Source organism: Pseudarthrobacter sp. GQ63 (genome assembly GCF_059758765.1).
Genome location: NZ_JCAXEF010000016.1, coordinates 1 through 86,595 on the forward strand (window position 1 = coordinate 1; position 86,595 = coordinate 86,595).

Sequence of the window (86,595 nt, forward strand, 5' to 3'; positions counted from 1 at the left end):
CTCCGCGCGGACCTGCTCAGCCAGCGTATCGAGAACGGGCAGTTGCCCCTTCACCAGCTTGAGCCGGGCTTCCGGTTCGGGGAACCAGCGGGCATCGTCGATTTCCGGGTAGTCCTGGATCCGGCCTGACCCTTTGGGCCACTCCAGCGGAAACGTGTTGCTGGCGATCCGTTCCGGCTGGAAGTCCTGCTCCGCGGTAAAGACGGTGATGACCTTGCCGGAGCGCTGCCTGAAGGCCCCGAGCAGCCGGTAGTCCGCAGCCGGAGCCGGAGTCCCCATTTCCTCGGCAAACTCGCGCAGCGCCGCGGCCAGGGGATCCTCGTCCTCCCCGTATTCACCCTTGGGGATGGACCAGGCATGGGCGTCCTTGCGGGCCCAAAACGGACCGCCCATATGGGCTATCCACACCTCGAAGCCGCCAGGAGCCACCCTCCGGTACAGCAGGATTCCTGCGCTCAGAACGGGCATGTTTCCTCCGGTGGGTGGTTGTTTGAAAACTGTCGGTAGTTGCCGTCCAACGTTAACCCGCAGTTCACGGTGCTGCTTTAGGTTATTCCTTCAGGCACTCTGCTCGAAGGGACCAGTCATGGCCAGTATTGCCGAGGTGTTGGGACGTCTGACGCCGGAAGAACTAGATGAGCTCCACAGCATTGGTCCACAGGGCCACCTGCCGCGGTACCTGGTTGACGCCCTGGACCGGGCGGCCGGCGGTCCCGGCTCCGGCCGCGGCTATTACGTGCCCACCGGCAACGTGAACAGCACCGGCGGGCCGCTGCTGGTGCTCCGCAGCGACGTGTCCGGCTGGCTGCTCAACTCCCGGCGTGACGACCCCGATTCGCTGCCACGCCACAACAGCTAACTAACCAATCAGCAGGCTCAACGCCTCGGTGAGATGCTCCACTTCCCGGACGGAAAAACCGGCCGGGATGGGCCCCGGCCCTGCATGGCTGGCCGGAACAACGGCGTGCGTAAACCCGAGCCGGTGCGCTTCCTGGATGCGCTGGTTGATGCCTGGTACCGGCCGGACCTCGCCGGCCAGGCCCACCTCGCCAAAAGCGATGAGCCGGATGGGGAGCGGTTTGCGCGCTTTTGCCGATGCTACGGCCAGGGCAACTGCAAGGTCCGTTGCCGGCTCGCTGAGCTTCACACCGCCCACGGTGGCCACATAGGAATCATCCTTGTGCAGCAGCGTTCCCGCGCGCTGCTGCAGGACAGCCAGCAGCATGGAAACCCGCGAGGAGTCCAGGCCGCTGGTGGCACGCCTCGGCTGGGAATTGGGGCTCTCCGCCAGCAGGGACTGCACCTCGGCCAGCAGAGGGCGCCGGCCCTCCATGGTGACCGTGATGCAGGTGCCGGATACGGGTTCCTTGGTGCGGCTGACAAAGAGCCCGCTGGGATCAGCCAGGCCCTGGATGCCGTCCTCGTTCAGGTCGAAGCAGCCAACATCATCCGTGGGCCCGTAACGGTTCTTGACGGCACGGAGCAGCCGGAGCCGCGAATGCCGCTCGCCCTCGAACTGGCACACCACGTCCACCAGGTGCTCCAGCAGCCGCGGCCCGGCAATGGAGCCGTCCTTGGTCACGTGGCCCACCAGGAGGGTGGTCATGTTGCGCCGCTTGGCCGCAGCGATAATGGACGCTGCCACTTCGCGGACCTGCGAAACGCCGCCGGCGCTGCCATCAACGTCGGCGCTGCTGAGGGTCTGCACCGAGTCCACGATCAGCAGCCGCGGCTCAATCTTCTCCACCTGCCCCAGAGCCTGGCCCAGGTCCGTTTCCGCGGAGAGGTAGAGCGATTCGGCCACGGCGTCGATCCGCTCGGCGCGGAGCTTCACCTGGGCCGCGGATTCCTCACCGGTCACGTACAACACGTCCTGTGCGGTCCGGGCGAACTTCGCCGCAACGTCCAGCAGCAGGGTGGACTTGCCCACCCCGGGTTCACCGGCCAGCAGGATCACGGCGCCCGGAACCAGGCCGCCTCCCAGCACCCGGTCCAGCTCATCAACGCCCGTGGGCAGGAAGGCGGCCGTGGTGGCATCCACCTCGGCAATCCGGCGGGCCGGCTCGAGGACTGTAGTGGCCGCCGTCGTCCGCGCAACAGCGGCGCCGGTCTCCTCAACGGTGCCCCACGCCTGGCACTCGCCGCACCGGCCCACCCACTTGACCGTGCTCCAGCCGCACTCAGCACATTTGTAGGCGGGCGCCTTGGAGGTCCGGGAAGTCTTTGTTGCCATGGGTTCCACCCTAGTGGCGGGCACTGACAATCACCGGCACAGCACTTGCCTGTGATCCATGCCATCTGTATAGTCGAACCTCGAAGGCAATTTCGCCTACAGGATTGTTACCCGTGAATGGGGCAAGACCTGAGAAGCACACCATGTGCGTCTCGGGTCTTTTTTTGTGCCCAAAAATAGACAGAGAGGTCTGACATGGCAACTGTGGACTACCGGTCTCTGGCCGGAGACATCCTCCAGGGGGTGGGCGGCGAAAGGAACATCGCCAGCGCCACCCACTGCGCAACCAGGCTCCGGCTCAAGCTGCGCGACGACAGCAAGGCGGACCAGGCCGCAATCGAGAAACTGCCCGGCGTGATCACCGTGATGAAAGCCGGCGGACAATTCCAGGTTGTCATCGGCAATAACGTTCCCACGGTCTACGCCGAGCTCGGCAAGATCACCAAGCTCACCGATGACGACGCCGGAAGCGATGAACCCGTTGCACACGGCAACCTCTTCAACCGCTTCATCGACCTGATCGCCTCAATCTTCTCGCCGGTCATCTGGCCGCTGGCCGCAGCCGGCCTGCTCAAGGCGTTCCTGAGCATGGCCACCCAGTTCGGCTGGCTTGACCCCGCATCGCAGACTAACGTGATCCTGGCAGCCACCGCGGACGCCATCTTCTACTTCCTGCCGGTGTTCCTGGCAGTCACCGCTGCGAAACGGTTTAAAACGAACCAGTTCACCTCCATGGCCATCGCCGGTGCTCTGGTCTACCCGAGCATCGTGGCGCTCGCGGCCCAGGCCGAACCCGTCAACTTCGCCGGTATTCCCATGGTGATGATGAACTACACCAGTTCGGTCCTGCCCATCATTGTGGCGGTCTGGCTGCAGGGGTACGCGGAGCGCTTCCTGACGCGTGTGCTGCCTTCCGCCATCCGGAACTTCACCACGCCGCTGCTGACGCTCTTGGTCATGGTGCCGCTGGTCCTCCTCACTGTCGGTCCGGTCACCACCTTTGCCGCGCAGGGCCTGTCCGCAGGCATCAACGCAGCCTTCACGTTCGCTCCGTGGCTGGCCGGCGCCGTCATGGGCGGCTTCTGGCAGGTCTTCGTCCTCTTCGGCCTGCACTGGGGCCTGGTTCCGGGCATGCTCAACGAGATCTCCACCCAGGGCTACTCCCTCCTGATGGGCCCGCTGCTTGCGGCGGTCCTGGGCCAGGCAGCCGCCACGCTCGCGGTGTTGTTCCGCACCCGTAACAAGGCCCGCCGTACCGTGGCAGGTCCTGCCGCGTTGTCCGGATTCCTTGCCGGCATCACCGAGCCAGCCATCTACGGCGTCAACCTGCCCCTCAAGAAGCCTTTCTACTTCGGCATCGCCGGCGGCGTGATCGGCGGCGCCATCGCAGCGGCCGGCGGCAGCGGTGCCACGGCGTTCGTGTTCCCGTCCCTCCTCGGCCTCCCCGCCTTCAGCCAGGTGGGCAACTTTGGCCTGCAGCTGCTGGGCACCGGCTCCGCCGTCCTCATCGCATTCCTCCTGACCTTCTTCTTCGGACCGCGTGAAGACGAAGCAGCAGCAGTGTCCGACGCCGGCATTCCCGTTCCGGAAGCATCTTCCGTTGCGCTGCCGGCAGCTTCCCCGGCCACGGCATCCGCGGCGGCAGGAACCGGCGCTGTTGCGCCGGGCACGGTTGACATCGTTGCTCCCGTCGCGGGAAGTGCCGTGGCGCTGGCTGATGTCCGGGACAAGGTGTTCGCATCCGGTGCCATGGGCAAGGGCCTGGGCATCATCCCGGCGGATGGGCACATCTACTCACCCATCACCGGAACCATCAAGGCCGCCATGAAGACCGGCCACGCGTTCGGCATCAAGTCCGAGGACGGCGTTGAGGTCCTGGTCCACATCGGCATCGACACTGTCCAGCTGCAAGGGCGCGGCTTTGAAGCCGCTGTCACGCGGGGCCAGCAGGTCCGCGCGGGAGACCTTCTCGCCGTCGTCGACCTGGACGTGGTGACCGAAGCCGGTTACGACACCACCACCCTGGTGATGGTCACCAACACGGCCCAGCTTGGCAGCGTGGAACCGGTGGCCGGCGGCACGCTCGCCCACGGGGACACTGCCATCACCGTCCGCGTCTAAGCCTCCGCTAACCCCGGGCCGCCATTACCCCTGGCACCCACTTCCAGTCCCGCTGGCATTTTCCAGACCCACTGACAAAGGAACGATCAACTGTGACCACCACTTTCCCCGAAGGATTCCTCTGGGGCGGAGCAACTGCCGCCAACCAGATCGAAGGCGCCTACAACGAGGGCGGCAAGGGCCTGTCCATCCAGGATGTGATGCCCAGGGGCATCACGGAGATTCCCACTGAGGGGCCGACTCCGGAGAACCTCAAGCAGGTGGCGATTGATTTCTACCACCGCTATGCGGAGGACATCGCCCTTTTCGCGGACATGGGGTTCAAGGTGTTCCGCTTCTCCATCGCGTGGAGCCGGATCTTCCCGCTGGGCGACGAAGAAACCCCCAACGCCGAAGGCCTGGCCTTCTACTCCCGTGTCCTGGATGAACTGGAGAAGCACGGCATCGAGCCGTTGGTGACCATCAGCCACTACGAGACCCCGCTGCACCTGGCCAGGAAGTACAACGGCTGGACCAACCGGGAGCTGATCGGCTTCTATGAGCGCTACTGCCGCGCCCTGTTCGAGCACTTCGGGGGCAGGGTGAAGTACTGGCTCACGTTCAATGAGATCAACTCCGTGATGCACGAGCCGTTCATGTCCGGCGGCATTCCCACCCCCAAGGACCAGCTCACCAAGCAGGACCTCTACCAGGCAATCCACCACGAACTGGTGGCCTCCGCGCGCGCCACGAAACTGGCGCGAGAGCTGATGCCCGGCGCGCAGGTGGGCTGCATGATCCTCGCGCTGCCCACCTACCCGCTCACCCCGGACCCCTCGGACGTGGTGGCGGCCATGCTCACTGCCCAGGACAGCTACGCGTTCGGTGACATCCACTGCCGCGGCGAGTATCCCGGCTACCTGCTGCGGTACTTCCGGGACAACGGGATCGAGTTGGAGATCACCGCGCAGGACCGCGAGGACCTGAAGAACACCGTGGATTTCGTGTCCTTCAGCTACTACATGAGCATCTGCGAGACCGCCGATCCGGCCAAGAAGACCAAGGGGCCCGGCAACATCATGGGCGGCGTTCCCAATCCCACCCTCAAGGCGTCCGAGTGGGGCTGGCAGATCGACCCGCAGGGGCTGCGCGTGGCACTGAATGACTACTGGGACCGCTGGCAGAAGCCGCTGTTCATCGTGGAGAACGGGCTGGGCGCCGTGGACAAGCTGGTGGAGGTCGACGGCGAAAAGACCGTCATTGACGATTACCGCATCGGCTACCTTAACGACCACCTGGTGCAGGCCCGTGAGGCGGTTGAGGACGGCGTCCAGCTGATGGGTTACACCTCCTGGGGCTGCATCGACCTGGTCAGCGCCTCCACCGCCCAGATGAGCAAGCGCTACGGCTTCATCTACGTGGACAGGAACGACGACGGCACGGGCTCCATGGAGCGCTACCCCAAGAAGTCCTACGGTTGGTACCAGGAAGTCATCGCCACCAACGGTGCCAGCCTGAAAGACTAACGCCACCCGGAACGACAAACACCACCCCAACGACAAGAACTCCCACTCCGGGGGTATCCCGCTTCAACGATGAAAGGAGGACGGCGTGGAGGTCCTGCGCGTATTCAACAACAACGTCGTCCTCGCCCGGGCCGCGGACAGGGGAGAGGTCATCCTCACCGGCCGCGGCCTGGGCTTCCAGGCAAAGCCCGGCCAGCAGGTGGATGAGGCCAAGGTGGTCCGCGTCTTCGTCCCCGAGGACGGCCGCAACGCGGACAACTTCGGCGCGCTGGTGGCGGCCATCCCGCCCGAACACCTGGCACTGGCGGACCAGGCTCTGGACATTGCCCGTGGCGGACTGCGCGGGCCGCTGAACTCCACCACCGTGGTGGCCCTGGCGGACCACCTGAGCTTCGCCATCAAACGTTTGCGGCAGGGCCTGAACATCGAATATCCGCTCCGGGCCGAGGTGGCCCACCTCTACCCGGACGAGCTGCGCATGGCTCAGCAGATCGTGGACTTCGTCAACGCCCGGCTCGAGGAAGCCCTGCCCCGCGACGAGGCCGTGGCCGTGGCACTGCACCTGGTCAACGCCGGGTTCGCCAGCGGCGACCTCTCCTACACCTACCAGATGACCGGCGTCTTCGCGCAGCTGTTCGAAGTCCTGGAACAGGCCTATGGCCGTTCCTTCGACCGGGAGACCGTCAACGCGGCACGCTTCATCACCCATCTGCGGTACTTTTTCGTCCGCGCCCACACCGGGCGGCAGCTGGCCGAGGGGGCAACAGGGCTGGGGTCCGCCATCCGGGAGGCGTACCCGGAGGCATTCGGCACCGCACTGAAACTCCAGGCCGTCCTGGAACTCCGGCTCGGCAAGCCCCTCACCGACGACGAAGTCACCTACCTCACCCTGCACGTGGCCCGCATGGCCGATGACCTGCGCCTGAGCCAGAACGCAGAAACTCCTTCCTGACCAGCGCCGTCCTAGCGGCGGCGGGAGGATCATGAATGTTGAGAGAGCGCTCTCTTGACAGTGATCCGCGCCACGCCTACAGTTGAGGAACTTGCCAGAGAGCGCTCTCTCAGCGCCGGAAGTTCCCACAAAGGAGTGACGTTGAAATTCGTACGCCGACACACAGCGACCGCTATCGCGGGCGTGGCAGCCATGGCCCTGATGGCCACAGGCTGCAGCAGCAGTTCGGAACAAGCAGCAAGCGCTGACAATCCCGTAGAGCTCACGGTCACCACCTTCGGGACCTTCGGCTACGACGATCTCTACGCCGAATACGAGGAGGCCAATCCCGGCGTCAAGGTCAAGGCCACCAATATCGACCGCGGGTCCAATGCCCGCACCGACGCCTTCACCAAGCTGGCAGCAGGATCCGGGCTCAGCGATGTCGTGGCCATCGAGGAGGGCTGGCTGGGTTCCATCATGGAAGTATCGGACCAGTTCGTGGACCTCAACGAGCACGGTGCAGCTGACATCAAGGACAACTGGGTGGACTGGAAGTTCCAGCAGGGCACGGATCCGGACGGCCGCGTCATCGGCTACGGAACCGACATCGGTCCGCAGGGACTCTGCTACAACGGCAAGCTCTTCGAAGCTGCGGGAATGCCCAGCGACCGCGAATCGGTGGCCGAGCTCTTTGGTGGCGGGGACGCCACCTGGGAAACCTACTTCAAGCTCGGGGAGCAGTACAAGGCGGCCACCGGCAAGGCGTGGTATGACCAGTCCGGTTTCGTCTGGAACTCCATGGTGAACCAGATGGAAGAGGGCTACTACACCAAGGACGGGGAGCTGAACATCGAAGGCAACCCCGAGATGAAGGACAAGTTCGAGATGCTTGCGGCCGGCACGGCGGCCGGTCTGTCCGCCAACCAGACCCAGTGGGACTGGGGTAACGGCAAGGCATTCGTTGACGGCTCCTTCGCCACTTTCGTCTGCCCCGGCTGGATGCTCGGCACCATCAAGGGCCAGCTGGAATCTGCGGGCGGCGGCACGGAGAGCGGCTGGGACTTCGCCGACGTATTCCCGGGCGGAGCCTCCAACTGGGGCGGAGCATTCCTGTCAGTACCCAAGACGTCAGAGCACCCTGCCGAAGCCGCAAAGCTGGCAGCCTGGCTGACCGCACCCGAGCAGCAGGTCAAGCAGTCTGCTGCCGCGAACAACTTCCCCAGCACGCTCAAAGCGCAGGAGAAGCTGGTGGCCGATGCCACTCCGAACGTGGTGTTCAACAACGCCCCCACCGGCGTCATCCTTGCCAACCGCGCCAAGGGTGTGGTGGCCCAGTTCAAGGGGCCGGATGATTCCGTGATCCAGGAAAACGTGTTTGGTCCGGCGCTCAAAATGCTCGACGCCGGAACGGCCGACGCTGACAAGGCCTGGTCCGAAGCGCTGACCCTCCTCAACGACCTGGTCGTAAACAACTAGCAACACCCGCTGTGGGGCCTCCCGGAAGGGAGGCCCCCCGATGGAGGGCTAAAGCCCAATGACAACCACCATGAACCGCCCCGCCAAACCCCTGGCGGCCATCAAACCCAAGCCCACCTTCAAACAGAGGCTCAACGTCTTCGACGTCAAAGCATCGCCCTACCTCTACATCGCACCGTTCTTCATCCTCTTCGCACTCGTGGGACTGTTCCCGCTGGTCTACACCTTCGTGGTCAGCCTCTTCGACTGGCACCTCCTCAAGGGCCAGGGAGACTTCGTGGGCCTGCAGAACTTCTCGGAAGTCCTCCAGGACCGCTTCTTCTGGAACTCCCTGTTCAACACGGTCAGCATCTTCCTGCTGTCCGCCATCCCGCAGCTTGCCGTGGCGCTTTTCCTGGCCGCAGTGCTGGACCAGAACCTCCGCGCCAAAACCTTCTGGCGGATGAGCGTGCTCCTGCCCTACATCGTCACCCCGGTGGCGGTGGCCATGATCTTCACCAACATGTTCGGCGAACAGTACGGCCTCATCAACAACGTCCTGGGAAATTTTGGCCTGGATCCGGTGATGTGGAAGAGCGAGACCCTGCCCAGCCACATTGCCATCGCCACCATGGTGAACTGGCGCTGGACCGGCTATAACGCCCTCATCCTGCTGGCCGCAATGCAGGCCGTTCCCCGCGACCTGTACGAGTCCGCGGCGCTGGACGGCGCCGGAGCCCTCCGCCGCTTCTTCAGCATCACCCTGCCGAGCATCAGGCCCACCATGGTGTTTGTTGTCATTACCTCCACCATCGGCGGCCTGCAGATCTTCACCGAACCCCGGCTGTTCGATCCCGCAACCGCAGGCGGCTCCCAGCGGCAGTTCCAGACCACCGTGCTGTACCTCTGGGAAATGGCCTTCCAGCGCCAGAACTTCGGCAAGGCGTCCACCATCGCCTGGCTCCTCTTCCTGATCATCGTGCTGTTCGGTGTCATCAATTACCTGATCTCACGTCGCATCGCCACCGCCGATGCCGCAAAGCCCTCCCGGACAACAAGAAGAGCCCGCAAACGCGCTGAAAGGACTACGCGATGAGCATCATCGAAGGGTCGCCCCGTGCGGCCGCCGGCGTCTTGCCCACAGAAAATAAGCCTTCCGGCCGCCCGGCGCCCCTCCGCAAGCGCTTTGTAGGCTCCGGCGAAAAGCCCGGGTTCCTGACCTACGGATTGCTCCTCGCCTTCCTGGTGTCCTCGGCCTACCCGCTGTGGTGGTCCGCCGTCATTGGCAGCCGCTCCAACGAGGCCCTCGGCGAAACCTGGCCGCCACTGCTGCCCGGAGGGAATTTCTGGACCAACGTGGGCGAGGTCTTTGACACCATTCCGTTCTGGCTCGCCTTGGGCAACAGTGTCCTGATCTCATGCATCATCACCCTGTCCGTGGTTGGCTTTTCCACCCTGGCCGGCTACGCCTTTGCGAAACTGCGCTTCAAAGGCCGCAACGGGCTCATGCTGATGGTGGTGGCCACCATGGCCATCCCGACGCAGCTTGGCATCATCCCGCTCTTCATGGTGATGAGAACCCTGGGCTGGACCGGCGAAATCGGAGCTGTGGTGGTGCCCACGCTGGTAACCGCGTTCGGCGTCTTCTTTATGCGGCAATACCTGGTGGACGTCATCCCGGATGAGCTCATCGAATCCGCACGGATGGACGGGGCAAACATGATTTCCACCTTCTGGCATGTAGCCATGCCGGCAGCACGGCCTGCCATGGCCATCCTGGGGCTGTTCACGTTCATGACGGCCTGGACCGATTTCCTGTGGCCGCTGCTGGTGCTCGACGCCGGCAACCCCACGTTGCAGACGGCGCTGAGCCAGCTGCAGTCAGCCCGCTACGTGGACTACTCCGTGGTCCTTGCAGGAGCGGTGCTGGCAACCCTGCCGCTTTTGGTGCTCTTCGCACTTGCGGGCAAACAACTCATCTCAGGAATTATGCAAGGAGCAGTGAAGGGCTAATGCAGCACCCGACGTACCAGCGGCAGTGGCCCGAGGGCTTTATCTGGGGATCAGCGACGGCGGCTGCCCAGATAGAGGGCGCCGGCCGCGAGGGCGGCAAGGAAGACTCAATCTGGGACCACTTTGCGCGGATCCCCGGGGCCATAGCCAACGGCGAGAACCTTGACCAGGCCGTGGACCACTACCACCGAATGCCACAGGACGTCCGCCTGATGAAAGAGCTGGGGCTGGACTCCTACCGCTTTTCCACCAGTTGGGCGCGGGTGCGTCCCGGGGACAGGGCCGTCAACCGTGAGGGCCTGGACTTCTACTCCAGGCTGGTGGATGAGCTCCTTGAAGCCGGCATCCTGCCCTGGCTCACCCTGTACCACTGGGACCTGCCGCAGGCCCTGGAGGAAAAGGGCGGCTGGGCCAACCGGGATACCGCCTACAGGTTCGCGGAGTACGCCAATGACGTGTACTCCGCGCTGGGAGACCGGGTCCAGCACTGGACCACCTTCAATGAGCCGTTCTGTTCGTCGCTCCTGGGCTACGGCTCCGGCGTGCACGCCCCCGGCCGGCAGGAGCCTGCGGCAGCCATCGCCGCCGTGCACCACCAGCACCTGGCCCACGGGCTGGCCGTGAATGCGCTGCGGGAACGCGGCGCGCAGCACCTGGGCATCACCCTGAACCTGAGCAATTCGATTCCGCGGGACAGCCAGGACCCTGTGGACCTCGACGCTGCCCGCCGTTTCGACTCGTTGCAGAACCGGATCTTCCTCGATCCCATCCTGCGGGGATCCTACCCGGAAGACTCACTGCGGGACCTCGCCCCGTTCGGCCTGCCGGACGTGATTCTTCCAGGCGACCTGGAACTCATCAGCGCGCCCCTGGAGTTCCTGGGCGTGAACCACTACCACGACGACCTCATCAGCGGACACGCTGACGACGCCGGAAGCGACGGCCACTCCGGGGGTGCAGAACGGGCCTCCGCCTCACCGTGGATCGGCTCGGAAGACATCGCCTTTCCCAGCCGCGGCCTGCCGCGGACGGCGATGGGCTGGGAAGTGAATCCGGACGGGCTCCGCAAGCTACTGGTCCGGCTGGGGGAGGAATACCCCTCGCTGCCGCCGCTCTACATCACCGAAAACGGAGCCGCATACGAGGATACTGTCAGCCCCGACGGTGCCGTGCACGATGTGGAACGTACCCGGTTCATCCTGGACCATGTGGCATCAGTGGGTGAAGCAATAGACCAGGGTGCCGACGTCCGCGGCTACTTTGTCTGGTCCCTCCTGGACAACTTCGAATGGTCCTGGGGCTATGGAAAGCGCTTCGGGATTGTCCGCGTCGATTACGGCACGCTGGAACGCACCGTCAAGGACAGCGGCAGGGCTTATGCCGGGCTGATAGCAGCGGCACAGCGGAGCACTTCCCGCCTCGCTCCGGCACTGCCCGCCTAAACTGAAATCCCCGGCACCTGTGCCAGCCAGACCACGGAGCGAACATTGTGAAGCAAGACACCAGCGGAAGCCGGCCGACGCCCACCCTGGAAATGGTGGCCGCGCTGGCCGGCGTCTCCCGTGCCACCGTGTCCCGCGTGGTCAATGACGTGCCGAGCGTGGATGAGGACATCGCCGCCAAGGTGCGCCAGGCGATTCTCGCCGTGAACTACACACCCAACCGGGCTGCCCGTTCGCTGGCAAGCAGGCGCCCCAACTCCGTGACGCTCATTGTGCCCGAGTCCACCTCCAAGGTCTTCGCGGACCCGTTCTTCGCATCAGTGGTCCAGGGCGTGGCGCTGTACCTGGCGGACACGGACTACACCCTGAACATGGTCATCGCTTCCGAAGCCAAGCCGGAGAAAACCAGGGCCTTCCTGCTCGGCGGGAACGTGGCCGGTGCCCTGGTGGTGTCCCACCACGCAGGGGACCGGTCCTGGACCCACCTCAGCGATTACATCCCCATGGTGTTCGCGGGCAGGCCACTGGGCGAAAGCGCCAGCTACTACGTGGATGTGGACAACGAGGCTGCGGCGGCAGGAGCCACCCGGGTGCTGATTGAGAGCGGGCGGACCAATATCGCCACCATCGCCGGCCCCCAGGACATGCCGCCGGGCATCGACCGCGTCAACGGGTGGAGGGCGGCCATGGCGGAGGCAGGGCTGGATGATTCCCGGGTTGAGTACGGTGACTTCACCCTGGCATCCGGGGCCAAGGCGATGCGCCGCCTCCTCGGCAGCGGGAAGCCGGTTGACGGTGTGTTCGTGGCCAATGACCAGATGGCCGCCGGTGCCTACACAGTGCTGCAGGAACGGGGCCTGCGCATACCCGAGGATGTGGCCGTGGTTGGCTTCGATGACGATTCGTTCGCCACTTCAGTCAATCCCCAGCTGACCACGGTGCATCACCCGATTATCGAGATGGGCAAGAAGATGGCAGAAATCCTGGTGGACCTCATCGAGGGGAAAGACACAGCACGCGTCACGCAGATTCCTACGTCACTCGTGATCCGGGAGTCCGTCTGATGGAGTACACGAACCCGGGCGGGCAGGCGCCGCAGAGTGGCCGGACCCTCCGCTGGGGCGTTGTGGCCACAGGGCGGATCGCGCATAAGGTCACCCGTGACCTCGCCCGCCTTGAAGATGCCCAACCCCATGCAGTGAGTTCGCGCAGCCAGGGCTCAGCCCGGGCATTCGCGGAAGAACACGGCTTCGCGGTCAGCTACCATGACGGTCCATCCGGATCCGGGTACCAGCAGCTCTTCGCCGATCCCGGCGTGGACGTGGTGTATGTTGCCACGCCCCATGCGCAGCACTTCGAGGTTGTCCGTGCAGCCCTGGAAGCCGGAAAACACGTCCTGTGCGAGAAGCCCTTCACGATCAACGCCAGCGAAGCCCGGGAACTGGTCCAGCTGGCAGGGGAGCGCAACCTGTTCCTGATGGAAGCCGTCTGGACGCGCTTCCTGCCCGCAACCCGCCGTGCCCTGGAGCTGATCCGCGGCGGCACCATTGGAACGGTGCGCTGGGTCCAGGCTGATCTGGGCTTTCCCGCAGCCTATGATCCTGCGGACAGGCTGTGGGACCCTGCGGCCGGCGGCGGTGCACTCCTTGACCTCGCGGTCTACCCGTTGACCTGGGCGGTTGCCGCACTTGGCTTCCCTCAAAGGCTCACTGCCAAAGGCCACCTGAACCAGGACGGCGTGGATGTCCAGAACACCCTTACACTCGAGTACCCGGAGGGGGCTGCAGCCCAGCTCACTTCCTCGCTCCAGGCTGCCGGTCCCGGCATGGCAACCATCAGTGGAACAGCAGGCTGGATACGGACCGGGTCTCCGCTCTTTAACCCGCGCACGCTGGAGATCTGCGGACTGGACGGCAGGATCGAGGTGGAGGACTTCCACGAAGAAGCCGAGGGCTTCATCCACGAACTGCGCGAGACGGCCCGCTGCATCCGCGCCGGCCTGCAGGAAAGCCCGCTGATGCCCTGGACCGAAACCGTGCAGGTGATGGAGCTGCTGGACCAGGCCCGGGAACAGTTGGGGCTGCGTTATGCGAACGATGTGCGGGAGGCTGGCACCTAGAGCGCGGGCAGCACGTCCCGGGCTTCGCGGGCATCCATCCCCGTGGCCTCCAGCAGGTCCACCATCAGCGGCCGGTACAGCATCACCACCGTCTCACCCTCAAGCCGCTGCACCTCCAGCAGCTTGGGATGCAGGCGCAGGGCGATCTCGCTCAGGTCCTGGCGGGCGCTGCGCAGGTGGGCGCGGCGGACGCCGTCGTGCGTTTCCGCCAGCCCCAGCGAAAGCTCATCAATGGCGGCAGCGGTCTCCTGCAGCACTTCCGCGATGTTTTCTGTTGCTTCGTCCGATAACGCCGCGTGGTTGATGGCGCTGGTCAGGCGGCGGGCGAACACCCGGCTGTTCCGCAGCGCCAGGTCAATGAAGTCGAGCGACTGCTTGAGCCGGTCCAGCTCGTACCGGTGCCTCCTGTAGGCGGGCGCCAGGGTGGCCACCTCCCCCGAAGCACGCAGGGACTGGCGCATCCCGTCCACCAGCGGCTGGCAGTTCCTGCCCCGGATGAGGGCGTGCCACGCCTGGGTGGAGTCGCTGTTGACGAGTGCGCCGGCGCACTCGCGCAGCACCTCGGCCAGCTCATGCAGCAGCTTTTGGACGTCCCTGCGCGGTTCACGGCGGGGGTCCTTGGGGGTCAGGATGGTCACCAGCAGGGCGAAGAGTCCGCCCACCACGGCATCGATGCTCCTGGTAAACGGACCACCCGATGGCGCAGGCAGCAGCACCACCAGCAGCGACTGCAGGGCCAGTTGGGTGGTGAAGATGTTCCCGCTGTCCAGGAACCTGGCGAGCAGGATGGAAAACAAAAGGACGACGGCGGCCTGCCAGATTCCGGCGCCCAGCCAGTGCAGGAGCAGGTCGCCCACCGCGATGCCGATGGTGCAGCCCAGGCCCACCTCCAGGACCCGCCGCAGTCGCGGTTCCCGGGAGAAACCCAGCGCGATCAGCGATGATGTAGCCGCGAAGAGGGGGCCGGAGTGGCCCAGGACGTATTCAGCGAAGGCGTAGGCGCCCACGGCGCAGACGGTCATCTGGATGGCCGGGATGAGCGAGTTACGGCTCCGGATCATGCCGGTGCGGAAGCGGCCGCGCAGGAACCGCCTGCCTGCTGAGAGTCCTGCTGCGGGAGCCATGCCGTCCAGTCTATTGCTGGCCGGCACATTTCCTTTGGCGACCTCCCTGGCGCCGCTGCACTACGGCCGGACATGTGATCTGCGCAATGGTGACCGGGCATTTGTCAGCCAATATCCCGCCGTCGTTAATCCTCCGTTCACTTTGGTCCGCCCATCCCGTTACCTGTGGGGCTTAACTTCGTTGAAGGTACAAAACCTACGCATCGCGCAGCAGGGTTCTCCGTCCTGCAGCGCACCTGAATATCCCTGGAAGGGGTACATCTAGTGAAGGCACTCCGCTTCGGCCGCCACGCGGCTATCGCTGTTCTTGCAGTCGGCGCACTCGCGCTTACGTCCTGCGGTTCAGACAACGCCACGGGCACCGCTCCGGCAGGCACCCAGACTTCAGGTTCCAATGTCACCGGCACGCTGACCGGCATCGGCTCCTCCGCGCAGGGCGCGGCCATGGACGCCTGGAAGACCGAGTTTGCCGCCGCAAACTCCGGCGCCACCGTGCAGTATTCACCGGATGGCTCCGGTGCAGGCCGCAAGGCGCTGCTGGACGGTTCCGCACAGTTCGGCGGTTCCGACGCCTACCTGAAGGACGAGGAATACGCGCAGTCCCAGGAGACGTGCGGGCCGGATGGCGCCCTCAACATCCCGGTCTACATCTCTCCGATCGCCATAGCGTTCAACCTGCCCGGCATCACCGAGCTGAAGCTGGACGCGGCCACTGTGGCCAGGATCTTCCGTGGCGAGGTTGCCAATTGGAACGACCCCGCCATCGCTGCGCTCAACGAAGGTGTCAGCCTTCCGGACCTCAAGGTCACCCCCGTGAACCGCTCCGACGATTCCGGCACCACCACCAACTTCACCGACTACCTGGCTGCTGCTGCACCGGAGGTCTGGACGGACAAGGCCTCCGGTGTATGGCCTGCATCCCTGCAGGGCGAGAACGCCAAGGGTACGTCCGGTGTGGTCAAGACCGTCACTGACACCCCCGGCGCCATCACCTACGCGGACGACTCTGCGGTCAGCGGAACCCTCGGCGTTGCGCAGATCAAGGTGGGCGAAAGCTTCACCGAGATTTCAGCAGAAGCCGCAGCCAAGGCAGTGGATGCCGGCACGCCGGTTGAAGGACGCTCCGCCAACGACCTGTCCATCAAGCTGGACCGCAAGACCACCAATGAAGGCGCATACCCGATCGTCCTGGTCTCCTTCCACGTCGTGTGCTCGACCTACGAGAGCCAGGAAACCGTTGACCTGGTCAAGGCCTTCGAAACCTATGTAGTCTCCGAGGAAGGCCAGCAGGCCGCCGCAGATTCGGCAAAGTCTGCTCCGCTGTCCTCTGACCTGGCAGAGAAGGCAACCAAGGCCATCGAGTCCATCAAGGTCAAGTCCTAAGTACCGCACCGAACCCGGGTTCCCCGCCTGCCGAGAGGCAGTGCGGGGAACTTCGGTTTGAACGCAGCATCTTTCAGTGTCAGTAAACGATCGAAGGGCCGTCGAATGACCGCCACCACCTTGACTGGTAACCAGGGCGCTGGCCGCGCCGGGGACAAGATTTTTTCCGGTGCCGCCATGGCCGCCGGGTGCCTTATCCTTGCCGTCCTCTTCGGCGTCGCGCTCTTCCTGGTAGTCCAGGCCATCCCGGCACTCACCGCACCCGCCGCCGAGATCCAGGGCGGGGAAGGCTTCTTTGCCTACATCTGGCCTATCGTCATCGGCACGCTCATTGCAGCAGCCATTGCACTGGTGATCGCGACCCCGATCGCGATCGGCGTGGCTCTTTTCATCTCCCACTTCGCGCCCCGCGGACTGGCCGCCGGACTGGGATACCTTGTGGACCTCCTCGCGGCCATCCCGTCCGTGGTCTACGGCGCGTGGGGAGCTGCCTTCCTGGCAAAGGAAATCTCGCCGGCCTACAACTGGCTCGCCGCGAACATGGGCTGGCTGCCGATCTTCCAGGGACCTGCCTCCGCCACGGGCAAGACCATCCTGACCGCGGGCATCGTGCTCTCCGTCATGGTGCTTCCCATCATCACCTCACTTTCCCGGGAAATCTTCCTGCAGACTCCCAAACTGCACGAGGAAGCGGCGCTCGCGCTGGGTGCCACCCGGTGGGAAATGATCAAGATGTCCGTCCTGCCCTTCGCACGCCCCGGCATCATCAGCGCCGTCATGCTTGGCCTGGGCAGGGCCCTGGGCGAGACCATGGCCGTGGCCCTGGTGCTCTCATCCGGCGCCCTGACGGCCAGCCTGATCCAGTCCGGAAACCAGACCATCGCCGCTGAGATCGCCCTGAACTTCCCGGAGGCCAGCGGGCTCAAGGTCAGCACCCTGATCGCCGCAGGCCTGGTCCTGTTCGTCATCACCCTGGCCGTGAACATGATCGCGCGCTGGATCATCACCCGGCACAAAGAATTCTCGGGAGCCAACTAAATGACCTCCACGCTTACCCCCGTGCGCAGCAAGCGCTCGGCACTCACCAAGGGGCAGCTGCCCAAGTATGCCCCCTACGTGGTCCTGGCCGCAGCGCTGATCGCCGGCGCAGCGATCCTGGCGCTGGTGGGCTTCAACGCATTCGGCTGGGGCATCGTCTCGGCGATCCTTTTCGCCATCGGACTGGTGTCCTGGAGCGCCGCCGTTGAAGGCTCCCGCAAAGCCAAGGACAAACTGGCCACCTGCCTGGTGGTGGGCTCCTTCCTCATTGCACTGCTCCCGCTCTTTTCGGTGATCTGGACTGTATTGGTCAACGGCATCCCAGGGCTGCTGAACCCCGGGTTCCTCACCAATTCCATGAATGGCGTGACAGGCGTTTACGACAACCGGGCAGTTCAGGACGGGACGCCGGTACTGGGCGGCATTTACCACGCACTCCTCGGGACCATACAGATCACCCTGTTGGCCACCATTATCTCCGTGCCGGTGGGGCTGCTGACCGCCATCTACCTGGTGGAATACGGCAACGACGGCCGCCTGGCCCGCGCCATCACGTTCTTCGTGGACGTCATGACCGGCATCCCCTCCATCGTGGCGGGCCTCTTCGCGGCGGCCTTCTTCTTCGCCGTGGTGGGCCCGGGAACCAAAACCGGCGCCGTGGCCGCCGTCGCGCTTTCCGTGCTGATGATCCCGGTGGTAGTGCGTTCCAGCGAGGAAATGCTGAAGATCGTCCCCAACGAACTGCGCGAAGCGGCGTACGCCCTGGGCGTGCGCAAGTGGCGCACCATCCTCAAGGTGGTGATTCCGACGGCGATCTCCGGCATCGCGTCGGGCGTTACCTTGGCGATCGCCCGCGTTATTGGGGAGACGGCGCCCATCCTGGTCACCGCAGGGTTCGCCACCAGCATCAACTCGAACGTGTTCAGCGGCTGGATGGCTTCGCTGCCCACGTTCATCTACACCCAGATCCTGAACCCCACCTCGCCGGCGAACCCCGACCCGTCGTCGCAGCGCGCCTGGGGTGCCGCTTTGGTGCTGATCATCCTGGTGATGGTCCTCAACCTCGCGGCACGGCTGATTGCCAGGATCTTCGCCCCCAAGACCGGCCGCTAACGGCCGGGCTTCCCCGCCCCCTTCCGGTCCTGCGGTCCGGATGCCAGACTTCAATTCATACCCAGTTAGTGAAGGAACACCATGTCTAAGCGCATCGACGTCAAGGACCTGAATGTCTACTACGGCGATTTCCTTGCCGTGGAGGACGTCACCATCAACATCGAGGCCAAGTCCGTTACTGCTTTCATCGGCCCCTCGGGCTGCGGCAAGTCCACGTTCCTGCGGACACTGAACCGCATGCATGAGGTCCTCCCCGGTGCCCGTGTGGAAGGCGAGGTCCTGCTGGACGGGGACAACCTCTACGGCCCTGGCGTGGACCCCGTCACCGTCCGCTCGCAGATCGGCATGGTGTTCCAGCGGCCCAACCCGTTCCCCACCATGTCCATCCGCGACAACGTGCTGGCGGGCGTGAAGCTGAACAACAAGAAGATCTCCAAGGGTGAGGCCGATGTCCTGGTGGAGCGCTCACTGAAGGGCGCCAACCTGTGGAACGAGGTCAAGGACCGCCTGGAAAAGCCCGGCTCCGGCCTCTCCGGCGGCCAGCAGCAGCGGCTTTGCATTGCCCGGGCCATCGCCGTGGAACCGCAGGTGATCCTCATGGACGAGCCGTGTTCCGCCCTGGACCCCATCTCCACGCTGGCCATTGAAGACCTCATCAATGAGCTCAAGGACCAGTACACCGTAGTGATCGTCACCCACAACATGCAGCAGGCAGCCCGGGTTTCGGACCGCACCGCCTTCTTCAACATCGCAGGCACCGGCAAGCCGGGCAAGCTCATCGAGGTGGGGGACACCCAGACCATCTTCAGCAACCCCGTCCAGAAGGCCACTGAGGACTACGTCTCCGGCCGGTTCGGGTAAGGCCGCCACAGCAAGGAGGCGGCCCGCGGGGAGGGGCACGGAACGCTGCGGGGCAGGGCCAAGGTGCAGGTCCGAAAAAGCTGCTGGCCAGAAGCGCAGGCATTTAGTACGCTGAACTAGATACTTTGGAAACTAGTAAATAGCATGCTTAGGAGTTTTCCCTTGACGCAGATGGCAACCGGCCGCAGAGGCCACCAGCTTAAAGTTTCCAGGCCCGGGGCCGCGAATGCTGTCCAGCAGGCCGATCCCCTTGGCCATCTGTACGCCGCTGGTCCGGCATCCCTGGACTCCGGGGCTTCCGTGTCCTTCGACGGCCCCGGCACGGCTGCAGCCCCCGTGCTTGCCGCCGCAACCGGCGCTGCGGCCGGGGAGGACTACGTTTCCGCGGTATGGCGCACCAGCTCGTACCTGGAAACCGTCCAGTGGGAGCTCGACGTTGCCCACGAGTCGCTACGGCAGGCCATCCGGCAGGCGGCGAGCCACGGGGTGGACCAGGGTGCGCTGCTCCAGGCGGCGAACATGACGCCGGAGGAACTGGCAACAGCCCTGCTGGACAGCTCTCCTGTATTTCCCGCAGCCACGTAGGTCCCGTTGTGGCGGCGTGCCGCTACTCCGGGACTTCCAGCTGGAAGCCGCACCGGCACCGCAGGACCCGGGTTGGCAGGCAGACCATGTTCAGGCTGCCGCCGTTGTTGCTGCTCCGGTAGCAGAGCCTTTCGATTTCCAGTCCCGCCTCCTCCAGCGGGAATCCACAGTGGATGTAGTCATCGCCGAACATAATGACCTTGGCCATCCAGCGGACCTGGTGGAGGGCCGCGGCAACATCCCCCGCGTAGGCGAGGTGCTCGCTGAACAGCCCGCAGTCGTTGCAGGTGTATGAGACCGTGACCAGGTCCCCGTTGGCTGCCCCCATCGCCCTGATGGCATGGATGGTCAGCTGGTGCTCCGTACCGCAGGTTTCGCAGCGCAGCTGGCGTGGTTGGGGTGGGGAGTGCCGGGGATTCGAGGTAGACACGATGCCTGCTCTTTTCCACAGTGTGCATCCTGGCCGCCGATATGCTGCAGCGGCGTTGTCCGCGGCCGTGCACCCGGCGGCGGATGTTGGTCCCCTACTGCTGTTGTGGCTTCGGACTGCTGGGGACCCACTTCCGAATCTACGTCACGGGACTTCGGCTGTACAGGGAAGTGGAGGCAACCGTAGTGAACCCGTAACCCGGGGCCAGTCCGTGGGCTTAGCGTGCGAAGGGGGTCATGGCCAGCGCCAGCACAAACGCCAGTGCGGCTGTGGCCAGCGGGGTCAGCAGCCAGAGCCCCACGATCCGGATCACCAGCTTCCGGTTCGTCACGGAGAAATGCTGGTTCTCGCCAGCCCCCAGGACCGCCGCGGTCACCGTGTGCGTGGTGGACAGCGGCCAGTGGAGCCCGATGGCGCCCACGAAGAGCATCACCGCGCTAAAGATCTGGGCCACCGAGCCCCGCAGGGGATCGATCCGGGTGATCTTGTACGCGATGGTGTGCGAGATCCGCCAGCCGCCGAACAGGGTCCCGGCAGCCATCATGACGGCGGACAGCAGTACCACCCACAGGGGTATGGTGCCGGGGTCGGCATACCCTGCCGCCAGCAGGGCCAGCAGCAGCACTGCGCCCACCCTCTGCCCGTCCTGCAGGCCGTGCCCGAAAGCGACCGCCCCGGCAGCGATGGCCTGGCTCCGGCGGAAGCGGTGGTTGACCACGTTGGGCTGCGTGTGGCGCGCCGCCCACGTGGCTGGATACACCAGCATGAAGGCGCCGCTGTAGGCAACGAGCGGGGAGAGTACCAGCGGCAGCACCACCTGGAACAGCAGGGACTGGTCCACACCACCGACGCCGGTGCCGCCCACCGCCAGGCTGGCCAGTCCCGCCCCGGCCAGGCCGCCCACCAGGGCGTGCGTGGAGGAAGCCGGAATGCCCCGCCACCACAACAGGATTCCCCACGCGCAGGCGCTCGCCAGGCCGGCCACCAGGATGCTCAGGCCCCCGTTGCCCGGTGGAAGGCTGATCCAGGCCTGGCTGACGGCCACGGCCAGGCCGGCGCTGAGCAGGGCGCCCACAAAGTTGAAGAAGGCCGCCAGCAGCACCGCCACGCTGGGGGTGAGCGCCCGGGTCCGAACCGCAAGCGCCACGGAGGTGGAGGCATCACGGAAGCCGTTAAGGAACGTAAATGCCGCGGCCAGCAGGACCACGAATCCGAAGATGACCGGAGTCACCTCAGGATTCCTTGACGATGATGCTGCCCACCTGGGTGGCGATCCGCCGCATGTCCTTGGTGACTTCCACCAGCTGGTTGGCGATGTCCCGGTTGCGGGAGTACTGGGCCCACTTCATGTCCGCGATCATGTCCGCCACCCACACCCGGTGCGTCCTCTCGGCGCGCTGGGCAAGGCGGAGGATTTCGATCCAGTAGTCCTCGAGATCGTCCAGGTTGTTGAGCCGGCGCATGGCGTCCACTGTCAGTTCGGCCTGCCGGCTGATGATCTCCAGCTGGTCTGCCGCACGTTTGGGCAGTCGCTCCAGCTTGTACAGGGCCACCAGTTCGGCGGCCGCGTCCATCTTTTCCATCGCCTCGTTGAGGTACCGGGAGAGCGCGTACATGTCCTCGCGGGGGAGGGGGTTCACGAAACTGGTGCGCATGTGCGTCAGGAGGGCGAAGTGCAGTTCAGTGGACTTGGCCTCGTGGTTGTGCATGTCCTCCACGAGTTTGCCGTGCTCGGCGGCGGGGACACCCAGGATTTCCGCCAGGGTGGCGCTGGCCAGCACGATCTGCTGGGCCAGCTGCGAAAGGAGGGTCAGCCCGGCGGGCTCCTGGGGAAAAAGGCGCAGCTTCACGTGTTTACCGGTCTCCGGGAAAAGTACAGGGCGGGAGGTTGCTGCCGTGTGACTTGACCCCGGCGGGCAACTGAGCCCAACTCTACCGGCCCGTGGCTGGGCACCTGTAAACAGCACTGCGAGGCCCCGGAAAAATGAGCCGGGAACCGGGCTGGGAGGTGCGGGAGAAAACCGGGCCGGTGCCGGGCATGAAAATGGTGCCGAACCGGATACGCCTCTCGGCGGTAGGCCGCTCTAGGCGGCTAATTGTTGAAGCCCGGGGGTTTCGCGGCTCGGCACCGGTTTCAGTTTTCTACTTTGGCTGGCGCAAGTCAATCTTGACAGATGGGGCAAGGGCGGGGCAGCCGCCTGGTTCAGTCGAGTTCTCCCAGCCGCCACGCGTTCGCGGCGTGCTCCAGGTCCTCTGCCGTCTTCACCAGCTGGTGCGAGTTCCGCGTGAGTTTGCTGGCGTGCGCCTCGTTGCCATGCTCGGCACCGTCGGCGATGGTTGCCTGGCCGAGCGCCACAACCCGGCAAAACGCGGCGGAACGTTCCAGCGCAACGTCGAATTCGCCGTCGAACGCTCCGGAAAGGATGGCGTCCGCCATGCTCCGCATCTCATCGGCGCCCGGCGGCTCTGCCGCCCCGGCCACCACGTTGGACACCTGCGCGGTGTCCTTGCCGGCCCGGAAGTACACCGAAATGCGCTCCGGGTCCTGGACGGTGGCCGCGCGCAGGGCGTACAGGCGCCATAGGGCGCCGGGCAGTGAACGCGCGGGACTCTCCGCCCACATTTCCGCAATGGCTTCCAGCCCCTGCTCATCGGCAAGTTTCACCAGGCGTTCGGTGACCACGGGATCGTCGCTGTCCCGGCCGTGGCGGACCAGCGCCTGGGCGGCGAGGTGGGCGGCCTCCGAGATGCGCGCGGGATCCGCGCCCCCGGCAAAGGGCTCGAAGTCGATGGGAGCGAAGGGCTTTGGCTTGTGGTGCCGGTTCGCGCCGCCGTACTGGCTGGATCCTGCTTGCTCACTCATGCCCCCACGCTACTCCTGTGCCGAGGGGGAAATCGAGCATCCGCCCTCCGCCCGCCGCTGGATTCCGCGGCGGGCGGCTGACCGGGAGCTCCGTCCGAACCCGCCGGAACCATGGGTTAGAGTATTAACGTCCAGAAATGGATTGGGCCGGGTGGCCCGCACATACGCTGCGAACCGATCCGGCAGGGGCCTTTAGCTCAGTTGGTAGAGCATCGGACTTTTAATCCGTGGGTCGTGGGTTCGAGCCCCACAGGGCCCACTCTTTGAGAGAAGAGTGGTACGTCCCCGGCATCCTGGCAACAGGACGCCGGGGACGTTTTCTTTTCCCTGGCCCACATCCGCAAACAAGCCAGGATCTCCGCTGTCCAAGCCAAACAGGATATCCGGGTCAACCGGCGGGCAGAATGGGCACATGGGAAAAAGCAGCAAGGGGCGGATGCCGCGCCTGGAGGATGTGGCGGACCGGGCAGGCGTCTCCCACCAGACCGTCTCCCGGGTGATCAACAACCACCCCAACGTCAGCGAAGCGACGCGCGCCAAGGTTGAGGCGGCCATCGCCGAACTGGGGTACCGGCGAAACACCGCTGCCCGGAGCCTGGTGACACGGCGCTCGCAGACCATCGGTGTCCTGGCCAGCGAACTGTCACAGTACGGGCCGGCCAACACCCTCCTGGGCGTGGAACAGGCGGCGCGGAACGCCGGCTACTTCGTCAGCATCGCCGCCCTGCGCGAGGTCAGCCGGGATGCCATTGCCGACGCCGTCAGCCACTTCATGGACCAGGCCGTGGACGGGATCGCGGTGCTGGTGCCGCACTCGGACACCCTGCTTGCCCTGGATGAAATGCGGCTGCCCGTGCCCGTGGTGGCCGTGGGGTCCCTTGGCAACAGCAACGTCAGCGGGGCAATGGTGGACCAGCGCCGCGGCGCCCAGCTCGCCGTGGAACACCTTATTGGGCAGGGGCACCGCCGGATCGGGCACCTGGCAGGGCCCCCGGACTGGATCGACGGTTCGGAACGTGCGGAGGGCTGGCGCGAGGCTCTTCTCGGTGCCGGACTCGGGGACGACCTCCTGCTGCAGGGCGACTGGAGCGCCGGCAGCGGGTATGCCGCCGGCCGGAAGCTCGCCGCTGATCGCCGTGCCACGGCACTCTTCGTGGGGAACGACCAGATGGCCCTGGGCATGCTGCGCGCGTTCGCCGAAGCGGGGGTCAGGGTGCCCGACGACGTCTCCGTGGTGGGCTTCGATGACCAGCCGGAATCGGGGTACTTCACCCCGCCGCTCACCACGGTGCGGCAGGACTTCGAGGAACTGGGCCGCCGCTGCATGGACATCATGCTCAAGGAGATCGAAGCCGGTGCCGCGGCCAGTTCCACCGTGGTCACGCCGGAACTGGTCCTCCGCGCCAGCACCGCCCCGCCTGTTGAGGCCGCACCGTAACCGCGGTAATGGTGGGCGCCGGGGCCCGCCCAGGTGCCCGGCGCAAAAAATAGTTAAAAGAATTTTCCATGCACGTGCATCCAACTCCGATGCTGCACCGGTAGTAGAGGTGTAAGCAAAAAATGCCCGCGAGGCGGGCCGATCAATGGAGATAGACATGCGCAACAGGATTTTCACAGCAGGCGCCGGTGCAGCGGCAATCGCAGCAGCCATCGCTCTCGCCGGCCCGGCCCAGGCTGCGGAGGGGGACGCCCAGCTGTCCGTCCTCCACGGTGTTCCGGGCCTGACCGTCGACGTCTGGGTCAACGGTGACCGGACCCTCGATGACTTCACCCCCGGCAGCCTGGCCGGCCCGCTGGCACTGCCCGCAGGCGCCTACGAACTCGCCATCACCGCCTCGGATGCCGCCGACGCTTCCGCGGCTGTCATCGGCCCCGTCAGTGTCACGCTGGCCGCCAACGGCAACTACACCGCCGTCGCCAACCTCGATGCAGCCGGCAACCCCACTGCCAACCTCTTCACCAATGACGTCTCCCAGATCGAGGCAGGCAAGGGCAAGCTGACCGTCCGGCACACCGCTGCCGCCCCTGCCGTCGATGTCCTGGCAGGCGGTTCCCCCGTCATTACCAACCTTGCCAACCCGAACGAGCAGACGCTGACGCTGGACCCCGGCACCGTTCCGGCAGCAGTTGCCGCCACCGGGACCACTGACCCGGTCATCGGCCCGGCCGACGTCACGATCGCCGAAGGCACGCACACCATCGTGTACGCCTGGGGCAGCCTGGCGGACTCGAACCTGCAGCTCGCCGTGCAGACCATCGAGGGCCTGCACTCCGCTCCGGGTTCAGTACCGGGTGCCCTTGACGGCTCCACCGTTGCAGCTCCGGCAGACTCCACCGCCCTCATGGTCGGTTTCGGCGCCGCAGCCCTGGCACTGCTCCTCGGCGGCGTGGGCGTAGCCCGCACCGTCGCCGCCCGCCGGGCAGAGTAGCACTAATGGCGGCCGCCCGGTGAATGCCGGGCGGCCGCCGCTTTTCCCATCCGCGGTGCAGGTTCCTTCCCGGGGGTTTGCCGAAAGAAAGGCCGGGCACAATGAAAGCCGGACATATGGAAACAGGTACGACGACGGCAGGGGAGTTCCGCCGTCGGTCCTCCGTTTTTCCGGGCGCGGGAGTCCTGCTCGCCGGGGCCCTGATGCTTTCCTCGTGCGCGGCCGCCCCTTCCCTGCCGGCATCATCCCCAGCCCCGCCTGCCACCCAGGCAGCTGCCGCGCAGCCCGCCCAACCCGAAAGCCCTGCACCGGCAGCTGCGACGGCGCCCACCAGCCCGGCGGCGATCCCCGACATTCCCGTGCGTGCCGCCACCCCGGCTGCGGTGGGTGTGGCGCCGGTCCCGGTATCCCTCACCGTTGCCGGCACCCCCATCGACATGCCGGTGGTGCCGGTGGGCGTCTCTGATGGTGGAGCGATGGAAATTCCTGATGCGTTCGACCGGGCCGGCTGGTACCGTTTCGGCCCCGCGCCGGGAGCCGCGGCCGGTACGTCCGTGATCGCCGGACATATCGACACGAAGTCGGACAATGCGCCGTTCTCCGCGCTGAAGGCCGTGGCCGCGGGAACGCTGGTGCAGGTGGGCCGCGAGGGTGCGCCCGCCTTGAACTACCGCGTGGTGAGCGTTGAGCTGATGGCCAAGGACCGGTTCGACGGCAGCTCCGTGTTCCGGCGGTCCGGGCCCCACGAACTTAAAGTCATCACGTGCGGCGGCGAGTGGCTGGACGAACGAATGGACTACAGCGACAATGTGATTGTCACCGCGGTCCTGGAGTGAGCGGTGATCCTGCCATGATTGTCGCCACCGACGCCGCGAAGGAGCCCCGTTTGGTACCTCCCGACCAGGCTCCGCCGGGGTGGGAAGACTCCCTGACGCCGTCCTTCCTGGCAGGCGATGAACATGCCCTGGCGGCCGCTTACCGGGAGTTTGCCCCGCTGGTCCATACCCTGGCGCTGCGTTCCCTGTCGGACCGTTCCGCGGCCGACGACGTCACGCAGGAAGTCTTCATCCGGGTGTGGCGTTCCCGGAGCACGTTCAATCCCCAGGTAGCCCGGCTGCCGGCGTGGATTGTCGGCATCACCCGGAACGTCATCTCGGACACCCTGTCGGCCTCGGCACGGGAAGTCAGGAAAGCCGTGGCAGTAGCCGGGTCAGGCATGGCCGACGAAGCGGGTACCGGCCATGAAGATGCCGAGCTCCTGGCTGACAGGCTCCTCCTGGACGGGGAACTGGACCGGCTTGGCGAGCCCCAGGGCTCCATCATGAAGCTTGCCTTCTACGATGACCTGACGCACGAACAGATTTCAAGAAAACTGGGCCTGCCCCTTGGTACGGTCAAAAGCCATATCCGCCGCAGCTTGTCCCACCTGAGAAACAGATTGGAGGTAAACCATGCCGCATCCTGATCCGGAAGAGTTAAGCCTCCTCGCGCTGTACAAGGACTGGGAGGACGGCAATACCAGGGACCACCTGCAGGTTTGCCCTGAATGCGCGGCGGACTTCGCGGCACTGCGCCGCACCGTCGAGGCCGTCAAGACACCGCCCGAAACCGGCCGCCTCGAGGTGCCCGGCCCGCAGGTCTGGGAAGGAATCCACCGGGAGCTGGGGCTCTCGGAATCCGTGCACGGGGATCCCTTGGCCGGCGTCAGGGAACATTACGCCACGTCCCGGCCTGGATGGGCGCCGGGGCAAGCCGCTGCGGGGGAAGCCTCGGGTGATGCCCCGACCTCCGGTCATGAGGTCCGGCAGGCGGAACCCACTGCGGAACGTGAAAGCCTTGCGGAGCCTGTGTCGCTGCAGGACAGGGCAGCGTCCCGTCCGGCCAAGCGCCGGTCCGCCGCGTGGTGGCAACGCCCGGGACCCTGGATGGCCGCTGCCGCGGCGGCGGTCCTGGTGACCGCCGGCGCGGTCTGGTCCCTCAACCAGGCGCCCCGGCCGCTGGCGGAGGCGGACCTTGTTCCGCTGGCCCAGTTCTCCGCCGCCGGTTCGGCGCGGGTGGTGGAGTCTGCGGACGGGTCCCGGGCGCTGGAAGTCCGGCTCAGCAAGGATGAGGCGCAGGGCTATCAGGAGGTCTGGCTGATCGCACCGGACCTCTCGCGCTTGGTGAGCCTGGGAGTCATGAACGCCGAATCCGGAACCTTCCAGCTGCCGGCAGGCCTGGAAATTTCGGAGTACCCGATTGTCGATGTCTCCGACGAACCTGTCGACGGCAACCCCGCCCACTCAAGCGTCAGCATCGCCAGGGGCACGCTTGCCACCTGATCTGCCCGTCCGCCGCACCATTGAAACCACCTTGGTCCACTGCGTGGTCACGGCTGCGGCTGCCAGCGCCGCCGCAACATGAAAGTGCAGCATCAGGTGCAGCGAGTGGGCGGCGCCTGACGCTTCCGCGGCGGGCACGCCGGCAGTGGGCGTTTCCGGGACAGCCGCCCCGCCGTGATGGCCCGGGAATGCGAAGCCGCTGGAAGTGGAAAATGCGGCAAAGGCCAGGTGGAGCAGCTGCTGCGCCACGCCGGCCGCCACCAGTACGGCCCACCCTGGCAGGCGGCGCCGCCCCGCCATCGCAGCGGCCATGCCCAGCAGGGCGGCCACAGCGATAACGATGAGGATCCCGGGCGCCCGGCCGCCGGCGGCCAGATGGGCTGACAGGCCCAGGCCCGTGGACAGCGGGCCGGCCGCCCAGGCGGGAAAGGGGTGCCGGGCTGCTGGCGCGGGAACGTCCGTGACCGCGGCAGTGCGCACGCCTTCCATGGTTCCCCTCCCGTCTCGGACTCTTCCAGTCTTCCTGCCCTTACCCAGGTTGGCGGCGCCTCAGTCGGTCTCAACCGTTTAGTCTCCGGCGGGACCTGCCCGATGCTTGCCTGCCATCATTCCCGCAGGCCCCGGCGGGCGCCAACATAGCTGTTGACTTCCATCTTGTTAGCGCTCACAATTAAGCGCAGGCCGCGAAGTGGCGGCAGCTATGGAGGAAGTTTCTTATGGACGCAGTGGACGCTCCGGACTCGTTTGTCATCGGCGTGGATTATGGAACGCTGTCGGGCCGCGCCGTGGTGGTGCGGGTGCGCGACGGCAAGGAGCTCGGCAGCGGTGTGTACGACTACCCGCACGCCGTGGTGACTGATGTCCTGCCGGAAGATGTGGCAGGCCGGGGTGCCGACGGGCAAGCCGTCCGCCTCCCTGGGGAGTGGGCCCTTCAGGTGCCGAACGACTACCGCGACGTCCTGCGCCACGCGGTTCCCGCCGCCATCGCTGACGCGGGGATTGACCCGGCCGCCGTCGTCGGAATTGCCACGGACTTTACCGCCTGCACCATGGTGCCGGTCACGTCCGACGGTACCCCGCTGAGCGAGCTGGACCGCTTCCGGAACCGCCCCCACGCGTACGTCAAGCTCTGGCGCCACCACGCGGCGCAGCCGCAGGCCGACCGGATCAACCAGCTGGCAGCCGAACGCGGCGAAAACTGGCTGCCGCGGTACGGAGGGCTCATCTCTTCCGAATGGGAGTTTGCCAAGGGCCTGCAGCTGCTTGAGGAAGACCCCGAAGCCTACGCCGAGATGGACCACTGGGTTGAGGCTGCCGACTGGATTGTCTGGCAGCTGTGCGGCCGGTACGTCCGCAACGCCTGCACGGCCGGGTACAAAGGCATCTACCAGGACGGCCGCTACCCCTCCCCGGACTTCCTGGCCGCACTGAACCCGCAGTTCCAGGACTTCGTCAGCACCAAGCTCGAGCACACCATCGGCCGGCTGGGTGACGCCGCCGGGTACCTCACTGCCGAGGCCGCCGCTTGGACCGGACTGCCGGAAGGCATCGCCGTGGCCGTGGGGAACGTGGACGCCCACGTCACGGCGCCGGCGGCGAAGGCCGTGGATCCCGGCCAGCTGGTGGCCATCATGGGTACCTCCACCTGCCACGTCATGAACGGCACCGAGCTGCGCGAAGTGCCCGGCATGTGCGGTGTGGTGGACGGCGGGATCGTGGACGGACTCTGGGGCTATGAAGCCGGCCAGTCCGGCGTCGGCGACATCTTCGGCTGGTTCACCAAGTACGGCGTGCCCCCCGAATACCACCGTGCCGCCGCGGAAGCCGGCCTGGGCATCCACGAATACCTCACCGAACTGGCATCCCGCCAGGCCATCGGCCAGCACGGGCTCATTGCCCTTGACTGGCACTCGGGCAACCGTTCCGTGCTGGTGGACCACGAGCTGTCCGGGATCGTGGTGGGGCAGACGCTGGCCACCCGTCCCGAGGACACCTACCGCGCCCTGCTCGAGGCCACGGCCTTCGGCACCCGCACCATTGTGGATGCCTTCCGCAGCTCCGGCGTCCCCGTACAAGAGTTCATCGTGGCCGGCGGCCTGCTCAAGAACCCGCTCCTGATGCAGATCTACGCGGACGCCACGGGCCTGCAGCTCTCAACTATCGGTTCTGCCCAGGGCCCGGCCCTCGGTTCGGCCATCCATGCGGCCGTCGCCGCCGGAAAGTACGCGGACATCCGGGAAGCCGCTGCCGCCATGGGTTCCGAACCCGGCGAGGTGTACACCCCCATCCCGGAAAACGTGGCCGCCTACGAGGAGCTCTTCCAGGAATACAAGACGCTCCACGACTACTTCGGCCGCGGCAGCAACGATGTGATGCACAGGCTCAAGGCCATCCAGCGCAGGGCTGCCGGAGCAGTGCTTCCCGGCGTTACTGCAGGATCCGCGGTCCGCGCAACGGCAGGGGTGTCCGCGTGAGCGCCGGAGTAGGAATCCTGGAAACCATCGCCCGCGTCCGGGAAGAAGTGTGCGCCCTGCACGCCGAACTGACACGCTACGAACTGGTGGTGTGGACCGCCGGCAACGTCTCGGCCAGGGTTCCCGGCCAGGACCTCATGGTCATCAAGCCCTCCGGCGTCTCCTACCAGGACCTGACGCCGGAACAGATGGTGGTCACCGACCTTTACGGTGTCCCGGTGGCGGGAAACGGCGACGGCGCGTGGGGCAACCCGGAGCTGTCGCCGTCGTCGGACACCGCCGCCCATGCTTACGTCTACCGGCACATGCCGGAGGTGAACGGCGTGGTGCACACGCACTCCACCTACGCCACCGCCTGGGCCGCCCGCGGCGAAGCCATCCCGTGCGTGCTCACCATGATGAGCGACGAATTCGGCGGCAGCATCCCGGTGGGGCCGTTCGCGCTGATCGGTGATGACTCGATAGGCCACGGCATCGTGGAGACGCTCAAGAATTCCCATTCGCCGGCCGTGCTGATGCAGAACCACGGGCCGTTCACCATCGGCAAGGACGCAAAGTCCGCGGTGAAGGCAGCCGTGATGTGCGAGGAAGTGGCGCGCACCGTCCACATCGCACGGCAGCTTGGCGAACCCCTTGCCATCGACCAGGGCCACATCGACTCCCTCTACGCCCGCTACCAGAACGTCTACGGCCAGTAGTAGGCCGCAGCACCTTCCCAGAACTTTCGCAGGAGAAACCCATGAGCACCGCAGCAAACACTTCCCTTGACGGCTACGAGGTCTGGTTCCTCACCGGCAGCCAGCACCTCTACGGCGAGGATGTCCTCAAGCAGGTAGCCGCCCAGTCCCAGGAGATCGCCAACCAGCTCAACGCTTCCTCCGCCGTTCCCGTCAGGATCGTCTGGAAGCCGGTCCTGACGGACTCCGATGCCATCCGCCGCACCGCGCTGGAGGCCAACTCGGACGATTCCGTCATCGGCGTCACCGCCTGGATGCACACCTTCAGTCCGGCCAAGATGTGGATCTCCGGCCTGGACCTGCTCCGCAAGCCGCTGCTGCACCTGCACACGCAGGCGAACGTGGAGCTGCCCTGGGCGGACATTGATTTCGACTTCATGAACCTCAACCAGGCCGCCCACGGCGACCGCGAGTTCGGCTACATCCAGTCACGCCTGGGCATCGCCCGGAAGACCGTGGTGGGGCACGTCTCCAACCCCGAGGTGGCCCGCCAGGTGGGTTCCTGGCAGCGCGCCGCCGCGGGCTGGGCCGCCGTCCGGACCCTGAAGCTGACCCGCTTCGGGGACAACATGCGCAACGTCGCCGTCACCGAAGGCGACAAGACCGAGGCGGAGCTGCGCTTCGGCGTCGCGGTTAACACCTGGTCGGTCAACGAGCTCGCCGACGCCGTGCACGGCGCTGCCGAGTCCGACGTCGACACGCTTGTTGCCGAGTACCAGGACCTTTACGACGTGGTTCCGGAGCTCCGCGCAGGCGCCGCCAGGCACGAGTCCCTCCGCTACGGCGCCCGGATCGAACTGGGACTGCGCAGCTTCCTGGAAGCCAACGGCTCCGCCGCGTTCACCACCTCCTTCGAGGACCTGGGCGCGCTCCGCCAGCTCCCCGGCCTGGCCGTCCAGCGCCTGATGGCGGCCGGTTACGGCTTTGGCGCGGAGGGCGACTGGAAGACCGCCATCCTGGTCCGCGCCGCGAAGGTGATGGGTGCCGGGCTGCCCGGCGGCGCGTCCCTGATGGAGGATTACACCTACCACCTGGAACCGGGCTCCGAGAAGATCCTCGGCGCGCACATGCTGGAGGTCTGCCCCTCGCTGACGGCCGCGAAGCCCCGGCTGGAGATCCACCCGCTGGGCATCGGCGGCAAGGAAGACCCCGTCCGCCTGGTGTTCGACGCCGATGCCTCCCCGGGCGTCGTCGTGGCCCTTTCGGACATGCGGGACCGCTTCCGCCTGGTGGCCAACGCCGTCGACGTGGTTCCCCTGGACCAGCCGCTGCCCAACCTTCCCGTCGCCCGCGCGCTTTGGGAGCCCAAGCCTGACTTCGCCACCTCCGCCGCCGCCTGGCTTACCGCGGGCGCCGCGCACCACACGGTCCTGTCCACGCAGGTGGGCATGGACGTGTTCGAGGACTTCGCCGAAATCGCCAAGACCGAACTGCTGACCATCGACGAGGGCACCACCATCCGGCAGTTCAAGAAGGACCTGAACTGGAACGCCGCCTACTACAAGCTGGCAGGCGGGATCTAGCGGCCGAAGTGTGCGCGGGGCGGTCCTTCAGGCAGCTTGTCGAGGATGTCCTCGGCCACCCTGCGCACCTTGATATTTCGGTGGCTTGACGCCTTGGCCAGGATGGAAAAGGCCTCGTGGTAAGAGCACCTGTTCTGGGCCATAATCACTCCGCAGGCGACGTTGATGGAGGTCCGGCTGTCCAGGGCTGAGCGCAGGTCCGTGGCCGTGGACCTGGCTGAATGCAGGTTGACGGCCACTTCCAGGCTCTTTGCCGCGAGCCCGGCAAAGCCGCGGGCCTCCGCTATGACCTGCAGCGGGAAAGCCTTGGCGTCCTGGGCAAACAAGGCCAGGGCGGCAGGTGTGTCAGCCGCGCCGGTTCCGTCGCCGTCGGCATCGGTTGCCACGCGAAGCCTGATCCCCATCGCGCTGCCGAACCCTGCCAGCTGCAGCTGCGTGGAATACCGCGGCCAGCGGAAATCCCCGTTGCGCTGGAGGACAGCTACCGGATGGTGGCCGGCCAGCACCTCGTGCAGGGGGCCCTCCTCAGCGTGCTGCTCCCACTCCAGAAGCTCCACAACATCGTCCGACGTGCCTGTGACGGCCGAACTCCTCTTCGGCTGGTGCACCACCACGCCGCATTCAATCTGCAGGCCCGTGGCCCTGACAATGGTTCGGACGGCTGCGGCGGCAAGCACATCCAGGGACTCGCGCAAGCTGTGCGTCCCGCTCACCAGATCGAGGAGGAGGCCGTCCTGGGTGCCGCTGTCCGCACGCCCTGCCTCGTCCGCCGTGGCGGGAGCTGCCGGTCCGGGCTGGGCCGGACGATGGCCCGCGCCCTTCCGCACATGTAGAGGGCCGGCGACGGCTGGGGGAGAGGCCTTGGTCTCAAAGGCCTCCTCGTCGCCGGCCCCGTTTAGTACCCGTGCCCTGCGGGCCGGGAAAGCCGAACTTATGTTTTGTGCGTGCATTGCAGTCTCACACCCCCTCGTGAGACAAGTACTACGAGTCAGACGACATCTTGTCTCTGAGAAGAACTTAGTTCGGCGATTCACCCCGGTGAATGCGTAAGGAGTACCCGACTTTCAGATTAGGTACTACTTGGAATTCCGGCAGGCATCCCCTTTTTCCATGTTGCCGCAGGTCGGTTGCGGATGGAGCCGCGCAGTCCCCGGGCCTGCGTCCACTTCCGGTTTGCGTCCGGACCCTTGACTCCTGCCGCGGTAGCCCCAAGAATGTTTCTATAACGTTGTACAAAAATGAGAAACGAGGATGTTTTCGTGACCGCTGCAGAACCAGCCACCGCCAGGATCACCATGGACCCCGCCTTTACGGTGGGGCCGGTCCGGCGGCGCACTTTCGGTGCCTTCGTGGAACACCTTGGCCGTTGTGTGTACACCGGAATCTTCGAGCCGGAGCACCCGAAGGCCGACGAGGACGGCTTCCGCAGCGACGTGCTGGAACTGACCCGTGAACTCGGAGTGTCCACAGTCCGTTATCCCGGCGGCAACTTCGTCTCCGGCTACCGCTGGGAGGATGGAGTTGGTCCCGCCGACAAACGTCCGGTCCGGCTGGACCTCGCCTGGCACTCCACCGACCCCAACCTCGTGGGCGTGGACGAATTCGCCAAGTGGTCAGCCAAGGCCGGCGTCGAACCCATGATGGCCGTGAACCTGGGCACCCGCGGCACGCAGGAAGCGCTTGACCTGCTGGAGTACTGCAACATCGACGGCGGCACGGCCTTCTCGGACCAGCGCCGGGCCAACGGTGCGGAGAACGGCTATGGCATCAAGATGTGGTGCCTAGGCAACGAAATGGACGGCCCGTGGCAGATCGGCCACAAGAACGCCCTCGAATACGGGCGGCTGGCGGCAGATACCGCCCGCGGCATGAGGATGATCGAACCCGGTCTGGAACTCGTGGCGTGCGGCAGCTCCGGCCCCACCATGGACACCTTCGGTGAGTGGGAGCGCGTTGTCCTCTCCGAAACCTACGATCTTGTGGACCTCATCTCGGCCCACCAGTATTTCGAGGACTTTGGCGACCTGCAGGAGCACCTCTCCGCCGGGCACCGGATGGAAGCCTTCATCCATGACATCGTGAGCCACATCGACCACGTGAAGTCGGTGAAGAAGTCCACCCGGCAGGTCAACATCTCCTTTGATGAGTGGAACGTGTGGCACATGAGCCGCGACGAGTCCCGCGCGCCCACCGGGAAGGACTGGCCGGTCGCCCCGGTCCTCCTCGAGGACACCTACACCGTGGCGGACGCCGTCGTCGTCGGTGACCTGCTGATCACCCTGCTCAAGAACACGGACCGTGTCCACTCAGCCAGCCTGGCCCAGCTGGTGAACGTCATCGCGCCCATCATGACCGAGCCCGGCGGCCGCGCCTGGAAGCAGACCACCTTCCACCCGTTCGCGCTCACGTCCCGCCACGCCTCCGGGACGGTGCTTCAGCTCGCCGTCGAATCCCCGCTGGCCAGCGGCGGCAAGACCGCAGACTTCACCGCCGTGTCCGCCGTCGCGACGTACGACGCTGACAAGGGGGAAGCCGTGGTCTTCGCCGTCAACCGCTCTGCCACGGATGCGCACAGCCTCGACGCCGTAGTGTCCGGCCTGGGCAACGTGCGGATCCTCGAAGCCGTCACGTACGCCAACAAGGACCCGTACTGGCAGGCAACCGCCGATGATTCCACGTCCGTCCTGCCCACGGAAAACGTCACGGTGAAGGCCAGCGGCGGCAGGCTCACCGCGGACCTGCCGGCTGTGTCCTGGTCCATGATCCGTCTGGCCGTCAACCAGTAGCCCCCGCCCGGGAAGGGAGGGCATGACGACGGCGGCCCTCCTCTGGGAGGATGGGCGGCATGGAACTGCACATCACGGGCGATCCCGCCGCGGACAAGTTGTTGAGCGAGGACGCCTTCGCGTTGCTGACGGGCATGCTGCTGGACCAGCAGGTGACCATGGAATCGGCCTTCGCCGGTCCGGAGAAAATCAGGACCAGGATCGGATCCGTGGAGCCTGGGGCCATCGCGTCCCAGGATCCACATGCCTTCGTGGAGATGTTCAAGGAACGGCCGGCCGTCCACCGTTTCCCCGGCTCGATGGCGGCCAGGGTTCAGGCGCTCGCGGAAACGGTGCAGAACGAGTGGGACGGCAACGCCACCGCCATCTGGACCAGGGGCAAGCCGGACGGCGCCGAGGTGCTGCGCCGGCTGAAGGCCCTGCCCGGCTTCGGCGAGCAGAAAGCCAGGATCTTCCTTGCCCTGCTCGGCAAGCAGTGCGGTCTCCAGGCGCCGGGGTGGCGTGAAGCCGCCGGCCACTACGGAGAGGAAGGGTCGTATCTCTCCGTGGCCGACATTGTGGACCCGGAATCCCTCGCCAAGGTGCGGTCCAGCAAGCAGGCAGCCAAGGCGGCCGCGAAAGCGGCGAAGGGCTGACCTGCGCTTCTTTGGTCTTTCCGCCGCGGGCGTGCGTGGCCGGCGGTTGCGGCATGGCCGCCAACGTCTGCAACGATGTATGGCAGGAACTGGCGGAACCACATAAAGGAGCCACGATGGCGGTCACCATGAATGACGTTGCGAGGGCGGCAGGGGTGTCGCTCAAGACTGTCTCCAACGTGCTCAATGACTACGAGTTCATTCGCCCTGCCACCAAGAAACGGGTCCAGGACGCCATCGCGGAGCTGGGCTACGAGGCCAACCTGACGGCCAGGAGCCTTCGCTCGGGGAAAACCAGGATGCTGGGCCTGGTCCTGTCCGACCTCTCAGCCCCGTACTACGCCGAACTTGCCTCCAGGCTGATGAAGGCTGCCTCCCGTCGTGGCTACCGGGTCCTGGTGGAACAGTCGGATGCGGTGGGCGAGGTGGAACTGAACGCCTTGCAGGGCCCGTTCCGGCAGCTCACCGACGGCCTGCTGTTCACCCCGCTGGTCATCGACGCGGACGCCATCGCCGACCGCCTGGGCAAGAAACCCCTGGTCCTGCTGGGTGAACACATCCTGGACCCCCGGTTCGACCTCGTCACCATGAAGAACGGCGAGGCCGCTGCCGCCCTGACCGCCCACCTGCTGGCGGGAGGCCGCCGCCGGATTGCCGTTATCGGTGCCCATCCGGAGGAGTCCGCCGGCAGCGCCGGCCTGCGGCTTAACGGCTACCGCAAGGCCCTCGATGAGGCTGGTGTCATTTTCAACCCGGAACTGATCGCTCCCTGCGAGTGGCGCCGTGACAACGGCGCTGCCGCCGTAGCCGGGCTGATGGACAGGGGTGTGGAGTTCGATGCCGTGTTCGGCCTTAACGATGTCCTGGCGCTGGGCGCCATGCACGAACTGCTGATCCGCGGGGTCCGGGTGCCCCAGGATGTGGCGGTGGCAGGGTTCGACGACATCGACGAGGCCCGGTTCGCGTCGCCTTCGCTGACCACCGTTTCCCCGGGCATGGAGGAGATCGCGGAACGCTCCATCGGCCTGCTGATCGACCGGATCGAGGGGCGCGAGGCGGGGGACCAGGCAGCGCACATCGAAGCCGGGTTCCAGCTGAAGGTCCGCGAGTCCGCACCCTAGGTTTCGCCCGCCGCTGGTTTTGCCGGGTCTCCTCCGCCGGGTCTCCCCGACTTTACTGACGGCCGACGGCGTGTCCCGGCGGCGCGCCGTCGTCCTCCTTGGGCGGCGGGTACCACCTGGGTGGATTCGGCGCCCGGTGATTGGAGAGCCGGCCATAACAAGCCTGAAACGTGGCGGAAACGTCCGCAACCTACTGTGGGTCCCACGCCGCCGCAAGCGGACAGTTGAAGGGACCCAACATGCATCTGATGCCGCGTGAGCAGGAAAAACTCTTGATCGTGGTGGCCGCCGACCTCGCACGCCGCCGCCAGGCCCGCGGCCTCAAGCTCAACTATCCCGAGGCTGTGGCCATCATTAGCTACGAACTGATCGAGGGTGCCCGCGACGGCCGCAGCGTTGCCGACCTCATGAGCTACGGCACCACCCTGCTGACGCGCGGGGATGTCATGGAAGGCGTGCCCGAAATGATCCACGACGTGCAGATCGAGGCGACCTTCCCCGACGGCACCAAGCTCGTCACCGTCCACGATCCCATCCGCTGAGAGGGCAGGCCATGATTCCAGGAGAGTACGTCCTCCGGTCCGAGCCGGTGACGGCCAACGCTGGGCGGACGGCGGCAGACGTCGTCGTCACCAACACCGGCGACCGGCCCGTGCAGGTGGGCTCGCACTTCCACTTTGCCGAGGCCAACGCCGCGCTGGCCTTTGACCGGGATGCCGCCTACGGCCGACGCCTGGACATTCCTGCCGGAACGGCTGCACGGTTTGAGCCGGGGGATTCGCGGACCGTGCGGCTGATCGAACTGGCCGGCACCCGCGAGGTGTACGGGCTCAGCAATGCCGTCAACGGAGAGCTCGACGGCGGCACCCGCCCGGAAGGGGACATCCAGTGAGTTTCGAGATTCCGCGCCGGCAGTACGCGGACCTGTACGGCCCGACGACGGGTGACGCAATCCGCCTGGCGGACACCGACCTGTTCCTGGAAATCGAGAAGGACCTCACCGTCTACGGCGAGGAGGTTGTCTTCGGCGGCGGCAAAGTGATCCGCGACGGCATGGGCCAGAATGGCCAGGTGACCCGGGACGGCGACGGTTCCGGCGATCTTGGTTCCGGCGGCGGAGTGCCGGACACCGTCATCACGAATGCCGTCATCCTGGACTACACGGGCATCTACAAGGCGGACGTCGCCATCAGGGACGGACACATCTTCAAAATCGGCAAGGCTGGCAACCCGCAGATCACCGACGGCGTGGACATCGTGATCGGCGCCAGCACCGAGATCATCGCCGGCGAGCGCAAGATCCTCACGGCCGGGGGAGTGGACACCCACATCCACTTCATCTCCCCGGACCAGATCCCCACGGCGCTGACCAGCGGCATCACCACCATGATCGGTGGCGGCACCGGCCCGGCAGAAGGCACCAAAGCCACCACCGTGACGCCCGGAAAATGGCACATCCAGCGCATGCTGCAGGCCGCCGAGGGGTTCCCCATGAACATCGGGCTCTTCGGCAAGGGCCACGCCTCCGCCGTCGAACCCCTGGCTGAGCAGATCCGCGCCGGCGCCATCGGGCTGAAGGTGCATGAGGACTGGGGCTCCACCACTTCCTCCATCGACACCTCCCTCACCGTGGCCGACGAGTACGACGTGCAGGTGGCCATCCACACGGACACCCTTAACGAGTGCGGCTTCGTGGAGGACACCATCCGCGCCATCAACGGCCGCGTCATCCATACGTTCCACACCGAGGGCGCCGGGGGCGGGCACGCGCCGGACATCATCAAAATCGCCGGGATGCCCAACGTCCTGCCGGCGTCCACCAACCCCACGCTTCCCTACACGCGCAACACCATCGAGGAGCACCTGGACATGCTCATGGTGTGCCATCACCTGAACCCGGACATCCCCGAGGATGTGGCGTTCGCCGATTCCCGGATCCGCGCCGAGACCATCGCCGCCGAGGACGTCCTGCAGGACCTGGGGATCTTCTCCATCACCTCGTCGGACTCCCAGGCAATGGGCCGGGTGGGCGAGGTGATTACCCGCACGTGGCAGGTGGCGGACAAGATGAAGAAGCAGCGGGGTGTGCTGGCAGATCCCGCCGGTCCGGCAGGTGACGGCGGTGGCGCGCACGGCAGTGCGGGCAGCGACAACTTCCGCATCAAGCGCTACGTGGCCAAATACACCATCAACCCTGCCATCGCTCAGGGCATCGCGGACTCCGTCGGCTCCGTGGAGGTGGGCAAGTTCGCGGACCTGGTCCTGTGGGATCCTGCGTTCTTCGGCGTGAAACCGGAGCTGGTGCTCAAAGGCGGGCAGATTGCGTACGCGCTGATGGGGGATGCCAACGCCTCCATCCCCACGCCGCAGCCGCGCACCATGCGGCCCATGTTCGCCGCGTTCGGGAAGGCCGTGCAGCAGTCCTCCATCACCTTCCTGTCCAAGGCCGCGATCGACGCCGGGGTTCCCGCCGAGCTTGGACTGGAGAAGGTGATCCGGCCCGTTTCCGGCATCCGTTCCCTCACCAAGGCGGACCTGAAATACAACGACGCCACCCCGGACATCCAGGTGGACCCCGAAACGTACCAGGTGACCGTGGACGGCGAAGACGTCACGTGCGAACCATCCGACGTGCTGCCCATGGCCCAGCGCTACTTCCTCTTCTGAATTCTTCCAAGCCCCCGGAGAACCCCGTGATCATCGAAAAAGTCCTCGGCAACCTGCACGAACTCCCCGACCCGGACACCTATGCCAACCTGCACCAGGAGAAAGTGGTGCTTCCCAGCGCCCAGCTGGTCAAACGGATCCAACGCGCCACCACGGACCACGGCAAGGAAATCGGCATCCGGCTCCCGTCCGGCTCCGGCGACCTGCGTGACGGCGACATCCTGCATGTCGAGGAGGCCAACATGATCGTGGTGTCCGTGCTGCCCACCGACGTCCTGGTGATCGCACCGCGGACCATCCACGAGATGGGCGTCGTGGCGCACTCCCTCGGCAACCGGCACCTCCAGGCCCAGTTCTTTGACGGCGCTTCGGAGTACGGGGCCGAGGTCATGGTGTGCGCCTATGACCACACCGTCGAGGACTATCTCCGAGGCGTCGGTGCGCCCTATACCCGCCAGGAACGCGTTATGCCTGTGCCTTTCCGCCATGCTGAACACAGTCACTGACTACCAGCTGGCGCTGCAGCAGCTCACCGACTCTGCGCTTCCCACGGGGGCTTTTGCGCACTCCCTTGGCTTTGAGACGTACATCGACGCCGGGGTCGTGTCCGATGAAGGGTCCTTCGGAACCTGGCTCAGTGCCTTCATCTCCCAGTCGCTTTCCTATTCAGACGGGCTGGCCATCCGGTTCCTGTATGAGGGGTGGGATCTTGGGGAACTGGATGAGCTGTTGTCGGCTTCGCTGCTGCCGCGGCAGGTCCGGGAGGCCAGCGTCAAGATGGGCCTGCGGCTGCTCGAGATCGGGGCGGAGGTCTTCCCGTCGCCGCAGCTGGAACTGTACCGGGACCTGGTGGCCACCGGCCGGGCCGCGGGGCACCAGCCGCTGGCGTTCGCCGTCGTCGCGCGCTCCCTGCGGGTGCCGCTGCCGGAGGCCCTCGCCGCCTACCTTTTCGCCGCCGTCACCTCGTTGACGCAGAACGCCGTCCGGGCCATCCCGCTGGGCCAGAACGCCGGCCAGCGGCTGCTTCGCCAGGCGGCCGACGGCGTTGCTGCCGCCGTCGAACGGATACCGCACCTGACGCCGGACGACTTCGGGGCCGTCACCCCCGGACTGGAAATTTCACAAATGCGGCACGAACGCCAACGTGCCCGGATGTTCATGAGCTAGCAGGAGGACTAAATGGCTGAACCCATCAAGATCGGCATCGGCGGACCCGTGGGGGCGGGCAAGACGCAGCTCGTGGAGCGCCTCACCCGTCACATGAGCGGCGGGATCTCCATGGCCGCCATCACCAACGACATCTACACCATCGAGGACGCCAAAATCCTCGCCGCCAACGGGATCCTTCCCGTGGACCGCATCATCGGCGTCGAAACCGGCGGCTGCCCGCACACCGCCATCCGCGAAGACACCTCCATGAACACCGCCGCCATTGAGGAACTCAAAGCCCGCCACCCCGACCTGCAGGTCATCTTCGTCGAATCCGGCGGCGACAACCTTTCCGCCACCTTCAGCCCCGAACTCGTCGACTTCTCCATCTACGTCATCGACGTGGCCCAGGGCGAAAAGATCCCCCGCAAAGCCGGCCAGGGCATGATCAAGTCCGATCTTTTCATCATCAACAAAACCGACCTTGCGCCCCACGTCGGCGCCGACCTCGCAGTCATGGAACGGGACTCCAAGGAATTCCGCGGGGCCAAGCCGTTCTGCTTCACCAACCTCAAAACCGACGAAGGGCTCGACGCCGTCATCGAATGGGTGAGGCGCGACGTCCTGATGCTCGACCTGGCGCAGTGAGTACGACGGCGGCCCCTGCACCTGAGGTGGTCATCCCACCTGGGCGTGAGTCGCCGATGGGGGAGCTTCAGCTGGTCATCAGTGAGCGCAGGGGCCGGTCGGTTGCCGCGCATCAGTACCACCAGGGCGCCTTGAGGGTACTCCGGCCGCATTACCTGGATGACTCCGGGCAGGTTTGTTATGTGGTCGTGAATCCTGGTGGGGCTTATCTTGGTGCGGATCTTTTCTTGCTTGATGTGGAGGTCGGAGACTCTGCCTCACTGTTGTTGACCACCCAGTCCGCCACGAAGGTCTACCGGACGCCCGGGTCCTTCGCCGAGCAGCGGATGGCTGTCCGGCTGGGGGAGGGGGCACGGCTGGAGCTCATGCCGGACCAGCTCATCGCCTACCGGGAGGCCAGCTACCGGCAGCACACGCACGTCACGGTTCGGCCATCGTCATCCCTGGTCATGGCTGAAGTGGTGACGCCGGGATGGTCGCCGGACGGCGCCGCCTTCCGTTACGAGGAGGTTCGGCTGCGCACCAGCATCCGGGTGGAAGGCCCGGACGGAACCCGGCTCCTGGCCCTGGACAACCTCCTGATCCGCCCGCCGGCCGGGGATGTCACGTGCCTGGGGTTCATGGAGGGTTTCAGCCATGTGGGCTCGCTGCTGGTGGTGGATCCCCGGGTGGACCAGGCGCTTGCCGATGACCTGCACGCCCTGGCCCAGGACCACGATACCCGCACCGGCATTTCCCTCACCCGCACGGCCTCGGGAACCACCGGGCTGGTACTGCGCGCCCTGTCCAACAGCACGGGGGAACTGAACAACCTGCTTGCTGCCTGCACCTCCCTCCTCCGGAAACGGTGGCACGGGCAGGAACCGCTGAACCTGAGGAAGCACTGATGACAGCCATCACCAACATCACCACGCTGTACCGGGACCGGGAGGCACTGCCGCTGCGGACCCGCCTGTTGTTCACGCTCGGTGCCGTGGCCGCACTGCACGCGGCCGCCGTCGTGCTCCTGCTGGCCGGCAACGCCGCCGGATCCGGTGCGGAGCCGCTCATCTGGGGACTCGTGCTCACCGCCTACCTGGCGGGCGTCAAGCACAGCTACGACTGGGACCACCTCGCCGCGATCGACAACTCCACACGCAAGTTCGTGGCACAGCGCCAGGACCCGGTGAGCGTGGGCTTCGCCTTCAGCCTCGGGCACAGTTCGGTGGTGACGCTGGCGGGGATCCTGGTGGTTGCCGGAGCCGGCATGGCGGGCCAGTTCATGCAGGACGGAACCACCGGCAACCTGGTGCTCGGGCTGATCGGCAGCGGTGTCTCCGGGCTGTTCCTGCTGGCCATGGGCCTGTTCAACGGTTCGGCTTTCGCGCGTTCGGCGCGGGCATACCGCCGGGCCCGGACCGGGGCGCCGGTGGACCCCGGCGACCTTGAGCCCCGGGGACTGGTGGCCCGGCTACTGGCGCGGCCGCTGTCCAGGGTGCGGCGGCCGCGGAACATCTACGTGATCGGGTTCCTGTTCGGCCTGGGGTTCGATACTGCCACCACCATCGGGCTGCTGATGATGACGACGGCGGCCTCGCTGGCGGGGGTGCCGCCGTTTGCGCTCCTCGCGCTGCCGCTGGCGTTCACGGCCGCGATGACCCTTTGCGATTCGCTGAACGGGGTGGCCATGATGCGGATGTACCGTTCTGCCCTGGACGACCCCCAGCGGCGGCTGGGCTTCAACGCCGTGGTCACCGGCATCTCAGCGGTGTCCGCCCTGTTTATCGCGGTGATCACGCTGGGCGGGTTCGCCAACGCCGCCTTTGCGCTGCAGGATCCCCTGACGGTGTGGCTGGGATCCATAGACCTGGGCGACGCCGGCCTGCTGCTGGTGGCGCTGCTGCTCGCCGTGTGGGGAGCGGCGGGTGTGAAGGGACGCCTGGCGGGCAGCCCCGGGCACTGAGCGCGCGCTGCCCATAACAGGGTGGGGCGGCTCAGGGCGGCGCGGCTCAGGCGGCCACGCGGCCCCTGCTCGGCCGGTGCTGCCTGCCTTTCCCCTGGGCCCGGCGCGGCGCGCCCGAGCCCGCGAGGACCTGCCCTCCGTCCGGAACGGCGGAGTCCGCGTGGACCTGGACCCCGTGCTCGATCAGGACCCCCGAGCCGATCCGCGAATGGCTGCCGATGTTCACCCGGTTTCCGATCACCGTTCCCCGGCCGATGTGTACGCCGTCGCCAATAATGGCACGCTCGCCGATTGTGGCGTCGCGGTCAATCCAGCTGCCGTGGCCGATCCGGCACCCGGAACCCAACCTGGCACCCTGCTCCACATACGTCATGGGGCCAATGCGGGCATTTTCGGCGACCGCGGCTCCGGGGGCAACAAGCCCGCCGCCGTTGGCATGCCGGACGTACCGGGTGACCTTCCCGGCGTCGTCTTCCACTGAAACAAACTTCGCGTTCATTCAATCCCTCGTTAACGGCGCGGCACGTCAGCCGCACATTCAGTTAACGGTTCACAACTCAAAGGGATTCCCGAACGGCGCCGGGCACCTCGTCCGCTACGGCGATACCTCCCCGAGCTCCACGCCTTCCTCCCCGCCAGGGGCGGCGTCCTCCTCTGTCAGCAGCAGGGCCGTCCCCTGGAAGGCAGGCAGTTCGAGGAAGAAGCTGTGCAGGTCGTCAACCTGGCCAACCGCTGCCCCGCTGAACAGGTCGTGCACGGCAGACCCGGGGACCAGGTGGCTGGACTGGATGCTGCCGGCAATGTCCTGGTCGGAGAAATTCAGCACGGTTACCTCCAGCGCTCCGCTGCCCAGCTGGATGACCATCACCAGCAGGCCGCGGTGTGAAACGCCGGGCACGTCCAGCAGCGACCCCGTGGCGATGCCGTGTTCTTCGCGGACAGCCAGGATATGCTGCAGCCGCCTGGCGTAGGAGCCGGGGTCCTGCAGCTGGTCGGGGAGCGGGCCGTAGAGGCTGCGGGCACGCGGCATGCCGGAGGAGGAGTATTCCGCATCCGGGCTGGTGCCCATGATGTCGTGCGCCCCGCGGTTGATCCAGCGGGTGTCACCCTGGGCCGTGAGTTCCTCGACGCTCTTGCGGTCCAGCGCGGTGATACCGGCAAGGTCCCAGCCGGACAGGGCAAAGACGCCGGGCTGCAGGGCGTTGTACATGGAGAGGAGGATGTGCACATCCAGGATCTGCGCCTCCTGCTCCGGAGTGATCGCGTCAGGGTCCTGGACCCCCAGGGCGGCCATGATGAAGCTGACCGTCGTGCAGGCGATCCCGTTCGTGGTGAACACCGCGTTGTAGGGGGCATTCTCCCCGGTCAGGCGCTCCCGCATGGTCTGCTGGACCTGCTCCGCGAGCTGAGCCCCCGTGAGCTCCTGGCCGGCGAGCTCGAACATCTCGTCCCGGTGTCCGGCAGCGAAGTGCATCAGCTCGTAGGTCAGTTCGTCATGGTTCTGCAGCGCGTGGACCAGCGACGCCTGGTCGACGCCGATCTCCATGGACAGGCGGAGCGTCAGGCGCAGCAGCTCGGTATCGGCGGTGACCAGCGCGTAGTGGTATGCCGGCCGCGTAATGAAGTCGTAGGAAAGGTCCGGGCCTGCTTCCGAGGTGGCCTTAATGTCGTCGATGGTCAGGTTCAGCTCCTGGAAGGAGAACCCGCCCACCTTGCGGATCATAGACCCGATGAGCTGGTTGGCTGCCTCGGACAGCGGGTGCCCCTCTGACCAACCCGGCTGCTCTTCGGCGCTTTTCTCCACGCCCAGGAAGCCGTTCGCATCGAGCCTGAGCGCTCCGGTGCCGAGGTCAACCAGGGAATGCAGCGCGTCACCGACCACCAGGCGCATCCCGGCGAAGGTTGGGTCCAGCCAGTTGATGGAGGGCTGGCCCGCCTTGAAGTAGTGGAGGTAGACCCAGCGGCGGGTCTTCCCCGTGGTGTCAACGACTGCCCGGGTGGCGCTCCAGTTCGTTTCCTTGACGCCGGGCTCGTAGAAGATAACCCGCTGCAGCCGGCCGATGATGTAGCCGGCCTTCTGCAGGGCCTGTTCGGAGTCGGGACTCAGGTTCACCGAGTCCTGCCCTTCCGGCACGTCCGGCAGCAGGTGCCAGTCCTCCTCCGGGATATCAATCATGTGGTAGATCCCGGGGTAGTCCCGGAAGTTCATTTCGGCGAGGCGGAAATCGGCACCCTTGCCGGTGTGCCCGGGAACAATGTCATCGATAATCGTTCCGCCGTGGTCCGCGGCCACCTGGCACATGGAGCGGAATTCGTCCTCCGTGCCAAACACCGGATCGATCGCCATGCTGATCCGGTCGAAGTGCCCGTCAACGCTGGGCGTCTGGGACCAGCCGCTGATGCCGCCCGCGAGCTTGACCGGGCCCGTGTGGATGGCCCGGATCCCGATTTCGCTGAAGGCTTCCCACATGGCCGGATCACCCAGGGCGGAGAGGAAGGACTGGCTGGACCTGGTGATGAAGGACAGGGGGTACGCGGTGAACCACACCGGTGCGCGCTCCACGGCGGCCCGGGGGTTGGGATGCGCGTAGGAGTTCTGCCACATGCTGGCCTGCCCGGACAGCTGCCGGGCCAGTGCGTTCGCATCTCCCAGCATCGCCTGGTTCCGCAGCCATTCGACGTAGGCCGCGTTCCGCCCATCGAATTCGAAGGACGGCCTGGTGGCGTAATACTGGCGGCGGCGCGCTGTCGGCCTCAGCGCCTTGGGCCGGGCAGGATAGAGATGTTCGTCGAAATTGACGTCCGGTTCCACCAACGGCTCAGCTGCCGCCGAACCTGCTTCCTGGTCATCACCTGCAACGGTCTCCGGTTCAAAGACACCGTCGCTGGCCATAGGTTCCCGCATGAGTCCTCTTTCTACAAGTTGTTTCCGCGGTCCCAAGGCGTGCTGCCTGGCCGCCCTGTCCATAATCCCTGTACCCGGGGGTGCCGAGACTATTCGGGGCGAACTACGAAACTACCAAGAAACGGCTAGGCCACGAGGTTTGCGGCCGCCGTGTCCATAGCCGGGGCTGTGTTTGCAGGCGGCCTGTTCCTACACTGGGGTGATGATCACAGTCGCTGGAAGCGTGGAAACCACATTGTCCGCCGAGAAGGCCTTTGCCTTTTTGAGCCAGTTCGAGAACACCCCCAAGTGGGATCCCAACACTCCTGTCATGGATAAAGTCACGCCGGGGCCGGTGGCCGTGGGGCACAAATACAACGCCGAAGCCGAGTTCCGGGGCAAGCGGCAAAGCCTGGTCTACGAGGTCATCGAGCTGACGGACAACCACATCAAGCTGCGCGGCGAGAACAAAACCGTCACCTCCTTCGATTCCATCGACGTCACCCCCAACGGGGCCGGCTCGGTGGTGAAGTACACGGCCGAGTTCAGCATCAAGGGACCCGCCAAGATCATCCAACCGCTCCTCAAGCCGGCCTTCATGTCGCTCCGGGATCCGGCATTGAACGGGATCCGGGACACGCTCAACTCGCTGGCCGCAGCCTGACGGTTTCGAAGAACTCCCGCAGCTCCCGGCGGGGGTCGGCGTCCAGCCGGGGCGTCTCGTCCAGGATCATCGTGGCCCGCTGCGGTCCATACTCCGGCCACTCCAGCCCGGGCATTCGTGGAATTCCGGTCTGCGCGAAGGCCGCCCACGCACCGCTCATGGCGTTGCTGAGCGACATTGGCGCCTTGCCGCGCGTGAGGAACGCTGCCTGCGGGCTGTCCGCGTGCCGGAACACGAACGGGATATCCAGCGCGTGGCAGGCCCCCAGCTTTCCGCCCATGGCAGGGCTGCGCCAGGTGAACAGGTAGGAGAAGGTCTTTCCTGCGGATCCAGTCCGCGCGTCGAGGAGCCTGTTGCTGGGCTGCCGGTAGACGGAGTCGGCAATGGCGGACTCCAGGAGCTCCTTGCCTGACGGTTCCCGGGACAGCGTCCGGGTGAGCGCCTCCGCATAGCCGGAGGCAGCCGCCCGAGGGACCCCGGCGCCGGACAGCACGGCTGCGGCACGGTCCGGGTAGTCCGGGTCCTCTGCGGTGCCAGGACGCATCTCGACGGCGAATGAGCCCTCGTTCAGGTTCGTTCCGAGCAGCAGGTCCACCCCGGTGTTGAGCCCGCCGCGCACCGCATCCAGGGGCGGCAGCGGAAGCGAGGGTGTCCCGACTGTGGGCTGGAACGGCAGCGGAACGGCGAACGTCGCTGCCCCCTCCCGCAGCACCAGCTGCCCCTGCGCTGCGAGGATCCGTTCAACGGGCAGGTCAAGGATCCCGCCGGCCCTGGCCGGGTCCAGGCCGCACACCTCCAGGAATTCCCCGCACACGCGTGCGGACTCCTGCGGGGTGCGGTAGCGTTCCGCGGTGCCGCTCTGCATGATGGCGCGCCTGAAAAGGCCGGACGACGACGGCATGCCCAGGAGGGTGCCGATGGCCGCGGCCCCGGCCGACTCCCCGAACAGCGTGACGTTGCCGGGGTCGCCGCCGAAAGCCGCTATGTTGCCCTGCACCCAGCGCAGCGCTTCCAGCAGGTCCAGGAGGCCGAGGTTCGAGGAATCCTCGTAACCAGGGCCCAGCACGTCCGCCAGGTGCAGGAAACCCAGGGCGCCCAGCCGGTAATTGACCGTCAGCACTACGGCGCCGGAAGCAGCGGCGAGGCTGCCGCCGTCGTACATTGCGTCGCTGTTGGACCCCGAGAGGTAGGCGCCGCCATGAACCCACACCATCACGGGCCTGCCTGCGCCCGTGCCGGGCGTCCAGATGTTCAGGTTGAGGCAGTCCTGCTCGCTCCACGTCCGCGGTTCCTGGCCTGGCGGCGCGGGGGACTCGGGGTTCTGCGGAGCTGCCGGGCCGGGCCGTGTGCAGTCCCGCACCTCCTGCCGACGCGCGGCCGGGGCTGGCGGGCGGAAGCGCCGGGAGCCTGACGGCGGCTCGGCGTAGGGAATTCCCAGGAATCGGTGGACCGGTGTTCCTTCCACGCTGACCGTGGTGCCGCGGACGGCTCCCGAAGGCGGTTTGGCGTCTGTCATGGTTGTCACCTTAGGGCCTTCCCGGGACGTAGCGGCGGGAACGGTCCTTGATGAGGACGTCGAGGTCGGTGGTCGCGATGTCCCGCAAGTGCTGATCCACCGCTGACGCTGCCTTGGCCAGGAAAATATTAGCGGACCGTGCCTGGAAGCTGTCGGGCTCTTCCAGCACTTCGTCGAGCAAGCCGTCCTGGAACATAGCCGAAGCACTTACTCTTTGCTGCTGGGCCATGGCTCCCGCATGGCGGGTGTTTCCGTGGACAATGGCACTGGCCCCTTCGGGTAGCAGCGGTGCGAGCCAGCTGTTGCTAAAGGCGACGATTCGGTCTGTGGGAAACAGGGCCAGGGCTCCGCCACCTGCCCCTTGCCCCAGGAGCAGCGTCATGGTGGGGACACGCAGATCGAGCAGCTTTGCCAGAGTGAGGGCGATTTCCTGTCCGAGGCCGCCCTCTTCCGCTTCTTTTGACAGTTCTGCGCCCGGGGTGTCGATGACGGTGAGCAGCGGTAGCCCCAGAGCCTCAGCCAGGTCCATCCCGCGCCGGGCCTCCCGCAGCTCTGCGGGGCCAAAGGTGGCTCCGCCGTCGGCACCTTTGCGGTCGAGCCCGACGACGACTGTTCCCCGGCCCCCGATGGTTGCCAAAGCGATCGCAAGGGTTTTGGGGCTTTCTCCGGCGGTTCCGCCTAAGGGGACCAGGTCCCCCGCGGCCAGGCGAAGGAAGTCGCGCAGGCCGGGGCGTCGCGGGAGCCGCGAGGCCGTGACGGCAGGCCATGATTGGGTTTCCCTGGCCCCGGTGTCCGCATCATCAACAGCTGGCGCAGAGTCCGGGTGGTTCCCTGTCCGCAACTCATCGGGATTGGCATTGAGTACGGTGAGGATGCCAATGATGAATTTTCGCAGGTGGCGGGGGTGGGTGACCGCATCGATTTTCCCGTGGCGGTGAAGGTTCTCGGATTGCTGGACCCCGGCCGGGAATTCCTTGCCAACGAGCGCTTTGTACACTTTCGGTCCCAGGAACCCGATCATCGCCTGTGGTTGGGCAGCAGTGACATGTCCCAGCGATCCCCAGGACGCGAACACCCCGCCTGTGGTGGGGTGCCGAAGGTAGACCAGGTACGGGAGGCGGGCCCGCTTGTGGGCGTTGACCGCGGCGGTGATCCGGGCCATCTGGACAAAGGCTGCCGTCCCTTCCTGCATCCTGGTTCCGCCCGATACAGGGGAGGCCAGCAGCGGTAGACCCAGGTGTGTTGCCTTTTCAATCGCCTCGGTTATCCGGGTTGCTGCGCTAACGCCTATGGAGCCGCCCAGGAAGGTGAACTCGCTGAGGATGACGGCCACCCGCCGGCCCTCGATGCTCCCTTCGCCGGTGATGATCGATTCATCGCGCCCGGACTTGGCTTTCGCGGCGGCCAGTTCCTCGGCGTAGCCCTCTTCGATGGCCAGCCGGGGGAGTGGCCGATCCCAGGTACGGAAGCTCCCGGGGTCGAGGGCCAGGGCAATGAGTTCTTCAGGGCTGATGCGGCCCGGCGTAGCCTGCTGGGTCATACAGTCACCGTCTGGCTCAGCCACTGCATGACGGATGCCCGGTGCTGGCCCAGCAGCGGCGGAGCCTCGTGATCCCGCTTGGTGGTTTCAACGCCCGCGTGATCGAAGAACCGCAGGGGCGGGCCGGGGAGCTCGATGGGTCCGAGGGTTGGATGTTCGACCCCAACCGCCAGCCCTTGGGACCTGGTCTGGTCCCATGCGTACACTTCGTCGAGGGTCCGGACTTTCCCCGCCGGTATGCCGGCCGCCTTCATGGCAGTGAGCAGGTCTTCGGCCTTATGGGCTGCAAAGTGTGCTTCGATCGCAGCAACGAGCCGGGCGTGGTTTTCCACGCGGGCCGCATTCGACGCAAATGCCTGGTCCTCAGGATCCAACCCGGCGAACGCTGCGAACCGTGACCACAGACCCTCCGAACCGACGGCGATCTGCACGGCCCCGTCCGCACACCGGAACAAGCCGTACGGGGCGATGGACGGGTGATGGTTTCCCCGCGCCGCACCGGTCTCGCCGGCCACAGTCCAGCGGGTGCCCTGGAACGCGTGGACTCCAACGAGGGACGCGAGCAACGAGGTGCGCACCACCTGCCCCCGGCCGGTGTGCTCCCGCTCAAGCAAGGCCGCCAGCACCCCGTACGCTCCGTACATCCCGGCCAGCAAGTCACCAATTGGAACCCCCACCCGCTGCGGATCGTCAGGCCCGGATCCGGTGAGGGACATCAGGCCGCTTTCCCCCTGCGCGATCTGGTCGTAGCCGGCCCGTCCGCCTTCGGGCCCGTCGTGGCCAAATCCGGAAATGGAAAGGATGACCGTGCGGGGATTGAGCTCCTCCACCGCTTCCGGACGGAAGCCGAGGCGGTCCAGGGTTCCGGGCCGGAAGTTCTCCACCAGCACATCAGCGTTCCGGATCAGACGGCGCAAAGTCTCAGCGCCGTCGTCGCTCTTTAAATCGACGGTGATGGATTCCTTGTTCCGGTTGCAGGACAGGAAATACGTGGACTGGCGCTCATCCGCATCCCCCACAAAAGGTGGCCCCCAGCCCCGGGTGTCATCGCCGCCGTCGGGGGATTCGACCTTAATGACGCGGGCGCCCAGGTCAGCCATCATCATGGTGGCGTGAGGTCCGGCCAAGGCGCGGGTGAGGTCGACGACGGTAATGCCGTCCAGTGGTCCGGGCATGGAAGAAAGCCTTTCGGGATGTACAGGTGCTGGGGACGGAAGTGCGCGACGGCGATCAGGCCGGTTGGGGTGCCCTGCCGGCCCCGGAAGCAGGTGTCTGGGCTGGGTGGTCCAGGCCGGTGTGTTCCTGGTCTGTATGCACCTGTGCTTGGCTTCCCAGCCAGCGTGCGCTCGCTTTGGGGGTCCGCTCCTGGGTGGAGCGGTCCACGGCGATGAGGCCGAACTTGGGACCGTAGCCGAACACCCATTCGTAGTTGTCGAAGGCCGTCCACGCAATGTAGCCCCGGACATCGATGCCGTCAGCAATGCAGGCGGCAACGCCGTCGACCGCTGCCTTCAGGTACGCCACACGCTGCGTGTCATCCTCGGTGGCCAGGCCGTTCTCCGTGACGATCACCGGGATGCCGGCGATCCGGTGCGCTTCCCTGATGGTCGTCTCGAGGGCCTGCGGGTAGATTTCCTCACCCATCTGGTTGGTTGCCGCGCCGTCCGGTGCCGGCGCGTGGCCGTCCGGGCCGTAGACAGTGCGGCCGTAGGTCTGGATCCCCACGAAGTCGTCGCCGCGGGAGGCTTCCAGGAAACGCTCGTTGACGTTGCGGCGCACGCGGTCAGCGATTTCCTGGCCGCCCTCGATGGACTGGATGTCAGAGTTCGCGAGCGTCCAGCCCACAAGGAGGTCGGGGCGGTGGGCTTTGATGGCAGCAGTGGCGGCCCGGTGTGCCGCCAGCTTCACGTCGAATCCCGCCTCTGTGGAGCAGAACTGGAAGGGTGCAACGGTGCTGGCGTCCACGCCGAGGCGCTGGGCTGCTGCGGCCCAGACCGGCACAGAGCTGCGGTTTTCCGGGGCTTCCCCGCCAATGCCGAAGGACTCCAGCAGCCAGGGGAGGTTGGGTTCATTCAGGGTGCAGGCGACGCCGATGAGGTCCCCCAGATGCACCATCACGCGGTCGCAGTAGCGGGCAAAGAGCTCCGCCGTCCGGGCGCCTTCCCACCCACCGAGGGCCAGGAGCCAGCGCGGGGACGTGAAGTGGTGGAACGTGACCACGGGGGTGAGGCCGTGCTCGTGGCAGGCCTCGAGCATGCGGCGGTAGTGGTCGAGCTCGGCCGTGGAGAACAGCCCTTCTTCCGGCTCGATGCGTGCCCACTCGATGGAGAAGCGGTAGGTGGTGAAACCGAGGCTGGCGATCAGGGCAATGTCCTCGCGGTAGCGGTGGTAGTGGTCCACTGCGTCTCCGGACGGTTCGGAGAACATGCTGCCGGGGACGTGCTCCAGGAACCAGGTGTCGCTGTTGACGTTGTTCCCTTCCACCTGGTGGCCGGCGCTGGCGACGCCCCAGAGGAAGTCCTGCGGGAATGGTGATGCCGTGGTCATATGGTTCCTTTCGGGTCTGCGCCGACGAACAGCGCACGGGGCCGCTCTGCCCTGGCTTCCAATCCTTTCCCGTCGCGTGACCGGGACCACAATACCTTTTCAATCAATGACATTCTCATGTGAGTGCCCAGTGCGCCCGGCCGATGCTTGTGGAGAGCCGGCGAGCAGCCAGCCCCACACCGTTCTTCTCCGATGTCACATCAGAATGCAAAGGCGCACTACATGAAACTCCTGAACTCCACTGCCCGTGCGAGCTCCGCCGTTCTGGCCGGCGCGCTCCTGCTGGGATCGTTGACCGCCTGCGGCGGCGGATCCAGCCAGGCCACCGCCACAGTGGACACCAGCACCCTGACCCTCGCTGTCGACAGCGACTCGGCCTCGTTCGGCTTCGACCCGCTGCGCGTCTCGGCTGCCCAGCGGCAGTTCTTTGAGGGCCTCTACGAAAGCCTGATGGCTTTGCAGCCGGACGGTTCCGCAGGTCCGGGCCTGGCCAAGGAGTTCAGCTACAACGCAGACAACACCGTCCTGACGCTCACCCTCAAGGACGATGTGAACTTCACGGACGGCTCAAAGCTCGACGGCGAGCTGGTCAAAGCGAATCTGGACCGCCGGTCGGACCCCGCATTGAGCGCGTACTCGGCAGTAGCCAAGGGCGGCGCCCAGGAAATCACCTCCGTTGACGTGGTCAGCCCCACCCAAGTCGCCCTGACCTTCGCCAAGCCCCAGCCGGGATTCGAGAAGAACCTGGCATCCACCACCGGCATGATCGTGGGCAAGAACGGCGTCACCGACTCCGCCAGCCTCGCCGCGACCCCGGCAGGCTCCGGCCCCTACACGCTGGATCCCTCCACCGTGAAGGGCAACAAGTACGTCCTGGTGAAGAAGGAGGACAACCCGGAAGCTTCCAAGTACGCCTTCGACAAGGTCATCTTCAGCGTGGTCCAGGATCCCCAGGCCCGGGCAAACGCTTTGGTGTCCGGCCAGGCGGATGTGGCAATGCTGACCTCAAACACCGTTGACTTCGCAAAGTCCAAGGGCGTAGGTGTGTCCCAGATCGGCGGCACGGTCAACACCATGATCTCCTTTGACAAGATCGGCAAGACCGCCCCGGCGTTCGCTGAGGAGAAGGTCCGCCAGGCGATCCAGTACGCAATCAACCGCCAGGCCCTCGTGGATGCCCTGCACAAGGGTGACATCCCCGCCTGGAACGCCCTGCCCAAGGACTCCGCCGGCTTCACCAAGGACCTCGAAACCACGTTCGCCTACAACCCGGAAAAGGCCAAGAGCCTGCTGGCCGAGGCCGGCTACCCGGACGGCTTCGACTTCACCATCATCGCCAGCGCCCAGACCCAGACGGACCTGCAGGCCGTCCAGAAGGACCTCGCCGCCGTCGGAATCACCATGAACGTGAAGATGGCCTCCTCCACTGACGAAGCCTTCGCCGCCGTCGCCACAACCCCGCTGGGCTACGCGCCGCTGAACTGGGACAACCCCGTTGGCGTCATGTACGGAGCAGTCCTCAACGGCTTCACCAACGTCCAGAAGGCCACCGACGAGCAGCTCAGCGCCGCTACGGGCGAGCTGGCCGCCGCCAAGGACGACGCCGCCGTCAAGGCAGCAGCCACCAAGCTGAACACGCGGCTGGTGGAATCGGGCTGGATGATCCCGCTGTACGAGGCACTGACCAACCAGGGCTACAACACCAAGAAGGTGGCCCCGGTGGAGTTCGCCGGGACCAACGCCTACCCGCTCCTCTCGTCCTACACGCCGGCCAGCTAATTCCTGCTCCGGCCGGGCGGGCTCGCATAAAGAGTCCGCCCGGCGGGGCCTGACCGATGGAGGTCACCATGGCACTATTCATCATCAAGCGCCTCTTGATGGCGCTGGCCACCGTGCTGGTAGTTGCGGTACTGGCATTTCTGCTGGTGCACGCAATGCCCGGCAGCCCCGGAGCCGTATCCCTCGGTGCCGGGGCCAGCCAGGAAGCGATCGCTGAAGTCAACCAGCGCCTCGGCTGGAACGATCCGCTCCTGGCCCAGTTCTTCACGTGGCTCGGCGCCGCCGTCCAGGGCGACTTCGGAATCTCCCTCATTGACGGACGGTCGGTCAGTGCGGACCTTGCGAGCAGGCTCCCTGTCACAGCATCGCTTGCTGCCGGAGCCACGCTGCTCAGTGCTGTCCTTGGGATTGGACTGGGCGTCACCGCCGCCGTCCGCGGCGGCATGGCGGACCGCGTCATCGGCGGTGTCTGCGGCATGGCGGTGGCGCTCCCGGCCTTCTGGATCGGCATCATTTTTGTCTACCTCCTGGCGGTCCAGTCCTCCGTTTTCCCGGCCACCGGCTATGTTCCGTTCGAGGCCTCGCCGCAGGACTGGGCGCTGTCCCTGGCCCTGCCCGTGATCACGCTGGCCGTGGGCGGGGCAGCATTCATCGCACGCCAGACCAGGGCCTCCATGCTCGAGGCGCTGCAGCAGGAACACATCCGGACCCTCCGCGCCACGGCCACGCCCACCTGGAAGATCCTGTACGTCCACGCCCTGCGCTACGCCAGCCTGCCCATCGTGGCCGGCATCGCGCTGCAGTTCATCCAGCTGTTCGGCGGCTCCGTCATCGCCGAGCAGCTGTTCGCCATGCCCGGACTGGGCCAGGCAGTCCAGAACTCCGTCAGCACCCATGACGCCCCGTCCGTGCAGGGCGTGGTGGTGATCGCCACCGTGGTGGTGGTCGCCGTGAACCTGGTGCTGGAACTCGCCACCAAGTTCCTCGACCCGAAGTTGCGTGCCTCATGATTCCCAACGTTGCCCCCGCACCCGCAGACTCAGCGGAGCCGACGGCGGCTGCCGTCCTTCCCAAGGCACTCCGCCAAAGCGCGGTGAAGAAACTCTCCGGCAGCAAGCTATTCGCCTCACCGGCAAGCGTTGCCGGGGTCATCTGGCTGGCCGTACTGGTGGCCGCCTCGCTGACCGCGCCGCTTTGGCTGCCCTACAAGACCGAGGACCAGGACTTCACCGCCGTCCTGTCCGGACCCACCGGCGCGCACTGGCTCGGCACCGACGAACTTGGCCGGGACATCCTGAGCCGCATCTTCGCGTCGGCAGCCGGCACGTTGGGGACGTCGATGATCACGGTGATGGTCGCCGTCGGACTTGGCACCATCCTGGCCATGCTGGCGGCAGCCGCCGGTGACCGCGTGGAAACGGTGATCAGCCGCGTCACAGAAGTCATGATGTCCCTGCCCGGCACCGTGATCATCCTTGCCGTCATCGGAGCAGTGGGAACCAACATTCCGCTGATCATGGCCATCCTCGGCGTGCTGATCTCCGCGGGCATGTACCGGGTGATGCTGGGCCAGGCCAAGTCCCTGCAGTCCCAGCTCTACGTGGACGCAGCCAAGGTGGACGGCGTCAGCACCCTGGGCATCAGCCTCCGGCATGTCCTGCCCGGCCTGGCGAACACCATCGTGGTGCAAAGCGCCCTGATCTTCGCCGTCGGCATGCTCATCCAGGCCGGGCTGGCGTTCATCGGTTTTGGTCCGCCCATTCCCGAACCGAGCTGGGGCGGCATGATCCAGGGCGCATCCCAGAACGTCTACAATGCACCCTGGCTCATGGTTCCCACCGGTGCTGTGCTGGCGCTCACCGTCCTGTCCGCCAACGCGATCGGCAACGCCCTCGGCAAGGCACCTAACGCAACTGCGTCGCACCTGCCTTCGGCCGCGGCACGGCGCCGCCGGGCAAAAGCGGTGGCCGCAATCGCTGCAGCAGCCCCCGCCCCCAACGATTCAGCCAAGAACACGCTCAGCGTCCGCAACCTCTCGGTCGGCGTGGACTCTGACGGTGCAGGCCGCGGCGTCCGCCTGGTCACCGACGTCTCCTTCGACGTCGAACCCGGCACCGTGCTGGGCCTCGTGGGGGAATCAGGCTGCGGAAAGACCATGACCGCGTTGTCCCTCCTGGGGCTTCTGCCCTCCGGCGTTTCCGTGACCGGCGGCCAGATCCTGTGGAACGGCAGGAACCTGGCCGCGGCAACTGACAAAGACATGGAAGGCGTCCGGGGCCGCGAGGTCGCGCTGATCTCGCAGGAACCCATGCGTGCCCTGGATCCGATGTTCACCGTGGGCTACCAGCTCACCGCGGCCATCCGACGCCTCCGCGGAATGGGCAGGGCCGAGGCGAAGGCCGAAGCCTTGGGCCTGCTGGAGAAGGTGGGCATCGTGGACGCCGCCCGGATCCTGAAGACCTACCCGCACCAGATCAGCGGCGGCATGGCCCAGCGCGTGGCCATTGCCCTGGCACTCTCCGGGCGGCCCCGGCTGCTCGTGGCGGATGAACCCACCACAGCGCTGGATGTCACGGTGCAGGCCGAAATCCTCTCGTTGCTGCGCGGCCTGGTGAAGGACACCGGGATGTCCGTGGTGATGGTCACCCACGACCTTGGCGTTGTGGCCGACCTCTGCGACCAGGTGGCTGTGATGTACGCCGGTGAGGTGGTGGAGAACGGCCGGACGGACAGCATCCTGGACAACCCGCGCCACCCCTACACGCTTGCCCTGCTGGCCGCGGACCCGCACGCCAACCACGCCGCGGACATGCCCGAGCGCCTTGCCACCATCAGCGGCCAGGTTCCCCAGCCCAAGGGCTGGCCCAGCACCTGCCGCTTCGCCGCCCGCTGCCAGTTCGCCGGCTCTGCCTGCATGGTGCCCGTCCCGCTGCTTCCCTCCGGAACCGAGGACGGACTGGTGCGCTGCGTCAAAGCGGACGAACTCGCCGTCGAGGGCCTGGACTGGGTGGCCACCGACGTGCCCAGCCACCACGTCCTGAACCTGGTTGAAGCCGGAACCGCCCCGGCCGGACCCGCCAAAGCACCTGCCGGACTGGAACGCCGGACTGTAGAAAAGGACCACGCATGAGCACCACAACCTCAGTCCGCCCTGACGCGCAGCGGCCGGCTGCCGCCCAGCCGCTGCTGGACGTCAAGGACCTGGTGGTCCGCTACGGCCGCGGACGCAAGGCAGCCGCGGCCCCCGCCGCCGTCGACCGCGTCAACTTCAGCATCGCGCCCGGGGAAACCGTGGGCCTGGTGGGGGAATCCGGCTCGGGCAAATCCACCATCGGCAAGGCCATCCTGGGACTTCAGAAGGTCTCAGGCGGGACCATCACCTATGAGGGCCAGGACATCACGTCCGCCGGCGCATCCCAGCGCAGGGCCCTGGGCAGCGAACTGCGGGCCGTCTTCCAGGACCCCAACTCCTCGCTGAATCCGCGGAACACGGTGGGCTCTTCGCTGGCAGAGCCGCTCCGGCTCCGCGGCGTGGGCGCTGCCGACGCCCGGCAGCGCGCTGAGGACATGCTGGAACGCGTAGGGCTCCCGCGGGACGCCGTGGACCGGTACCCCAGCCAGTTCTCCGGCGGCCAGCGGCAGCGCATTTCCGTGGCCCGCGCCCTGATCTGCGACCCCAAGCTCGTGGTCTGCGATGAAGCCGTCAGCGCCCTGGACCTCTCCACCCAGGCGCAGGTGCTGAACCTCCTGGCCGACCTGCGCGACGAGCGGGGCCTGGGCTACCTCTTCATCGCCCACGACATCGCCGTGGTCCAGTTCCTGGCCCAGCGCGTGGTGGTCCTCTACCGGGGACAGGTCATGGAAAGCGGGCCCGCCGCCGCCGTCACAGGGAACCCCAAGCACCCGTTCACCCAGGCGCTCGTCGCGGCGTCGCCGGTGCCGCGGCCTACCGAGCAGGCTGCACGCCGGGAAGCCCGCGAGTCACTCGGTGTCCGGACCGGGGCGGCCGCAGTGCCCTCGCCGGGCGGCTGCCCCTTCCGGCTGCGCTGCCCGCTGGCCACGGACCTCTGCGCCACCGAGCGGCCCGCGCTCCGGCAGGTGGGCGGCTCCGCCGTCGCCTGCCACTACGCTTAGACAACTTTTCGCCATTTTCAGAACGGACCGCTCCTTCAATGACTTCCACTCCCTGGCTCGCTGCCATGATTTCGCCCGAGCAGGACTTCGACGGCGCCCCGCTCCTCCGCAAGGAATTCCAGCTTGCGGAGGGACACGGCGGCGTTGCCCGGGCCACACTGCGTGCCACCGCCTTTGGCGTCTATGAGGCGTTCATCAATGGAGCGCCGGTGGGCGAGGACGTGCTGAGCCCGGGCTGGAGCTCCTACGAGTGGCGGCTCCGCTACCGCAGCTATGACGTCACGGCCCTACTGGGGCCCACCACGGTGATCGGTGTGTCCCTGGGCAACGGCTGGTACCGCGGACGCCTGGCCTGGCACGGCATGTCCAACCTCTACGGCAGCGAGCTGGGCTTCTTCGGGCAGCTGGACATCGAGTTTGAGGACGGACACATCCAGTCCGTGGGCTCTGACTCCACCTGGCAGTCGGGTCCCTCTGCAACCACCTTCAACGACCTCTATGACGGGCAGGCCATCGACGCCCGCCGGAACCAGGACGGCTGGGCCGAACCGGGCGCCGGAACTGGTCCCGGCAGCTGGGCGGGCGTGCGTGTGCTGGAGTTCGACGTCGACCGGCTGGCTGAGCCGGTGGGCCCGCCGGTGGTGCGGGCCGGCGTCGTCCGTCCCGTGGAAATCTTCACCTCACCCACCGGCCGGACGCTGGTGGACTTCGGCCAGAACCTGGTGGGCTGGCTGCGGTTCTCCCTCCAGGGCGAGGCAGGGCACGCCATTACCATCCGCCACGCCGAAGTGCTCGAGAACGGTGAGTTGGGCGTCCGGCCGCTCCGTTCGGCCAAGGCTGCGGACACGTTCGTCCTGTCCGGCGGCCAGGACTTCTTTGAACCCACCAAGACGTTCCACGGCTTCCGCTACGCCGAAATCAACGGCTGGCCCGGACCGCTCACCGAGGATTCGGTTGAGGCCGTGGTGGTCCACTCGGATCTCGAGCGCACCGGCACCTTTGAATGCTCCAACGAACTCGTCAACCAGTTGCACCGCAACATTGTCTGGGGCCTCCGGGGCAACTTCCTGGACCTGCCCACCGACTGCCCGCAGCGGGACGAGCGGCTCGGCTGGACCGGGGATATCGCCGTCTTCGCGCCCACTGCCGCGTTCCTGTACGACGTCAGGGGCTTCCTGCAGGACTGGCTCCTTGACCTCGCCGCGGAGCAGAAAGCAGGTGACGGGCTGGTGCCCATCACCGTGCCGGACGCCCTGAAGTACTGCCCGCAGCCGCCTGAGTTTCCGGCGCCGGAATCCTCGGCGCTGTGGAGCGAAGCGTCCGTCTGGGTTCCGTGGGCACTGTGGGAGGCCTACGGCGATGACACCGTCCTGAAAAACCAGTACGAATCCATGGCCGCGCACACCCGCCGGGTGGAGGGCCTGCTCTCACCCACCGGACTCTGGGACACGGGTTTCCAGTTCGGCGACTGGCTGGACCCCGACGCCGAGCCGGACAAGCCGTGGGACGCCAAGGCGGACACCGGCGTGGTAGCCACCACGTGCATGTTCCGCACCGCCTCCATCACTGCCCAAACGGCGCGGCTGCTGGGACACCAGGACGACGCCGATTATTTTGACCAGCTTGCTGCGCGTGTCCAGGCCTCGTTCCTGGAACACTACGTGTCCGGCGACGGCACTATCCACAGCGACTGCACCACGGTCTACGCGCTGGCGATTACCTTCGGGATCCTTCCCAACCGGGAGCACGTCGACTTTGCCGGAGAACGCCTCGCCGAACTGGTCCGGAAAAACGACTACCGCGTCTCCACGGGCTTTGCCGGCACCCCTTTCATCACTCACGCCCTCACCGACACCGGCCACGCTGACGAGGCCTACCGCCTGCTCCTGGAGGAGGGCTGCCCGTCCTGGCTCTACCCCGTGACCATGGGCGCCACGACTGTCTGGGAGCGCTGGGATTCGATGCTTCCGGACGGCACCATCAACCCTGGCGAGATGACCAGCTTCAACCACTACGCCCTGGGCGCGGTGGCCGACTGGATGCACAAAACGGTGGGCGGCATCAGCCCGCTGGCGCCCGGATACGCGAAAGTGCGCATTGCGCCCGTCCCGGGGCAGGGAATCGACTGGGCAAAGACCTCCTTAAAGACGCCGCACGGACCCGTCCGCGTGGAATGGAGGCTCGACGACGGCGCGCTCCACCTCGAGGCGACCGTACCTGAGGGGGTGGAGGCCGACGTCGTCCTTCCGGGCGGTGAGCCCCGCACCGTCCAGGGCGGCACCCACCGCTTTGACCACTGTATTGTGGCTGCCCACCTGATCCACCAGGAAAGCTGCTGATGGGCCGGAGCAACCAGCCGGCGGCTGTGCAACAACTGCGCCTCGGGGAGATCCGGATGCGCGACCCGTTCATCCTTGAGACGGTTCCAGGCGAGTTTGTCCTGTTCGGGACCAGCGACCAGAACGTCTGGGGCGGACCAGCGACTGGCTTCGACTGCTACACCAGTAACGACCTCGATCATTGGGATGGCCCCATCCCCGCGTTCCGCCCACCACCGGGCTTTTGGGCGGATACCCAGTACTGGGCGCCGGAGGTTCATGCTCTGGAAGGACGGTTCTTTATGTTCGCCACCTTCGCTGACTCCACCCGCGCCCGATCCCGTGGAGTCGCAGTCCTTGTCTCCGACCAGCCCGCCGGCCCCTACCAGCCGTGGAGTGACGGGCCGGTGACACCGGCTAACGAACCGTGCCTGGACGGAACCCTTCACATCGATGATGACTCCACGCGGTGGCTTGTCTATAGTCGCGGGACGGAAGGGACATCCGACAGCCCGGGGATCGCCGACGGTGAAATGTACGCCCTCCGGCTGTCAGAGGACCTGCGCACCGGCGTTGGTGAGCCGATCCTGTTGTTCGCCGCCTCCTCGGCGGGCTGGACCCGGCCGCTGCGGTTTCCACAAGGGGTGGAACCTCCAAAGGACCTGCACCTTGCCAAAGATCCACTGTTCACCGACGGGCCCTTCCTGCTCCGCTCCAACGAGGAGACACTGCTAATGCTTTGGTCAAGCCATGGTGAGGCAGGGTACGCAATGGGCATCGCCGAGTCGGAGAGCGGAACCGTCGCGGGGCCGTGGATTCAGCACGATAGCCCCCTGTGGTCCAGCAACGGAGGTCACGGCATGGTCCTCCGCGCGTCCACCGGGCGGGACTACCTGGCCTTCCACTGGCCGAACAACACCCCGGACGAACGCGTCCAGCTCACCGAAGTGCACATCAGCGGAGCCAGCGTCAGGATCCTGTGACCATTCGGGAGTCGGTGCTGGTGCACGCACGGTGCAGCGCCGCAGCCTACCCCCTGGAGTGGGTCCGCACGTCGGGGCTGACCTCCGCGTGGTGGCCCAGGTTCCTCGAGACGGCGCGTGCCGCGGCGCGGACGGCCGGGGCCAGCACATTCGGGGGAGTGGAACCGTCCGGGACCACGATGGACAGCGCGGCCACCACCGAGCCCTGGGCGTCGAAGATGGGCGAGGCAACCGAAACGGTCCGGGAGGGCAGGCTGCGGCGGATCATCGCGATCCCCGTGCGCCGGACGTCAGACAGCGTGCGGCGTACCTGGCCCTCGGGCATGTCCGGAACGCCGGGCTCGTTTTCGGGAGGCTTCCGCAGGATGGTCTCCTGGAACTGTTGGTCAGCTCCGGCCAGCAGGACCAGGCCCACGGCGGTGGACCGCAGCGGAGCCCGGCCGCCCACCCGGTACGCCACCTCGGTGGCGTCCTTGGAGGACAGCCGTTCGATCAGCACCGCCTGCTCGTTGTCACGGACGGCCAGCAGGACGTGGTGCCTGGTCACCTCGAAAAGGTCCTCCAGGTAGGGGAGCGCGATTTCCCGCACGCCATGCCCGCGCGGCGACAGTGACGCGACCTCCCACAGCCGGACCCCCACAACGTAACGGCCGTCGTCGAGCCTTTCCAAGGCACCCCAGGCAACCAGGCGGGCAATCAGCCGCAGTGCGGTAGGTGCGGGCATGCCGGCGTACCGGGCCATCTCTGACAACGTCAGGGCGCGACGGCGGTCGGAGAAGACCGCGAGCAGGCTGAGGGCGCGGTCCACCACCGGTTCGCCCTGCTTAGGCCGTTTTCCGCGGGCGGGGGTGGCGTCGGTGTCCGGCTGGACGGTCATGGCTTGATTCCTTGCACTGTCTGTTGTGAGCTGCGCCGATGCGTGAGCTACCCCACAATACTATTCCAACCAATGAAAGACGGGTGTGGGCTGCACGTGCCCGCACAGGAAGCTGTAACAGTTACCGCCATACGTTCAGGAGTCCGCCTGCAATGACCTCCACCAGCCTCGACGCCGCCGTCGACATCCCGCTCCGGGCGCTGCCGGCGCCCGCCCGGCTCCGCGTTGAACATCTGCGGGAGGCCTTCGGAATCACGGAAACCGCACCTCGGCTCAGCTGGACCCCGCCGGCCGGCACTGTCCAGCAGACCGCCTACCGGATCACTGCGGACAACGGCTGGGACACCGGAAAGATCACATCCGCCGGGCACCTGCTGGTCCCGTACTCCGGCCCGGCGCTCCAGTCCCGCAGCCGGTTCGAATGGCGTGTGCGCACGTGGAACACAGACGCCGACGGCACGGAAACGGCGAGCGCATGGTCCGATCCCATGCCGGTGGAGCTGGGGCTGCTGGACGCCGGGGACTGGACCGGACAGTGGATCGGCCCGGAGGAACCGGACGTTCCGGCCCCCGGCGATCGCCCCGGCTACGCCCTCCACAAGACCTTCACCCTGGACGCGGCTCCGGAGGCAGCCCGCGCCTACGCCACCGCCCACGGCATCTATGAGCTGTTCCTGAACGGCGAGCGGGTGGGGGACCAGCAGCTCACCCCGGGCTCCACCAGCTACAACACCACCCTCCAGGTCCAGGCCTACGACATCACGGCACTGCTGCGGCCCGGCACCAACACCATTAGGGCCGTCCTCACCGACGGCTGGTACCGCGGAACCTTCGGATACACGCGCGACGCCGACATGTACGGCAGCAGCACGGCCCTCCTTGCGCAGCTGGAGATGCAGTCCGGGGGCAGCAGGACGGTCGTCGGCACCGACGGGTCGTGGCAGGTATCCCGGACGGAGATCCTCAGCGCGGACCTCATGGCTGGGCAGCGGACGGATTTCCGTGCCGGCACGGACGATGGCGGCGCACCTTGCGGAAGTGCCGCCGTCGTCCGGCCCGGCAGCTACGTAACGCTGACCGGCCCGGTGGCGCCGCCCACCCGTATCGTGGAAGAACTCACGCCGGTATCCATCACCAGGCTGGCCGGCGGCCACCAGGTGGTGGACTTCGGCCAGAACATCCATGGGTGGGTGCGGCTCACCATGCTGGGCGGGACGGGCGAACCGGTGACCCTCGTGTACGGCGAGGCCGTGGATGCCGCGGGCGACGTCACCCAGGACCACCTGCGCCCGCACGACTTCCGCCGCCCGGGCCAATTCCTGCCTGCAGGGCAGGTTGACGTGGTGACGGCGTCGGGCGCTGCGGGGGAAGTGTTTGAGCCGCAGCACACCACCCACGGCTTCCAGTACGTGTCCGTGCAGGGCCTCACCACTGACTTGGCCGCGGAGGACATCACGGCCTGCCTGGTCCAGACGGACCTGGAGCCCCTGGGCAGCTTCACCTGCAGCGACCCGCGGCTCAACAAGCTCCACAACATTGTGGAGTGGAGCTTCCGGGACAACGCCTGCGAGGTGCCTACCGACTGCCCGCAGCGCGAAAAGGCCGGCTGGACGGGGGACTGGCAGCTGTTCGTGCCCACCGCCGCGTACCTCTACGACGTCACCGGCTTCTCGCGGAAATGGCTCCGGGACGTCCGTTCCGACCAATGGGAGAATGGCATCATCGCCAACATCTCGCCGTCGGCCGGTCCCGGGGTTACCTCCGCTGAGTTCATGGCGTTCACCAACGGATCCTGCGGCTGGGGCGATGCGATCGCGATGGTGCCCTGGGAGATCTACCTGGCCACCGGGGACGCCGGGGTCCTGGCCGAAAACTGGGATGCGATGAACAGGTGGCTCGGCTTCATCCGGACCACCGCAGAGTCGCAGCGGCACCCGGTCCGCGCCGATGCCGGCCCGGTTCCGGCACCGCACGGAAAGTACCTCTGGGACACGGGCTTCCACTTCGGCGAATGGATGGAACCGGACGGCCCGAAACCGGACCTGTTCGCCGCCCGCTCCGCAGACCATGGGATTGTGGCCACTGCCTATTACCGGAACACCACGGCGGTCATGGCCAAAGCTGCTGCGGTCCTGGGCCGGGCGGAGGAAGGGCGGGCGCTGGCGGAACTCTCGGAAAACGTCCGGCAGGCGTGGGAGAAGGAATACGTGGGTCCCGATGGCCAGGTCACCGAACCGAGCCAGGCCGACTGTGTCCGCGCCCTCGCCTTTGACCTGGTCGGCCCGCACCACCGCTCCACCGTTACCGCCCAGCTGGCCGCGCTCATCCGGAACGCCGGCACGCACGTGGGTACGGGGTTCCTGGCCACGCCCTACCTGCTGCCCGTTTTGGCGGACAACGGTGAACTGGACCTCGCCTACGAACTCCTCATGCAGGATTCCGAACCCTCATGGCTGACCATGGTGGACCGCGGCGCCACCACCATGTGGGAACTGTGGAACGGCATCGACGCCGACGGCACCGCGCACCAGTCGCTCAACCACTACAGCAAGGGCGCCGTGGTCTCCTTCCTGCACCGGTACACGGCCGGGCTCCGCCAGTCTCCCGGCAGCGCCGGCTGGGAGCGCATCTTCATCGAGCCGCGCCCGGGCGCCGGCCTCACCTCCGCGTCCACCGCGCACAAGGGGCCGCGCGGCCTGATTGAGGTGCAATGGGCAGTGGTGGAGGGGACAACGCTCGACGGCGTGCTGACGCTTACTGCCACGATCCCCGCCGGCACTACGGCGGAGGTGCTGCTGCCTGGCGAGCCGGCCGCCGTCGTCGGACCCGGACACCATACTTTCCGCGCCGGTACCGGCGGGGACACCGCACAACCCGAGCTGATGAGGAGCACACTATGACAGTGGATGACGCTACCGACGTACTGGATCCGTCCCGCCCGGATGTTTCCCGGCCCGTAGGCAGGGAGGTTCCGCCGTTCCCGGTCTTTGACGCGCCAGGAACAGCGGAGCAGGCCTCCGGCATCTCGGCCGTGCATCGCGAAGTCACCTACGCCAAGGCCATAGGGTTCCGGCCGTTGAAGATGGACATCTGGCTGCCGAGCAACGCCTCCGCGCCCACGCCGCTCGTCCTGTGGGTCCACGGCGGTGCGTTCCAGCTGGGCGACCGCCGCGAACTGCCGCCCACCTTCGCTCCCGACTCCGTGTTCCGGCTGCTCAACCAGGCTGGAATTGCCTGCGCCACGGTTGACTACCGGCACTCCCTGGAAGCGCCGTTCCCCGCGCAGCTCCATGACCTCAAGGCCGCTGTCCGCTACCTCCGGGAATACGCGGACCACCTCAACATCGATCCGGACCGGTTCGGGGCCTGGGGCGAATCCGCCGGCGGCCACCTGGCGGCGCTCCTGGGGCTCACCGGCAACCGCAAAGACCTGGAGGGCGGACTCGGTGCGCAGGGGCACTCCAGCGGCGTCAGCGCCGTCGTCGACTTCTACGGTGTCTCCTCGTTGGTGGACCTCCCCCTTATGAGCACGCCCGAGGGGCTCTTCCCGGCTGCCCTGACCGCCGCCGTCCCGCCGGGGATGCCACTGCAGCCGGAATTCATGCTGGTGGGCGGCTTGGATGATCCGGAACTGCTGGCCGCGGCCAGCCCCGTCAGCCATGTGACCGCTGATGCCGTGCCGTTCCTGCTGGTCCACGGTGACTCCGACGGCCTGGTCCCGCACTCGCAAACCGACCTGTTGGCCGCCGCGCTCGCAGACGTCGGAGTGGAACACGAGGTGGTGACCATTACGGGCGGTGACCACTGCTTCTTCGGTGCCGAGGAGCAGCTGGGCACCATCCTGGCCGCCGCCGTCGACTACTTCTCCCGGAAGCTGGGAACGCCATGACACTACGAACAGAACCAGCAGCGGTTTCCCCTGAGGCTGCCCCGGCAGGCGCGCCCGGACAGATCGCCGCCGGTTTCGCCGAATACCTTGCCAGCCCGGAGGGGCCGCAGTTCCTCAACGCGGACGCCGTCCGGACCCCGGGACCCGATGTTCCCATCCGCACTGTCACGGCCGACGGGCGGCACGGGCCGGTGGCAGTCCGGATCTATGGCGAACCGGCCGGCACGGACAGCCCCGCCCTTGTGTGGCTGCACGGCGGCGGCTTTGTCAGCGGCAGCGTGGACATCCCCGAATCGGATTACCTCGCACGTGTACTGGCGGACCGGGGCATGCCGGTGCTGTCGGTGGACTACCGGCTGGCCCGCGACGGCGTGTCCTTTCCGATCCCGCACGACGACGCGCTGGCCGGGTGGTTCTGGGCCCGGAAGAACGCCGAATCCCTGGGGCTGAATCCTGGCCTGCTGTGCCTGGGCGGTGCCGGTGCCGGCGGCAACCTGGCCGTAGGCGCCGCGCTTTACCTGATTGACGCCGGCAAGCCGCTGCCTGCCAAGCTCCTGTTGGCCTACCCCTTCCTGGATGCCGAGCTCCCGCCGCCGGCCGGCGGACTGGACGAGGCGGTCATGGCAGGCCTTCCGCGCCACCTGAGGTTCACCCTTGAGGACTGCATCCGGACGGCGGAGAATTACGTTGGCGGACCGGTCAGCATGGCGCCGTCCTACGCGATGCCCGGCTACGCCGACCCCGCCGGGCTTCCGCCCACCGCGCTGCTTGCCTGCGAGTACGACGACGCCCGCGGCTCCACCGAGCTGTTTGCCTCGGCTTTGGAGCAGGCTGCGGTTCCGGTGTCCCTCTTTCTTGCCGAAGGCGCGGTCCATGGCCACCTCAACCACACCGCCGGCCTGCCGGAAGGGCAGGCGGCCCTGGACTTCCTGGCCCGGGAACTGGCTGGAGCCACGGCAGAGTGAACCCGTTTCATTCAGTGAAACCGGCCACGCGGACACCACCAGCCGTGCCCCACAGTTGAGTGAAGACGCGGTCCGCAGCAGCGGCCGGCGGGGATAGAAACGGCGCGGCGCACAATGGAGTCAACGATGACGGCAGGGCAGGTCCTGAAGGGGATCGAGTTTTCCCACCCCGAGGGTGCAACTCCGTTGCTGCTGGACCTGTACCTGCCCGCTGATTCCGATACCGGCGCTGACGCCGGCGCGGCCGGGTTCCCCGCCGTGATCCACTTCCACGGCGGCGGCTGGCGGACGGGGGAGCGGTCATCGCTCGGACCAGCCGTGGACGGTTTCGGACTCAGCCCCATCGAGCAGCTGGTGGAAGCCGGCTTCGTGGTGGCATCCGCCGACTACCGCCTGACAGATGTTGCTATGTTCCCGGCCCAGCTGCTGGACGCCAAAGCAGCCGTCCGCTGGCTGCGCGCCCATGCTGCCGATTACGGGGTTGATCCGCACCGGATCTACGCGTGGGGCGATTCGGCAGGCGGCCACCTCGCATGCCTCCTCGGATTGACCGCCGGACCCGCGGAATTCGCTGAGCCGGCCGGCACCCCGGACGGCGGCGGTGATCACCATGTTGCCGCCGTCGCTGCCTGGTACCCGCCTACGGACCTGAACCGCATGGGGGAGCAGGCCCGGCCCGACGCCGTCGCCCGCGCGGATGACCACGGCTCCCGTGAGGCGCTGCTGATCGGAGCCCAGCCGGCCAGCGCGCCGGACAAGGCCAAGGCAGCCAGCCCCCTCACCTACGTGCATCCGGACGCGCCACCCTTCCTCCTCGTCCACGGAACGGCGGACCGGTTCGTCCCGGTGGCCCAGTCCGCCAGCCTGGCCGAAGCACTGGAAAGTGCCGGTGCCGCCGTCGACCTTCTCCTGCTGGAGGACGCGGACCATATGTGGCAACTGCCGGACGGGAGCCAGAATGCTGCACGACAGGCCACCGCCGCCACCATCGATTTCTTCCGCCGCCAGGCGCAGAAGCACTGATCTTTTCGTAATCCGCCGGCGCCCTCGCGCCCGGCAAGACCTGAAAGGCCCCGCCATGCAATTCATTGGCATCACCCACCACAGCGAACCCTGGGCTGCCGCCCTCATGGACTCCCGCGTTTTCCCGCTCGCCCCCGTCAACGACTTCTGGTCCGACCCCAGCGGCTGGCAGGACAAAGCCGCTTCGCTGGCACCCAACTCCTCCAGCGCGTCCGACGCCGAGAGCTGGCTGGAGCGGAGAAGCGTCACCGACGTACCGCTCGTCCCCGCGTCCGCACGGGTCATCTGCGTTGGCCTGAACTACAAGGCCCACGCAGCGGAGGGCAGCTACAAGGATCAGGAATTGCCGCCGTACCCCACCCTGTTCGGCCGGTGGACGGCGTCCCTCTCCGTGGGCAACGTGCCCGTCCCGGTACCCGCCGGCGAGGCCGGCCTGGACTGGGAAGGCGAAGTAGCCGCGTACATCGGGCAGCGGGTGCAATCCGCGGATGAGGCCACCGCAGCCGGGGCAGTCTTCGGCTACTCAACCTTCAACGACATCACCTCCCGAACCGCGCAGAAACTCACCTCGCAGTGGACGTTGGGTAAAAACGGCGACTTCAGCGGACCCCTAGGACCGCTGGTCAGCCGCGACGAGGTGGGAGACCTCCGCGACGGGCTCCAAGTACGGACCCGGGTCAACGGCGTCGAGGCCCAGAACGGCAACACCCGGGACATGATCTTCTCCGTTCCGGAGATCATTGCGCTGATCAGCCAGACCTTCACCCTGCACCCCGGTGACGTAATCGCCACGGGCACCCCCGACGGCGTGGGCTACGCCCGCACCCCGCAGTGGCTCCTGCAGCCGGGCGACACCGTCGAGGTGGAAATCGACAAGCTCGGCACTCTCACCACGCCGGTAGGCGATGTCTCGCTCCGGAGCCGTGCCTGATGGCCAGCTTCCCGAACGCCCCAGCGGCCGAGATCCCGGGGGAGGCGCAGGTCCTGGTCTCCGGCGGGGGACCGAGCGGCCTGTTCCTTGCCCTGGACCTCGCAACGCGCGGGATCCCCAGCACGGTGATTGAGCCCCGCACCTCGGTGGACCACACCAGGCCACGCGCCAAGACCACCAATGCGCGCACCATGACCCACCTCCGCCGGCTCGGCCTGGCGGACGCACTGCGCGCAGCGGCTCCGCTCCCGGTGGATTATGCGCAGGACGTCATTTTCTGCACCCGCCTCACCGGACCTGCAGCCCATGAGCTGCGCCGGTTCCGGAATGCGTTCCAGCTGGTCCCCGGCCGTTATGGCCCGCAGCCGGAGTGCGGGCAGCAGGTCCCGCAGCCAGTCCTCGAGGAGGTACTCCGCGCCGCCGCCGCCCGCAACCCGCTGGTCACCTTCATCACCGGGTGGAGCGTCGCGGAAGTACGGGAACTCCGGCATGCGGAAAGCCAGGGCGCAGGTCACGGCGCGTCGCCGCTGTACGCCGCCGTCGTTACGGACCTATCCGGCAGCACGGCGACCATCCGAAGCAGCTATGTGGTGGGGGCCGACGGCGGTTCCTCCGCGGTGCGCCGCAGCCTGGGGATCCGCCTGGAAGGCGGCTCCGCTGCACTGTCCAACATCAGCATCCTGTTCCGCTCGAAGAAGCTGGGCCCGGCCATCGCCCTGGATTCCGCCGTCCAGTACTGGGTGGTTGGGTCGGAGGCCGCCGGCATGGTGGGACGGATGGACCTGGCCGACACCTGGTGGGCCATCATCCAGGGCGTGGACCCCGCCAAGGAGATAGCCCCCAATGACGCCGCGGCCCAGGTCCGCTCCCTGGTGGGTACGGACGCGGCGGATATTGACGTTGACGTGCTGGCCACGGATCCGTGGACGGCGCGCATGCTCCTGGCCCCGCAGTACAGCCGGGGAAACATCTTTCTGGTGGGGGACGCCGTGCACCTGAATCCGCCGTGGGGCGGGCACGGATTCAACACGTGCGTTGGCGACGCCGCCAACCTCGCCTGGAAGCTTGCCGCCGATATCCAGGGCTGGGCAGGACCGGAACTCCTGGACAGCTACGGACTGGAACGCCGCCCCGTGGCAGCGCGGACCATCCGCGACGCCGCCGCAAACGGCAAGGCCCTGGCATATCACTTCGCCGATCCCCGGCTGGACCACGACGGCCCCGAGGGCGGGGCGGCACGGCGGGCGGCGCACGAAGCGCTCGCCGTCAAGCAGAGCGAGTTTGATTCGCTGGGCCTGGTGCTGGGCTACACCTATGCTGATTCCCCGGCCGTGGTGCCGGACGGATCCCCGGTGCCTGCCGAGGATCCCATCCGCTACGTTCCTTCCGCCACCCCCGGCGCGCTGCTGCCGCACGCCTGGCTGCGGGATTCCTCCTCCCTGTACAGCCGGCTCGGGGGCGGCTTCACCCTTCTGGCCGACGGCGGAGCGCTGGGCGGCGTGCCGGCAGACCTCGCTTTCGCCGAGGTGCTGGAAACCGGTGCCCGCCACGGCATACCGGTAACAGTTGCCGTGGTGGGGCCCGCCGGCGATGGCACCCCGCTGTCCGATCTGTGGGGCGCCCCCTCGGTGCTGGTCCGTCCCGACCAGCACGTGGCGTGGCGTGGTAGTTCGGCCGAGGCCGCAGCGGCAGCTTTGGCCGTTGCTGCCGGGTTCGCCCGAGCGGGGGTATCACCGCGGGGCACATCATTCAGCGTCCAGGACGAAACAAGGAGCAACCGTGTCGACGCCGTCATTCCGTGATTACCTCTTTGCCACCGATCATCCCCGCGTCGCGGACATCCGGGGCCTGGATGCCCGCGGGTACGCCGAGGCAGCTAAGCAGGACTCCTTCGCCGGCCCCATGATCGAGGGATGGAAGAAGCTGTACCCGCAGCCGTTCGTGGGGATCACCAGCGACGGAGTGCGGCGTGAGGGGCTGTTTCCGCTGGCGCCGGCCCGGCCCGGCGAGGAGGCGCCCACCGCGGAGATGGTGGCGGCAGCCCGGAAGCTCCTGGGAGCGGTGGGGCAGGAACAGGCGAAGAAGCTCACCTACGCTGTGGACGCCCCGGAGTGGCAGAGCTGGGCGAACCCGGAATTCCTGCAGCACGATACCGGCCTCCGGCTGGATGAGTTGGAAACGCCGGTCCGCTATGCTGCCCTGGCCGTGGTGGAGGCATCCCTGAGTGCCGAGGGTTTTGAGCTGGTCCGCAACCTGATGCGCATCAACGGGTTCCTGGGGGACCTGGTGGAGCTGCCCCTGCTGATGAACGAGTTCAGTTATAACTTCGCGCTGTACGGCGACCCTTCCGAAACGGAACCGTGGGGGTGGCAGATCTTTGGCCACCATGCGGCGCTCAACTGTCTGGTGGCGGGAACCCAGCTGGTGGTCTCGCCGGTATTTATGGGTGCCGAGCCGGACATGATCGACGACGGCCCGTACAAGGGCGTCCGCGTGTTCAAGGAGCGGATCTCCCTGGCCCGCGAACTGATGGCAGCGCTGCCGGCGGACCTGCGCGCAGCGGCCACCGTCTACGCATCGATGGTGGACCCCGCCATGCCCGAAGGCCGCATCCACACCGGCGATGAACGCCACCTTGGCGGGTGTTTCCAGGACAACCGGGTGATCCCGTACGAGGGCATCCGGGTGGCGGATATGCCGGCAGAAGCCCGCGCCCTCCTGGACGCGGTGGTGGACGACTTTATTGCCTACCTGCCCGCCGGCCCCCGCGCCGCCCGACGCCGGGAGATCCATGAGCAGTACGGCGAGAGCTTCTTCAGCTGGATCGGCGGCTGGGATGGCCAGGAAGCGTTCTATTTCCGGCTGCAGAGTCCTGTGGTGGTGCTGGAACTCGACCACCACACTGGGGTTTTCCTGGACAACGACGAGCCCGCGCCGTTCCACATGCACACCGTGGTCCGCACACCTAACGGGAACGACTACGGCCGCGAACTGGTGAAGCAATACCCATCCATTGCTCCCTAACTGCCGTTTTCGACGTCCATAACGGCATCTACTCAGCAGCCGACGGTCCATAGAAGCCCCATGGCCCGGACTTCCTTTCGGAGGTCCGGGCCATGGGTTCTGAAGTTGGGGTATCTGGAGGCGCTAGGAGATTTCCAGGGCTGCGCGGCGCTGCGGCGGCGGGCCCACCACGGTGAGGTCCATCTCTGCCTGGGCGCGCCCGAAGCCCTCCATGTCCATGTAGGGGGTCCCGCCTTCGGTGTACATGTAGTCCTCGGTGGGCTTGTTGAAGTACTCGAAGAACCCGTTGAAGACCGACGGCGTGAGGAACCCTAGCATCTGGGTGTTGTGCGAGTCCAGGGCGAAGGAGTGGACAGTGCCGGCAGGGGCGTGCAGGAAGTCGCCCTTGGTCAGCAGCACCTCGCGGCCGTTGGCATACAGCCACATCCGGCCTTCCGTGCAGATGAAGTTTTCCGTGTGTTCGGAATGGAAGTGCAGCGGGATGTAGGGCGTCTTGGCTCCCTTGGTGTGCACAGCGAAGTAGTTGGAGCCGGTGTTGGCAGGCCGGGACAGGTAGGTGAACATCGTCTGGTAGCTGGCCAGCCGCTCGCCCTCGTGGGCGCTGAGGAAGTAGGGGCTCTGCGTGGGCGGCAGGCCGGCGTCGTGCTTGAAGGAAGGATCCACGCGCTCGACGTCCGGGAAGGTGATCCCGAACTCCGCCCCCACTTCAGCCTGTTCCTGGAGGCCGGCCGTGCGGCCTGCACGGACCGGGGGCACGTGCGAATCGACGGGGGTGCCCACCCGCTCGTAGTAGGCTTCAGCCCCGCCCGGCGTCATCCAGTTCAGAAAGCGAGTGTAGTGGCTGGCCATCCGGTACGCGTGCGGGGTGTTGGGGGGAATGACTACGGAGTCTCCCGGGGTGAGGATGCGGCTTTCGCCGGGCAGCCAGACGTGCAGGATCCCGTCGAAAACGTAGAGCGTCTTGTGTTCCACTTTGTGGCTGACGAATGGCGACGCTGCCCCCATGCCGCCCGAGATGTAGGCAGCGCTGAAGATGCCGCCGGTATCGGCTGCACGGGCGATGACCGTCACCAGCTGGCCGTTGATTTCGTAGCGTGCGCCTTCGCCCGAGGCCATGTAGTAGGGGACGGCTTCGCCGGGCAGTGCGTTGGCAACCGGGAGCTGCCTGTTCATTTCCTCAACGCTGAGGGACATGGGTTCCTTCTTTCCAGTCGGCCGGCCATCGCCGGAGCGTGACCTACATCATGGCTGCCTGGAGCCTCCTGTCACGAGTCGGGATTCCAATGAGTGAAAGCTGAACTTGGCAATCCGGGCGGCGGGGGAAGCGGAACAGTTCCGCTTCCGCAAGGCTGCCGACCTAGGACTCACACTCCTTGCAGTACTTCCGGCCGTCCTTTTCCCTGGCGAGCTGGCTGCGGTGGTGCACCAGGAAGCAGGACATGCAGGTGAACTCGTCGGCCTGGACCGGCACCACCTGGATCAGCAGCTCCTCGTTGGACAGGTCCGCCCCGGGCAGTTCGAAGCTGTCCGCGAGCTCGGTCTCGTCGACGTCGGCAATGGCCTCCCTTCGGCCCGACTTCTCGGTTTTCAGCTCCTCGAAGCCGCTGTTGGGCTCCTCCTCGGGCGTCACCCGGGGAGCGTCATAGTCAACTGACATTGGTGCGTTCTCCTGTCGACTGGATGCAGTTCCTCCTGAACAGAGCAACAACAGAACGTGGGCTTTGGATATTCCCCGGCCGATTTATAGGTAGACTGACCTACCTACCTGCCGCCGTCCATCAAGGAGGCCTTTTGTCCGCCAGGAATACCGCTGCGCACACGCCTGCGCCGCCGAGGCGTCCGGCCCGCGCGCTGCTGCTTCAGGCTGCGGCGCGGCTCTTCTATACACAGGGCGTGGCCGCTACCGGCATCGACACAATCACCACCGAAGCCGGGGTGGCCAAGAAGAGCCTCTACAACAACTTTGCCTCCAAAGCTGAACTGGTAGCGGCGTACCTCGAGGCCCGGCATGCGGAATGGCTGGGGCTGTACAGCAGGCGGCTGGAGGATGCCAGGAGTCCCCGCGAGCGGGTGCTGGCCGTTTTTGACGCCTATACGGACCATGCCAACGCCGCCTACGTCAACGGGTTTCGTGGATGCGGACTGCTCAATGCGGCCGCGGAACTGCCAGCAGGTGCGCCGGGGCGGTTGGCGGTCCGGAAGCACAAGGAAGAGGTTGAGGAACTGCTGGCACGGCACGTGGCCGAGGTGCTTCCTGCAGGCGATGGCCGCGCCGCCGGACTGGCCCGGCACCTGGCCTTCCTCCTGGAGGGTGCCATGGCCCGGGCCGGACTCGAGGGCAATGACGCGTGCCTGAAAGAGTGCCGGACCATCGCTGCCCGGCTGCTGGCGGACGTGTGAAAACGGCGGCCGGTTCGGCCCACGCGCCGCTCTGGGGCGCTTTGTGCGTGGTGGCGGCTTCCGTGCTGTGGGGCACCACGGGCACCGCTGCCACGTTCGCGCCGTCCGTGAGTCCGCTGGCCATTGGTGCGGCAGCCATGGGCATCGGCGGCCTGCTGCAGGCGCTGTACGCCGCCAGTGCAGTCAGGGAACAGTGGCCGGGCCTGCTGGACCGCTGGCGTTTGCTGTCCCTGGGCGCGGCTGCGGTGGCTGTCTATCCGCTGGCCTTCTACAGTTCCATGCGGCTCTCCGGCGTGGCGGTGGGAACGGTGGTATCCATCGGTTCCGCGCCGGTGGCAGCCGCGCTCATCGAGCGCTTCGCCGACGGCAAACACCTCACCCGCCGCTGGATGGCGGGAGCCCTGCTCGGCGTCTCGGGCGCAGCACTGCTGTCCTTCGCCGGGCATGCGCCGGCCGGTTCCTCCGGCAATTCCTGGACATCGCTGGCCGGGATAGCCCTGGGCCTGCTGGCCGGCGCCACCTATGCCCTCTATTCCTGGGCAGCGCACCGCCTGATCGGCGGCGGGCTGTCATCGCGGGCGGCCATGGGGGCAGTCTTTGGTCTCGGCGGACTGCTGTTGATGCCCGTGCTGGCAGTCACCGGCAGGCCCCTGGTTGAGTCATGGGCCAATTTCTCGGTGGGCGCCTACATGGCCCTGGTCCCGATGTTCGCCGGGTACGTCCTGTTTGGATGGGGCCTGGCCAGGATCAGGGCCAGCACCGCCACCGGGATTTCCCTGCTTGAAACCGTGGTGGCCGCTGGGCTGGCGGTCCTGGTGGTGGGTGAGCGGTTGCCGCCGCATGGCTGGCTTGGCGCCGCCGTCGTCATTCTCAGCCTCTTTGTCCTGACGCCGCGGCAGTCAGCCCGCGGGCCGCTCCGGCCGCCTTCTCCGCCCGGGAAAAAACTTGCCCAGCAGCAGGCCGGTGCCCAGCCCCACGAGTGAAAGCCCCAGCACCACCAGCACAACGATCTGGCCGCTGACGCCGGCGATCAGCAGTACAAGCCCGGCCAGGCCGGCGAGCGCGCCGAAAAAGAGGTCCAAACGGAACCTGGGCGCGGGGTAGCCGGAGAGCAGCTCCATGGCCAGGTGGGGGTCGTCGGCGATCAGCCCCAGCTCCAGCTCCTTGAGCAGCCGCCGTTCCTCGTCGGACATTGGCATGGGATGCCCCTGGTTTCCGGGTAAAAGGGATACCGGTATCGACGCTAAAACTCCCGTGCCGCTGCGTCAAGAGGCCCGGCTGCGCCGCCGCAAGCATCAATCCAGGACGTCGTACTGCAGTACATTCCCCAGGACCCTCACGCCCTGGGTGGGGACGTGCGGGGTGGACTTGGCCGGCGGCATCAGATGTGCGACGGGCAGCCCGGCGAGCAGGAGGCAATGGTCCGCGATGAGCCTACGGTGGCACCGCCACCACACGGTTTCGCTGCACATGATGGCAGTGTGTTCCAGCTGTGCCGCAGCAACGAGCTCTGCCGCTGCAGCGGCGAAGTCAGCGGTGCGCATGTAGGCGGCGTAGGCCCGGAACGACTCATTGCGCAGGGCAGCATCGGGGGAATCGGGAGGAAGCTTGCGGAAGCCACCAAGCCGCCGTTCCCAGCGGTAACTGATGCCCGCCTCGGGAAGCCACGACTCCATGCGGTCCTTGCCGAAATGCGGGTGGTTCCTGCTGCCCGGCCCGATCCGGACGTCCACCAGCGACGCCACACCGGCGTCTTGCAGGCGCGAAGCGAACTCCGCTTGGGAAGCGGTCCCGTGACCGACAGTGAACAGGGCCCTCACGCAAGCAATGATAGGCACGGCTCCGAGCCCTCTCCCAACAGGCCGGGCTGAAGGGACGAACAGCCGGGAAGCAGCGGGTCCCCGCATGTGACCAGGCCATAATCCAGGCCTTGGTTTCGTCTCTGCGCCGCCCTGCAATAATCTGAACCAATCGGTTGTGCGCGGGGGTGCAGGCGCCCGGTGCAACAGGCAGCACTGTAAGTTCGGGCGACATCACACCAGACGAGGCGGACACGCATGACGGCTTCAGACCAGCAGCACCCACAGCGCACAGGGATGCCAACAGACCCTCCCGGGCTTTCGCCCGCGGCGGGCGGGGCTGCTGCCGGCGTGGTCGTGGACCCCCATTTGCTCCAGAACCTGGCCGATGCGCATGGCGTGGGCACCTCGTTCCAGGGCTGGGACGGACTGCCGCACAGTGTGGCTGAAGGGACGCTGGTCAAGGTCCTGGCTGCCTTGGGGGTGCGGGCGGACACGAACCAGGCCATCGAGGCCGCACTGGCGGAAGCTGAACTGGCCCCCTGGCGGCGGATGTTGCCTCCCGCCGTCGTTATCCAGCAGGGTGAGCCCGCGCTGGTCCCGGTCCATGTGCGCGATGGCGCCGCAGTGCAGCTGGGCATCGCCCTGGAAGGCGGGGCCGGCTCTGTAGACGCGGTCCAGGAAGACGTCCGGGAACAGCCCCGGGAGGTCGACGGCGTGGCCACCCGCCGCATGACCTTCGCCCTCCCGCAGGACCTGCCCCTCGGCTGGCATACCCTGAACGCGCAGGCCGGCGGCGCCAGCGCGTCGGCCACCCTGGTGGTGACGCCGCGCCAGCTCACCACCGCGAAGCCGCTCGAACAGCGCCGCGGCTGGGGGCTGGCCACACAGCTGTACTCCGTCCGGTCCAGGCGCTCCTGGGGGATCGGTGACTTCGCCGACCTCGCCGACGTTGCCGCCATCAGCGGCGAACGCGGGGCCGACTATGTGCTGGTCAACCCGCTGCATGCGGCCGAACCCGTGCCGCCGGTGCAGCCGTCGCCGTACTCGCCCTCCACACGCCGGTTCTTCAACCCGCTCTACATCCGCATCGAGGCTGTTCCCGAGCTGGCGTACCTCAAGCCGCGCCGGCGCGCCGCGGTGGAGAAGCTCCGGGAGGAAGTGTCCGGGCTGAACAAGGATGGCGCGCGGCTGGACCGGAACGCCGTCTACGCGGCCAAGCTCCAGGCCCTGGAAATGCTCTACCACGCACGCCGCTCCCCGGCCCGGCAGGCTGCCTTCGATGAGTTCTGCCGGATCTCCGGGCAGGGACTGGACGATTTCGCGCTGTGGTCCGCCATTCGGGAGGACCTCGCGCCGGATGACCCGCTGTGGACCGATCCCGCCTGCGCGCTGGGCACCCCGGAGGCCGAGGCGCTGCGGGAAAAGCTGGGGGACCGGATCGGATTCCACCGGTGGCTGCAGTGGATCTGCGACGAGCAGCTCGAAGAGGCCCAGAGGGCTGCGCTGCGTTCCGGCATGAGGCTTGGGGTGGTGCACGACCTCGCCGTAGGCGTGGACCACAGCAGCGCCGACGCCTGGACACTGCGCGGCGTGCTGGCTCCCGCCACCAGCGTGGGCGCCCCGCCGGACATGTACAACCAGCAGGGCCAGGACTGGGGACAGCCCCCATGGCATCCGGCGCGCCTGGCCGAGGCCGGCTACATCCCGTTCCGGAACATGCTGGCCACCGTCCTGCGGCATGCGGGCGGGATCCGGGTGGATCACATCCTGGGCCTGTTCCGCCTGTGGTGGATCCCGGTGGGAAATGCCCCGGGCGACGGTGCGTACGTGCGTTACGACCACGAGGCGCTGATCGGCATCCTCGCCCTGGAGGCGCAGCGTGCCGGGGCCGTAGTGATTGGCGAGGACCTTGGCACCTTTGAGCCGTGGGTGCGCGACTACCTGGCTGCCCGCGGCATCCTGGGTACCTCCATCCTGTGGTTCGAGTACGACGGCGACTCCCCCCTTGCGCCCGAAAAGTACCGGACGCAGGCGCTCGCCAGCGTCAACACCCACGACCTTCCGCCCACGGCCGGCTACCTCGCCGGGGACCACGTGGCGCTGCGCAGCGGCCTGGGTTTGCTGGAGCGGTCCGAGGCGGAGGAACGCGCGGATCACAACGCGTCCCTGGAGAAGATGCTCGCCCTGGTCCGGGAACGTGGCTACCTGCCCGGGACAACCGCGGGCGGGCAAGCGGAGACGGAAGAGCAAACCATCGAGGCGCTGCACCTCCTGCTCACCCAGACGCCGTCGGTCCTGCTGGGTGTTGCCCTCGTGGACGCGGTGGGGGAACGGCGGGTCCAGAACCAGCCCGGCACCACCGAAGCGCTGTATCCGAACTGGCAGGTCCCGCTGGGCGGGCCGGACGGTAAACCGGTGTTCCTTGACGACCTTCCCGGCAACCAGCGCTTCAACACGCTGTTGGCAGCGGTTGAAGGGGCCCTGCGCAGCTAACCGTCCGCCAGCAGCCTGTTGCCGCACACAGCTTGTTGCCGCAAACAGCAATGCGGGGTCACCCTCCGCCCATTTCCGGAGTCCGGAACGGCGAAGGAGTGGCCCCGCATTGACTGTTCGTGAAACGGGTTCCGCTAACCGGCCGTGATCACGTGGGTGAAGTGGTCGTAGCGGAAGGTGGCCGGGCCGCCGTCGTGCTCGAACACGATGTTGGCACCCGGCGACGCACCGCCCGCGCCGTAGCTGACATTCCATGACCGGTCCAGGGCGGCCTTGAATTCATAGGTGCCGGCGGGCAGGGCCGGAGCGGACAACTTCCACACGAGGTCAGCCGGATCGAGCTGAAGCTGTGCCTGGTCGCAGGCAGGCTCCCAGTCCGCGCCGCAGCCAAGCTCACTGTTCATGCTCCCGGCAGCCGCTACGGCACCGGGCTGCTGGGAGGAGTAAACGGCGCTGAGCAGGCGGGTGCTGTTGTCATAGCGGAACGTCACCGGGCCGCCGGGATGGTCCAGCGTGATGTTCGGCCCGTCGAGCGCACCGCCGGAACCGTAGTTCTCGTCCCAGCCGCCGTTCAGCGCTGCCTTGTATTCGTACTGTCCCTCAGGAAGATCCACTGTGAGCCGCCAGATCTTGTCCGCGGGGTCGAGTGCCATCATTGCCTGGGAACATGCCGGGTCCCAGGGTTCGGCGCAACCCATTGCCTGGTTCAGGGAACCGGCAACCGTCACGGAATCGGGCTGCGGCGCTTCGCCCACCGTCACGGTCCGGGTTTCGCTAACCACACTGAAGCCGGGGCCGCTCAAGGAGGCCCGGTAGGCCACCTTGGCGCCGTCATCGAGCCCGGAGACGTCGTCCTGTGCCGAGTACACGGGCGAGGAATCATCCGTGGCCACCTCGGTCCAGTCGCCGTCCGCCACGCTTCGTTCGAAGGTAACTGTGTGGCTTGCCTTCTCGGGGTCCACGGTGGCACTCAGCTCCACCTGGCCCTCGGCGCTGCTGCCCTCTGCGGGCCTGTCCAGCGTCACGATGGGAGCCGCCACGCTCGCCGTGCGTGGCTGCGAGGTGGCGGTGTGCCCGCCATTGTCCAGCACGGTGGCGCGGTACTCCACGGGCGTGCCGGCGTCCAGCGCGGCCACGTCATGGAACACCTGGTACGGGGCGGTGTCGTCAGTGCCGATGGGCACCCACTCGCCGCCTGCTGTCCTGGCCTCAAAGGTGACCTCGTAGAACGAAGAACCGCCGACGTCGGCCGTCACCTTGAGGCGCCCGTTGTCACCGGGAGCCGCTGCCGGGTCCTGGAGGGCGACGGCGGGCGCGGCCTTGGAGTGCGGGATCCGCCCGGACGACTGGTACACCACGGCGGAGAGCGGCGGGACCGTAACCGTCAGCGTGCCGGCCTCGGACGTCTTGGTTTCAGCCGCAGCGTCTCCGTAGATGCGGGTGTAGTTGCGCTTGTTGATGTAGGTGGGCACCTCCGCGGTCTGCGCCTGTTCGCTGTTGTTCAGGGCCACCACGTACTCGCGCTGGTCCCCGGCGTCCGTGCGGGAGAAGGCGTAGATGCCCTGACCCTCGGAGGCGTACCGGTGCTGGTGTGCGCCGTCGCGCAGGGCCGGGTGCTCCCTGGTGAGGGCGGCCAGCTCGCTGATCTTGCGGTACAGCGGGTGGGCGGTGTTGAAATTGTCGCTGGCGTGCGTGGCATCCGTGCCCAGAAGGTCGTCGTCGAGGTACTCCGGCACCTGGCTGGCGAACAGCGTCTGGCGGGCGTCCTGGTCCCCGCCGGGGCCGGTGAAGCCCTGTTCGTCACCGTAGTAGATGACGGGGTTGCCGCGGGAGAAGTACATCAGCTCGTGGGCGAGCTGGTCGCGTGCCACCTGCTCGGCGTCGGACGATCCGGGGTTGTCCGCGGCGATAAAGCTGCCGATGCGGCCCATGTCATGGTTCCCGAGGAACGTTGGCAACTGGTAGACGTTCGAGTCCGCGTCCGTGTACCAGTCGTCTCCGGCGAAGAACGTCTCCAGCGTGCGGGCGTCCTGGCTCTTGGAGGCGAAGCTGCGGGCGGCGTCCTGGAAGGGGAAGTCCAGGACGGCCTGCATCTGGTTCCGGGTTGTGTACTGGGAGGTGAAGCTCTTGGTGGTGTCGAAGACCTCGCCGAACATAAAGAACTCGTCCTTGCCCTGCGCTTTGGCGTAGCTGAGGACGTCCGGGCCGAACTCCTGCCAGAACTCGTTGTTGACGTGCTTCATGGTGTCGATGCGGAAACCGTCAACGCCAAAGTCGCCGATCCAGGTCTTGTAGATGTCCTTCATGCCGTCCACCACGGTGGGGTGTTCGGTGAACAGGTCGTCCAGGCCGAAGAAGTCACCGTAGTATGCATCCTCGCCGACGAAGGTTGTGTCGCCCCGGTTGTGGTACAGCGTGGGGTCGTTCAGCCAGGCGGGAACCTTCAGGTCCTCCTCGCCGTCCTCCAGTACCGGGATGTAGGGGAAGGAGGTTTCCGGGTCGAGCTTCGGGAAGCTTTCCGAACCGGCGTAGTCGCGGTCGTCGAACACCTCGCCGTCCGCGGTTTTGTACGGAACCTCGTCCTTGGAGGTGTATCCCTTGCGGGCGCCTCCTTCATAGCCGATGACATCCGCGGTGTGGTTGGTGATGATGTCGAAATAGACCTTCATGCCGCGGGAGTGGGCCTCGTCGATGAGGGCTTTCAGCTCATCATTGGTGCCGAGGTGCGGATCGATCTGCGTGAAGTCGGTGATCCAGTACCCGTGGTACCCGGCTGACTTGTCCTCGGGCTGGACTGCCTTGTTCTTGAAGCTGGGGGTGAGCCAGATGGAGGTGGTGCCGAGGCCCTGGATGTAATCGATCTTCTCCAGCAGGCCAGCCAGGTCTCCGCCGTTGTAGAAACCCTTCTTGGTGGGGTCGAAGCCGGACACCATGGGATCGCCGCCCAGCCCGCCGTCGTCATTTGCGGCGCTCCCGTTGTTGAAGCGGTCGGCCATGACGAAGTAGAAGTTCTCGTCCGTGACGGGAGCGCGGAGCGAGTGGAAGGCCGACGCTGCGCCCGGGTCCTTCGGGCCGGGTGCGGCGTGGGCGGGGAGGACTGCCGCTGAAACTGCGACGGCGGCCGCCAGCAGGCCCGCGGCTGAACGGAAGGCGGTGGTTTTGGCGGTGATCTTGGTTGTGGTGCGGGCGGTGGTGCCGGCCCGTTCGGCCCGGTCGGTGCGGTCCGCCCGCTCGGCCCGCTCGGTCTGGGAGGGCGGGGCCGGTGGGGAAGCGGCGGTTGTGCGGGCGGGCGCGGACACGCTGGAATGGGTGCGGAATAACAAGGGTGAGACCTTCCTGGGAGCGTCGCTGCTGTTCAGGCTTGCCGAGGAAAAACAGGCGGCAATGATGAGTGCGGGTCACAGGAAAGCCAGCTTTTCCGTGAGGCACGTCACAACTGTAAGCGCTTGCACTGAATAACTCCAGTGATTGTGCGATGGCGTCCGGGGCCGCCTCGCGTTTCTCCCGCTCTGCCGGTCCGCCTCAGAGGCGGGTTGGCAGGGCTCAAGCGGCAGGGCTCAAGTGGCAGTGTTCAAGCGGCAGGGCATACACGGCAGCGCTGCTCCGGACGCCGCCCGGCAGCGCCTATCCGGCAGTCTTCGCCAGCCCTTCCCAGTGCCCAGCCGGGGGCGACTAGATTGAAGGCACCAAGGCGGTTGGCGAGGGGGTCTGCAGGTTGCGGACAACGTCTCCCGGGCAGCCCGTGACGGCGTCCAGGGCAAAGGTGGCCACGTTGTCGGACCGCTCGTGGGCCACGTGGAGCCAGTTCCCCCTCACCAGGTGGTGGCGCGGCCAGTTTCCACCGCTGGGTGTGTCCTTGACGGGAATCAGTTCCGTCCCGCCGGCACCAACCTTGAGCACGCTGATGACGTTGGACCCACGAACGCCCACATACGCATAGGAACCTTGGAAGCCGAGGCAGATTTCCGCGCCGGAGTCGTCCGGGAGGCTGCCGCCCGAGGTTGCCGGACCGCGGAAGACCAGTTCGAATGTCCCCGCATCCGGCCTCACGATGAACACTTCAACGGAGTACTCGGACACCACGAACACGTTTCCGTCCTGGTGCTGCACCAGGTGCCGGGGGCCACTGCCGAAGGGGAGGACAACTTCGTGGTCGGCCACAAGGCCCGTGCCCGGCACGTAGTTCCACACCCGAAGGGTGTCGTGGCCCAGATCCGTCGTCATGATGCGCCCGTCTGCCAGCATCAGGCTTGCGTGGGCGCGGCTCTGCCGGGGCTCACCCGGATTCAGGCTTGTATGGGGATCGACCGACGGCGCAGCAGGGAAACGGCCGGTCATCCCGCCGTCGGCATCCAGTTCGAAGAGCAGGACCTGGCCGTCGCCCCAGCAGGCTACCGTGACGAAGCGGCCCTGCCGGTCCACAGCGACATGGCACGTTGCTTCTCCGGCGCGTTGCGGATCGCCAAGGGGCTCCAGCCCGAAGTCGCCTGAGCGGCGGAAAGCCCGGACCATTTTGCGCTGCTCCGCAACTGCGTACACCACAGGCAGGGTGGGATGAACGGCAACGAACGACGGCGAGTCGGTCTTCGCCGCAGTCCCCAGCCATCCGAGGCTTCCGTCAGGGTTAGCGGCCAGGGCGCCGATGCCGTCGGCACGGCCTCCTCCGTCGGGGGTGTAGGTTCCGGTCCAAATAACGGGGTGCTGGGCAGGCGAAGTCATGGGTCCATCCTGCCAACAAATGGATGCTTTGCGGTGCACTTGCCCACTAACATGGGCCTCCAGCCACGCCATTGGCTGCAGGCCCTTGGGAAGGGATGATGATGCGAACTTACGATGCGACTGCCGCGCCCCTTACCCTTGCTCCCATTGTGTCCGCCCTGCGCGCAGCGGGCTGCGTTTTCGCGGAAGACGAAGCGCAGCTGCTGGTAGCCGAGGCGCCGGACTCCGAAACACTCGCCGAATGGGTGGACTGCCGCATTTCCGGCATGCCACTGGAACACATTCTTGGGTGGGCGGCCTTCTGCGGGGAACGGATCGCCGTGGACCCGGGAGTTTTTGTGCCCCGGCGCAGGACAGAACTGCTGGTTCACCAGGTGGTAAGCCTGCTGCGGCGGGACCGGCCGTTGTCACCGCACCCTGTCGTTGTCGACCTTTGCTGCGGGTCGGGCGCGGTGGGTACAGCTTTAGCCCGGCTGTACCCGGAGGTGGAGCTGCACTCTGCCGATATTGATCCTGCCGCTGTAAACTGTGCCCGCCGCAATGTGGACGCGGTGGGTGGCCGCGTGTATCAGGGTGACCTGTTCGCAGCACTGCCGCCGCAACTTCAAGGACGGGTGCGGATCCTCGCCGTCAACGCGCCTTATGTCCCCACTGAGGCGATAAAAACCATGCCGCCCGAAGCGCGCCTCTATGAGTCACGGGCAGCGCTGGACGGAGGCGACGACGGGTTGGACTTCCACCGCCGTGTGGCGGTAGGGGCCCGCAAATGGCTTGTACCTGACGGGCACCTGCTGATCGAGACCAGTGGGCAGCAGTCCGGGCGGACAGCAGGGATTGTCGCTGAGGCAGGGTTCACCGTGCGTACCGTCCATTCTGATGAGCTGGGCGGGACCGTGGTGGTTGGTGCGCCTCTTTGTGGCGAACGCTCCCGGCGGATTCCAGGGCGTCGTGCGCGGTCTTACTGATCAATCCAGGTCCTTAGCCGGTGGCAGGCCGGGTTGCGCCGCGTTACATCCGCGACCGGAGGATGGGCAGTCCGGGGCCGGCGAGCTCGTCTAGGTAAGGCTTGCGGCCGGCCATGCCCATTACCAGGGCGAGGGTTGAACCGGTGACCATCGGGCCGGTGCCCGCGGCGAACGTTCCATCATCAGCGCGTAACTGCAGGCCGGCCGAAATTGTGCCGCTTTCCACGGTGAAGTTTCGTCCAGCAAAAAAATCGGCCACGACGGTCAGGGCCTCAACGCCCGGCCTCCGGGGAAGTCCCAGCGGTTGGCGGATGTCTTGGGCATGCACCACAACTTCGCCGAGGTAGGCCGCAATGTGGCCGGAGGGCGCTTTAGTACTGCCGAGTATGGCGCGGAAGTGCTCGAGCGTCTCGGCAGGCGTCCTGCCGCGATGCTCGGCCAGCCTGCGCTGATTATGGACGTCGGGACGGAACCGCGCACCCAGTATGCTGCGGAGCCACTGCCACTGGTTCAAACTCGCTGCGGCCGTGAGGTGGGCGAGAACCTGTTCGACATCCCACTGCGAACACAAAGTGGGGTGTTGCCACTGCTCTGCGGTGAGGCTCGCCAGGTCTTCTGCCAGCGCGGTCCGCTCAGCTCGAACCATGGACCATAAGTGTTCGCTTCTCGATGTCGTCATCCGACTCCCTCGCGGCCGGTGCTCACTGGCGACGCTCACGCGAGGCCGACGCGCCAGCGGCTGCCCCGACGAGACGGGAGGCGCCGCTGCCGTCGAGTCTCTCTTGGGCAACCCGGCGCCCGGAGACCGCGAGCAGCAAATCGAGAGGATCGGCCTCGACGTCGTCTCCCTTCCCCCAGGTGGCGCCGGTACTCCGGTCGATCAGCAGCAAGCCCGCGGCACGCTCGCGTCCTCCGCCGAAAGAAACAGGGGTGCGCAGTTGGTAGGAGAGCGCCTGGACGATGGCGTGCCGTGGATAGCTCCCAGACGTGCCCAGGGGGCGGCGAATGTCCTCGCCGTGGACAATGGCCTCGACCAGACGTGTAGCGACGTTTGCCGGCGGCGTGCGAGTGAACTCAGCAACCTCCCTGAATGCGCTGAGCGTGTCCTGTGGGTCCTGCCGCTTCTCCCGGGCTATACCGTTCTCGTTCGCACGATCGAAGTCCATGCGTGCCATCACCAACTCCCGGGCGAACGAGAGCCGGCTGGTTAGCGCCGTATCCACCATATGAGCCAGGACGTCATGAATGTCCCACCCTGGGCAGAGTGAGGCGAGGTTCCACTGTTCGTCAAGCAAACCCGAGAGATCAGCGGCCAGTTGGCGCCTCTCGGAGTGGACAACTTGCCAGACAGTAGCTGCTGACGCGCGCATGCCGGTTCTTTCGTCCGTGTGGGTGTGAACTGCAGATCGTCTCGAAGAATACCGAGATAGACACTATCGGGAAACATGCATCTTCGGGACCGGTTCATCGAACATATCAAGGCTATGAGTC

76 protein-coding genes and 1 tRNA gene are annotated in these 86,595 nt (G+C 66.5%); 53 read left to right on the forward strand and 24 right to left on the reverse strand.

The features are described from left to right. A partial coding sequence (locus AC6CHP_RS18450; protein WP_498231483.1) for an NUDIX hydrolase occupies nt 1–468 on the reverse strand: 468 nt, incomplete at its 3' end. Between the two features lie 118 nt (nt 469–586). Here AC6CHP_RS18450 and AC6CHP_RS18455 point away from each other — a divergent pair. Further along, a complete protein-coding gene (locus AC6CHP_RS18455; RefSeq protein ID WP_498231485.1) occupies nt 587–859 on the forward strand; it encodes a hypothetical protein in 273 nt (90 codons plus the stop codon). On the opposite strand, the gene radA is transcribed toward AC6CHP_RS18455, so the two are convergent. Further along, the gene (gene radA, locus AC6CHP_RS18460; RefSeq protein ID WP_427116513.1) at nt 860–2,233 is read right to left on the reverse strand and encodes a DNA repair protein RadA; all 1,374 of its coding nucleotides are present in this window, start codon (nt 2,231–2,233) and stop codon (nt 860–862) included. 195 nt (nt 2,234–2,428) lie between these two features. Between radA and AC6CHP_RS18465 the strand changes: the two genes are divergently transcribed. The 9 genes from AC6CHP_RS18465 (at nt 2,429) to AC6CHP_RS18505 (ending at nt 13,822) form a co-directional block, all read left to right on the forward strand. Beyond that, nucleotides 2,429–4,354 (forward strand): beta-glucoside-specific PTS transporter subunit IIABC, encoded by a 1,926-nt coding sequence (locus AC6CHP_RS18465; protein ID WP_498231487.1) that lies wholly within the window; start codon nt 2,429–2,431, stop codon nt 4,352–4,354. 92 nt (nt 4,355–4,446) lie between these two features. Next, nucleotides 4,447–5,859, forward strand: coding sequence for a glycoside hydrolase family 1 protein (locus AC6CHP_RS18470; protein WP_498231489.1), 1,413 nt, complete (start codon nt 4,447–4,449; stop codon nt 5,857–5,859). 85 nt (nt 5,860–5,944) lie between these two features. Then, nucleotides 5,945–6,811, forward strand: coding sequence for a PRD domain-containing protein (locus tag AC6CHP_RS18475; RefSeq protein ID WP_377194986.1), 867 nt, complete (start codon nt 5,945–5,947; stop codon nt 6,809–6,811). Nucleotides 6,812–7,003: 192 nt separating this feature from the next. Beyond that, the gene (locus AC6CHP_RS18480) at nt 7,004–8,269 is read left to right on the forward strand and encodes an ABC transporter substrate-binding protein (RefSeq protein WP_188729222.1); all 1,266 of its coding nucleotides are present in this window, start codon (nt 7,004–7,006) and stop codon (nt 8,267–8,269) included. Nucleotides 8,270–8,327: 58 nt separating this feature from the next. After that, nucleotides 8,328–9,344, forward strand: a complete 1,017-nt coding sequence (locus AC6CHP_RS18485) for a carbohydrate ABC transporter permease (protein ID WP_188728954.1) — start codon at nt 8,328–8,330, stop codon at nt 9,342–9,344. After that, nucleotides 9,341–10,261, forward strand: coding sequence for a carbohydrate ABC transporter permease (locus AC6CHP_RS18490; protein ID WP_229675272.1), 921 nt, complete (start codon nt 9,341–9,343; stop codon nt 10,259–10,261). Before AC6CHP_RS18485 ends, AC6CHP_RS18490 begins: the two co-directional genes overlap by 4 nt. Continuing rightward, complete coding sequence (locus AC6CHP_RS18495) at nt 10,261–11,703, forward strand: GH1 family beta-glucosidase (RefSeq protein ID WP_498231492.1); 1,443 nt, start codon at nt 10,261–10,263, stop codon at nt 11,701–11,703. The genes AC6CHP_RS18490 and AC6CHP_RS18495 overlap by 1 nt, the downstream gene beginning before the upstream one ends. 47 nt (nt 11,704–11,750) lie before the next feature. Next, the gene (locus AC6CHP_RS18500; RefSeq protein WP_104185657.1) at nt 11,751–12,767 is read left to right on the forward strand and encodes a LacI family DNA-binding transcriptional regulator; all 1,017 of its coding nucleotides are present in this window, start codon (nt 11,751–11,753) and stop codon (nt 12,765–12,767) included. Further along, on the forward strand, nt 12,767–13,822 hold the full coding sequence (locus AC6CHP_RS18505) for a Gfo/Idh/MocA family protein (RefSeq protein ID WP_498231494.1): 1,056 nt from the start codon (nt 12,767–12,769) through the stop codon (nt 13,820–13,822). Before AC6CHP_RS18500 ends, AC6CHP_RS18505 begins: the two co-directional genes overlap by 1 nt. Here the strand turns inward: AC6CHP_RS18505 and AC6CHP_RS18510 are convergent. Further along, complete coding sequence (locus tag AC6CHP_RS18510; RefSeq protein ID WP_188728962.1) at nt 13,819–14,946, reverse strand: FUSC family protein; 1,128 nt, start codon at nt 14,944–14,946, stop codon at nt 13,819–13,821. The genes AC6CHP_RS18505 and AC6CHP_RS18510 overlap by 4 nt on opposite strands. Nucleotides 14,947–15,210: 264 nt before the next feature. Here AC6CHP_RS18510 and pstS point away from each other — a divergent pair, with 264 nt between their 5' ends. From pstS to AC6CHP_RS18535, 5 genes are all read left to right on the forward strand, one after another. Beyond that, on the forward strand, nt 15,211–16,329 hold the full coding sequence (gene pstS / locus AC6CHP_RS18515) for a phosphate ABC transporter substrate-binding protein PstS (protein WP_188728964.1): 1,119 nt from the start codon (nt 15,211–15,213) through the stop codon (nt 16,327–16,329). A 105-nt stretch (nt 16,330–16,434) separates the two neighbouring features. Next, a complete protein-coding gene (pstC, locus tag AC6CHP_RS18520; RefSeq protein ID WP_104185653.1) occupies nt 16,435–17,367 on the forward strand; it encodes a phosphate ABC transporter permease subunit PstC in 933 nt (310 codons plus the stop codon). Further along, complete coding sequence (pstA, locus tag AC6CHP_RS18525; RefSeq protein ID WP_377194978.1) at nt 17,368–18,480, forward strand: phosphate ABC transporter permease PstA; 1,113 nt, start codon at nt 17,368–17,370, stop codon at nt 18,478–18,480. Nucleotides 18,481–18,561: 81 nt separating this feature from the next. Further along, nucleotides 18,562–19,341 carry a phosphate ABC transporter ATP-binding protein PstB gene (gene pstB / locus AC6CHP_RS18530; protein WP_066273199.1) on the forward strand — a complete coding sequence of 260 codons (780 nt, stop codon included), beginning with the start codon at nt 18,562–18,564 and terminating at the stop codon, nt 19,339–19,341. A 171-nt stretch (nt 19,342–19,512) separates the two neighbouring features. After that, nucleotides 19,513–19,926, forward strand: coding sequence for a hypothetical protein (locus tag AC6CHP_RS18535; RefSeq protein WP_377195027.1), 414 nt, complete (start codon nt 19,513–19,515; stop codon nt 19,924–19,926). 22 nt (nt 19,927–19,948) lie between these two features. Here the strand turns inward: AC6CHP_RS18535 and AC6CHP_RS18540 are convergent, their stop codons facing one another. The 4 genes from AC6CHP_RS18540 to AC6CHP_RS18555 form a co-directional block, all read right to left on the reverse strand. Continuing rightward, nucleotides 19,949–20,356, reverse strand: coding sequence for a hypothetical protein (locus AC6CHP_RS18540; protein WP_188728969.1), 408 nt, complete (start codon nt 20,354–20,356; stop codon nt 19,949–19,951). Between the two features lie 217 nt (nt 20,357–20,573). Then, a complete protein-coding gene (locus AC6CHP_RS18545; RefSeq protein ID WP_377194977.1) occupies nt 20,574–21,587 on the reverse strand; it encodes an inorganic phosphate transporter in 1,014 nt (337 codons plus the stop codon). 1 nt (nt 21,588) lies between these two features. After that, the gene (locus tag AC6CHP_RS18550) at nt 21,589–22,206 is read right to left on the reverse strand and encodes a DUF47 domain-containing protein (protein WP_188728972.1); all 618 of its coding nucleotides are present in this window, start codon (nt 22,204–22,206) and stop codon (nt 21,589–21,591) included. A 353-nt stretch (nt 22,207–22,559) separates the two neighbouring features. Beyond that, entirely contained in the window at nt 22,560–23,219 is a 660-nt protein-coding gene (locus AC6CHP_RS18555) for a hypothetical protein (protein WP_066273207.1), read from the reverse strand. A 186-nt stretch (nt 23,220–23,405) separates the two neighbouring features. Here AC6CHP_RS18555 and AC6CHP_RS18560 point away from each other — a divergent pair. The 6 genes from AC6CHP_RS18560 (at nt 23,406) to AC6CHP_RS18585 (ending at nt 27,969) form a co-directional block, all read left to right on the forward strand. After that, nucleotides 23,406–23,478, forward strand: a tRNA-Lys gene (locus tag AC6CHP_RS18560). Nucleotides 23,479–23,631: 153 nt separating this feature from the next. Beyond that, nucleotides 23,632–24,657: a LacI family DNA-binding transcriptional regulator gene (locus AC6CHP_RS18565; RefSeq protein WP_377194976.1), complete on the forward strand. Its 1,026-nt coding sequence runs from the start codon at nt 23,632–23,634 to the stop codon at nt 24,655–24,657. Nucleotides 24,658–24,814: 157 nt separating this feature from the next. Then, nucleotides 24,815–25,648: a DUF4397 domain-containing protein gene (locus AC6CHP_RS18570; protein WP_188728974.1), complete on the forward strand. Its 834-nt coding sequence runs from the start codon at nt 24,815–24,817 to the stop codon at nt 25,646–25,648. A 101-nt stretch (nt 25,649–25,749) separates the two neighbouring features. Continuing rightward, a complete protein-coding gene (locus AC6CHP_RS18575) occupies nt 25,750–26,484 on the forward strand; it encodes a class F sortase (RefSeq protein ID WP_229675273.1) in 735 nt (244 codons plus the stop codon). A 14-nt stretch (nt 26,485–26,498) separates the two neighbouring features. Next, the gene (locus AC6CHP_RS18580) at nt 26,499–27,113 is read left to right on the forward strand and encodes an RNA polymerase sigma factor (RefSeq protein WP_498231563.1); all 615 of its coding nucleotides are present in this window, start codon (nt 26,499–26,501) and stop codon (nt 27,111–27,113) included. Beyond that, a complete protein-coding gene (locus AC6CHP_RS18585) occupies nt 27,100–27,969 on the forward strand; it encodes an anti-sigma factor (protein WP_498231500.1) in 870 nt (289 codons plus the stop codon). The genes AC6CHP_RS18580 and AC6CHP_RS18585 overlap by 14 nt, the downstream gene beginning before the upstream one ends. On the opposite strand, the gene AC6CHP_RS18590 is transcribed toward AC6CHP_RS18585, so the two are convergent. Then, complete coding sequence (locus tag AC6CHP_RS18590) at nt 27,931–28,458, reverse strand: hypothetical protein (protein ID WP_498231502.1); 528 nt, start codon at nt 28,456–28,458, stop codon at nt 27,931–27,933. The two genes, AC6CHP_RS18585 and AC6CHP_RS18590, sit on opposite strands and share 39 nt — an antisense overlap. Nucleotides 28,459–28,685: 227 nt before the next feature. On the opposite strand from AC6CHP_RS18590, the gene araB reads away from it, so the two are divergent. The 3 genes from araB to araA are packed head-to-tail and all read left to right on the forward strand — an operon-like array spanning nt 28,686 to nt 32,703. Further along, nucleotides 28,686–30,443 carry a ribulokinase gene (gene araB / locus AC6CHP_RS18595; RefSeq protein WP_188728977.1) on the forward strand — a complete coding sequence of 586 codons (1,758 nt, stop codon included), beginning with the start codon at nt 28,686–28,688 and terminating at the stop codon, nt 30,441–30,443. Continuing rightward, the gene (locus tag AC6CHP_RS18600; protein ID WP_498231504.1) at nt 30,440–31,141 is read left to right on the forward strand and encodes an L-ribulose-5-phosphate 4-epimerase; all 702 of its coding nucleotides are present in this window, start codon (nt 30,440–30,442) and stop codon (nt 31,139–31,141) included. Before araB ends, AC6CHP_RS18600 begins: the two co-directional genes overlap by 4 nt. A gap of 41 nt (nt 31,142–31,182) precedes the next feature. Then, nucleotides 31,183–32,703, forward strand: coding sequence for an L-arabinose isomerase (gene araA, locus AC6CHP_RS18605; RefSeq protein ID WP_188728979.1), 1,521 nt, complete (start codon nt 31,183–31,185; stop codon nt 32,701–32,703). On the opposite strand, the gene AC6CHP_RS18610 is transcribed toward araA, so the two are convergent. After that, nucleotides 32,700–33,653 carry an ANTAR domain-containing protein gene (locus tag AC6CHP_RS18610; RefSeq protein WP_498231506.1) on the reverse strand — a complete coding sequence of 318 codons (954 nt, stop codon included), beginning with the start codon at nt 33,651–33,653 and terminating at the stop codon, nt 32,700–32,702. The genes araA and AC6CHP_RS18610 overlap by 4 nt on opposite strands. 288 nt (nt 33,654–33,941) lie before the next feature. On the opposite strand from AC6CHP_RS18610, the gene arfA reads away from it, so the two are divergent. The 11 genes from arfA to AC6CHP_RS18665 all read left to right on the forward strand — a co-directional run bounded on the left by arfA (nt 33,942) and on the right by AC6CHP_RS18665 (nt 43,651). Beyond that, a complete protein-coding gene (gene arfA / locus AC6CHP_RS18615; RefSeq protein WP_498231508.1) occupies nt 33,942–35,489 on the forward strand; it encodes an arabinosylfuranosidase ArfA in 1,548 nt (515 codons plus the stop codon). A gap of 50 nt (nt 35,490–35,539) precedes the next feature. Further along, nucleotides 35,540–36,124, forward strand: coding sequence for an HhH-GPD-type base excision DNA repair protein (locus tag AC6CHP_RS18620; RefSeq protein WP_498231510.1), 585 nt, complete (start codon nt 35,540–35,542; stop codon nt 36,122–36,124). 116 nt (nt 36,125–36,240) lie between these two features. Continuing rightward, nucleotides 36,241–37,245 (forward strand): LacI family DNA-binding transcriptional regulator, encoded by a 1,005-nt coding sequence (locus AC6CHP_RS18625; protein ID WP_498231512.1) that lies wholly within the window; start codon nt 36,241–36,243, stop codon nt 37,243–37,245. 239 nt (nt 37,246–37,484) lie between these two features. Beyond that, complete coding sequence (locus tag AC6CHP_RS18630) at nt 37,485–37,787, forward strand: urease subunit gamma (RefSeq protein WP_104185865.1); 303 nt, start codon at nt 37,485–37,487, stop codon at nt 37,785–37,787. Nucleotides 37,788–37,798: 11 nt separating this feature from the next. Next, on the forward strand, nt 37,799–38,137 hold the full coding sequence (locus AC6CHP_RS18635; protein WP_498231514.1) for an urease subunit beta: 339 nt from the start codon (nt 37,799–37,801) through the stop codon (nt 38,135–38,137). Next, on the forward strand, nt 38,134–39,912 hold the full coding sequence (gene ureC / locus AC6CHP_RS18640; protein WP_498231516.1) for an urease subunit alpha: 1,779 nt from the start codon (nt 38,134–38,136) through the stop codon (nt 39,910–39,912). Before AC6CHP_RS18635 ends, ureC begins: the two co-directional genes overlap by 4 nt. Nucleotides 39,913–39,938: 26 nt before the next feature. Continuing rightward, nucleotides 39,939–40,418 (forward strand): urease accessory protein UreE, encoded by a 480-nt coding sequence (gene ureE, locus AC6CHP_RS18645; RefSeq protein ID WP_498231518.1) that lies wholly within the window; start codon nt 39,939–39,941, stop codon nt 40,416–40,418. Next, nucleotides 40,399–41,079 carry an urease accessory protein UreF gene (locus AC6CHP_RS18650; RefSeq protein WP_498231520.1) on the forward strand — a complete coding sequence of 227 codons (681 nt, stop codon included), beginning with the start codon at nt 40,399–40,401 and terminating at the stop codon, nt 41,077–41,079. The genes ureE and AC6CHP_RS18650 overlap by 20 nt, the downstream gene beginning before the upstream one ends. A gap of 12 nt (nt 41,080–41,091) precedes the next feature. Further along, complete coding sequence (gene ureG / locus AC6CHP_RS18655) at nt 41,092–41,709, forward strand: urease accessory protein UreG (RefSeq protein WP_498231522.1); 618 nt, start codon at nt 41,092–41,094, stop codon at nt 41,707–41,709. Nucleotides 41,710–41,765: 56 nt separating this feature from the next. Beyond that, nucleotides 41,766–42,596 (forward strand): urease accessory protein UreD, encoded by an 831-nt coding sequence (locus AC6CHP_RS18660; RefSeq protein ID WP_498231524.1) that lies wholly within the window; start codon nt 41,766–41,768, stop codon nt 42,594–42,596. Beyond that, entirely contained in the window at nt 42,596–43,651 is a 1,056-nt protein-coding gene (locus tag AC6CHP_RS18665) for a HoxN/HupN/NixA family nickel/cobalt transporter (RefSeq protein ID WP_498231526.1), read from the forward strand. The genes AC6CHP_RS18660 and AC6CHP_RS18665 overlap by 1 nt, the downstream gene beginning before the upstream one ends. A 46-nt stretch (nt 43,652–43,697) precedes the next feature. On the opposite strand, the gene AC6CHP_RS18670 is transcribed toward AC6CHP_RS18665, so the two are convergent. Continuing rightward, nucleotides 43,698–44,150: a DapH/DapD/GlmU-related protein gene (locus AC6CHP_RS18670; RefSeq protein WP_498231528.1), complete on the reverse strand. Its 453-nt coding sequence runs from the start codon at nt 44,148–44,150 to the stop codon at nt 43,698–43,700. Nucleotides 44,151–44,246: 96 nt separating this feature from the next. Then, entirely contained in the window at nt 44,247–46,556 is a 2,310-nt protein-coding gene (treS, locus tag AC6CHP_RS18675) for a maltose alpha-D-glucosyltransferase (protein WP_498231530.1), read from the reverse strand. Nucleotides 46,557–46,758: 202 nt separating this feature from the next. Between treS and AC6CHP_RS18680 the strand changes: the two genes are divergently transcribed. Continuing rightward, on the forward strand, nt 46,759–47,199 hold the full coding sequence (locus tag AC6CHP_RS18680; protein WP_364409416.1) for an SRPBCC family protein: 441 nt from the start codon (nt 46,759–46,761) through the stop codon (nt 47,197–47,199). Here AC6CHP_RS18680 and AC6CHP_RS18685 read toward each other — a convergent pair. From AC6CHP_RS18685 to AC6CHP_RS18700, 4 genes are read right to left on the reverse strand one after another with little or no spacing between them, the layout of a single operon-like run. Continuing rightward, nucleotides 47,177–48,715 (reverse strand): carboxylesterase/lipase family protein, encoded by a 1,539-nt coding sequence (locus tag AC6CHP_RS18685; protein ID WP_498231532.1) that lies wholly within the window; start codon nt 48,713–48,715, stop codon nt 47,177–47,179. The two genes, AC6CHP_RS18680 and AC6CHP_RS18685, sit on opposite strands and share 23 nt — an antisense overlap. A gap of 10 nt (nt 48,716–48,725) precedes the next feature. Continuing rightward, a complete protein-coding gene (locus tag AC6CHP_RS18690; protein ID WP_498231534.1) occupies nt 48,726–50,255 on the reverse strand; it encodes a carboxyl transferase domain-containing protein in 1,530 nt (509 codons plus the stop codon). Continuing rightward, nucleotides 50,252–51,430, reverse strand: coding sequence for a CaiB/BaiF CoA transferase family protein (locus AC6CHP_RS18695; RefSeq protein WP_498231536.1), 1,179 nt, complete (start codon nt 51,428–51,430; stop codon nt 50,252–50,254). The genes AC6CHP_RS18690 and AC6CHP_RS18695 overlap by 4 nt, the downstream gene beginning before the upstream one ends. Before the next feature lie 55 nt (nt 51,431–51,485). Next, nucleotides 51,486–52,802 (reverse strand): glycoside hydrolase family 1 protein, encoded by a 1,317-nt coding sequence (locus AC6CHP_RS18700; protein ID WP_498231538.1) that lies wholly within the window; start codon nt 52,800–52,802, stop codon nt 51,486–51,488. Between the two features lie 222 nt (nt 52,803–53,024). Here AC6CHP_RS18700 and AC6CHP_RS18705 point away from each other — a divergent pair, with 222 nt between their 5' ends. Genes AC6CHP_RS18705 through AC6CHP_RS18730 form a run of 6 tightly spaced genes read left to right on the forward strand, consistent with a single transcriptional unit; the run spans nt 53,025 to nt 62,016 of the window. After that, complete coding sequence (locus tag AC6CHP_RS18705) at nt 53,025–54,581, forward strand: ABC transporter substrate-binding protein (RefSeq protein ID WP_498231540.1); 1,557 nt, start codon at nt 53,025–53,027, stop codon at nt 54,579–54,581. 56 nt (nt 54,582–54,637) lie between these two features. Next, complete coding sequence (locus AC6CHP_RS18710; protein ID WP_188729004.1) at nt 54,638–55,591, forward strand: ABC transporter permease; 954 nt, start codon at nt 54,638–54,640, stop codon at nt 55,589–55,591. Next, nucleotides 55,588–57,711 carry a dipeptide/oligopeptide/nickel ABC transporter permease/ATP-binding protein gene (locus tag AC6CHP_RS18715; RefSeq protein ID WP_498231542.1) on the forward strand — a complete coding sequence of 708 codons (2,124 nt, stop codon included), beginning with the start codon at nt 55,588–55,590 and terminating at the stop codon, nt 57,709–57,711. Before AC6CHP_RS18710 ends, AC6CHP_RS18715 begins: the two co-directional genes overlap by 4 nt. Beyond that, nucleotides 57,708–58,715 (forward strand): oligopeptide/dipeptide ABC transporter ATP-binding protein, encoded by a 1,008-nt coding sequence (locus tag AC6CHP_RS18720; RefSeq protein WP_188729006.1) that lies wholly within the window; start codon nt 57,708–57,710, stop codon nt 58,713–58,715. The genes AC6CHP_RS18715 and AC6CHP_RS18720 overlap by 4 nt, the downstream gene beginning before the upstream one ends. A 38-nt stretch (nt 58,716–58,753) precedes the next feature. Next, a complete protein-coding gene (locus tag AC6CHP_RS18725) occupies nt 58,754–61,054 on the forward strand; it encodes a family 78 glycoside hydrolase catalytic domain (RefSeq protein ID WP_188729008.1) in 2,301 nt (766 codons plus the stop codon). Beyond that, on the forward strand, nt 61,054–62,016 hold the full coding sequence (locus AC6CHP_RS18730; RefSeq protein ID WP_229675276.1) for a glycoside hydrolase family 43 protein: 963 nt from the start codon (nt 61,054–61,056) through the stop codon (nt 62,014–62,016). Before AC6CHP_RS18725 ends, AC6CHP_RS18730 begins: the two co-directional genes overlap by 1 nt. A gap of 46 nt (nt 62,017–62,062) precedes the next feature. Here the strand turns inward: AC6CHP_RS18730 and AC6CHP_RS18735 are convergent, their stop codons facing one another. Then, on the reverse strand, nt 62,063–62,893 hold the full coding sequence (locus AC6CHP_RS18735; RefSeq protein ID WP_188729010.1) for an IclR family transcriptional regulator: 831 nt from the start codon (nt 62,891–62,893) through the stop codon (nt 62,063–62,065). A gap of 152 nt (nt 62,894–63,045) precedes the next feature. On the opposite strand from AC6CHP_RS18735, the gene AC6CHP_RS18740 reads away from it, so the two are divergent. The 7 genes from AC6CHP_RS18740 to AC6CHP_RS18770 all read left to right on the forward strand — a co-directional run bounded on the left by AC6CHP_RS18740 (nt 63,046) and on the right by AC6CHP_RS18770 (nt 72,725). After that, nucleotides 63,046–65,793 (forward strand): family 78 glycoside hydrolase catalytic domain, encoded by a 2,748-nt coding sequence (locus AC6CHP_RS18740; RefSeq protein WP_498231545.1) that lies wholly within the window; start codon nt 63,046–63,048, stop codon nt 65,791–65,793. Beyond that, nucleotides 65,790–66,782, forward strand: coding sequence for an alpha/beta hydrolase fold domain-containing protein (locus AC6CHP_RS18745; protein WP_498231547.1), 993 nt, complete (start codon nt 65,790–65,792; stop codon nt 66,780–66,782). Before AC6CHP_RS18740 ends, AC6CHP_RS18745 begins: the two co-directional genes overlap by 4 nt. Continuing rightward, complete coding sequence (locus AC6CHP_RS18750) at nt 66,779–67,747, forward strand: alpha/beta hydrolase (protein WP_188729013.1); 969 nt, start codon at nt 66,779–66,781, stop codon at nt 67,745–67,747. Before AC6CHP_RS18745 ends, AC6CHP_RS18750 begins: the two co-directional genes overlap by 4 nt. A gap of 126 nt (nt 67,748–67,873) precedes the next feature. Then, a complete protein-coding gene (locus AC6CHP_RS18755; protein WP_188729014.1) occupies nt 67,874–68,770 on the forward strand; it encodes an alpha/beta hydrolase in 897 nt (298 codons plus the stop codon). Nucleotides 68,771–68,825: 55 nt separating this feature from the next. Further along, nucleotides 68,826–69,701 (forward strand): fumarylacetoacetate hydrolase family protein, encoded by an 876-nt coding sequence (locus AC6CHP_RS18760; protein ID WP_188729015.1) that lies wholly within the window; start codon nt 68,826–68,828, stop codon nt 69,699–69,701. After that, complete coding sequence (locus AC6CHP_RS18765) at nt 69,701–71,503, forward strand: FAD-dependent monooxygenase (protein ID WP_188729016.1); 1,803 nt, start codon at nt 69,701–69,703, stop codon at nt 71,501–71,503. Before AC6CHP_RS18760 ends, AC6CHP_RS18765 begins: the two co-directional genes overlap by 1 nt. Next, nucleotides 71,481–72,725 (forward strand): DUF3500 domain-containing protein, encoded by a 1,245-nt coding sequence (locus AC6CHP_RS18770; RefSeq protein WP_427116462.1) that lies wholly within the window; start codon nt 71,481–71,483, stop codon nt 72,723–72,725. The genes AC6CHP_RS18765 and AC6CHP_RS18770 overlap by 23 nt, the downstream gene beginning before the upstream one ends. A gap of 123 nt (nt 72,726–72,848) precedes the next feature. Here AC6CHP_RS18770 and AC6CHP_RS18775 read toward each other — a convergent pair whose 3' ends face one another. Further along, complete coding sequence (locus AC6CHP_RS18775) at nt 72,849–73,919, reverse strand: quercetin 2,3-dioxygenase (RefSeq protein ID WP_498231551.1); 1,071 nt, start codon at nt 73,917–73,919, stop codon at nt 72,849–72,851. A gap of 163 nt (nt 73,920–74,082) precedes the next feature. Continuing rightward, nucleotides 74,083–74,382, reverse strand: coding sequence for a DUF4193 domain-containing protein (locus AC6CHP_RS18780; RefSeq protein ID WP_174178421.1), 300 nt, complete (start codon nt 74,380–74,382; stop codon nt 74,083–74,085). Between the two features lie 134 nt (nt 74,383–74,516). Between AC6CHP_RS18780 and AC6CHP_RS18785 the strand changes: the two genes are divergently transcribed. Then, a complete protein-coding gene (locus tag AC6CHP_RS18785) occupies nt 74,517–75,125 on the forward strand; it encodes a TetR/AcrR family transcriptional regulator (RefSeq protein WP_229675277.1) in 609 nt (202 codons plus the stop codon). Beyond that, nucleotides 75,122–76,108 (forward strand): DMT family transporter, encoded by a 987-nt coding sequence (locus AC6CHP_RS18790; protein WP_427116460.1) that lies wholly within the window; start codon nt 75,122–75,124, stop codon nt 76,106–76,108. The genes AC6CHP_RS18785 and AC6CHP_RS18790 overlap by 4 nt, the downstream gene beginning before the upstream one ends. Here the strand turns inward: AC6CHP_RS18790 and AC6CHP_RS18795 are convergent. Together AC6CHP_RS18795 and AC6CHP_RS18800 are read right to left on the reverse strand one after the other, a co-directional pair. Continuing rightward, complete coding sequence (locus AC6CHP_RS18795; protein WP_427116459.1) at nt 76,025–76,324, reverse strand: DUF3040 domain-containing protein; 300 nt, start codon at nt 76,322–76,324, stop codon at nt 76,025–76,027. The genes AC6CHP_RS18790 and AC6CHP_RS18795 overlap by 84 nt on opposite strands. A 96-nt stretch (nt 76,325–76,420) precedes the next feature. Next, complete coding sequence (locus AC6CHP_RS18800; protein WP_498231554.1) at nt 76,421–76,945, reverse strand: DUF488 domain-containing protein; 525 nt, start codon at nt 76,943–76,945, stop codon at nt 76,421–76,423. A gap of 237 nt (nt 76,946–77,182) precedes the next feature. On the opposite strand from AC6CHP_RS18800, the gene malQ reads away from it, so the two are divergent. Further along, nucleotides 77,183–79,420 (forward strand): 4-alpha-glucanotransferase, encoded by a 2,238-nt coding sequence (malQ, locus tag AC6CHP_RS18805; protein WP_498231556.1) that lies wholly within the window; start codon nt 77,183–77,185, stop codon nt 79,418–79,420. A gap of 134 nt (nt 79,421–79,554) precedes the next feature. On the opposite strand, the gene AC6CHP_RS18810 is transcribed toward malQ, so the two are convergent. Beyond that, complete coding sequence (locus tag AC6CHP_RS18810) at nt 79,555–82,590, reverse strand: alpha-amylase family glycosyl hydrolase (protein ID WP_498231565.1); 3,036 nt, start codon at nt 82,588–82,590, stop codon at nt 79,555–79,557. 502 nt (nt 82,591–83,092) lie between these two features. Continuing rightward, nucleotides 83,093–84,139 carry a lactonase family protein gene (locus tag AC6CHP_RS18815; RefSeq protein ID WP_498231558.1) on the reverse strand — a complete coding sequence of 349 codons (1,047 nt, stop codon included), beginning with the start codon at nt 84,137–84,139 and terminating at the stop codon, nt 83,093–83,095. A gap of 101 nt (nt 84,140–84,240) precedes the next feature. On the opposite strand from AC6CHP_RS18815, the gene AC6CHP_RS18820 reads away from it, so the two are divergent. Continuing rightward, nucleotides 84,241–85,104 (forward strand): putative protein N(5)-glutamine methyltransferase, encoded by an 864-nt coding sequence (locus AC6CHP_RS18820; RefSeq protein WP_188729025.1) that lies wholly within the window; start codon nt 84,241–84,243, stop codon nt 85,102–85,104. A 43-nt stretch (nt 85,105–85,147) separates the two neighbouring features. Here AC6CHP_RS18820 and AC6CHP_RS18825 read toward each other — a convergent pair whose 3' ends face one another. Both AC6CHP_RS18825 and AC6CHP_RS18830 read right to left on the reverse strand, forming a co-directional pair. Further along, a complete protein-coding gene (locus AC6CHP_RS18825) occupies nt 85,148–85,783 on the reverse strand; it encodes a maleylpyruvate isomerase family mycothiol-dependent enzyme (protein ID WP_498231560.1) in 636 nt (211 codons plus the stop codon). Nucleotides 85,784–85,805: 22 nt separating this feature from the next. Beyond that, nucleotides 85,806–86,474 (reverse strand): maleylpyruvate isomerase family mycothiol-dependent enzyme, encoded by a 669-nt coding sequence (locus tag AC6CHP_RS18830; protein WP_188729029.1) that lies wholly within the window; start codon nt 86,472–86,474, stop codon nt 85,806–85,808. Between the last annotated feature and the right edge of the window lie 121 nt (nt 86,475–86,595).

Bases quoted from the DNA above. Each gene is read 5' to 3' on its own strand.
- AC6CHP_RS18455 (WP_498231485.1), top strand. From the start codon at position 587: ATGGCCAGTATTGCCGAGGTGTTGGGACGTCTGACGCCGGAAGAACTA.
- radA (WP_427116513.1), bottom strand. From the start codon at position 2,233: ATGGCAACAAAGACTTCCCGGACCTCCAAGGCGCCCGCCTACAAATGT.
- AC6CHP_RS18465 (WP_498231487.1), top strand. From the start codon at position 2,429: ATGGCAACTGTGGACTACCGGTCTCTGGCCGGAGACATCCTCCAGGGG.
- AC6CHP_RS18480 (WP_188729222.1), top strand. From the start codon at position 7,004: ATGGCCCTGATGGCCACAGGCTGCAGCAGCAGTTCGGAACAAGCAGCA.
- AC6CHP_RS18485 (WP_188728954.1), top strand. From the start codon at position 8,328: ATGACAACCACCATGAACCGCCCCGCCAAACCCCTGGCGGCCATCAAA.
- AC6CHP_RS18490 (WP_229675272.1), top strand. From the start codon at position 9,341: ATGAGCATCATCGAAGGGTCGCCCCGTGCGGCCGCCGGCGTCTTGCCC.
- AC6CHP_RS18495 (WP_498231492.1), top strand. From the start codon at position 10,261: ATGCAGCACCCGACGTACCAGCGGCAGTGGCCCGAGGGCTTTATCTGG.
- AC6CHP_RS18505 (WP_498231494.1), top strand. From the start codon at position 12,767: ATGGAGTACACGAACCCGGGCGGGCAGGCGCCGCAGAGTGGCCGGACC.
- AC6CHP_RS18510 (WP_188728962.1), bottom strand. From the start codon at position 14,946: ATGGCTCCCGCAGCAGGACTCTCAGCAGGCAGGCGGTTCCTGCGCGGC.
- pstC (WP_104185653.1), top strand. From the start codon at position 16,435: ATGACCGCCACCACCTTGACTGGTAACCAGGGCGCTGGCCGCGCCGGG.
- pstA (WP_377194978.1), top strand. From the start codon at position 17,368: ATGACCTCCACGCTTACCCCCGTGCGCAGCAAGCGCTCGGCACTCACC.
- pstB (WP_066273199.1), top strand. From the start codon at position 18,562: ATGTCTAAGCGCATCGACGTCAAGGACCTGAATGTCTACTACGGCGAT.
- AC6CHP_RS18535 (WP_377195027.1), top strand. From the start codon at position 19,513: ATGGCAACCGGCCGCAGAGGCCACCAGCTTAAAGTTTCCAGGCCCGGG.
- AC6CHP_RS18555 (WP_066273207.1), bottom strand. From the start codon at position 23,219: ATGAGTGAGCAAGCAGGATCCAGCCAGTACGGCGGCGCGAACCGGCAC.
- AC6CHP_RS18565 (WP_377194976.1), top strand. From the start codon at position 23,632: ATGGGAAAAAGCAGCAAGGGGCGGATGCCGCGCCTGGAGGATGTGGCG.
- AC6CHP_RS18570 (WP_188728974.1), top strand. From the start codon at position 24,815: ATGCGCAACAGGATTTTCACAGCAGGCGCCGGTGCAGCGGCAATCGCA.
- AC6CHP_RS18575 (WP_229675273.1), top strand. From the start codon at position 25,750: ATGAAAGCCGGACATATGGAAACAGGTACGACGACGGCAGGGGAGTTC.
- AC6CHP_RS18580 (WP_498231563.1), top strand. From the start codon at position 26,499: ATGATTGTCGCCACCGACGCCGCGAAGGAGCCCCGTTTGGTACCTCCC.
- AC6CHP_RS18585 (WP_498231500.1), top strand. From the start codon at position 27,100: ATGCCGCATCCTGATCCGGAAGAGTTAAGCCTCCTCGCGCTGTACAAG.
- AC6CHP_RS18590 (WP_498231502.1), bottom strand. From the start codon at position 28,458: ATGGAAGGCGTGCGCACTGCCGCGGTCACGGACGTTCCCGCGCCAGCA.
- araB (WP_188728977.1), top strand. From the start codon at position 28,686: ATGGACGCAGTGGACGCTCCGGACTCGTTTGTCATCGGCGTGGATTAT.
- araA (WP_188728979.1), top strand. From the start codon at position 31,183: ATGAGCACCGCAGCAAACACTTCCCTTGACGGCTACGAGGTCTGGTTC.
- AC6CHP_RS18610 (WP_498231506.1), bottom strand. From the start codon at position 33,653: ATGCACGCACAAAACATAAGTTCGGCTTTCCCGGCCCGCAGGGCACGG.
- arfA (WP_498231508.1), top strand. From the start codon at position 33,942: ATGAGAAACGAGGATGTTTTCGTGACCGCTGCAGAACCAGCCACCGCC.
- AC6CHP_RS18620 (WP_498231510.1), top strand. From the start codon at position 35,540: ATGGGCGGCATGGAACTGCACATCACGGGCGATCCCGCCGCGGACAAG.
- AC6CHP_RS18625 (WP_498231512.1), top strand. From the start codon at position 36,241: ATGGCGGTCACCATGAATGACGTTGCGAGGGCGGCAGGGGTGTCGCTC.
- AC6CHP_RS18630 (WP_104185865.1), top strand. From the start codon at position 37,485: ATGCATCTGATGCCGCGTGAGCAGGAAAAACTCTTGATCGTGGTGGCC.
- AC6CHP_RS18635 (WP_498231514.1), top strand. From the start codon at position 37,799: ATGATTCCAGGAGAGTACGTCCTCCGGTCCGAGCCGGTGACGGCCAAC.
- AC6CHP_RS18650 (WP_498231520.1), top strand. From the start codon at position 40,399: ATGCTGAACACAGTCACTGACTACCAGCTGGCGCTGCAGCAGCTCACC.
- ureG (WP_498231522.1), top strand. From the start codon at position 41,092: ATGGCTGAACCCATCAAGATCGGCATCGGCGGACCCGTGGGGGCGGGC.
- AC6CHP_RS18660 (WP_498231524.1), top strand. From the start codon at position 41,766: ATGGGGGAGCTTCAGCTGGTCATCAGTGAGCGCAGGGGCCGGTCGGTT.
- AC6CHP_RS18665 (WP_498231526.1), top strand. From the start codon at position 42,596: ATGACAGCCATCACCAACATCACCACGCTGTACCGGGACCGGGAGGCA.
- AC6CHP_RS18670 (WP_498231528.1), bottom strand. From the start codon at position 44,150: ATGAACGCGAAGTTTGTTTCAGTGGAAGACGACGCCGGGAAGGTCACC.
- treS (WP_498231530.1), bottom strand. From the start codon at position 46,556: ATGCGGGAACCTATGGCCAGCGACGGTGTCTTTGAACCGGAGACCGTT.
- AC6CHP_RS18680 (WP_364409416.1), top strand. From the start codon at position 46,759: ATGATCACAGTCGCTGGAAGCGTGGAAACCACATTGTCCGCCGAGAAG.
- AC6CHP_RS18685 (WP_498231532.1), bottom strand. From the start codon at position 48,715: ATGACAGACGCCAAACCGCCTTCGGGAGCCGTCCGCGGCACCACGGTC.
- AC6CHP_RS18690 (WP_498231534.1), bottom strand. From the start codon at position 50,255: ATGACCCAGCAGGCTACGCCGGGCCGCATCAGCCCTGAAGAACTCATT.
- AC6CHP_RS18695 (WP_498231536.1), bottom strand. From the start codon at position 51,430: ATGCCCGGACCACTGGACGGCATTACCGTCGTCGACCTCACCCGCGCC.
- AC6CHP_RS18700 (WP_498231538.1), bottom strand. From the start codon at position 52,802: ATGACCACGGCATCACCATTCCCGCAGGACTTCCTCTGGGGCGTCGCC.
- AC6CHP_RS18705 (WP_498231540.1), top strand. From the start codon at position 53,025: ATGAAACTCCTGAACTCCACTGCCCGTGCGAGCTCCGCCGTTCTGGCC.
- AC6CHP_RS18710 (WP_188729004.1), top strand. From the start codon at position 54,638: ATGGAGGTCACCATGGCACTATTCATCATCAAGCGCCTCTTGATGGCG.
- AC6CHP_RS18715 (WP_498231542.1), top strand. From the start codon at position 55,588: ATGATTCCCAACGTTGCCCCCGCACCCGCAGACTCAGCGGAGCCGACG.
- AC6CHP_RS18720 (WP_188729006.1), top strand. From the start codon at position 57,708: ATGAGCACCACAACCTCAGTCCGCCCTGACGCGCAGCGGCCGGCTGCC.
- AC6CHP_RS18725 (WP_188729008.1), top strand. From the start codon at position 58,754: ATGACTTCCACTCCCTGGCTCGCTGCCATGATTTCGCCCGAGCAGGAC.
- AC6CHP_RS18730 (WP_229675276.1), top strand. From the start codon at position 61,054: ATGGGCCGGAGCAACCAGCCGGCGGCTGTGCAACAACTGCGCCTCGGG.
- AC6CHP_RS18735 (WP_188729010.1), bottom strand. From the start codon at position 62,893: ATGACCGTCCAGCCGGACACCGACGCCACCCCCGCCCGCGGAAAACGG.
- AC6CHP_RS18740 (WP_498231545.1), top strand. From the start codon at position 63,046: ATGACCTCCACCAGCCTCGACGCCGCCGTCGACATCCCGCTCCGGGCG.
- AC6CHP_RS18745 (WP_498231547.1), top strand. From the start codon at position 65,790: ATGACAGTGGATGACGCTACCGACGTACTGGATCCGTCCCGCCCGGAT.
- AC6CHP_RS18750 (WP_188729013.1), top strand. From the start codon at position 66,779: ATGACACTACGAACAGAACCAGCAGCGGTTTCCCCTGAGGCTGCCCCG.
- AC6CHP_RS18755 (WP_188729014.1), top strand. From the start codon at position 67,874: ATGACGGCAGGGCAGGTCCTGAAGGGGATCGAGTTTTCCCACCCCGAG.
- AC6CHP_RS18760 (WP_188729015.1), top strand. From the start codon at position 68,826: ATGCAATTCATTGGCATCACCCACCACAGCGAACCCTGGGCTGCCGCC.
- AC6CHP_RS18765 (WP_188729016.1), top strand. From the start codon at position 69,701: ATGGCCAGCTTCCCGAACGCCCCAGCGGCCGAGATCCCGGGGGAGGCG.
- AC6CHP_RS18775 (WP_498231551.1), bottom strand. From the start codon at position 73,919: ATGTCCCTCAGCGTTGAGGAAATGAACAGGCAGCTCCCGGTTGCCAAC.
- AC6CHP_RS18780 (WP_174178421.1), bottom strand. From the start codon at position 74,382: ATGTCAGTTGACTATGACGCTCCCCGGGTGACGCCCGAGGAGGAGCCC.
- AC6CHP_RS18795 (WP_427116459.1), bottom strand. From the start codon at position 76,324: ATGCCAATGTCCGACGAGGAACGGCGGCTGCTCAAGGAGCTGGAGCTG.
- malQ (WP_498231556.1), top strand. From the start codon at position 77,183: ATGACGGCTTCAGACCAGCAGCACCCACAGCGCACAGGGATGCCAACA.
- AC6CHP_RS18815 (WP_498231558.1), bottom strand. From the start codon at position 84,139: ATGACTTCGCCTGCCCAGCACCCCGTTATTTGGACCGGAACCTACACC.
- AC6CHP_RS18820 (WP_188729025.1), top strand. From the start codon at position 84,241: ATGCGAACTTACGATGCGACTGCCGCGCCCCTTACCCTTGCTCCCATT.
- AC6CHP_RS18825 (WP_498231560.1), bottom strand. From the start codon at position 85,783: ATGACGACATCGAGAAGCGAACACTTATGGTCCATGGTTCGAGCTGAG.
- AC6CHP_RS18830 (WP_188729029.1), bottom strand. From the start codon at position 86,474: ATGCGCGCGTCAGCAGCTACTGTCTGGCAAGTTGTCCACTCCGAGAGG.